This is a genomic window from Sinorhizobium arboris LMG 14919 (genome assembly GCF_000427465.1).
Lineage (GTDB): Bacteria > Pseudomonadota > Alphaproteobacteria > Rhizobiales > Rhizobiaceae > Sinorhizobium > Sinorhizobium arboris.
In genome coordinates this window covers 998,291-1,113,633 of the sequence record NZ_ATYB01000014.1, presented here as the reverse complement: position 1 = coordinate 1,113,633, position 115,343 = coordinate 998,291, and the positions used below count along the sequence as shown (strand labels likewise).

Annotated in this window: 98 protein-coding genes, 4 tRNA genes and 7 pseudogenes (2 of these 109 running past the window's edge); 49 read left to right on the top strand and 60 right to left on the bottom strand. The window is 61.2% G+C overall.

Annotation, left to right across the window (positions count from 1 at the left end; genetic code table 11):
• A protein-coding gene (locus tag SINAR_RS0116425) for an acyl-CoA dehydrogenase family protein (RefSeq protein ID WP_028000109.1) crosses the window boundary here: on the bottom strand, window positions 1-1,043 show its 5' portion. 610 nt of this gene lie to the left of the window's left edge; only the first 1,043 of its 1,653 coding nucleotides appear in the window; it begins with the start codon at window positions 1,041-1,043; the stop codon falls past the left edge of the window.
• Between the two features lie 143 nt (window positions 1,044-1,186).
• Here SINAR_RS0116425 and SINAR_RS0116420 point away from each other — a divergent pair, with 143 nt between their 5' ends.
• From SINAR_RS0116420 to rpmG, 10 genes and pseudogenes are all read left to right on the top strand, one after another.
• A complete protein-coding gene (locus tag SINAR_RS0116420) occupies window positions 1,187-2,128 on the top strand; it encodes an aspartate carbamoyltransferase catalytic subunit (RefSeq protein WP_028000108.1) in 942 nt (313 codons plus the stop codon).
• A complete protein-coding gene (locus SINAR_RS0116415; RefSeq protein WP_028000107.1) occupies window positions 2,125-3,417 on the top strand; it encodes a dihydroorotase in 1,293 nt (430 codons plus the stop codon). The genes SINAR_RS0116420 and SINAR_RS0116415 overlap by 4 nt, the downstream gene beginning before the upstream one ends.
• A gap of 35 nt (window positions 3,418-3,452) precedes the next feature.
• On the top strand, window positions 3,453-4,058 hold the full coding sequence (gene plsY, locus SINAR_RS0116410) for a glycerol-3-phosphate 1-O-acyltransferase PlsY (RefSeq protein ID WP_028000106.1): 606 nt from the start codon (window positions 3,453-3,455) through the stop codon (window positions 4,056-4,058).
• A pseudogene (dprA, locus tag SINAR_RS01000000133580) lies at window positions 4,058-5,208 on the top strand (DNA-processing protein DprA). The gene plsY and the pseudogene dprA overlap by 1 nt, the downstream one beginning before the upstream one ends.
• A gap of 210 nt (window positions 5,209-5,418) precedes the next feature.
• Entirely contained in the window at window positions 5,419-8,109 is a 2,691-nt protein-coding gene (gene topA / locus SINAR_RS0116400) for a type I DNA topoisomerase (protein ID WP_028000105.1), read from the top strand.
• Between the two features lie 2 nt (window positions 8,110-8,111).
• The gene (rnr, locus tag SINAR_RS0116395; RefSeq protein WP_028000104.1) at window positions 8,112-10,481 is read left to right on the top strand and encodes a ribonuclease R; all 2,370 of its coding nucleotides are present in this window, start codon (window positions 8,112-8,114) and stop codon (window positions 10,479-10,481) included.
• Between the two features lie 25 nt (window positions 10,482-10,506).
• Window positions 10,507-10,962, top strand: coding sequence for a DUF983 domain-containing protein (locus tag SINAR_RS0116390; protein WP_028000103.1), 456 nt, complete (start codon window positions 10,507-10,509; stop codon window positions 10,960-10,962).
• Entirely contained in the window at window positions 10,959-11,675 is a 717-nt protein-coding gene (locus tag SINAR_RS0116385) for an NUDIX hydrolase (protein WP_028000102.1), read from the top strand. The genes SINAR_RS0116390 and SINAR_RS0116385 overlap by 4 nt, the downstream gene beginning before the upstream one ends.
• A gap of 12 nt (window positions 11,676-11,687) precedes the next feature.
• The gene (locus SINAR_RS0116380) at window positions 11,688-12,872 is read left to right on the top strand and encodes an MFS transporter (protein WP_028000101.1); all 1,185 of its coding nucleotides are present in this window, start codon (window positions 11,688-11,690) and stop codon (window positions 12,870-12,872) included.
• A gap of 95 nt (window positions 12,873-12,967) precedes the next feature.
• Complete coding sequence (gene rpmG / locus SINAR_RS0116375) at window positions 12,968-13,135, top strand: 50S ribosomal protein L33 (protein WP_028000100.1); 168 nt, start codon at window positions 12,968-12,970, stop codon at window positions 13,133-13,135.
• A 503-nt stretch (window positions 13,136-13,638) separates the two neighbouring features.
• On the opposite strand, the gene SINAR_RS0116370 is transcribed toward rpmG, so the two are convergent.
• On the bottom strand, window positions 13,639-15,006 hold the full coding sequence (locus tag SINAR_RS0116370; protein ID WP_028000099.1) for a PleD family two-component system response regulator: 1,368 nt from the start codon (window positions 15,004-15,006) through the stop codon (window positions 13,639-13,641).
• A 17-nt stretch (window positions 15,007-15,023) separates the two neighbouring features.
• Window positions 15,024-15,395, bottom strand: a complete 372-nt coding sequence (locus tag SINAR_RS0116365) for a response regulator (RefSeq protein WP_003537642.1) — start codon at window positions 15,393-15,395, stop codon at window positions 15,024-15,026.
• Between the two features lie 156 nt (window positions 15,396-15,551).
• Between SINAR_RS0116365 and SINAR_RS0116360 the strand changes: the two genes are divergently transcribed.
• The 3 genes from SINAR_RS0116360 to SINAR_RS0116350 all read left to right on the top strand — a co-directional run bounded on the left by SINAR_RS0116360 (window position 15,552) and on the right by SINAR_RS0116350 (window position 18,669).
• Window positions 15,552-15,821, top strand: coding sequence for a DUF3572 domain-containing protein (locus tag SINAR_RS0116360; RefSeq protein ID WP_028000098.1), 270 nt, complete (start codon window positions 15,552-15,554; stop codon window positions 15,819-15,821).
• A 200-nt stretch (window positions 15,822-16,021) separates the two neighbouring features.
• On the top strand, window positions 16,022-17,314 hold the full coding sequence (locus SINAR_RS0116355; RefSeq protein ID WP_028000097.1) for a DNA polymerase IV: 1,293 nt from the start codon (window positions 16,022-16,024) through the stop codon (window positions 17,312-17,314).
• Window positions 17,315-17,442: 128 nt separating this feature from the next.
• Entirely contained in the window at window positions 17,443-18,669 is a 1,227-nt protein-coding gene (locus SINAR_RS0116350) for a L,D-transpeptidase family protein (protein ID WP_028000096.1), read from the top strand.
• 111 nt (window positions 18,670-18,780) lie between these two features.
• Here SINAR_RS0116350 and dnaE read toward each other — a convergent pair whose 3' ends face one another.
• From dnaE to SINAR_RS1000000137195, 5 genes are all read right to left on the bottom strand, one after another.
• Window positions 18,781-22,275, bottom strand: coding sequence for a DNA polymerase III subunit alpha (gene dnaE, locus SINAR_RS0116345; RefSeq protein ID WP_028000095.1), 3,495 nt, complete (start codon window positions 22,273-22,275; stop codon window positions 18,781-18,783).
• Window positions 22,276-22,843: 568 nt separating this feature from the next.
• Entirely contained in the window at window positions 22,844-23,530 is a 687-nt protein-coding gene (locus tag SINAR_RS0116335) for an ABC transporter ATP-binding protein (protein ID WP_028000094.1), read from the bottom strand.
• A gap of 17 nt (window positions 23,531-23,547) precedes the next feature.
• Entirely contained in the window at window positions 23,548-24,861 is a 1,314-nt protein-coding gene (locus tag SINAR_RS0116330) for a lipoprotein-releasing ABC transporter permease subunit (RefSeq protein WP_028000093.1), read from the bottom strand.
• A 15-nt stretch (window positions 24,862-24,876) separates the two neighbouring features.
• Complete coding sequence (gene proS / locus SINAR_RS0116325) at window positions 24,877-26,205, bottom strand: proline--tRNA ligase (protein WP_028000092.1); 1,329 nt, start codon at window positions 26,203-26,205, stop codon at window positions 24,877-24,879.
• Between the two features lie 455 nt (window positions 26,206-26,660).
• The gene (locus tag SINAR_RS1000000137195; RefSeq protein ID WP_028000091.1) at window positions 26,661-26,894 is read right to left on the bottom strand and encodes a hypothetical protein; all 234 of its coding nucleotides are present in this window, start codon (window positions 26,892-26,894) and stop codon (window positions 26,661-26,663) included.
• A 23-nt stretch (window positions 26,895-26,917) separates the two neighbouring features.
• On the opposite strand from SINAR_RS1000000137195, the gene SINAR_RS0116315 reads away from it, so the two are divergent.
• Together SINAR_RS0116315 and SINAR_RS0116310 are read left to right on the top strand one after the other, a co-directional pair.
• Window positions 26,918-27,133 carry a CopG family ribbon-helix-helix protein gene (locus SINAR_RS0116315; protein WP_028000090.1) on the top strand — a complete coding sequence of 72 codons (216 nt, stop codon included), beginning with the start codon at window positions 26,918-26,920 and terminating at the stop codon, window positions 27,131-27,133.
• On the top strand, window positions 27,127-27,522 hold the full coding sequence (locus SINAR_RS0116310) for a type II toxin-antitoxin system VapC family toxin (RefSeq protein ID WP_028000089.1): 396 nt from the start codon (window positions 27,127-27,129) through the stop codon (window positions 27,520-27,522). Before SINAR_RS0116315 ends, SINAR_RS0116310 begins: the two co-directional genes overlap by 7 nt.
• A 219-nt stretch (window positions 27,523-27,741) precedes the next feature.
• Here SINAR_RS0116310 and SINAR_RS0116305 read toward each other — a convergent pair whose 3' ends face one another.
• From SINAR_RS0116305 to SINAR_RS0116195, 22 genes are all read right to left on the bottom strand, one after another.
• Complete coding sequence (locus tag SINAR_RS0116305) at window positions 27,742-28,011, bottom strand: DUF1467 family protein (RefSeq protein WP_028000088.1); 270 nt, start codon at window positions 28,009-28,011, stop codon at window positions 27,742-27,744.
• Window positions 28,012-28,150: 139 nt separating this feature from the next.
• A complete protein-coding gene (mce, locus tag SINAR_RS0116300; protein WP_028000087.1) occupies window positions 28,151-28,555 on the bottom strand; it encodes a methylmalonyl-CoA epimerase in 405 nt (134 codons plus the stop codon).
• Between the two features lie 58 nt (window positions 28,556-28,613).
• Window positions 28,614-30,281, bottom strand: a complete 1,668-nt coding sequence (locus SINAR_RS0116295; RefSeq protein WP_028000086.1) for a ribonuclease J — start codon at window positions 30,279-30,281, stop codon at window positions 28,614-28,616.
• 25 nt (window positions 30,282-30,306) lie between these two features.
• Window positions 30,307-31,074 carry a biotin--[acetyl-CoA-carboxylase] ligase gene (locus SINAR_RS0116290; protein WP_028000085.1) on the bottom strand — a complete coding sequence of 256 codons (768 nt, stop codon included), beginning with the start codon at window positions 31,072-31,074 and terminating at the stop codon, window positions 30,307-30,309.
• Window positions 31,071-32,513 (bottom strand): NADH-quinone oxidoreductase subunit NuoN, encoded by a 1,443-nt coding sequence (gene nuoN / locus SINAR_RS0116285; protein ID WP_028000084.1) that lies wholly within the window; start codon window positions 32,511-32,513, stop codon window positions 31,071-31,073. The genes SINAR_RS0116290 and nuoN overlap by 4 nt, the downstream gene beginning before the upstream one ends.
• 18 nt (window positions 32,514-32,531) lie before the next feature.
• Window positions 32,532-34,043, bottom strand: coding sequence for an NADH-quinone oxidoreductase subunit M (locus SINAR_RS0116280; RefSeq protein WP_028000083.1), 1,512 nt, complete (start codon window positions 34,041-34,043; stop codon window positions 32,532-32,534).
• Window positions 34,043-36,037 (bottom strand): NADH-quinone oxidoreductase subunit L, encoded by a 1,995-nt coding sequence (gene nuoL, locus SINAR_RS0116275; RefSeq protein ID WP_028000082.1) that lies wholly within the window; start codon window positions 36,035-36,037, stop codon window positions 34,043-34,045. Before nuoL ends, SINAR_RS0116280 begins: the two co-directional genes overlap by 1 nt.
• Before the next feature lie 7 nt (window positions 36,038-36,044).
• On the bottom strand, window positions 36,045-36,353 hold the full coding sequence (nuoK, locus tag SINAR_RS0116270; protein WP_003531854.1) for an NADH-quinone oxidoreductase subunit NuoK: 309 nt from the start codon (window positions 36,351-36,353) through the stop codon (window positions 36,045-36,047).
• A 29-nt stretch (window positions 36,354-36,382) separates the two neighbouring features.
• A complete protein-coding gene (locus tag SINAR_RS0116265; protein WP_028000081.1) occupies window positions 36,383-36,997 on the bottom strand; it encodes an NADH-quinone oxidoreductase subunit J in 615 nt (204 codons plus the stop codon).
• Between the two features lie 151 nt (window positions 36,998-37,148).
• Window positions 37,149-37,640, bottom strand: coding sequence for an NADH-quinone oxidoreductase subunit NuoI (gene nuoI / locus SINAR_RS0116260; RefSeq protein WP_028000080.1), 492 nt, complete (start codon window positions 37,638-37,640; stop codon window positions 37,149-37,151).
• A gap of 64 nt (window positions 37,641-37,704) precedes the next feature.
• A complete protein-coding gene (gene nuoH / locus SINAR_RS0116255; RefSeq protein ID WP_028000079.1) occupies window positions 37,705-38,748 on the bottom strand; it encodes an NADH-quinone oxidoreductase subunit NuoH in 1,044 nt (347 codons plus the stop codon).
• 20 nt (window positions 38,749-38,768) lie between these two features.
• A complete protein-coding gene (nuoG, locus tag SINAR_RS0116250) occupies window positions 38,769-40,850 on the bottom strand; it encodes an NADH-quinone oxidoreductase subunit NuoG (protein ID WP_028000078.1) in 2,082 nt (693 codons plus the stop codon).
• A 197-nt stretch (window positions 40,851-41,047) separates the two neighbouring features.
• Entirely contained in the window at window positions 41,048-41,692 is a 645-nt protein-coding gene (locus SINAR_RS0116245; RefSeq protein ID WP_028000077.1) for a helix-hairpin-helix domain-containing protein, read from the bottom strand.
• A gap of 6 nt (window positions 41,693-41,698) precedes the next feature.
• Window positions 41,699-43,003: an NADH-quinone oxidoreductase subunit NuoF gene (gene nuoF / locus SINAR_RS0116240; RefSeq protein ID WP_028000076.1), complete on the bottom strand. Its 1,305-nt coding sequence runs from the start codon at window positions 43,001-43,003 to the stop codon at window positions 41,699-41,701.
• Between the two features lie 14 nt (window positions 43,004-43,017).
• The gene (nuoE, locus tag SINAR_RS0116235; protein WP_028000075.1) at window positions 43,018-43,848 is read right to left on the bottom strand and encodes an NADH-quinone oxidoreductase subunit NuoE; all 831 of its coding nucleotides are present in this window, start codon (window positions 43,846-43,848) and stop codon (window positions 43,018-43,020) included.
• Window positions 43,849-43,864: 16 nt separating this feature from the next.
• Window positions 43,865-44,119 (bottom strand): hypothetical protein, encoded by a 255-nt coding sequence (locus SINAR_RS0116230; RefSeq protein ID WP_028000074.1) that lies wholly within the window; start codon window positions 44,117-44,119, stop codon window positions 43,865-43,867.
• Complete coding sequence (locus SINAR_RS0116225) at window positions 44,119-45,309, bottom strand: NADH-quinone oxidoreductase subunit D (RefSeq protein ID WP_028000073.1); 1,191 nt, start codon at window positions 45,307-45,309, stop codon at window positions 44,119-44,121. The genes SINAR_RS0116230 and SINAR_RS0116225 overlap by 1 nt, the downstream gene beginning before the upstream one ends.
• A 56-nt stretch (window positions 45,310-45,365) precedes the next feature.
• Window positions 45,366-45,971 carry an NADH-quinone oxidoreductase subunit C gene (locus SINAR_RS0116220; protein WP_028000072.1) on the bottom strand — a complete coding sequence of 202 codons (606 nt, stop codon included), beginning with the start codon at window positions 45,969-45,971 and terminating at the stop codon, window positions 45,366-45,368.
• Window positions 45,972-45,989: 18 nt separating this feature from the next.
• Window positions 45,990-46,568 (bottom strand): NuoB/complex I 20 kDa subunit family protein, encoded by a 579-nt coding sequence (locus SINAR_RS0116215; protein ID WP_003531828.1) that lies wholly within the window; start codon window positions 46,566-46,568, stop codon window positions 45,990-45,992.
• On the bottom strand, window positions 46,559-46,924 hold the full coding sequence (locus tag SINAR_RS0116210) for an NADH-quinone oxidoreductase subunit A (protein WP_003531826.1): 366 nt from the start codon (window positions 46,922-46,924) through the stop codon (window positions 46,559-46,561). The genes SINAR_RS0116215 and SINAR_RS0116210 overlap by 10 nt, the downstream gene beginning before the upstream one ends.
• Before the next feature lie 294 nt (window positions 46,925-47,218).
• A tRNA-Asp gene (locus tag SINAR_RS0116200) sits at window positions 47,219-47,295 on the bottom strand.
• A gap of 70 nt (window positions 47,296-47,365) precedes the next feature.
• A tRNA-Asp gene (locus tag SINAR_RS0116195) sits at window positions 47,366-47,442 on the bottom strand.
• Window positions 47,443-47,880: 438 nt separating this feature from the next.
• Between SINAR_RS0116195 and SINAR_RS0116190 the strand changes: the two genes are divergently transcribed.
• The 9 genes from SINAR_RS0116190 (at window position 47,881) to SINAR_RS0116135 (ending at window position 63,192) form a co-directional block, all read left to right on the top strand.
• Window positions 47,881-47,956, top strand: a tRNA-Val gene (locus SINAR_RS0116190).
• Between the two features lie 1,864 nt (window positions 47,957-49,820).
• On the top strand, window positions 49,821-50,555 hold the full coding sequence (locus SINAR_RS0116180; protein ID WP_028000070.1) for a hypothetical protein: 735 nt from the start codon (window positions 49,821-49,823) through the stop codon (window positions 50,553-50,555).
• Between the two features lie 572 nt (window positions 50,556-51,127).
• Window positions 51,128-51,427 carry an SPM autocatalytic domain-containing protein gene (locus tag SINAR_RS1000000137375; protein WP_028000069.1) on the top strand — a complete coding sequence of 100 codons (300 nt, stop codon included), beginning with the start codon at window positions 51,128-51,130 and terminating at the stop codon, window positions 51,425-51,427.
• A 956-nt stretch (window positions 51,428-52,383) separates the two neighbouring features.
• On the top strand, window positions 52,384-52,953 hold the full coding sequence (locus tag SINAR_RS0116170) for a hypothetical protein (protein ID WP_150823949.1): 570 nt from the start codon (window positions 52,384-52,386) through the stop codon (window positions 52,951-52,953).
• A 689-nt stretch (window positions 52,954-53,642) separates the two neighbouring features.
• Entirely contained in the window at window positions 53,643-54,302 is a 660-nt protein-coding gene (locus SINAR_RS0116160; RefSeq protein ID WP_028000066.1) for a hypothetical protein, read from the top strand.
• Window positions 54,303-55,046: 744 nt separating this feature from the next.
• Window positions 55,047-55,616, top strand: a complete 570-nt coding sequence (locus SINAR_RS0116155) for a hypothetical protein (RefSeq protein WP_028000065.1) — start codon at window positions 55,047-55,049, stop codon at window positions 55,614-55,616.
• A gap of 2,357 nt (window positions 55,617-57,973) precedes the next feature.
• Window positions 57,974-59,440: an SPM autocatalytic domain-containing protein gene (locus SINAR_RS0116145; RefSeq protein ID WP_167333603.1), complete on the top strand. Its 1,467-nt coding sequence runs from the start codon at window positions 57,974-57,976 to the stop codon at window positions 59,438-59,440.
• 114 nt (window positions 59,441-59,554) lie between these two features.
• Window positions 59,555-61,720: a type I secretion system permease/ATPase gene (locus tag SINAR_RS0116140; RefSeq protein ID WP_033057721.1), complete on the top strand. Its 2,166-nt coding sequence runs from the start codon at window positions 59,555-59,557 to the stop codon at window positions 61,718-61,720.
• Window positions 61,717-63,192 (top strand): HlyD family type I secretion periplasmic adaptor subunit, encoded by a 1,476-nt coding sequence (locus SINAR_RS0116135; RefSeq protein WP_028000062.1) that lies wholly within the window; start codon window positions 61,717-61,719, stop codon window positions 63,190-63,192. Before SINAR_RS0116140 ends, SINAR_RS0116135 begins: the two co-directional genes overlap by 4 nt.
• 301 nt (window positions 63,193-63,493) lie before the next feature.
• Here SINAR_RS0116135 and SINAR_RS0116130 read toward each other — a convergent pair whose 3' ends face one another.
• From SINAR_RS0116130 to SINAR_RS0116120, 3 genes are all read right to left on the bottom strand, one after another.
• On the bottom strand, window positions 63,494-63,892 hold the full coding sequence (locus tag SINAR_RS0116130) for a (R)-mandelonitrile lyase (RefSeq protein ID WP_028000061.1): 399 nt from the start codon (window positions 63,890-63,892) through the stop codon (window positions 63,494-63,496).
• A gap of 88 nt (window positions 63,893-63,980) precedes the next feature.
• On the bottom strand, window positions 63,981-67,439 hold the full coding sequence (locus SINAR_RS0116125; protein ID WP_028000060.1) for an ATP-binding protein: 3,459 nt from the start codon (window positions 67,437-67,439) through the stop codon (window positions 63,981-63,983).
• Window positions 67,439-68,731, bottom strand: coding sequence for a metallophosphoesterase family protein (locus SINAR_RS0116120; RefSeq protein ID WP_028000059.1), 1,293 nt, complete (start codon window positions 68,729-68,731; stop codon window positions 67,439-67,441). The genes SINAR_RS0116125 and SINAR_RS0116120 overlap by 1 nt, the downstream gene beginning before the upstream one ends.
• Window positions 68,732-68,982: 251 nt before the next feature.
• Between SINAR_RS0116120 and SINAR_RS0116110 the strand changes: the two genes are divergently transcribed.
• Window positions 68,983-69,456, top strand: coding sequence for a MarR family winged helix-turn-helix transcriptional regulator (locus tag SINAR_RS0116110; protein ID WP_028000058.1), 474 nt, complete (start codon window positions 68,983-68,985; stop codon window positions 69,454-69,456).
• A 76-nt stretch (window positions 69,457-69,532) separates the two neighbouring features.
• On the opposite strand, the gene SINAR_RS0116105 is transcribed toward SINAR_RS0116110, so the two are convergent.
• The 7 genes from SINAR_RS0116105 to SINAR_RS0116075 form a co-directional block, all read right to left on the bottom strand.
• On the bottom strand, window positions 69,533-71,728 hold the full coding sequence (locus SINAR_RS0116105; protein WP_028000057.1) for an esterase-like activity of phytase family protein: 2,196 nt from the start codon (window positions 71,726-71,728) through the stop codon (window positions 69,533-69,535).
• Window positions 71,729-71,964: 236 nt separating this feature from the next.
• A complete protein-coding gene (hupB, locus tag SINAR_RS0116100; RefSeq protein ID WP_003531811.1) occupies window positions 71,965-72,237 on the bottom strand; it encodes a DNA-binding protein HupB in 273 nt (90 codons plus the stop codon).
• A gap of 221 nt (window positions 72,238-72,458) precedes the next feature.
• Complete coding sequence (gene lon / locus SINAR_RS0116095) at window positions 72,459-74,879, bottom strand: endopeptidase La (RefSeq protein WP_028000056.1); 2,421 nt, start codon at window positions 74,877-74,879, stop codon at window positions 72,459-72,461.
• Between the two features lie 511 nt (window positions 74,880-75,390).
• Entirely contained in the window at window positions 75,391-76,668 is a 1,278-nt protein-coding gene (clpX, locus tag SINAR_RS0116090; protein ID WP_028000055.1) for an ATP-dependent Clp protease ATP-binding subunit ClpX, read from the bottom strand.
• A 295-nt stretch (window positions 76,669-76,963) separates the two neighbouring features.
• On the bottom strand, window positions 76,964-77,590 hold the full coding sequence (clpP, locus tag SINAR_RS0116085; protein ID WP_028000054.1) for an ATP-dependent Clp endopeptidase proteolytic subunit ClpP: 627 nt from the start codon (window positions 77,588-77,590) through the stop codon (window positions 76,964-76,966).
• A gap of 275 nt (window positions 77,591-77,865) precedes the next feature.
• Window positions 77,866-79,431 carry a phospholipase D family protein gene (locus SINAR_RS0116080; RefSeq protein ID WP_028000053.1) on the bottom strand — a complete coding sequence of 522 codons (1,566 nt, stop codon included), beginning with the start codon at window positions 79,429-79,431 and terminating at the stop codon, window positions 77,866-77,868.
• 155 nt (window positions 79,432-79,586) lie between these two features.
• On the bottom strand, window positions 79,587-80,447 hold the full coding sequence (locus SINAR_RS0116075; RefSeq protein ID WP_028000052.1) for an endonuclease/exonuclease/phosphatase family protein: 861 nt from the start codon (window positions 80,445-80,447) through the stop codon (window positions 79,587-79,589).
• A gap of 171 nt (window positions 80,448-80,618) precedes the next feature.
• Between SINAR_RS0116075 and SINAR_RS0116070 the strand changes: the two genes are divergently transcribed.
• Window positions 80,619-81,866 (top strand): cytochrome P450, encoded by a 1,248-nt coding sequence (locus tag SINAR_RS0116070; RefSeq protein ID WP_028000051.1) that lies wholly within the window; start codon window positions 80,619-80,621, stop codon window positions 81,864-81,866.
• Between the two features lie 377 nt (window positions 81,867-82,243).
• Entirely contained in the window at window positions 82,244-83,776 is a 1,533-nt protein-coding gene (locus tag SINAR_RS0116065) for an arylsulfatase (protein ID WP_050577513.1), read from the top strand.
• Between the two features lie 353 nt (window positions 83,777-84,129).
• Here SINAR_RS0116065 and SINAR_RS0116055 read toward each other — a convergent pair whose 3' ends face one another.
• From SINAR_RS0116055 to SINAR_RS0116045, 3 genes are read right to left on the bottom strand one after another with little or no spacing between them, the layout of a single operon-like run.
• Window positions 84,130-84,471, bottom strand: coding sequence for a cupin domain-containing protein (locus tag SINAR_RS0116055; protein ID WP_028000049.1), 342 nt, complete (start codon window positions 84,469-84,471; stop codon window positions 84,130-84,132).
• Window positions 84,472-84,491: 20 nt separating this feature from the next.
• Entirely contained in the window at window positions 84,492-85,772 is a 1,281-nt protein-coding gene (locus SINAR_RS0116050; protein WP_028000048.1) for an O-acetylhomoserine aminocarboxypropyltransferase, read from the bottom strand.
• Window positions 85,773-85,799: 27 nt separating this feature from the next.
• A complete protein-coding gene (locus SINAR_RS0116045; protein WP_028000047.1) occupies window positions 85,800-86,228 on the bottom strand; it encodes a CoA-binding protein in 429 nt (142 codons plus the stop codon).
• Between the two features lie 190 nt (window positions 86,229-86,418).
• On the opposite strand from SINAR_RS0116045, the gene SINAR_RS0116040 reads away from it, so the two are divergent.
• Window positions 86,419-87,255, top strand: a complete 837-nt coding sequence (locus SINAR_RS0116040) for an EamA family transporter (RefSeq protein ID WP_028000046.1) — start codon at window positions 86,419-86,421, stop codon at window positions 87,253-87,255.
• A gap of 12 nt (window positions 87,256-87,267) precedes the next feature.
• On the opposite strand, the gene SINAR_RS0116035 is transcribed toward SINAR_RS0116040, so the two are convergent.
• Entirely contained in the window at window positions 87,268-88,089 is an 822-nt protein-coding gene (locus SINAR_RS0116035; protein ID WP_028000045.1) for an enoyl-CoA hydratase, read from the bottom strand.
• A gap of 168 nt (window positions 88,090-88,257) precedes the next feature.
• Here SINAR_RS0116035 and SINAR_RS0116030 point away from each other — a divergent pair, with 168 nt between their 5' ends.
• The 5 genes from SINAR_RS0116030 (at window position 88,258) to argC (ending at window position 91,974) form a co-directional block, all read left to right on the top strand.
• Window positions 88,258-88,689 carry a PaaI family thioesterase gene (locus SINAR_RS0116030; protein ID WP_028000044.1) on the top strand — a complete coding sequence of 144 codons (432 nt, stop codon included), beginning with the start codon at window positions 88,258-88,260 and terminating at the stop codon, window positions 88,687-88,689.
• A gap of 214 nt (window positions 88,690-88,903) precedes the next feature.
• Window positions 88,904-89,368, top strand: a complete 465-nt coding sequence (rplM, locus tag SINAR_RS0116025; RefSeq protein ID WP_011975056.1) for a 50S ribosomal protein L13 — start codon at window positions 88,904-88,906, stop codon at window positions 89,366-89,368.
• 2 nt (window positions 89,369-89,370) lie between these two features.
• Window positions 89,371-89,838: a 30S ribosomal protein S9 gene (rpsI, locus tag SINAR_RS0116020; protein ID WP_028000043.1), complete on the top strand. Its 468-nt coding sequence runs from the start codon at window positions 89,371-89,373 to the stop codon at window positions 89,836-89,838.
• Window positions 89,839-89,991: 153 nt separating this feature from the next.
• Window positions 89,992-90,948 (top strand): agmatinase, encoded by a 957-nt coding sequence (gene speB, locus SINAR_RS0116015; protein WP_028000042.1) that lies wholly within the window; start codon window positions 89,992-89,994, stop codon window positions 90,946-90,948.
• A 93-nt stretch (window positions 90,949-91,041) separates the two neighbouring features.
• The gene (gene argC / locus SINAR_RS0116010) at window positions 91,042-91,974 is read left to right on the top strand and encodes an N-acetyl-gamma-glutamyl-phosphate reductase (RefSeq protein ID WP_028000041.1); all 933 of its coding nucleotides are present in this window, start codon (window positions 91,042-91,044) and stop codon (window positions 91,972-91,974) included.
• 69 nt (window positions 91,975-92,043) lie between these two features.
• Here argC and SINAR_RS0116005 read toward each other — a convergent pair whose 3' ends face one another.
• Window positions 92,044-93,147, bottom strand: coding sequence for a COX15/CtaA family protein (locus SINAR_RS0116005; RefSeq protein ID WP_028000040.1), 1,104 nt, complete (start codon window positions 93,145-93,147; stop codon window positions 92,044-92,046).
• A gap of 176 nt (window positions 93,148-93,323) precedes the next feature.
• Between SINAR_RS0116005 and SINAR_RS0116000 the strand changes: the two genes are divergently transcribed.
• Together SINAR_RS0116000 and SINAR_RS0115995 are read left to right on the top strand one after the other, a co-directional pair.
• On the top strand, window positions 93,324-93,536 hold the full coding sequence (locus SINAR_RS0116000; protein ID WP_033057466.1) for a DUF2842 domain-containing protein: 213 nt from the start codon (window positions 93,324-93,326) through the stop codon (window positions 93,534-93,536).
• Between the two features lie 10 nt (window positions 93,537-93,546).
• Window positions 93,547-94,287, top strand: coding sequence for a metallophosphoesterase family protein (locus tag SINAR_RS0115995; RefSeq protein WP_028000038.1), 741 nt, complete (start codon window positions 93,547-93,549; stop codon window positions 94,285-94,287).
• Window positions 94,288-94,290: 3 nt separating this feature from the next.
• On the opposite strand, the gene SINAR_RS0115990 is transcribed toward SINAR_RS0115995, so the two are convergent.
• The gene (locus SINAR_RS0115990; RefSeq protein WP_028000037.1) at window positions 94,291-94,941 is read right to left on the bottom strand and encodes a CatB-related O-acetyltransferase; all 651 of its coding nucleotides are present in this window, start codon (window positions 94,939-94,941) and stop codon (window positions 94,291-94,293) included.
• Between the two features lie 329 nt (window positions 94,942-95,270).
• On the opposite strand from SINAR_RS0115990, the gene SINAR_RS0115985 reads away from it, so the two are divergent.
• Window positions 95,271-96,524: a GNAT family N-acetyltransferase gene (locus SINAR_RS0115985; RefSeq protein ID WP_028000036.1), complete on the top strand. Its 1,254-nt coding sequence runs from the start codon at window positions 95,271-95,273 to the stop codon at window positions 96,522-96,524.
• Window positions 96,525-96,526: 2 nt separating this feature from the next.
• Here the strand turns inward: SINAR_RS0115985 and SINAR_RS0115980 are convergent, their stop codons facing one another.
• Window positions 96,527-98,647, bottom strand: coding sequence for a GumC family protein (locus tag SINAR_RS0115980; RefSeq protein WP_028000035.1), 2,121 nt, complete (start codon window positions 98,645-98,647; stop codon window positions 96,527-96,529).
• Between the two features lie 207 nt (window positions 98,648-98,854).
• Here SINAR_RS0115980 and SINAR_RS0115975 point away from each other — a divergent pair, with 207 nt between their 5' ends.
• The 5 genes and pseudogenes from SINAR_RS0115975 to SINAR_RS01000000133575 all read left to right on the top strand — a co-directional run bounded on the left by SINAR_RS0115975 (window position 98,855) and on the right by SINAR_RS01000000133575 (window position 104,717).
• On the top strand, window positions 98,855-99,430 hold the full coding sequence (locus SINAR_RS0115975; RefSeq protein ID WP_028000034.1) for a polysaccharide biosynthesis/export family protein: 576 nt from the start codon (window positions 98,855-98,857) through the stop codon (window positions 99,428-99,430).
• Window positions 99,431-99,435: 5 nt separating this feature from the next.
• Entirely contained in the window at window positions 99,436-100,617 is a 1,182-nt protein-coding gene (locus SINAR_RS0115970; RefSeq protein WP_028000033.1) for a glycosyltransferase family 4 protein, read from the top strand.
• A 47-nt stretch (window positions 100,618-100,664) separates the two neighbouring features.
• On the top strand, window positions 100,665-102,227 hold the full coding sequence (locus SINAR_RS0115965) for an undecaprenyl-phosphate glucose phosphotransferase (RefSeq protein WP_028000032.1): 1,563 nt from the start codon (window positions 100,665-100,667) through the stop codon (window positions 102,225-102,227).
• Window positions 102,224-103,468, top strand: a complete 1,245-nt coding sequence (locus SINAR_RS0115960; RefSeq protein WP_028000031.1) for an O-antigen ligase family protein — start codon at window positions 102,224-102,226, stop codon at window positions 103,466-103,468. The genes SINAR_RS0115965 and SINAR_RS0115960 overlap by 4 nt, the downstream gene beginning before the upstream one ends.
• A pseudogene (locus SINAR_RS01000000133575) lies at window positions 103,465-104,717 on the top strand (glycosyltransferase family 4 protein). Before SINAR_RS0115960 ends, SINAR_RS01000000133575 begins: the two are co-directional and overlap by 4 nt.
• A 131-nt stretch (window positions 104,718-104,848) precedes the next feature.
• Here the strand turns inward: SINAR_RS01000000133575 and SINAR_RS0115950 are convergent.
• Complete coding sequence (locus SINAR_RS0115950; protein WP_028000030.1) at window positions 104,849-105,280, bottom strand: hypothetical protein; 432 nt, start codon at window positions 105,278-105,280, stop codon at window positions 104,849-104,851.
• 259 nt (window positions 105,281-105,539) lie between these two features.
• Window positions 105,540-105,749, bottom strand: coding sequence for a Flp family type IVb pilin (locus SINAR_RS0115945; protein WP_028000029.1), 210 nt, complete (start codon window positions 105,747-105,749; stop codon window positions 105,540-105,542).
• Between the two features lie 349 nt (window positions 105,750-106,098).
• Here SINAR_RS0115945 and SINAR_RS01000000133570 point away from each other — a divergent pair.
• A pseudogene (locus SINAR_RS01000000133570) lies at window positions 106,099-106,721 on the top strand (putative metallopeptidase).
• A 2-nt stretch (window positions 106,722-106,723) separates the two neighbouring features.
• Here SINAR_RS01000000133570 and SINAR_RS0115935 read toward each other — a convergent pair.
• Window positions 106,724-107,023, bottom strand: a complete 300-nt coding sequence (locus tag SINAR_RS0115935; RefSeq protein WP_028000028.1) for a DUF6678 family protein — start codon at window positions 107,021-107,023, stop codon at window positions 106,724-106,726.
• Between the two features lie 72 nt (window positions 107,024-107,095).
• Between SINAR_RS0115935 and SINAR_RS1000000135440 the strand changes: the two genes are divergently transcribed.
• Window positions 107,096-107,269 (top strand): DUF2280 domain-containing protein, encoded by a 174-nt coding sequence (locus tag SINAR_RS1000000135440; RefSeq protein ID WP_150823948.1) that lies wholly within the window; start codon window positions 107,096-107,098, stop codon window positions 107,267-107,269.
• Between the two features lie 14 nt (window positions 107,270-107,283).
• Here SINAR_RS1000000135440 and SINAR_RS0115925 read toward each other — a convergent pair whose 3' ends face one another.
• Entirely contained in the window at window positions 107,284-107,829 is a 546-nt protein-coding gene (locus SINAR_RS0115925) for a hypothetical protein (protein WP_234710650.1), read from the bottom strand.
• A 67-nt stretch (window positions 107,830-107,896) separates the two neighbouring features.
• On the opposite strand from SINAR_RS0115925, the pseudogene SINAR_RS0115920 reads away from it, so the two are divergent.
• Window positions 107,897-108,196 (top strand): annotated as a pseudogene (locus SINAR_RS0115920) (anti-CBASS protein Acb1 family protein); the annotation flags it as partial.
• Window positions 108,197-108,228: 32 nt separating this feature from the next.
• Here the strand turns inward: SINAR_RS0115920 and SINAR_RS0115915 are convergent.
• Both SINAR_RS0115915 and imm45 read right to left on the bottom strand, forming a co-directional pair.
• Window positions 108,229-108,537 (bottom strand): hypothetical protein, encoded by a 309-nt coding sequence (locus SINAR_RS0115915; RefSeq protein WP_028000025.1) that lies wholly within the window; start codon window positions 108,535-108,537, stop codon window positions 108,229-108,231.
• A gap of 7 nt (window positions 108,538-108,544) precedes the next feature.
• Window positions 108,545-108,862, bottom strand: coding sequence for an Imm45 family immunity protein (gene imm45 / locus SINAR_RS0115910; protein WP_050577511.1), 318 nt, complete (start codon window positions 108,860-108,862; stop codon window positions 108,545-108,547).
• A 53-nt stretch (window positions 108,863-108,915) separates the two neighbouring features.
• On the opposite strand from imm45, the pseudogene SINAR_RS1000000138645 reads away from it, so the two are divergent.
• The 3 genes and pseudogenes from SINAR_RS1000000138645 to SINAR_RS1000000138180 all read left to right on the top strand — a co-directional run.
• A pseudogene (locus SINAR_RS1000000138645) lies at window positions 108,916-109,032 on the top strand (DUF2213 domain-containing protein); the annotation flags it as partial.
• Window positions 109,031-109,708 (top strand): annotated as a pseudogene (locus SINAR_RS01000000133565) (major capsid family protein); the annotation flags it as partial. The pseudogenes SINAR_RS1000000138645 and SINAR_RS01000000133565, both read left to right, overlap by 2 nt.
• Before the next feature lie 38 nt (window positions 109,709-109,746).
• Window positions 109,747-109,872, top strand: coding sequence for a hypothetical protein (locus tag SINAR_RS1000000138180; protein WP_272913688.1), 126 nt, complete (start codon window positions 109,747-109,749; stop codon window positions 109,870-109,872).
• Between the two features lie 167 nt (window positions 109,873-110,039).
• Here SINAR_RS1000000138180 and SINAR_RS1000000138640 read toward each other — a convergent pair.
• Window positions 110,040-110,144: pseudogene (locus SINAR_RS1000000138640) on the bottom strand (DnaT-like ssDNA-binding protein); the annotation flags it as partial.
• Window positions 110,145-110,276: 132 nt separating this feature from the next.
• Here SINAR_RS1000000138640 and SINAR_RS01000000133560 point away from each other — a divergent pair.
• Window positions 110,277-110,915, top strand: a complete 639-nt coding sequence (locus tag SINAR_RS01000000133560; RefSeq protein WP_234710614.1) for a site-specific integrase — start codon at window positions 110,277-110,279, stop codon at window positions 110,913-110,915.
• 129 nt (window positions 110,916-111,044) lie between these two features.
• Here SINAR_RS01000000133560 and SINAR_RS0115885 read toward each other — a convergent pair.
• Window positions 111,045-111,121 (bottom strand) — tRNA-Pro (locus SINAR_RS0115885).
• Between the two features lie 193 nt (window positions 111,122-111,314).
• On the opposite strand from SINAR_RS0115885, the gene SINAR_RS0115880 reads away from it, so the two are divergent.
• On the top strand, window positions 111,315-111,530 hold the full coding sequence (locus SINAR_RS0115880; RefSeq protein WP_028000023.1) for a hypothetical protein: 216 nt from the start codon (window positions 111,315-111,317) through the stop codon (window positions 111,528-111,530).
• Window positions 111,531-111,595: 65 nt separating this feature from the next.
• Here the strand turns inward: SINAR_RS0115880 and SINAR_RS0115875 are convergent, their stop codons facing one another.
• The 5 genes from SINAR_RS0115875 to SINAR_RS0115855 all read right to left on the bottom strand — a co-directional run.
• On the bottom strand, window positions 111,596-112,126 hold the full coding sequence (locus tag SINAR_RS0115875) for a MerR family transcriptional regulator (protein ID WP_028000022.1): 531 nt from the start codon (window positions 112,124-112,126) through the stop codon (window positions 111,596-111,598).
• Window positions 112,127-112,340: 214 nt separating this feature from the next.
• On the bottom strand, window positions 112,341-112,679 hold the full coding sequence (locus tag SINAR_RS0115870) for an integration host factor subunit alpha (protein WP_028000021.1): 339 nt from the start codon (window positions 112,677-112,679) through the stop codon (window positions 112,341-112,343).
• Window positions 112,680-112,772: 93 nt separating this feature from the next.
• The gene (locus SINAR_RS0115865) at window positions 112,773-113,744 is read right to left on the bottom strand and encodes a beta-ketoacyl-ACP synthase III (RefSeq protein ID WP_028000020.1); all 972 of its coding nucleotides are present in this window, start codon (window positions 113,742-113,744) and stop codon (window positions 112,773-112,775) included.
• A gap of 18 nt (window positions 113,745-113,762) precedes the next feature.
• The gene (gene plsX, locus SINAR_RS0115860) at window positions 113,763-114,806 is read right to left on the bottom strand and encodes a phosphate acyltransferase PlsX (RefSeq protein WP_028000019.1); all 1,044 of its coding nucleotides are present in this window, start codon (window positions 114,804-114,806) and stop codon (window positions 113,763-113,765) included.
• Window positions 114,807-114,998: 192 nt separating this feature from the next.
• Window positions 114,999-115,343, bottom strand: the 3' portion of a protein-coding gene (locus SINAR_RS0115855; RefSeq protein WP_028000018.1) for a YceD family protein. It continues 207 nt past the right edge of the window; 345 of the gene's 552 nt are visible here — the last part of the coding sequence; the start codon falls outside the window, past its right edge; the stop codon is at window positions 114,999-115,001.

Below are 115,343 nucleotides of genomic sequence, written 5' to 3'. Positions count from 1 at the left end.
TCGGCAAGCACCCTGGTCATCATCGGCTGACTGACGAGCGCCTTGCCGAAGACCTTGCGGCCGCGGGTATGGTGCACGGCCTCGGCGAGCGATGCACGCATCATTCCGGCCGAGGCCAGCGCGCAATCGAGCCGGGTCAGCGTCACCATATCGAGGATCGTGCGGATGCCGGCATCCGGGCTTCCGAGCAGAAAGCCGAACGTGTCCGAGAACTCGACCTCGGAGGAGGCATTGGAACGGTTGCCCAGCTTGTCCTTCAGGCGCTGGAAACGCAGGCCGTTCGCCCCGCCGTCCTCGAGCAGTCGGGGGACGAGGAAGCAGCCAAGCCCCTCCCGGGTCTGTGCCAGCATGACGAAGGCGTCGCTCATCGGCGCGGACATGAACCACTTGTGTCCGGTGAGACGATAAATGCCCTCGCCCACGCGTTCGGCCGTGGACGTATTGGCGCGCACATCCGTGCCGCCCTGCTTCTCGGTCATGCCCATGCCGATAGTGACGGCGGACTTCTGCATCCACGGCCGGTTGGACGAGTCATATTTTCGCGAGAGTATCTTCGGCGCCCATTCCTTCTGGACGGCGGGCGAAGCGGTAATCGCCGCGACCGAGGCACTGGTCATCGTCAGCGGGCAGAGATGGCCGCATTCGAGCTGCGCGGTCAGATAGAAGCGGATCGCCCTAACCCTGTGCGAGCGGCCGCGCTCGTCGGGCAAATTCTCCCAGGCGGAAGAATGCAGGCCGGTGGTCATGGATCGGCGCATCAACGCATGCCAGGCGGGATGGAACTCTACGACGTCGAGGCGCTCGCCACGGGGGCCGTGCGTCTTCAGTTTCGGCGCGCCTTCATTGGCCATGCGGGCCAGTTCCTGCGCCTCGGGCGAGGTCACGTAGCGCCCGAGCCCGTCGAACTCCTCGCGCAGCGTCTTCGGCATGCTGGACGTGATGTCGACCACCAACGGGTCGGAGCGAAAGGCGTTAACACCGGACCAGGGCTTGGGCTGGTTCAGTTCTGCAAGTTTCTGTTCGGTCCGGTTCATCTGATTCATGAGCCGGTTTTAGAGCCTTTCCTGTCTAAATGGAAACAATTCTGTTGGCTCAAGTTTTCTTCGGAACGGACGGCGCACCGCTTGCCGCGCCGGGGTCCACGTTCTATAGAGCGACCCGAATTCCAGAAATGCAAGGGCGGCTCATGATCACCTTCCCGCATCGCCACCTGCTCGGCATCAAGGGGCTGACGGAACAGGATATCACGCTCCTGCTCGATCGCGCCGACGAAGCCGTCAAGATCTCTCGGCAGAGGGAGAAGAAGACCTCCTCGCTGCGGGGGCTCACACAGATCAATCTGTTCTTCGAAGCCTCGACGCGGACGCAGTCTTCGTTCGAGCTAGCCGGAAAGCGGCTCGGTGCGGACGTCATGAACATGTCGGTCGGCAACTCCTCTGTGAAGAAAGGCGAGACGCTGATCGATACGGCGATGACGCTGAACGCCATGCACCCGGACGTGCTGGTCGTTCGCCACTCGTCGGCCGGGGCTGCCTCGCTGCTTGCTCAGAAGGTCTCCTGCTCGGTGGTGAACGCCGGCGACGGCCAGCACGAGCACCCGACGCAGGCGCTGCTCGACGCGCTGACGATCCGGCGTGCCAAGGGCAAGCTCTCGCGGATCATCGTGGCGATCTGCGGCGACGTCCTCCACTCGCGCGTTGCCCGCTCGAATATCCTGCTTTTGAACCAGATGGGCGCCCGGGTGCGGGTCGTCGCCCCGGCGACACTGCTTCCCGCCGGCATCGCCGAGATGGGGGCCGAGGTCTACCACTCCATGCCCGAAGGCCTTAAGGATGCGGACGTGGTGATGATGCTGAGACTTCAGCGCGAGCGTATGGCCGGCTCTTTCGTGCCGTCGGTGCGTGAATATTTCCATTATTATGGCCTGGACGCCGAAAAGCTGAAGGCCGCGAAGGAAGACGCGCTCGTCATGCATCCGGGGCCGATGAACCGCGGCGTGGAGATCGCCTCGGAAATCGCCGACGGGCCGCAAAGCGTGATCGAGCAGCAGGTCGAGATGGGCGTCGCCGTGCGCATGGCCGTGATGGAGACATTGCTTCTTTCGCAGAACCGGGGGCCGCGCCTATGACCAGAGCACTCGTTCTGCAGAACCTGCGTATCGTAGATCCGTCGCGAAACCTGGACGAAAACGGCACCATCGTCGTCGGTAGCGACGGCCGTATCCTCGCGGCGGGAAAGGGTGCCCAGAACCAGGGCGTGCCTGCGGGCGCCTTCGTCAAGGATTGCGCCGGTCTCACCGCCGTCCCGGGATTGGTCGATGCGCGCGTCTTCGTCGGCGAGCCGGGCAGCGAGCATCGCGAGACGATCGAATCGGCCTCGCGTGCGGCGGCGACCGGCGGCGTCACTTCCTTCATCGCCATGCCGGATACCGATCCGGTGATCGACGAGATCGCGCTGGTCGAGTTCGTGCAGAAGACCGCGCGCGACAAGGCGCTCGTCAACGTCCATCCGGCGGCGGCCCTGACCAAAGGTTTGCTCGGCCAGGAAATGACCGAGATCGGGTTGCTTCGCGATGCAGGCGCCGTCTGCTTCACCAACGGGCGACAGCCGGTCCACGACACGCTGGTGCTTCGGCGCGCCATGACCTATGCGCGCGAATTCGGTGCGGTCATTGCGCTCGAGACCCGCGACAGATATCTCGGCGCCAATGGCGTCATGAATGAAGGGCTGCTGGCGAGTTGGCTCGGCCTTCCGGGCGTGCCGCGCGAAGCCGAGATCATTCCGCTCGAACGCGACCTGCGCATCGCCGGCCTGACGCGTGCCGCCTACCACGCGGCCAAGGTTTCCCTTCCCGAATCGGCCGAGGCCATACGCAATGCCCGGGAGCGCGGCATCAACGTCACCGGCGGCATTTCGATCAACCACCTGACGCTGAACGAGAACGACATCGGCGAATACAGGACCTTCTTCAAGCTCTCGCCGCCCCTGCGCACCGAGGACGATCGCTTCGCGATGGTCGAGGCGCTGGCCAATGGCACGATCGACATCATCGTCTCGTCTCATGATCCGCAGGACGTCGACACCAAGCGCCTGCCCTTCGCGGATGCGGCGGATGGGGCGATCGGGCTCGAGACGCTGGCGGCAGCGGCGCTGCGCCTCTATCACAGCGGCCAGGTGCCGCTGATGCGGCTGATCGATGCTCTATCAACCCGCCCGGCCGCGATCTTCGGCCTGGATGCCGGCACGCTGAAGCCCGGCGCGCGGGCAGACATCGCCGTCATCGATCTTGACGAGCCTTGGGTTCTCCACAAGGAGGCGCTCGTCTCGCGTTCCAAGAACACGCCTTTCGAAAATGCACGCTTTACCGGACGGGTCGTCCAAACCTATGTTGCGGGCAAACTCGTGCATTCGGCATAACCGGAGCGGGTCAACGGAAGGGGGGACCGGTGGACATGTTTTCCTGGCAGCTGGGACTGCCTTCGACTATCGCATGCCTCGTTTTCGGTTATCTGCTCGGCTCGATCCCGTTCGGCCTCATTCTGACGCGGATGGCCGGCCTGGGTGACGTGCGTAAGATCGGCTCCGGCAATATCGGCGCGACCAATGTGCTGAGAACCGGCAACAGGAAGCTTGCTGCCACCACGCTGCTGCTGGATGCGCTGAAGGGCACGGCCGCCGCAGCGATCGCATCGATCTGGGGTGTGGAAGCCGGAATCGCCGCCGGCTTTGCCGCCTTTCTCGGTCACCTCTTTCCGGTCTGGCTTTCCTTCAGGGGCGGCAAGGGTGTCGCGACCTATATCGGCGTGTTGCTCGGCCTCGTGCCGGTGATGGTGCTCCTTTTTGCGGCCATCTGGCTGGCGGCGGCAAAGATCACCCGCTACTCCTCTCTTTCGGCGCTCGTCGCGACCGCGGCCATCCCCATTGCACTCTACGCAGCCGGCAACGGCAAAGTAGCCGTGCTCTTTGCGGTGATGACAGTCATCGCCTGGATCAAGCACCGCGCCAACATCCAGCGACTCCTGAGCGGCACCGAAAGCCGGATCGGAGAAAAGGGCTGATGCCACGAGGCGGCGCTCGAGAGACCGGGGTCGCACTGACCGAACGCCAGAAAATCGCATGGCTGCGGCTCATCCGCAGCGACAATGTCGGCCCCGCGACATTCCGGGATCTGATCACGCATTTCGGCAATGCAGAGGCGGCGCTCGAGGCGCTGCCGGAGCTCTCGCGCCGCGGCGGCGCGGACCGGCCCCTGCGTGTCGCCACGGTGGAGGACGCGGAGCGCGAACTCGAGGCCGCACACCGGTTCGGCGCCGTATTCGTGGGTATTGGCGAGCCCGATTATCCGGATGCGCTCAGGCAGATCGACGGCGCCCCGCCGCTTCTCGCGGCGAAGGGCAATTTGAAGACGACGGCCCCTCCCTCGCTTGGGATCGTCGGTTCACGCAATGCCTCGGTCAGCGGCGCGAAGTTCGCGGCCATGATCGCCCGCGACGCCGGAACTGCCGGATATGTCATCACGTCCGGGCTCGCCCGCGGCATCGACACCGCCGCGCACCGCGCCAGTCTGCGGACAGGCACGATCGCGTGCTCGCGGGCGGCCTCGACCGGCCGTACCCGCCGGAGAATATCGGCTTGCTGCAGGAAATCGTCTCCGGCGAGGGGCTGGCGATCAGCGAGATGCCGTTCGGCTGGGAGCCGCGAGCACGCGATTTTCCGCGACGGAACCGGCTTGTCGCGGGCATCAGCCTCGGTGTCGCGATCGTCGAAGCCGCGAACCGTTCGGGATCACTCATCACTGCGCGCTATGCCGCCGATTTCGGCCGGCTGGTCTTCGCCGTTCCCGGATCGCCTCTCGACCCGCGCTGCCACGGCACGAACGATCTCCTGAAACAGGGGGCGACCGTCACGACCTCCTCCGCCGACGTGATCGACGCGCTGGCGCCTCTCAGCCGCCGCGATCTTTTCTCGCGGCTGGACGCAAGCGAGCCGAGGCTCGATGAACCGCCATCGATGCCGCGGGCAGCGGACGATAGCGATCGCTCGCGCGTGCTCGAGGCTCTCGGACCGACGCCGGTCGAGATCGACGACCTCATCCGGCATACCGGGCTTGCCGCACCGCAGATCCATCTGGTGCTCGTCGAACTGGATCTTGCCGGTCAACTCTGCCGGCACGGGGGCAATCTCGTATCCCTCTCGAGCGCCGGATGAGGGCCAGGTTTTGCCGCCCCGCCGCGGCAAAGCCAATGCCGGGAAAGACGACCACCGGTTGAGCCGATTCGAATGTTGCCGCTTGGTTGCGCTCGGGCGCGATATAGCTATTTTCGATGAAACCCCTTGACCGCGCCCGAATCCCTGTCCATGTCGTGGCGTCGGTATTGGCGCGCAGGGTCGCCAAAACAATTGTCTCAGAGAATGTCGATGAATGTTGTAGTGGTGGAATCGCCTTCCAAGGCCAAGACGATCAACAAGTATCTGGGTCCCGGCTATAAGGTGCTTGCCTCATTCGGCCACGTGCGTGACCTGCCTGCCAAGGACGGATCGGTTCGCCCCGATGAAGACTTCGAAATGTCCTGGGAGGTCGATGGCGCTTCCGCCAAGCGGATGAAGGACATCGCCGACGCGGTGAAATCGTCCGACGGCCTCATTCTCGCGACCGACCCCGACCGCGAGGGCGAGGCGATTTCCTGGCATGTGCTCGACCTCCTCAGAAAGAAGAAGGTCCTCGGCGACAAGCCGGTCAGGCGCGTCGTCTTCAATGCGATCACCAAGAAGGCCGTTCTCGATGCGATGGCCGAACCGCGCGACATCGACGCGTCGCTGGTCGATGCATATCTCGCCCGCCGCGCCCTCGACTATCTCGTCGGCTTCAACCTTTCGCCCGTGCTCTGGCGCAAGCTGCCGGGCGCACGATCGGCGGGGCGCGTGCAATCAGTGGCGCTGCGCCTCGTCTGCGACCGCGAGGCGGAGATCGAGCGCTTCGTCGCGGAAGAATACTGGAACATCTCGGCGCTTCTGAAGACGCCCCGCGGCGACGAATTCGAGGCGCGGCTCGTTTCGGCGGACGGCAAGCGGCTGCCGCCGAGGGCGGTCGGAAATGGCGAGGAAGCCGACCGGCTGAAGACCCTGCTCGACGGCGCGAGCTACGTCGTCGAGGGCGTCGAGGCCAAACCGGTCAAACGCAACCCCTCCCCGCCCTTCACCACCTCGACGCTGCAACAGGCCGCCTCCTCGAAGCTCGGATTCTCCGCCTCCCGCACCATGCAGGTGGCACAGAAGCTCTATGAGGGTGTTGATATCGGCGGCGAAACCGTTGGTCTCATTACCTATATGCGTACGGACGGCGTGCAGATGGCCCCGGAAGCGATCGACGCCGCGCGCCGGGCGATCGGCAGCCAATTCGGCGAGCGCTATCTGCCGGAAAAGCCGCGCTTCTATTCCACCAAGGCAAAGAACGCTCAGGAAGCGCACGAGGCCATTCGCCCGACCGATTTCAACCGCACGCCCGACCAGGTCCGGCGTTTCCTCGATGGCGACATGCTGAAGCTCTACGATCTCGTCTGGAAGCGCGGCATCGCGAGCCAGATGGCATCCGCGGAGATCGAGCGTACCACCGCCGAGATCGTCGCCGACAATGCCGGCAAGAAGGCGGGCCTCCGGGCAACCGGTTCGGTCATCCGCTTCGACGGCTTCATCGCTGCCTATACGGACATGAAGGAAGACGGCGAGCAGGCGGAGGACGGTGACGAGGATGGCCGCCTTCCCGAAATCAACGCGCGCGAAAATCTCGCGAAGCAGAAAGTCAACGCCAGCCAGCACTTCACCGAGCCGCCGCCGCGCTATTCCGAAGCGACGCTGATCAAGAAGATGGAAGAGCTCGGTATCGGCCGCCCGTCCACCTACGCGGCCACTGTCACGACCCTCATCGACCGCGACTACGTGGAGATCGACAAGCGCAAGCTGGTGCCGCAGGCGAAGGGCCGCCTGGTCACGGCGTTCCTCGAAAGCTTCTTCACCCGCTATGTCGAATACGATTTCACGGCTTCGCTCGAGGAGAAGCTGGATCAGATTTCGGCCGGCGAACTGAATTGGAAGGACGTGCTGCGCGACTTCTGGAAGGACTTCTTCTCCCAGGTCGAGGACACCAAGGAACTGCGCGTCACCAACGTGCTCGATGCGCTCAACGAGGAACTGGCTCCGCTCGTCTTTCCGAAGCGGGAAGACGGCGGCGACCCGCGCACCTGTCAGGTCTGCGGCACCGGCAAACTGTCCCTGAAACTCGGCAAATACGGCGCTTTCGTCGGGTGCTCCAACTATCCGGAATGCAACTACACGCGCCAGCTCTCCTCCGACAGCAACGGTGACGCCGAAGCAGCCGCGTCGAACGAGCCGCAAAGCCTCGGCAAGGACCCGCATACCGGCGAGGAAATCACGCTGCGCAGCGGCCGCTTCGGCCCCTATGTCCAGCGCGGCGACGGCAAGGAGGCGAAACGCGCCAGCCTGCCGAAGGGCTGGACGCCGGCAACGATCGATCACGAGAAGGCTCTTGCCCTTCTCTCCCTGCCGCGCGACATCGGCCCGCATCCGGAAACCGGCAAGATGATCTCCACCGGCATCGGCCGCTATGGTCCCTTCGTGCTTCACGACGGGACCTATGCCAATCTCGAGTCGGTCGAGGACGTCTTCTCGATCGGTCTGAACCGCGCCATTTCCGTCCTTGCCGACAAGCAGTCCAAAGGGGCTGGCGGCGCGCGCGGCCGTACAGCCGCGGCAGCTCTCAAGGAGCTTGGGGAACATCCGGGCGGCGGCGCGATTACTGTTCGCGACGGGCGTTACGGACCCTATGTGAACTGGGGCAAGGTAAACGCCACGCTGCCGAGGGGTAAGGACCCGCAGTCCGTCACGGTCGAAGAGGCGCTTGCGCTGATCGCCGAACGCGAAGCCAAAGGCGGCGCGACGAAGGGCAAGGCGGCCAAGGGGAAATCGGCCAAGGGGAAATCGGCCGGAACGAAGACTGCCAAGACTGCGTCGGCCGGAACTGCGAAAGCAGAAAAGCCTAAGGCCGCAGCAAAGACTAAATCGAAGCCGGCCGCGAAGGCCAAAAAGGACTGATCTTGAGCAGGATCCCGCGCGACCCGACCGACACGCCCGCAAAGGGCGCAGGCAAAAAGAACGGCCGCGCGGCCCGCACGGCACCGGCCGGAGAAAGGGAGACGATCGTTCACGGCGTCGTTCCCTCTCGCGACGTGCTGATGCGCTTCATTGCCGAGAACCCGCAACACGCCTCGAAGCGCGAGATCGCCAAGGCGTTCGGCCTGAAGGGCGAGGCACGGGCAGAGCTCAAAGCGCTGCTGCGTTCGCTCGAGGAGGATGGGCTCGTCGAGAAAAAGCGCAAGTCGCTGGTCCGCCCCGGAGGGCTGCCGCCCGTCACCGTTCTGGACATCACCATTCGCGACATCGACGGCGACCTGATAGGCCGACCGGCCGAGTGGCTTGACGACGACGGCGTTGCGCCTGCAGTCCTGATCAAGCAATCAAGCGTCGCCAGAGCCAAGGGCAAGACGCCGGTGGGCGGCCTCGGCGACCGCGTGCTTGCGAAGATTTTCCCCTCCAAGGATCGCGGCGGCCCTGCCTATACCGCACGCATCATCAAGGTGCTCGACAAGCGCAAGGACGCGGTGCTCGGGGTCTTCCGCGCCACGCCCGGCGGCGGCGGCCGGCTGATGCCGATCGACAAGCGCGGCGAGGAGCTCCTCATCGATCCGGAATTCACCGGCGAGGCCAAGGAAGGCGATCTCGTCGAAGCGCACCTCTCGCGCATCGGCCGCTACGGTCTGCCGCGCGCGCAGGTGCAGAACGTCATCGGCTCGGTCGCTTCCGAAAAGGCGATCTCGATGATCGCGATCCATGCCCATGGCATCCCGCACGTCTTCCCGCAGCGGGTGCTGCAGGAGGCCGAAGCTGCGCGTCCCGCGACGATGGCGCATCGGGAGGACTGGCGCTCTCTGCCGCTCATCACCATAGACCCGGCAGACGCCAAGGATCACGACGACGCCGTCTATGCGGAGCCGGACCCGTCGCCGGACAATCCCGGCGGCGTCATCGTCACGGTCGCGATCGCCGACGTCTCGTGGTACGTCAGGGCGCGAACCGCACTCGACCTCGAGGCACTGAAACGCGGGAACTCGGTCTATTTCCCCGATCGGGTCGTGCCGATGCTGCCGGAGCGCATCTCCAACGACCTCTGCTCGCTGAAGGAGGGTGTCGACCGCCCGGCGCTCGCGGTCCGGATGCGTTTTTCCAAGGAAGGCCGCAAGGCGGGACACACGTTCCACCGCATCATGATGCGAAGCGCGGCCAAGCTCTCGTACCAACAGGCGCAGGCGGCGATCGACGGTGCTCCGGACGACAGGACCGCACCCATATTGGACACGATCCTCAAGCCGCTCTGGGACGCCTATCGTATCCTCACGCGCGGAAGGGAACGCCGTCAGCCGCTCGAACTCGACGTGCCGGAACGCAAGATCATTCTGAAGCCGGACGGAACCGTCGACCGGGTCTTCGTGCCGGATCGCCTCGACGCGCACAAGCTCATCGAAGAGATGATGATCCAGGCGAATGTCGCGGCGGCCGAGACGCTGGAGCAGAAACGTCAGATTCTGATCTATCGTGTCCACGATCAACCGTCGCTGGTCAAGCAGGAAAGCCTGCGTGAATTCCTGGCGACGCTCGACATCGCGCTTGCCAAGGGCGGCAACATGCGGGCGAACCATTTCAACGGCATCCTCGCCAAGGCAGACGGGAAGCCTTACGAGACGATCGTGAACCAGATGGTCCTGCGATCGCAAAGCCAGGCTATCTACAGCCCGGAAAATATCGGCCATTTCGGGCTGAACCTGCTGCGCTACGCCCATTTCACCTCGCCGATCCGGCGCTACGCGGATCTGATCGTGCATCGTGCGCTCGTTTCCGCGCTCGGGCTCGGCGAAGGCGGCATAACGCCCGAGGAAGAAGGCACCCTCGACGATATCGCCGCCGAAATCTCGACCTTCGAGCGGCGCGCGATGGCGGCGGAACGCGATACCGTCGACCGGCTGATCGCCCATCATCTGAACGGCCGTGTCGGCGAGGAGTTCGAAGGACGCGTTTCCGGCGTCACCAAGGCGGGACTATTTGTCACCCTCCCCTCCTATGGCGCCGACGGATTCATCCCTATATCTACCCTCGGGCGCGACTATTACATCTATGATGAGGCACATCAGGCCCTTTCCGGCGAGAAATCCGGACTGGGCTATCGTCTCGGGGACCCGGTGCAGGTCAAGCTCGCAGAAGCGGTGCCGCTGGCCGGTGCACTTCGCTTCGAGATGCTGAGCGAGGGACGAAAGATGCCAACGGCAATACGCTCCTTCCACAAAGCGGGACGCCGCGACCGGGCGGGAGCACGCAAACGGCCGGGAACGCGAGCGCCGCGCGGCAGGCACTGAACCACGGCCGGCACGAGGATTGGACATGAAGGCAACCGCGACAGACATGCTTCAGCTCGGCGGAGCGCAGGGCGACGAAAGGCCTGTCGGCCGCTCGATCAAGCGTGGCCTTTTCGGGACCTGCCCGGCCTGCGGCCGCGGCCGGTTGTTCCGCGCCTTTCTCAAATCGGTCGAAGCTTGCGATGCCTGCGGCGAGCGCATGGATCATCACCGAGCCGACGACTTCCCGCCCTATATCGTCGTCACGATCGTCGGCCACCTCGTGCTTGGCGGCTACATGATGACGGATCTCGTGCTGCCGCTTTCGACATGGCAGCATCTGGCGATTTGGGCGCCGGTGACGCTTGTCAGTTCGCTCGCCCTGATGCAGCCGGTCAAGGGCGCGGTCGTCGGGCTGCAATGGGCCTTGAGAATGCACGGCTTCGGCGGTCACGACGCCCAGCCCGAAGACATCCTTCCGCCGCGAGAGCCTTCGGCATGACACCGGAGCCGCTTGGCGGCCGCGCTTCCGCAGTCCAGGCCGAAGCGGACAATCATCCGACGGTCAGGACGCGCGACGCGGCCTCCATCATGCTTCTCGACAGATCGGGCAGGCACGTTCGCGTGTTGATGGGCAAACGTCACAGCGCCCATGTTTTCATGCCGGACCTGTACGTGTTTCCGGGTGGCCGCCGCGATCCCGGCGATCATCGCCTGAAATTTGCCGGGGATCTTCATCCGGCGGTTCTGCGGTCGCTCAGGGAGAACGAAGGGCGCGCGATCACGGAGGCACGCGCGCGGGCGCTCGCGCTTGCGGCCGCGCGGGAACTTTACGAAGAAGCCGGCGTCAGTCTCGGACGGGCGCATAAGCGGCAAGAGGCGGCGCTCCCTTTTCTTCCCGATCTTTCCAACTTGCGCTATATGGCTCGGGCCATTACTCCTCCGGGACTGCCGAGGCGATTTGACACCCGGTTCTTTGCCGTTTTCGCGGACGAGGCGGAGATCGATCCCTCACTGGTGCTGGAAAGCCAGGAACTTCAGGATTTGCAATGGATCGATGTGAACGACTTTTCCTCGCTTCGCGTCCCGGAGATCACCGCGATCATTCTCTCGGATCTGAGAACCGGCCTCGAATCGGAGCCTTCGCTTCCTCCTGAAAGAACCGTTCCGTTTTACTTTACGCGCCATGGGCGCTTTCATCGCACGCTTCTCTGAGGGCCCTGTCGCATGTCGAAGCCGCCGCCCGGTACGTCAGCACCGGTTGACGAAATCCACTGGCCTTCATTGATCGCGGCGCTTGCGTCGATCACCGCCGTCGGCATCGCGATCGGTTTGGGCCTCCCGCTGCTGAGCGTTATCATGGAGAAGCGCGGCATCGCGCCCACGCTGAACGGGCTGAACGCCGCCATGGCCGGTCTGGCATCGATGGCCGCCGCGCCATTCACAATGAAATTCGCCCATCGCCACGGCGTCGCTCCGACCATGCTTCTGGCTATCATGTTTGCGGCGGCGAGTTCGCTCGGGTTCTACTATCTCACGAATTTCTGGCTCTGGTTTCCCCTGCGCATCGTCTTTCACGGCGCAATCACGGTCCTTTTCATTCTTTCGGAGTTCTGGATCAACGCCACCGCGCCGCCCAACCGGCGCGGCTTCGTACTCGGGATCTACGGAACCGTGCTCTCGCTCGGCTTTGCGAGCGGTCCCCTGCTCTTTTCGATCCTGGGCAGCGAAGGCCTCCTGCCCTTCGCCGTCGGCGCGGGCGTCATACTCCTTTCGGCGATCCCGATCTTTCTCGCGCGCAATGAAAGTCCGCTACTTAACGAAAAGCCCAAACGCCATTTCATGCGTTATGTCCTGCTGGTGCCGACCGCGACGGCCGCCGTCTTTATTTTCGGCGCGGTCGAATATGGCGGGCTCTCCCTGTTTCCAATCTTCGGGACACGAGCGGGTTTCAGCGAATCGCAGGCAGCCCTGCTGCTGACGGTCATGGGTATCGGCAATTTCATCTTCCAGATCCCGCTCGGCATGCTTTCCGACCGCGTGAAGGACCGCCGTACGATCCTGTCTGCTCTGACGCTGATCGGCCTCATAGGCGCTCTGTTCCTGCCGATGCTGGTCGAAAATTGGTTTCTGATGGCGCTTGTGCTTCTGTTTTGGGGCGGGTGCGTCTCAGGTCTCTATACGGTCGGCCTCAGCCACCTCGGCTCCCGCCTTCAGGGAGCCGACCTCGCCGCCGCAAATGCCGCCTTCGTGTTCTCCTACGCCGTCGGCACTGTGGCCGGGCCGCAGGTGATCGGCGCGGCAATGGACGTGACGGGCAATAACGGCTTCGCCTGGGCAATCGCAGGCTTCTTCGGGCTTTATGTCGTACTTTCCCTGGTCCGCATCGTTTTGAAACCAAAACGGTCTTGACTTTTCGGTCGCGATTTGTAGTTTCGCGCCAACCTTGACCGTGGCCCGCAACCGGTTGTCCACGGCTTTCATTTTTTCATAAAGGCAGGACGACCATGGCGAAAGCTACCACCATCAAGATCAAGCTGCTGTCGACGGCCGACACGGGTTACTTCTACGTCACCACGAAGAACAGCCGCACGATGACGGATAAGATGACGAAGACGAAATACGATCCGATCGCAAAGAAGCACGTCGAATTCAAGGAAGCCAAGATCAAGTAAGATCGCCGCTTTCTTCGGTCGAGGAGCGCCGCCCCCCGGGCCGGCGCTTTTTCTTTGCGCGTTTTCCTGCAGCTGATCCTGAACGGATCGGGCAAAAGAAAACGCCGCCTCCTTCGAAGCGGCGCTTTCGAATGGGGGTCGGCTGGTTCCGGCTGCGGCACGAGGAATCCGCGAATCCGAGGCCAGCCGACCGACCCCACGACCCAGGAGATGCGGCGGACCTGAGCATCATGGGGTAACCGATTGCTGTGGAAGTTTCCTTCCTCGCTTATCAGCATTGCCTGAAACTAAAAAAAAATCAATGAATTCTTAATCGCGACACAGGATTGCTCGGCGTTTGGTTAATTCTGTATCAGATTCGGACAGTCTCCGGGCCGGCGGCCCGCGGATGTGCCGCGTCCTGGCACCGGCTACGCCAGGGAGAATACAACCCAGGGCGCAACAGGCAAGATCCTTCCCGACGGCTCCGCGAGGCGGCTCATGAGGCATCGGCCTACGGCGGATCAGGCCGCGGCAGCGACCACCCGATTCCGTCCGCCGTTCTTCGCCTGATAAAGCGCCATGTCGGCCCGTTTCAGCAAGGCCTCGGCCGTATCACCCTCCGGCCTCAGGCTCGCTATGCCGAACGACGCCGTGACGCTCAGGACCGCCGCGGCCTGCGGAATGTCGAATCCACGGCTTTCAACCGCCAGTCGAAGCCTCTCCGCAACGATGGCCGCCATCTCGGGCGTCGTATCCGGCATGACGACGACGAACTCCTCTCCGCCGAAACGGCAGGCAAGGTCCGCTCCGCGCACCGTCGCTCGAATGCGGTTGGCGAATTCCCGCAGCACCTCGTCGCCGGCGTCATGGCCAAAGGTATCGTTCACACGCTTGAACCGGTCGATATCGGTAATGCAGATCGACAGCGGCCGGCCCCGGGCCGTCGCGCGATCGACCAGGAGCTTCAGATGGTTTTCCAGATAGCGTCTGTTGTGGAGGCCCGTGAGATCATCGGTCACGGCCAGTTCGATCATCTGCTGGACGCTCGCGCGCAGGCGGTCGTTGCAGTGCTTGCGCCGGATCTGCGTGAGCGACCGGGCGACCAGTTCGTTTGGATCGACGGGGCGCATGATGTAGTCCGTCACGCCCAGTTCGAGTGCGCGAACGATCATCTCGTCCTTCCCCTGTTCGGTGACGAGCAGGATCGGAATGAAGCGCGTTCGTTCGAGCGAGCGCAGTTGCGAACACAGACGCAGCGGATCGTAGTCGTCGAAGTTCGCGTTGACTATCACCAGATCGAAACTGCTCTCGGCCGCCTCGAACAAAGCGGCCTGCGGGTCCGATATGACGGCGACATCGGCGATCGGCTTCAGAGCGCGCGTGAGCCGCTCCTGTGAGGAAGCGCGGCCATCGACCAGGAGGATGTTGCCGGGCTCGTCCGGCCGGTCGGGGCGCGTCAGTTCCTGCAGCCCGATCGTGTGGGCCGTCTGGGCTCTGAGACGCAGCTCATCGCTGACGTTCTTCAAGCGCACGAGGCTCTTCACGCGCGACATGAGCTGCAGATCGTTGACCGGCTTGGTCAGGAAATCGTCCGCACCGGCCTTCAACCCGCGCACACGATCGGACGGCTGGTCGAGCGCCGTTATCATCACGACGGGAATATGCGCCGTACGGCTGTTCGCCTTCAGCCTTTCGCAGACTGCGAAACCGTCCATCCCCGGCATCATGATATCGAGCAGGACGAGGTCGACGGGCGTCTTTTCGCATATCGCCAATGCTGCCTGCCCGTCCCCCGCCGTGAGCACGTCGAAATATTCGGCCACCAGCCGCGCTTCCAGGAGCTTCACATTGGCTGGTACGTCATCGACAACGAGGATCCGCGCAGTCATATCGATCTTTCCGGCAGTCAGGCATCGCCCAAATAAGTTTTGATCGTCTCAATGAATTTCGGAACGGAAATCGGTTTGGAAACATAGGCTTCGCATCCCCCTTGGCGGATGCGCTCCTCATCGCCCTTCATGGCAAAAGCGGTGACGGCAATAACCGGGATCACATGCAGCTCGTCATCCTCCTTGAGCCATTTCGTCACCTCGAGGCCGGAAACCTCCGGCAACTGGATGTCCATCAGAATCAGGTCCGGCCGGTGCTTGCGCGCGAGTTCAAGCGCTTCCATGCCGTTGCGCGTCTGGATCGTCGCGTAGCCCGAAGCCTCAATCAGGTCACGGAAGAGCTTCATGTTCAGCTCGTTATCCTCAACAATCATCACCTGTTTGGGCATGTCGATCCCTTGTTGTCTGCCGCTGCCTTGCAAGCCCGCTGGAGAGATATAGGTTGCATGAACGGCGACTCGACCCATTTCATCGATCGCCAGGCTAGCGCGATTTGGTTGAAAAATAGGTAATTGCTGCCGGCAACCGGGAAGAGAGCGGATATCATGAAAAGCGCTGACGATACGGCGATAGCTATCCTCACCTGGCTCGCAGACGAGCCCGAGCTGATGTCGCGCTTTCTGGCGCTCACCGGCACGGATCCTGCCTCTCTGCGTCGCGCGATCGGCGAACCGGGCTTCATGGGCGGCCTTGTTGCATTTCTGATGGAGCACGAGCCCACGCTGATGGCCTTCTGCAATGACACGCAAACATCGCCGGAAGAGGTCGTCCGGGCGCACCATATCTTCTCCGGACCGCGCGAGTTCGACGACTGATGAACGTGGCCGGAACGCTGCTGCAGCAGCATGGAGCAACACGACCGGCGGAGCGCCTCACGCGGGGCGAAGAGCGCATCCCAATGTCCAGCCGACGCCCGCTCGAATTTCACAGCGATATCCAAAACAGCCTCCAGCCGCCGCCTTGAGACTCAGCAGCGTAGAGCGTAAAGTCGCCGCGTTCAACATTTGTTCCGGATATGACCGACAGCGCCGTCCCACCCTCCGGCTTCTGCCGTGATTGCCTCGAGGAGCAAGCCGTCCAGACGAGGCGGTGCCGTTCCTGCGGCAGTCCCCGGCTCCTTCGCCATTCCGAGCTCTACCGGTTGACCCTGGCGCATATCGACTGCGATGCCTTCTATGCGTCGGTCGAAAAGCGCGACAATCCGGAGCTCGCCGACAAGCCGGTCATCATCGGCGGCGGAAAGCGCGGCGTTGTCTCCACGGCCTGCTATATAGCCCGCATTCATGGCGTGCGCTCCGCAATGCCGATGTTCAAGGCGCTCGAAGCGTGCCCGCAGGCAGTCGTGATCAAGCCCGACATGGAGAAATATGTGCGGGTCGGCCGCGAGGTCAGAGCGATGATGCTGGAGTTGACGCCACTCGTGCAGCCGCTGTCGATCGACGAGGCCTTTCTCGATCTGAGCGGCACCGAACGGCTCCACCACGATCCGCCCTCCCGGACGCTTGCCCGCTTCGCCAAGCGGGTGGAGAAGGAGATCGGCATCACGGTCTCCGTTGGGCTGTCCTATTGCAAATTCCTGGCCAAGGTCGCCTCTGATCTTCAGAAGCCGCGCGGCTTCTCCATCATCGGCCAAGCTGAAGCCGTGGACTTTCTGAGAGACAAGCCCGTCACGCTCATCTGGGGCGTCGGCAAGACTTTTGCCGGCACGCTCGAAAGGGACGGAATCCGCACCATCGGGCAACTCCAGACGATGGAGGAGCCGGACCTCATGCGCCGCTACGGCACGATGGGCCAGCGGCTCTACAGGCTTTCGCGCGGCCTGGACGAAAGAGTCGTGGAGATCGAAGGCGAAGCGAAGAGCGTCTCCTCCGAGACGACCTTCAACGACGACCTGACGCGTCAGGAGGATCTCGTAGCGCATTTGAGGCGCCTTAGCGAACAGGTGGCGTTCCGCTTGCGAAAATCCGCGCTCGCCGGACAGACGGTGGTGCTGAAGCTCAAGACCGCGGACTTCAAAACCCGCACGCGCAACCGCCGGCTGGAAAGCCCCACCCGCCTTGCCGACCGCATCTTCCGCACCGGCGTGCAACTGCTGGAGAAGGAGGTCGACGGGACGAAATACAGGCTGATCGGGATCGGCGTCAGCGATCTGGTCGATCCCGACCTCGCCGACCCGCCCGATCTGGTGGATCCGCTGGCCTCCCGGCGGGCCGCCGCCGAAGACGCGGTCAACAGGCTGCGCGACAAATTCGGCAAGACGAGCGTCGAGACCGGCTATACCTTCGGCCAGCGGCGACGCGACCGGTAGAATTCGTAAACCTCTGCGCGCCGGATGGCCTCCCGTCCCGCATGGGGCAATTCCTTAAATATTGAACGATAACCTCGTTGCACGGCACCGTGCTTGCGGTGCAGCCATTGTCTGAACGAGGGTAAGTGTTGCGTTTCGCTCTCCGGATGGGATTTGCGGTTTTCGTCATGGCGTCGCCTTCCGCGCTTGCGGCCGGCGCCAAGGCACCGTTGCAGATCGTCGTGTCGAGGGAGCAGCAATCCCTCGTCGTCTATAATGGCGACGCGGTCGTTGCCACGTCGAAAGTGTCCACCGGCAAATCCGGACACGCGACGCCGACGGGCATCTTTTCGATAATCGAGAAGCGCCGGCGCCACGAGTCGAACATCTACTCGAACGCGCCTATGCCTTTCATGCAGCGGCTCACCTGGTCCGGCATCGCACTGCACGGCTCAAATCATGTGCCGGGTTACCCCGCTTCGCACGGTTGCGTGCGGCTGCCTACCAAATTCGCGGCGAGCCTCTTCAAGATGACGGGCTACGGCATGCATGTGGTGATATCGGACCGGCAGATCGCGCCCGTCGAGGTCGCGAGCGAGACGCTGTTCCAGCCGAACGAATCGCGGCGGCATGGGCCGGCCCTGTCGGACGTCCCCCTGCGGCCGGCAATCGGAGAGCTCAACCAGAGCGCAGTCGAAGTGGCAATGACCGAAAGGCGCCCCCTGCCCGTTACCTCCGAAGACGAGAAGGCCCCGATACGCATCCTGATTACCCGTCGCGGCACGCAAGAGATGGTGCGCGACCTCCAGACGCTCCTCAACATGCTCGGCTACGCTGCCGGCCCGCCGGATGGTTTCAACGGTCCGTCGACGGCCGCCGCGATCGAGGCGTTTCAAAGGGCCGAAGGACTGCCCGTCGAAGGCAGGATAACGCCGGAACTGATCGACACGGTCTATCGCAGGGCCGGCCGCAGCATGCCGTCCAATGGCGTGCTGCGCGTGCGCCGGCAATTCGAGCCGCTTTTCGAGTCCGAAGTCGTGATCGCAGACCCGGAGGCGGCGCTTGGAACGCATTTGCTGCAGTTCCAGGACCTCGACACGAAAACAGGACGGGGCAAGTGGTTCGGCATGTCGCTGGATAACGATCTGCCGAAAGCGACGAAGAAGCGTCTCGGCATCACGGCCGAGAGAGAGTCTGCCGGGTTCGGCTCGCTCGAGCGGACACTGAGCCGCATCACCGTACCCAAAGACGTCCGCGAGCGCATCGCCAGCCTCCTTGCCAACGGCTCGTCGCTCTCGATCACCGATGCCGAGGCGGGACTGGAGACGGGCAAGGGAACGGATTTCATCACCGTTACGAGGGAGCCGCGCAGATGAGGGAATGGGGTGATTTCCGCACCTCGGTTTGCCTGTTATTCCCCTGTCGAAATCTTCTCTCCGCGAGCGGGGAGAAGGAGAGCCGCAGCGAGCCCTTTTCCAAAAAGTGCTCTATACCAGCTCGACGTCAACGACCCCGGGTGCCGAGCGAAGAGCTGCGGCGATCTCGGGGGAGATGCGGTATTTCTCGTTGAGTTCGACTTCGATCTCCCGCTGCCCATTGTCCTTGATGACAATAAAGGAAACCAGGCCGTCACCCCTGGCGTTCAGATGCGAGGCGATGGAGCGCAGCGGCCCGCAGTCGCGCACATAGACCCGCAGCGCCTTTTGCATCTGCAGCGATTCCTCTTCCAGGGAACGCAGGGTGCGGATACGCAGCCCGATACCTTCCGGCCGCTCTTCGGCGTCGACCGTCATCACCAGCGATTTGCCGGGCTCCAGAAGATCGCGATACTGGTTCAGCATTTCGGAGAACAGGACGGCCTCGAACTGGCCAGACGCGTCCGAAAAGGCGACGATCCCCATCTTGTTGCCGGTGCGCGTCTTGCGCTCCTGCTTCGACGTGACCGTCCCGGCGAGGCGGCCGGCGGTCGCTCCCTTCTTCACGGCGCCCGAAAAATCGGCGAATGTCTGCACGCGCATCTTCGCCAGGAGATTGTTGTAGGTGTCGAGCGGATGGGCGGACAGATAGAAGCCCAGCACCTGGAACTCGCGATGCAGCTTCTCCGAGGCGAGCCACGGCGTATAGGACGGCAGTGCGATCTTCTCGGGCCCCGTCGCAGCGCCGGCGCCGAACATGTCGCTCTGGCCGCTCACTTTGTTTTCCTGGGCGCGCTGCGCAAAACCGAGGATTCGGTCAAGGCCGCCGATGAGTTCCGCCCGGTCGTAGCCGAAGCAGTCGAAGGCACCGGCGGCGATGAGACTCTCGAAGACGCGCCGGTTCAAAAGCTTCGGATCGATCCTAAGGCAGAAATCCTCGAGACTTGCAAAGGGGCTGTCACCACGTACCGCGACGATGTGGTCGACGGCCGACTCGCCGACGCCCTTCAGAGCGGCGAGCGAGTAATAGATGCGGTTGTCGCCGGTTTCGAAATGGCGGTGTGAGGTCTGAACCGATGGCGCGATCACCTGAATGCCGAGGCGCATCGCGTCCTGGCGAAAATCGTTGATCTTTTCCGTGTTCGACATGTCGAGCGTCATCGACGCCGCGAGGAACTCGACCGGATAATGCGCCTTCATATAGGCGGTCTGGTAGGAGACGATGGCGTAGGCAGCCGCATGCGACTTGTTGAAGCCGTAATTGGCGAACTTGGCGAGAAGATCGAAGATCAGATCGGCCTGCGGCTTGGAGACGCCATTCTTGACGGCACCATCAACGAAGCGGGCGCGTTGCTTGTCCATCTCCTCCTTGATCTTCTTGCCCATGGCGCGGCGCAGGAGGTCGGCTTCGCCGAGGGAGTAGCCCGAGAGCACCTGGGCGATCTGCATCACCTGCTCCTGGTAGACAATGACGCCCTGTGTCTCCTTGAGCAGATAATCGATCTTCGGATGGATAGATTCGATCTCTTCCTCGCCATGCTTGCGAGCGTTGTAGACCGGGATGTTCTCCATCGGTCCCGGGCGATAGAGCGCCACGAGCGCGATGATGTCCTCTATGCAGTCCGGACGCATGCCGATCAGGGCCTTGCGCATGCCGGCACTTTCCACCTGGAACACGCCGACCGTCTCGCCGCGCGAAAGGGTCTCGTAGGTCTTCGGGTCGTCGAGCGGAATGCTTGCGAGATCGATATGAATGCCGCGCTTTGCGACAAAGTCGACGGCCGTCTTCAGGACCGTCAGCGTCTTCAGGCCAAGGAAATCGAACTTTACGAGACCTGCCTGCTCGACCCATTTCATGTTGAACTGGGTCACCGGCATGTCGGAGCGCGGATCGCGGTACATCGGCACAAGCTGCGAGAGCGGCCGGTCGCCGATGACGATGCCGGCCGCATGCGTCGAAGCGTGGCGGTAAAGCCCTTCGATCTTCTGAGCAATGTCGAGGAGGCGGGCGACGACCGGCTCCTTCTCCGCCTCTTCCTGCAGGCGCGGTTCCTCCTCGACCGCCTTGGAAAGCGGCGTCGGGTTGGCGGGATTGTTCGGCACAAGCTTGCAGATCTTGTCGACCTGCCCATAGGGCATTTCCAGGACACGGCCGACATCGCGCAGTGCCGCTCGCGCCTGCAGCGATCCGAAGGTGATGATCTGCGCCACCTGCTCACGCCCGTATTTCTGCTGCACGTAACGGATGACCTCCTCGCGCCGGTCCTGGCAGAAGTCGATGTCGAAATCGGGCATCGAGACGCGTTCCGGGTTGAGGAAGCGCTCGAACAGCAGCGAGAAGCGCATCGGATCGACGTCCGTGATCGTCAGGGCATAGGCAACAAGTGAGCCGGCGCCCGAGCCGCGGCCCGGCCCGACGGGGATGTCATGCTGCTTGGCCCATTTGATGAAGTCCGCAACGATGAGGAAGTAGCCCGGAAACTTCATCCGCTCGATAACGCCGAGTTCGAAAGCCAGCCGCTCCCGGTAGTCTTCCTCCTTGTAGCCGGGCGCCATGCCAAGCTTGGCGAGGCGGCCCTCCAGCCCCTCCTCCGCCTGCCGGCGCAGTTCCGCCGCCTCGGCGCGTTCGGCCTCCTCCGGATCATCCGAAGCGCCGGTAAAGCGCGGCAGGATCGGCCCGCGGGTCTTCAACATGAACGAGCAGCGCCGCGCGATCTCGATCGTGTTCTCCAAGGCCTCGGGCAGGTCCGCGAAAAGCGCTGCCATCTCCTTTCGGCTCTTCAAATAGTGGTCCGGGGTCAGACGGAAACGGCTGTCGTCGGAGACCATCGCATTGTGGGCGACGGCCATCAGCGCATCGTGGGCATCGTAGTCGGAAGGCGACGGGAAAAACGCCTCGTTGGTGGCGACGAGCGGAACGTCGAACCGGTAGGCAAGGTCGATCATGCGGCTTTCGTGACGCCGGTCGTAGTTCCCGTGCCGCTGCAGCTCGACATAGAGACGATCGCCGAAAAGCTCGATCAAGGCTTTCAGGCGCGCCTCTGCCTGAGCAGGCGAGCCCGACTTCAGTGCCATGTCGACAGGGCCCGCCCCCGCACCCGTGAGGGCGATCAGGCCGGATGTACTGCCTGCAGCGAGCCAGGAGCGGCTTATCCGCACCTGCTGATGGCCCTCGCCTGCAAGATAGGCGCGGCTAACGAGCTCTACGAGGCGGGCGTAACCGTCATCGGTCGCCGCGATCAGCACGATCGAGGGAAGCTTCACGAATTGATGCGCGTGCCCGCGCCGCTCGCCTTCCGCCTCGTCCTCCATGTCGATCGAGAGTTGGCAGCCGATGATCGGCTGCAGTCCGTCGCCGGCGGCCTTCTGCGAGAATTCGAGCGCCGCGAAGAGGTTGTTGGTGTCGGCTATGCCGATCGCCGGCTGATCGTCGGCGACCGCCTTGCCGATGATCTTCTTCAGGGGCAAGGCGCCTTCCAGCAACGAATAGGCGGAATGCACGCGCAGGTGAACAAACTGCGGATCCGCTGCCCCTGTGCCCTGTCCGTTACCCTGGTTGCCTGTCATCGCCGCACTCCGATTCTCGTCCGGCGTCGAGGATATCCCGTTTCCCGTCCCGGCTGTCCAGTCTCAAGGGCGGCATGAAGGGGTTTTTGCCCCCGCGTTGGTGCTTCTTGCTGCACATGCATAGGACGCGGGGGACGTCGATTGAGTGTCGGTCACAAGCCGAGAGCGATTACAGAAATGCTCGCGATGAAAAGGCTCATCGAGGCGAAGGCAGCAAGATCACGTATGAAATCAGCCATAACTTGTCTCCTTTCCGCTATTGTTCTCTTTTTGTTCCATTTCTGTTCGATAGTCAAGGAAGACTGCATGGAAGACCCGCTATTCACTGGCTATGGTTAACGCGCGCCCCGACGGCCCCGCACATCGCGCAGGCTTTGCGGGCGGGCGGCGCCCGCCGAACGACATGTCGGGATGGCAGGCCCGTGCGGTGAGCACTGGTCTGGTTCAGGCCGAGGCTGTATCGCGCGCTGCGGCGGACGAAGCAGCGCCATTCCAGGAAAGGCGCGGAGCGGTTCCGTCGGGAAATGCGAATAGGGCGTTTCCGCGATTCGAGAAAAGCGGAAATGCTCTATCTCAGTTCGACCACCCTGCCGTCGTCGATCGTCACGCGGCGATCCATCAGCGAAGCGAGTTCGTGATTGTGGGTGGCGATCAGCGCCGCGAGCCCCGACTGGCGCGCCAGAGCTTCCAGCGCCTCGAACACATAGCCGGCCGTCTCGGGATCGAGATTGCCGGTCGGCTCGTCCGCCAGGAGGATGAGCGGCGCATTGGCGACCGCCCGGGCGATTGCGACGCGCTGCTGCTCTCCGCCGGAAAGCTCGGCCGGGCGGTGGCTGGCACGGTGGCCGATGCGCATATAGTCCAGAAGGGCCGATGCCCGCTCCGCCGCTTCGGCCTTGGGCAGTCCGGCGATCAGCTGCGGCATCATGATGTTCTCCAGCGCCGAGAATTCCGGCAGGAGATGGTGGAACTGGTAGACGAAGCCGATCTCGTTGCGGCGGATTGCCGTGCGCCGGTCGTCGCTGAGCCCGTTGCAGGAGGTACCGTTCACGAGCACCTCGCCCTCATCCGGATGTTCGAGCAGCCCGGCGATATGAAGCAATGTCGACTTTCCCGTACCGGACGGCGCCACGAGGGCGACCGTCTCACCGCTTCGCAACGTCAGGTCGGCTCCCTTGAGGATCGGCAGGAACGTGTCGCCCTCGCCATAATGCCGCTCGATGCCGGAGAGCTGCAGTGCCACGCGCGCATTCATTTAAGCTGTTGTCCTTGTTATTCGTACCGCAGGGCCTGCACCGGATCGAGGCGCGAGGCGCGCCAGGCCGGGAAGATCGTGGCAAGGAAGGAAAGCGCAAGCGCCATGACGACGACGGTGACGGTCTCGTCGGCATTCATGTCGGCCGGAAGCTGGCTGAGGAAATAGAGCTCCGGATCGAAGAGCGTGGCGCCGGACACCCAGGAGAAGAACTGGCGGATCGACTCGATGTTGAGGCAGACGACGACGCCGAGGACGACGCCGGCGATGGTTCCGGTGACGCCGATTGCGGCGCCGGTCATGAAGAAGATGCGCATCACCGAACCGGAGGTCGCGCCCATCGTCCTGAGAATCGCGATATCGCTGCCCTTGTCCTTCACCAGCATGATCAGGCCGGAGATGATGTTCAGCGCTGCGACCAGCACGATCAGCGTCAGGATCATGAACATGACGTTCCGCTCCACCTCGAGCGCGGAGAAGAACGTCCTGTTGCGTTCGCGCCAGTCAGTAATGAAGATCTGCCGCTCGGCGGCGTCCTCCACCGGCTTGCGAAGCTCGTCGACCGCGTCCGGACGTTCGGCGAAGATCTCGATCGATTGGACGAGGCCCTCAGCGTTGAAATAGAGCTGCGCTTCCTCGAGCGGCATGAAGATGATGGTCGCGTCGTACTCCGACATGCCCATTTCGAAGATGGCCGAGACGGTATAGGCCTTGACCCTCGGATTCATGCCCATCGGCGTGACGTCGCCGTTCGGCGAGGTGAGCGTGATCGTCCCCCCCACCCGGATTCCCAGCTGCTCGGCCATGCGTGAGCCGATGGCGACGCCGCTGCCCGAGGCGAAGCCGACGAGGTCGCCGGACTGAATATGCTCCGAGATCGACTTCAGCTTGGTGAGGTCGTCGGCGCGTATCCCGCGAACGAGCGCACCCGTCGACGCATCGCCCAAGCCTTGGGCGAGAACCTGGCCCTCGACGATCGGAATGGCCATGGTCACGCCCGGAACGGCGGAGAATTTGGTGGCGAGATCGGCATAATTGGTGAGCGGGCCGTCCAGGGGCTGGACGATCATGTGGCCGTTCATTCCGAGAATGCGCGATATGAGCTCGGTGCGGAAGCCGTTCATCACCGCCATGACGATGATCAGCGTTCCCACCCCAAGCATGATCCCTATGAAGGAGAAGCCGGCGATGACCGAGATGAAGGCTTCCTTCCGCCGCGAACGCAGGTAGCGCCAGGCGACCATACGCTCGAAGGCGGAAAAGGGACGGCCGGAAGATATGCTGGATGGAGCGGCAGCCTGCACTTGCTCGTCCGTCGCCGCGGTCATCATCGATCCCTTCGTCTGTTATCTCGCCGCGACCAGTTTGTTGATCGCCGCTTCGACGGTCATCGTCTCCCGCGCGCCGGTCTTGCGGTCCTTCACTTCGACTTCGCCGTTCGCGATCGAACGGGGCCCGACGATCACCTGTACCGGCACGCCGATGAGGTCGGCGGTCGCGAACTTCCCGCCGGCACGCTCGTCGGTGTCGTCAAGAAGAACATCGAATCCAGCCTTGCCGAGATCGGAGTAGAGCCTGCCGCAAGCCGCATCGCAAGCGTCATCGCCCGTTTTCATGTTGATGACGACGACGTCGAAGGGGGCGATGCCCTTCGGCCAGATGATGCCGTTGTCGTCATGCGAAGCTTCGATGATCGCCGGCACCAGGCGGGTGGGGCCGATCCCGTAGGAGCCCATATGCACCGTGTGTTCCTTGCCGTCCGGCCCGAGCACCTTCGCACCCATCGCCTCGGAGTACTTGGTGCCGAAGTAGAAGATGTGGCCCACCTCGATGCCGCGCGCGGACAGGCGTTCACCTTCGGGGATGGCGTCGAAGGCGGCCTCGTCATGCATTTCCGAGGTCGCCGCATAGCGCGACGTCCATTTGTCGAAGATCGCCTTCAGGCCGGCGACATCGTCGAAATTCGTATTCTCGCCCGGAATGTCGAAGCCGAGGAAGTCCTTGTGGCAGAACACCTCGGACTCGCCCGTGTCGGCAAGAATGATGAACTCGTGGCTCAGGTTTCCGCCGATCGGACCCGTGTCGGCGCGCATCGGGATGGCGCGCAGGCCCATCCGGTCGAAGGTGCGCAGATAGGCGGCGAACATCTTGTTATAGGCGTGCTCCGCCCCTGCCCGATCGAGATCGAAGGAATAGGCATCCTTCATCAGAAACTCGCGCGAGCGCATGGTGCCGAAGCGCGGGCGGATCTCGTCGCGAAACTTCAGCTGGATGTGGTAGAGGTTCAGCGGCAGATTGCGGTAGGACTTGACGTAGGAGCGAAAGATGTCGGTGACCATCTCTTCGTTCGTCGGCCCGTAGAGCATCGGCCGCTCCTGCCGGTCCTTGATACGAAGCATCTCCTTGCCATAGGCGTCATAGCGCCCGCTCTCCTGCCAGAGCTCCGCCGACTGCAGGGTCGGCATCAGCAGTTCGATGGCGCCGGACCGGTTCTGCTCTTCGCGAATGATCGCATTGACCTTGTCCAGCACGCGCTTGCCGAGCGGCAGCCATGTGTAGATGCCGGCGGACTGCTGGCGGATCATCCCCGTCCTCAGCATCAATCGATGGGAAACGATTTCGGCTTCCTTCGGATTTTCCTTCAAGATGGGCATGAAAAAGCGGGACAGGCGCATGACAGGTTCCAGAACTGGTGAATTCGCACTATCGACAGATTCGGGCGAATTGACGTTGTGCTTCGGCGGCCCTCTTCGCCTGAGATCAGGGAAGGCAGCTGTTGCCATTCTAACAGGGCTCTTGATTTCCCGGCGACGCATCGACGGGAACCCTTCGAGTTCAGCGTTCATAGCCGCTTCGCGCGCGGAAGGGAACCCTGCCGCTGGCGCTGGCAGGACGTTGCGCCGACGCATGTCCCGGATAAGAAACACCAGACATGCCCTGCGGCAAAAGAGCACGCCAGTAACAGGAGGAAGACGATCGGTGTCAACGGGAAAATTTTGCCCGACTGTAGCAAAAATGCAAAAAAAGCAGATGACAGCGCCCAAGGTTTGAGCTAATTTCGGCTCACAAAACAGGCAGGAAGACCAAATTCCTGCCGAAATTCGCGGTCAAGTCTTGGGAGGATAAGATCTTAGGCGCGCTTGTTCGCTGCCGCCGGAAACGGATTAAAGATCACGCGAAACTTCAAAAACAAGGCTTTGGCCTTGTTTTTTTTTGGTTTTTTCATCTCGAAATTGGGGCGAAGCAGTTTGAACAGTGTCTTTTTGTTGGCTGTCAAGAGCTGGACCCGGCCGACGGCCTGCGACCCTTGGACGGAATGAGGCGATCTTTTTCCTTCCGGCGCCCAAGACCATACGATATACATAGTGCATATCATCGGAGGACATGATGCGAGCCTTGATCGATATGAACGATACCCAGGTCGAAGCCCTCGACACCCTCGCCAAGCGGGTGCGCCGGTCCCGCGCGGCTCTGATCCGCGAAGCCATCGACGACTATCTCAACCGTCATTATCGCGAGCAGATCGAAGATGGCTTCGGTTTGTGGGGCAAGCGCAAAGTCGACGGTCTGACTTATCAGGAGAAGGTGCGCGGCGAATGGTAGGCGCACTATTCGATACCAATATCCTTATCGATCATCTGAATGCGGTGCCGCAGGCACGCAAGGAACTTGACCGTTTCGAAAAACGGGCCATCAGCATCATCACCTGGATGGAGGTGATGGTTGGAGCGGACGCCGATCTGGTTGAGCCGACCCGGCGCTTCCTGGACGGTTTCGAAATGATCGCCTTGAACGATGAGATCGCCAGCCGTGCGGTGACATTGCGCAGGTCGCACCGCATCACGCTGCCCGACGCGGTGATCTGGGCAACGGCGCAGACCGCCGGCCTTCTGCTCGTGACGCGGAATACCAAGGACTTTCCGGCCGACGACCCGGGCATACGCGAACCCTACGCCCTGGATGCCCCCACGCCCCCTTCCCTGACGGTCTGACGGCCATCTGAGAATGCGCGAAGGCTCACAGCCTTGTCATGACCGCCTTGGCCTCGAAAGACGAGAAGACGCGAGGGCTCTACCGCACTCCCCCATCGCGCCTATGGATCACCGTGATTTTAGGTCGATTCCACCTCTCCGCTCCTCACCTCTATGACAATGACACGCACAGGAGAGGACACCATTATACGGCTGTCGTGATTGTGGGCCCGCAATCGCTCAGTAGAATTTCGGCGCGAAGCGGGGAATGGCGTCGAAGTCGTAGCCGAGCTTCACCGAAATGACGTACCAGCCGAAATGGATCACCGCGGCGATCACCGTCGTGAGCAGCACGACTCTGAGGGCGCGGAAACGTGCGGGAGCACTCTCGACGGTTCCCGGGACGACATCGTTCTCCTCGGCCTGCGTCCGCACTCCCAGCGGCAGCACGATGAAGAGCGTGATCCACCAGATGATGAAATAGATGGCGAAGGTCGAAAAGAAGGACATCGGAAATCTCTAGAGCCTTCCAGGACAAAGTGCGCGGCGGTTTCCGTCCGGAAGTGCGCAGCTTCAAAGAGTTGGAGCGTCGGACTTCCTTATACCGCCGAGCGGCCCGGCCGGCAAACATCTTCCCCGCGCCCGACTGTCACACCTGTTCGAGTTCGATCAAAGTGCCCTGAAAATCCTTGGGGTGGAGAAACAGGACCGGCTTGCCATGCGCGCCGATTTTCGGGTTGCCATCGCCGAGGATGCGCGCCCCCGCCAGCGTCAGCCGGTCGCGCGCAGCGATGATGTCGTCCACCTCATAGCAGATGTGGTGCATGCCGCCGGCCGGGTTTTTCTCGAGAAAGGCGGAGATCGGCGATGCCTCGCCGAGCGGCTCCAGCAATTCGACCTTGGTGTTGGGCAATGTCACGAAGACGACGGTGACGCCATGTTCAGGCAGCGCCTGCGGTTCCGTGACCGATGCTCCGAGAGTGGAGCGATAGCTTTCCACTGCGGCCAAAAGGTCCGGAACCGCGATTGCCACATGGTTCACTTTTCCCAACATCGGACGCTCCGTTCCTTGCCTTGCAGCGCACGCCCACGAAGGGCGTCACGCACCGAAATCAGACTTTCGTGATGAAAACCGTCACGACCGGCTTCTTGCCCCAGACCTGATTGGCGGTGCTGCGCACGGCGCGGCGAACGGCTTCCTGCAACGTCGCAAGGTCCTTCCGTTTTGCCCGCGGAATGCTCTCCACTGCGCCGAGCACAGCATCATAGAGCGTATCCTCCATCGCCTCGCCTTCGTCGTCGTATTCCGGAAGACCGATCGGTACGACGTCCGGGTCACCCAGAAAGTCGTAGCGATTGTCGAGTACGACATTGACGGAAACGTGCCCGGCAAAGGAAAGTTTGCGGCGTTCGCCGATCCCCATCTCATCGAAATCGCCGATGAGGGTGCCGTCCTTGTAGATGCGGCCGTGCGGCGCCTCGTCTATGACCTCCGCGGGTCCAGGCGCAAGCCGCAGCATTTCGCCATTGCGCAGTCGCGGCACGCTTGGGATTCCCGATTGCAGCGCAAGCTCCGCATGTGCCGTCAGATGCGCGGCCTCGCCATGCACCGGCACGACGATCTGCGGCTTCACCCACTGGTACATCTGCTGGAGCTCGGTACGCCGCGGGTGGCCCGAAACATGCACCAGCGCCTCGCTATCCGTGATGATGTGGATGCCCTGCTCGATCAGCCCGTTCTTGATGTCGTTGATCGCCTTTTCGTTGCCCGGGATGGTGCGCGACGAAAAGACAATCGTGTCGCCGGCCGAGAAGGCCACGTTGCGCATCTCGTCGCGGGCGATCTTGGCAAGCGCGGCGCGCGGCTCGCCCTGGCTGCCTGTCAGGATGACGACGACCTTGTCGCGCGGAATGTAACCGAACTCGTCCTCCGCCAGAAACGGCTTCAATCCTTCCATAAGCCCGATGTCGCGCGCAACGTCGACGACGCGCTTCATCGAACTGCCGAGCAGGAGCACCTCCCGGCCGGCAGCCTCCGCCGCTTCCGCAACCGAACGAATGCGGCCGACATTCGAGGAGAAGGTGGTGATCCCGACGCGGCCCTCGGCTTCGGCGATGATCCTGGCGAGGCTTTCGGAGACTTGCCGTTCGGACGGCGAGACGCCTTCGCGCAGTGCATTCGTCGAATCGCAGACGAGAGCGAGGACGCCCTCCTCGCCGATCTGGCGAAACCGCGTCTCGTCGGTCAGAGGACCGAGCGAAGGCTCGAGATCGATCTTCCAGTCGCCCGTGTGCACGACGGTGCCGAGCTGCGTGCGGATGATGAGCGACATCGGCTCCGGGATCGAATGATTGACCCCCACGGCTTCGATGCTGAAGGGCCCCACATTGATGCGATCGCCTTGCTTGAAGATCGTAATCGGGATTTCGCCGCGCGACTTTTCGAACGCGCGCTTGGCCTCCAGCATGCCCGCAGTGAAGGGCGAGGCATAGACGGGAACGTTCAGCCCCGGCCAAAGATCGTTCAGGGCCCCGTAATGGTCCTCATGGGCATGGGTGATAATGATGCCCTTCAGGTTGCGGCGCTGTTCGGCCAGAAACGCGATATCAGGCAGAACCAGATCGACCCCGGGCAGCTCCGGACCGGGAAAGGTCACGCCGCAATCGACCATGATCCACTGGCGGTGGCCCGGCCTTCCATAGCCGTAGAGGCCGAGATTCATGCCTATTTCGCCGACGCCGCCGAGCGGCAAGAACACCAGTTCTTCATCCTGCGCCATATTGTGATGCGCCTCTACTTTTTAATCATCCAAAAAATACGTCGCCGGCCGCTATGGCTTGCGGCGGGCCGGAACCCGTGTCGAGCAGAAGCCGGCCGTCCCGATCGATACCCGTAAAGCGGCCGGAAAGCGAGCGGTCCGGCAGGTTGACCGTGATCGCCTCGCCGATACCCTTGGCCGCGGCACGCCACTGATCGATGATTGCGGCGACACCGGCACCACGATCCCAGACGGCGAGCGTCTCGGCCATGGTTACGAAAAGATGCGCGAACAGCTCCTCGGGAGAGACTGTCGCACCCTCCCGCCGAAGCGACGTGACGGGGTAAAGCGCCTCCTCCGGCATGACGGCGACATTGACGCCGCAGCCGATCACCAGCGCCCGCCGCCCCTCCGCCAGAACCTCACCTTCGAGAAGAATGCCGCAAGTTTTTCGACCGTCGATCAGAATGTCGTTCGGCCACTTGATTGCGACTTCGGCCCCGCCCGGTGGCATCACCCGGCGGATGGCCCGGTGAACCGCTACCGCCGCCGCAAGCGGCAGCGCATGCAGTTTATCCACCGGAGCCGGGTCGATGAGCAGAAGGGATGCGTAGAGGTTTCCCGGTTCCGAGAACCAGGCGCGCCCGCGCCGGCCCCTGCCCCCGGTCTGGCGTGCCGCGGTGATCCAGAGATTGCCGGGATCACCCTCGTGCGCCCGCAGAAGGCACTCGCTGTTGGTCGAAACCGTTTCGGCGAGCGCAACGTGCCGGAAATCCCCAGGCGAAATCCGGCCGCCACTCGGTCCGCCGGTCAAAAGAAGGTCCGTGCCGCGGCCTCGGCGGCGCTTCCGAGCGGACCCCCGATGAGCACATAGCCGAGCACGAAGAGGCCGGACAGACCGAACACCAGCCGAAGCTCGCCCGCCGTCCGGGCAAACTCGCCCCTGGGCTCCTCGAACCACATCACCTTGATGACCCGCAGATAGTAGTAGGCGCCGACGACGGAAGCGAGCACGCCGATAACCGCCAGCGCATAGAGCTGCGCCTCGATTGCCGCAACGAAGACGAAGTACTTGGCGAAGAAGCCTGCCAGCGGCGGAATGCCGGCCAGCGAGAACATGAGTATCGTGAGCACCGTCGCCATGAACGGGTTGGTCTGCGAAAGCCCGGCGAGATCGTCAATGCCTTCGACATGCTCGCCTTCCTTCCGGCGCATGGCGAGGATGCAGGCGAAAGTGCCCAGCGTCATGACCATGTAGATCAGCATATAGAGGATCACGCCGCGAACGCCGGCCATGGAGCCGGCGGCGAGGCCGACGAGCGCATAGCCTATGTGGCCGATCGAGGAATAGGCCATCAGCCGCTTGATGTTGCGCTGGCCGATAGCGGCGAAGGAGCCGAGCAGCATCGATGCGATCGAAATGAAGACGACGATCTGCTGCCAGTCGGCGACGACGGGCTCGAAGGCATTGATGACGATGCGCACGAGGATCGAAATGGCCGCAACCTTCGGTCCGGCGGCGAAGAACGCCGTCACCGGCGTCGGGGCACCTTCATAGACGTCCGGCGTCCACATATGGAAGGGCACCGCGGAGATCTTGAACGCAAGTCCCGCGAGAATGAACACCAGCCCGAAGACGAGCCCGAGCGACCGGCCCTCGGCCGTCAGCGCTGCGGCGATCTCGCCGAAGCCGGTATGCCCGGTGAAACCGTAGACGAGCGACATGCCGTAAAGCATCATCCCCGAAGACAGCGCACCGAGAACGAAATATTTCAGGCCGGCTTCCGTCGACCGGACGCTGTCGCGGTTGATTGCCGCCACGACGTAGAGGGCGAGCGACTGCAGTTCCAACGACAGGTAGAGCGAGATGAGATCGTTGGCCGAGATCATCAGCAGCATGCCGAGGGTGGCCAGAACCAGAAGCACGGGGAACTCGAACCGGTCGATCTGGGCCGAACGCGCGTGACCGACGGTCATCACCATCACGGTGATCGAGCCGATCAGCGCGAGCACCTTCATGAACTTGGCGAACGGATCGGAAAGGAAGGCGCCACCATAGGCCTCCCCCACACCGGTCTTCAGCACGAGCCAAAGCCCTGCGATGATGAGCACCGCGACCGCAAGCCCGGTCACGGTCGGTGTGGCTCTTTCGCTCGAGAAGACGCCGATCATCAGGAGTGCCATCGCGCCGACCGCAAGGATCAGCTCGGGCATCGAGAGTTGCAGGCTGGCGATAAGGGTTTCAGCAGTCATGTCCAATCGGTCCCTTGATCATTGCACCGAAAGCGCAACGTCTTGCGCTGCCTGCAGGGCGGCGGCGTAGTTGTTGACGAGCAAGTCCACGGAGGCCGCGGTCGCGTCGAAGACCGGTGCCGGATAGACACCGAAGAAGATCGTCAGGATCACCAGCGGATAGAGAATGAGCTTCTCGCGCCCCGACAGATCGAGCAGCGCCTTGAGGCTTTCCTTTTCCAGCGCGCCGAAGATCACGCGACGGTAGAGCCAGAGTGCGTAGGCGGCCGACAGGATGACACCGGTCGTCGCGAACAGGGCAACCCAGGTGTTCGCGCGGAAGGCGCCCACCAGCGTCAGCACTTCGCCGACGAAGCCCGACGTTCCCGGGAGGCCGACATTGGCCATGGTGAACACCATGAAGGCGACGGCATATTTGGGCATGTTGTTGACGAGGCCGCCATAGGCCGCGATCTCGCGCGTATGCAGCCGGTCATAGACGACGCCGACGCAAAGGAAGAGCGCCCCCGAGACGATGCCGTGCGACAGCATCTGGAAGATCGCGCCCTGTACGCCCTGAACGTTCGCCGCGAAGGTTCCCATCGTCACATAACCCATATGCGCGACCGAGGAATAGGCGATGAGCTTCTTGATGTCCGTCTGCATCATCGCCACCAGCGAGGTGTAGATGATCGCGATGATCGACAGCGTGAAGACGAAAGGCGCGAAGAAGTCCGACGCCAGCGGGAACATCGGCAGAGAGAAGCGCAGGAAGCCGTAGCCGCCGAGCTTCAAGAGGATGCCGGCAAGAATGACCGATCCTGCCGTCGGCGCCTGGACGTGCGCATCGGGAAGCCAGGTGTGCACCGGCCACATGGGCATCTTCACCGCAAAGGAGGCGAAGAAGGCAAGCCATAGCCAGGTCTGCATTTCGCGCGGGAACTGATAGGCGAGCAATTGCGTGATGTCGGTGGTGCCCGCCTGCCAGTACATCGCCATCATGGCAAGCAGCATCAGGACGGAGCCGAGCAGCGTATAGAGGAAGAACTTGTAGCTCGCGTAGACGCGCTCCTTGCCGCCCCACACACCGATGATGATGAACATCGGGATGAGGCCCGCCTCGAAGAAGACGTAGAAGAGAATGATGTCGAGCGACACGAAGACGCCCAGCATCAGCGTTTCCAGGATCAGAAACGCGATCATGTATTCCTTCAGACGCTTCTCGATCGTTACCCAGCTTGCCAGCACGCAGAACGGCATCAGGAATGTCGTCAGCGGAACGAAGAGGACGGAAATGCCGTCGACGCCCAGATGGTAGGAAATGCCGGTGCCGAGCCATTCCCGCTTCTCGACCATCTGGAAGCCCGGGTTCGACGGGTCGAACTGGTACCAGATGTAGAGCGACACGAGGAACGTGAAGACGGTCGTCAGCAGCGAGACGTTCAGGATGTTGCGGCGGCCGTAGGCGCTGTCTTCCCTTGTGAGCAGGAGAAGCAGTACGCCGACGAGCGGCATGAAGGTGACCGCGGAAAGTACGGGCCAATCGGTCATCAGAAGGAACTCCCGAGCATCATCCATGTAACGAGCGCTGCAATGCCGATCAGCATGGCGAACGCGTAGTGGTAAAGGTAACCGGTCTGCAGGCGGACCACCCGGTCGGTCACGTCGAGAACGCGCGCAGCGATCCCGTTCGGGCCGTACCCGTCGATCACCCGGCCGTCACCTTCCTTCCAGAGGAAGGTGCCGAGGCGCTTGGCGGTACGGACGAACAGGAAATCGTAGAGTTCGTCGAAATACCACTTGTTGAGCAGGAAGCGGTAAAGCCCGCGATGCTGATCGGCGAGATATTTCGGCGTCTCCGGCGAGCGGATGTACATGTACCAGGCCGTGAAGAGACCGAGCGCCATGGCCGCGAACGGGCTCCATTTCACCCACAGGGGAACGTGGTGGTACTCCTCGAGAAGCTCGTTTTCGGCCGACGTGAACAGAGCGCCCTGCCAGAACTCGGCATAGTGATGCCCGAAGAAATAATCGTGGAAGAGGAAGCCCGCGACGAGGGCGCCGGCGGCCAGGACGTAAAGGGGCACCAGCATCACCTGGGGCGACTCGTGGACATGGTGCATGACGTCCGAGGAGGCACGCGGCTTGCCGTGGAACGTCATGAAGGTCAGGCGCCAGGAGTAGAAGCTGGTAAAGAGCGCCGCGATGACCAGCAGCACGAAGGCGAAACCGGAAACGACGCTATGCGAGGCGAAGGTGGATTCGATGATCGCATCCTTCGAGAAGAAACCCGCCGTGCCGATGACCGTGCCGGGAATGCCGACGCCGGTGAGCGCGATCGTACCGATGAACATCATCCAGTAGGTGACCGGAATATGCGTGCGCAATCCGCCCATGTAACGCATGTCCTGCTCGCCGTCGACGGCATGGATGACCGAGCCCGCGCCCAGGAACAGGAGCGCCTTGAAGAAGGCGTGCGTGAACAGGTGGAAGATCGCCGCGCCATAGGCGCCGACGCCGAGTGCAACGAACATGTAGCCGAGCTGCGAGCAGGTCGAATAGGCGATGACGCGCTTGATATCGTTCTGGACGAGACCGACCGTCGCCGCAAAGAACGCGGTGATCGCGCCGATCACCGTGACGACCGTGAGAGCGTCCGGCGACAGCTCGAAGAGCGGCGACATGCGGGCGACGAGGAAGACGCCGGCGGTCACCATGGTCGCGGCATGGATAAGTGCTGAAACCGGAGTCGGACCTTCCATGGCGTCCGGCAGCCAGGTGTGCAGCAGGAACTGCGCCGACTTGCCCATGGCGCCCATGAAGAGCAGCAGGCAGGCGGCCGTCAGGGCATGCCCCTTGTCGAGCTGCATTCCGAAAAGATTGATGACTGCGTCCCCTGCCGCAGCACCTTCGGCCGGCAGATAGTTCTGAGCGGCGGCAAAGATGGTCTCGAAATTGATCGAGCCGAATAGGACGAAGACGCAGAAGATACCGAGCGAAAAACCGAAGTCGCCGACGCGGTTGACGATGAAGGCCTTCATCGCCGCCGCATTGGCAGAAGGCTTCTTGTACCAGAAGCCGATCAGCAGATATGACGCGAGACCGACGCCTTCCCAGCCGAAGAACATCTGCAGCAGATTGTCCGACGTGATGAGCATCAGCATCGCGAAGGTAAAGAGCGACAGATAGGCGAAGAAGCGCGGCCGGTTCGGATCGTGGTGCATGTATCCGATCGAGTAGATATGCACCAGGGTCGATACCGTGTTGACAACGACGAACATGACGGCCGTCAGCGTATCGACGCGGAAAGCCCATTCGACATCGAAGCTTCCGGACTGGATCCAGCGCAGCACCGCAACCTTGATCATCTCCTCCTCGCCGAGAGCGACATGGAAGAAGACGAACCAGGATAGCGCGACGGTGACGAGCATCAGACCGCTGGTCACATATTCGGATGCCTTGGCGCCGATCTGCGTGCCGAGAAGGCCGGCGATCAGGAAGCCGATCAGAGGCAGGAAGACGATAGCCTTGACGATGGTATCCATAGCCCTCTCAGCCCTTCATCATGTTGACGTCTTCGACGGCGATCGAGCCGCGGTTGCGGTAGAAGACGACGAGAATTGCAAGTCCGATAGCGGCTTCGGCCGCCGCAACCGTCAGGATGAACAGCGCGAACACCTGGCCGGTTATGTCGTTCAGGAACGCCGAGAACGCCACCATGTTGATGTTGACGGCAAGCAGGATGAGCTCCACCGACATGAGAATGATGATGACGTTCTTCCGGTTGAGGAAGATGCCGAAGACGCCGAGCGTGAACAGAATGGCGCTGACGGTCAGATAGTGGGAAATCCCGATTTCCATAAGTTTAGTCCCTCGACCTCGCGTTCCGGTTAGATGCCCTGCCCCGGCTTGACCGTAACCACCTCGACGGCGTTTTCAGGGGTGCGGGCAACCTGCTGCGGAATGCTCTGACGCTTGATGTTCTGACGGTGACGCAGGGTCAGCACGATGGCGCCGATCATGGCGACGAGCAGCACGAGCCCCGCGATCTGGAAGAAATAGACGTAGTGGGTATAGAGGACATCTCCGAGCGCGGCGGTGTTGGTGCGTTCGCTCGGCGCCGGTATCGGCATGGCGATGCCCTTGGCGATATCAGGCGAGAAGGCCGAGCCGCCGACGACGATGATCAGCTCGGCGGCAAGGATCAGCCCGATCAGCGCGCCGATCGGCGCATATTCGAGCACGCCGGCGCGAAGCTCGGCAAAGTCGATATCGAGCATCATGACCACGAAGAGGAAGAGAACCGCGACGGCCCCGACATAGACCACCAGCAGGATCATCGCCAGGAACTCGGCACCGGTCAGCAGGAAGAGCCCGGCCGCATTGAAGAAGGTCAGGATCAGGAACAGAACCGAATAGACCGGATTCTTGGCCGCGATGACCATGAATGCCGACGCCACGGCGATGAAGGCAAATAGATAGAAAAAAAGAACCTGCAGACCCATGATCGGTGCCTTTTTCGTCTTGCTGGCGTGAAGGCATGCAGCCCCGCACTCCATGAGGCAAAGCCGGACCACCTGTCCGGCCGATGCCCAAACCCGTTTTGCATGCACCGTTTTCGATCGAGCGGCGCGATGCTGCGTTGCACGAATGGCCTCAGCGGTAAGGCGAGTCCATCGCAATGTTGCGCGCGATTTCCCGCTCCCACCGGTCACCGTTGGCGAGCAGCTTTTCCTTGTCGTAGTAGAGTTCTTCGCGCGTCTCGGTGGAGAATTCGAAATTCGGCCCCTCGACGATCGCATCGACCGGACAAGCCTCCTGGCAGAAGCCGCAATAGATGCACTTCACCATGTCGATGTCATAACGCACCGTGCGGCGGGTGCCGTCGTTGCGGCGCGGCCCGGCCTCGATGGTTATGGCCTGGGCAGGACAGATCGCCTCGCACAGCTTGCAGGCGATGCAACGCTCTTCGCCGTTCGGGTAACGGCGAAGCGCGTGTTCGCCACGAAAGCGCGGGCTGACGGGCCCCTTCTCGAAGGGATAGTTCACGGTCGCCTTCGGCCGGAAGAAATAGCGCATCGACAGAAGAAATGCGCCCACGAATTCCTTGAGGAACAGCGAGCTGACGGCGTTCGACAGAGCGGCCATCATTAACCTCCAAACTTGCCGGTCTCGGGGAAACCGGCGGTATGCAGCGAAGCTTGAGCGGCCATCATGCCCAGCCCGTCAGCTTCAGAACGAATGCGACGATGACGACCATCGCCAGCGAGAGCGGAAGGAAGACCTTCCAGCCGAGGCGCATCAACTGGTCGTAGCGGTAACGCGGGACGAAGGCCTTCACCATGGCGAACATGAAGAACACCAGCGACGCCTTCAGCACGAACCAGACGATGCCGGGGACCCAGTTCAGGAGCCAGATGTCGACCGGGGGCAGCCAGCCGCCGAGGAACAGGATGGTCGTCAGCGCGCACATCAGGCAGATCGCCGCGTATTCGCCGAGCATGAACATCATGTACGGCGTCGAGCCGTATTCCACCATGAAACCGGCGACGAGTTCCGATTCGGCTTCCGGCAAGTCGAAGGGCGGACGGTTGGTCTCGGCGAGCGCGGAGATGAAGAAGATGATGAACATCGGAAAGAGCGATAGCCAGTGCCAGTCGAGGAAGGAGGCAGGCAGGCCGAGCATGGTGCCGAGGCCGTCGTTCTGCGCGACGACGATGTCCGTCAGATTGAGGGAACCGACGCAGAGCAGCACCGTGACGATCACGAAGCCGATCGAGACCTCGTAGGAAACCATCTGCGCGGCGGAGCGCAATGCGCCGAGGAAGGGATATTTCGAGTTGGACGCCCAGCCGCCCATGATGATGCCATAAACCTCGAGCGAAGATATGGCGAAGACGAAGAGGATGCCGACATTGATGTTCGCGATCACCCAGTTCGCGTTGAGCGGAATGACCGCCCAGGCGGCGAGCGCCAGCGTCACGGAAACGAGCGGCGCAAGCAGAAAGATCGTCTTGTTGGCGCCGGCCGGAATGACCGGCTCCTTGAAGACGAATTTCAAAAGATCGGCGAAGGACTGGAACAGCCCCCAGGGACCGACCACGTTAGGGCCGCGGCGAAGCTGCACGGCCGCCCAGATCTTGCGGTCGGCGAGCAGGATATAGGCGATGAAAAGCAGCAGCGCGACCAGAAGCAGGAGCGACTGGCCGATCATGATGGCCGTGGGCCAGACATAGGTCGAAAAGAAAGCGTCCATGATGCTCTATTCCCTCGCGCTCATTCCGCGGCAGCTTTGAAATTGTTGCGCGCCAAGGCCGAGCATTCGGCCATGACGGCGGATGCGCGCGCTATCGGGTTCGTCAAATAGAAGTCTTTGACCGGAGACGCAAACACGGATTTCGCCATCGCACCGGCTTTTTGTGCAAGTGCGGCAATTTCGTCGCTGCTGCCGGCGGCGATCCCGTCGACATCGGCGAAATGCGGATAGGCCGCATAGAGCTTGGCGCGCAATTCGCCGAGCGAGTCGAATGGCAGCTTCCTGCCGAGCACGTCGGAAAGCGCGCGGATGATCGCCCAGTCCTCGCGGGCTTCACCCGGTGCGAAAGCGGCGCGGCTGCCGATCTGAACGCGCCCTTCGGTATTCACCCAGGTGCCGGACTTTTCCGTGTAGGTCGCGCCGGGAAGAATGACATCCGCCGCATGTGCGCCGTTGTCGCCGTGAGAGCCGATGTAGACGGTGAATCCTGCCTTTCTGGCGGAGAGGTCGATCTCGTCGGCACCCAGCAGGAACAGGACATCCATGGCGTCAAGCATTTCGAGAGCCGGCTTGCCGCCCGGGCCGGGCACGAAGCCGAGATCGAGACCGCCGACTCTGGCCGCCGCGGTATGAAGCACGGCAAAACCGTTCCACTCGGCGTTGACGGCACCAACGGCGACGGCAAGCTTCGCCGCATTGGCGAGAACGGCCGCGCCGCCCTCCCCTGCCAAGGCACCCTGGCCGACGATGATCAGCGGACGCGCGGCCTTTTCCAGCGTCGCGAAGAATGCGCCCTTGCGGGAAACGAGTTCAGCGAGCGTATCGGTACCCGCACCCAGATATTCGTATTCGTAACGCAGCTCACCCGCCTCGCCGATCACGCCGATGGGGAAGTTGGCCAGGCGGTAGCGCTTGCGGATACGGGCATTGAGAACCGATGCTTCGAAGCGCGGATTGGAGCCGATGACGAGCAGCGCATCGGCGCTTTCGATACCCTGGATCGTCGGGTTGAAGATGTAGCTCGAACGGCCGAACGACGGGTCGAGCGCTGCGCCGTCCTGCCTGCAATCGAGGTTTTCGGAACCGAGCGAGGCGATGAGCTCCTTCAGCGCGTACATTTCCTCGACCGATGCGAGATCGCCGGCGATCGCACCGATTCTGTCGCCGGAAGTGCCGGCAATGGCGGTGTTGATCGCCTGGAAGGCCTCACCCCAGCTTGCAGGCTGCAGGCGGCCGTCCTTCTTGACATAAGGACGATCGAGGCGCTGCGTCTTGAGCCCGTCCCAGATGAAGCGGGTCTTGTCGGAGATCCACTCTTCGTTGATCTCCTCGTTGACACGCGGCATGATCCGCATGACTTCGCGGCCGCGCGTATCGACACGGATAGCCGAGCCGACCGCGTCCATGACATCGATCGATTCAGTCTTGCCGAGCTCCCACGGGCGCGCGGTGAAGGAGAAGGGCTTGGAGGTGAGCGCGCCCACCGGGCACAGATCGACGACATTGCCCTGCAATTCCGAGGTCATCGCCTGTTCGAGATAGGTGGTGATCTCGGCATCCTCACCGCGGCCGATCAGGCCGAGTTCGGCGATGCCGGCGACTTCCGTCGTGAAACGGACGCAACGCGTGCAGTGGATGCAGCGGTTCATCACCGTCTTGACCAGCGGGCCGATATATTTGTCCTCGACCGCGCGCTTGTTTTCCTGATAGCGCGAGCTGTCGATGCCGAAGGCCATCGCCTGGTCCTGCAGGTCGCATTCGCCGCCCTGGTCGCAGATCGGGCAGTCGAGCGGGTGGTTGATGAGCAGGAATTCCATGACGCCTTCGCGCGCCTTCTTGACCATCGGCGTGGTCGTGAACACTTCCGGCACTTCGCCGTTCGGACCGGGACGAAGGTCGCGGACGCCCATCGCGCAGGAGGCGGCCGGCTTCGGCGGTCCGCCCTTCACCTCGATCAGACACATGCGGCAGTTGCCGGCAACCGAAAGCCGCTCATGGAAACAGAAGCGCGGAACCTCGGCGCCGGCCTCCTCGCATGCCTGAAGCAGCGTGAAATGATCCGGGACCTCGATCTCTTTTCCGTCGACTTTCAGCTTTGCCATCTTCGTACTCAATCCTGTCTTCAGTCCGTCTGCTTTTCTACAGCGCCGCGCGTCTTATCAGACGCGCAAAGGTCGCTCTAGCACTTTGGTTTGCTGCCGTGCTTCCCCTAATCGGCTACGATTAAGGGAAGCACCCAGTAGGCGACGGACAATTCCTTCACGGTCTCGCCGCTTGTGACGACCGCATGGTCGTCACCTTATTTCCCTTGCGCTTCCGTGAGCGCCATTGCCTGCCCGACCCAATCGTCGCGGACCACACGGCCGCCAAGGCCGAGTTCGCTGTCCAGCCGCTCGACGTCGCCCTTGCTCAGGGCGGCGATGTCGGCGAAGCGGAAAATGCCCTTGCCGTTCAGCACCTGCTCGAGCTTGGGACCGATGCCGGAGATACGCTTCAGGTCGTCGTTTGCGAGGCCTGCCGCCGGTGCCGCAGCCCGCTTGACGGGCCTGCGCGGCTTGCGCGTCTCGCCCTGCGAGACCGTGGATTTCCTCGCTGCCGCTGCCTTTTGCGGCATTGCCGCCGGGGCCGGCTTCGAGACCTCCGCCTGATGCGGCGCAGCGACGCTTTTCTGCAGCATGCTGGCCGCCCCCTGCATCGCGCCGAACATCATGCCGGCCATGTGACTGGACAGACCGAAGCCGAGCGCCGTCGCCGCCGCGACGGCCGCCGCCGGATGCGCCATCAACGGATGCAGTCCGACCTTCGGCAAGCCGGCATTCGATAAGTTCCTCATCCATTCGCCCATGCCGAACGGATCGGCCGGGTCGGCGCCCTGAGGCCATGCGAATGGAGCGGTCGCGCTCGCAGCATTCCTTACCTGTCCGTCCTTGGGTGCCCCAGCCATGGCTTCTTACTCCGCCGCCTCCAGCACGGCGCCATGCGAGGTCGCATTGCGCGTGTATTCGTCGATCCGCTTCTCCATCTCCGGACGGAAATGCTTGATCAGGCCCTGGATCGGCCACGCGGCCGCGTCGCCGAGCGCGCAGATCGTATGGCCCTCGACCTGCTTCGTCACGTCGAAGAGCATGTCGATCTCGCGTTTCTGGGCGCGGCCCTGCACCATGCGCTCCATGACGCGCATCATCCAGCCCGTGCCTTCGCGACAGGGCGTGCACTGGCCGCAGCTCTCATGCTTGTAGAAGGCCGAGAGCCGCCAGATCGCCTTGATGATGTCGGTCGACTTGTCCATGACGATGACGGCAGCCGTGCCCAGGCCCGAACCGAGCTCGCGCAGGCCGTCATAATCCATGATCGCGTCCTTCATCTGCGCGCCGGGCACGCAGGGAACCGACGAGCCGCCGGGGATGACCGCCAGCAGGTTGTCCCAGCCGCCGCGAATGCCGCCGCAGTGCTTCTCGATGAGTTCATGGAACGGGATCGACATCGCGTCCTCGACCGTGCACGGGCGATTGACGTGGCCGGAAACCGAATAGAGCTTGGTGCCGTGATTGTTGGGGCGGCCGAAGCTCGTATACCAGCTGGCGCCGCGGCGCAGAATGGTCGGGGTCACCGCAATCGACTCGACGTTGTTGACCGTGGTCGGGCAACCATAGAGGCCCATATTCGCCGGGAAAGGCGGCTTCAGGCGCGGCTGGCCCTTCTTGCCTTCGAGGCTTTCGAGCAACGCCGTCTCCTCGCCGCAGATATAGGCGCCGGCACCGTGATGCACGTAAATGTCGATGTCGTAACCGAGCTTGTTGTTCTTGCCGAGCAGGCCGTAGTCGTAGCACTCGTCGATCGCCGCCTGCAGCGCTTCGCGCTCGCGGATGAACTCGCCCCGGACGTAGATATAGGCGGCGTGCGCACCCATGGCGAAGCTCGCAATCACGCAGCCTTCGATCAGCGTGTGCGGATCGTGGCGCATGATGTCGCGGTCCTTGCAGGTACCGGGCTCGGACTCGTCGGCATTGACGACGAGGTAATGCGGGCGGCCGTCGCTTTCCTTCGGCATGAAAGACCATTTGAGACCGGTCGGGAAGCCGGCGCCTCCGCGGCCGCGGAGGCCGGAGGCCTTCACCTCGTTGATGATCCAGTCGCGGCCCTTTTCGAGGAACTGCTTCGTGCCGTCCCAATGGCCGCGCGCCATCGCGCCCCTCAGCGACTTGTCCTTGAGGCCGTAGATGTTGGTAAAGATGCGATCTTCATCTCTAAGCATGGGGTATCACCTCTTCACCGCGGCTTCTTCGAGGGCTTCGACTTGTCGACCGTTTCGCCCTCGATCTTGACGTTCTTCGCCGCCGCCTTCCTGGCGGTAGCCGGCGTCTTCAAGGTCGGGTTGGTAACGTCCGTCGCGGTCGACGGCTTTGCCGCATTCGACGGAGGTACGCTCACCGCCTTTTCGTCCTTCGGCTTGCTTGCACGGACCGATTTCTTCTTCTCTTCGACGGGCTCCGGCGTCTGCAACGTCGTCAGACCGCCGATCGGCGCGGAATAGACGCGGTCGATCTGCGGGCCCGGCACCACGTCCGCTCCTTTGCCGGCCTCGAAGAGATCGATGATCTCCTCGAGCCGCTCCGGCGTCAGATCCTCGAACGTGTCCTTGAAGATCATGATCATCGGCGCGTTGACGCAGGCGCCCTGACATTCGACCTCTTCCCAGGAAAGCGTGCCGCCCTCATTGAGGGTGAACGGTTCGCTGGCGATCTTCTTCTTGCAGATCTTGATCAGGTCTTCGGCGCCGCGCAGCATGCAGGGCGTGGTGCCGCAGACCTGGACATGGGCACGCGTTCCGACCGGCTGCAGCTGGAACTGGGTATAGAAGGTGGCGACTTCGAGGACGCGGATATAGGCCATGCCGAGCATGTCGGCGACCGACTCGATCGCCGCCCTCGTCACCCAGCCGTCCTGCTCCTGAGCACGCATCAGCAGTGGAATGACCGCCGACTGCTCGCGGCCCTCGGGATATTTCTTGATCGTTGCCTCGGCCCAGGCAGCATTTTCCTTGCTGAACGCGAAGGCCGCTGGCTGGACTGTGTCTTCGGCTAGTCGACGAACGGACATTCTAGTTGACACCTTATCAGTTAATCGAACCGCACCGCGATTTCGTCAGCGAGACAAATTCGCAGGCATAGGCTGACTGGTCTTTCTGCAAAAACACGATATAGCGCGCGCCGTTGTTGACGGCGGCCTTGATCTCGTAGCCCCTCGACAGGAGCGCCGACATGCTGCCGCCTCTGAGCGCTGCGGACGACGCACTTCCGACGTCCTCCTGGGCCCAGACCCCGGAGGCGAGCACAAGAAATCCGACAGCGGCGAACGGCACCAGACGCATCAGCGATCCACCTCGCCGAACACGATATCGAGAGAGCCCAGCACGGCCGAGACATCGGCAAGCTGGTGTCCGCGACAGAGGAAATCCATGGCCTGGAGATGCGCGTAGCCCGGTGCGCGGATCTTGCAGCGATACGGCTTGTTGGTGCCGTCGGAAACGAGATAGACGCCGAACTCGCCCTTGGGCGCCTCGACCGCCGCGTAAACTTCGCCGGCCGGCACGTGGTAGCCCTCGGTGTAGAGCTTGAAGTGATGGATCAGCGCCTCCATCGACCGCTTCATCTCGCCGCGCTTCGGCGGCACGATCTTGCCGTCGAGCGAGGAGACCGGACCGATCTTGGCATCGCCGAGCAGGCGATCGACGCACTGACGCATGATACGCGCCGACTGGCGCATCTCGATCATGCGGATGAGATAGCGGTCGAAGCAGTCGCCGTTCTTGCCGATCGGAATGTCGAACTCCAGGTCGGAATAGCATTCATAGGGCTGCGAACGGCGCAGGTCCCAGGCCGCACCGGAACCGCGCACCATTACGCCGGAGAAACCCCAAGCCCAGGCGTCTTCGAGGCTGACGACACCGATATCGACGTTACGCTGCTTGAAGATGCGGTTGCCGGTCAGAAGCTCGTCGATATCATCGACGGTCTTCAGGAACGGGTCGATCCAGTTGCCGATGTCTTCGACCAGCTCGTGCGGCAGGTCCTGGTGCACGCCGCCCGGGCGGAAATAGGCCGCGTGCATCCGCGCGCCGCAGGCGCGCTCGTAAAAGACCATCAGCTTCTCGCGCTCCTCGAAGCCCCAGAGCGGCGGCGTGAGCGCGCCGACGTCCATGGCCTGCGTGGTCACGTTGAGGAGATGCGACAGGATACGGCCGATCTCGGAATAGAGAACCCGGATCAACTGACCGCGGATCGGCACGCGCGTACCCGTCAATCTTTCGACGGCCAGCGCGAAGGCATGCTCCTGGTTCATCGGCGCGACATAGTCGAGCCGGTCGAAATAGGGGATCGCCTGCAGATAGGTCTTGGCCTCGATCAGCTTCTCCGTGCCGCGATGCAGGAGGCCGATATGCGGATCGACCCGCTCGACGATTTCGCCGTCAAGCTCCAGCACCAGACGCAGAACGCCGTGCGCCGCCGGATGCTGCGGGCCGAAGTTGATGTTGAAGTTGCGGACGTTATGTTCGGTCATACCGATTGCTCCAGGCCGGATGGCGTCCTTCGCGGATCGCCGCGGGCCGACTTGATTCAGCGTGGCTTCGCCTTCTCATCGCCGGGCAGCACGTATTCCGTACCTTCCCAGGGCGAAAGAAAATCGAAATTGCGGAATTCCTGCTTCAGCTCGACGGGTTCGTAGACGACGCGCTTGGCTTCGTTGTCGTAACGCACCTCGACGAAACCGGTCAGCGGGAAATCCTTGCGCAGCGGATAGCCTTCGAAGCCGTAGTCCGTCAGGATGCGCCTCAGATCCGGGTGGCCGGTGAAGAGGATGCCGTACATGTCGTAGGCCTCGCGCTCGAACCAGTCGGCGCCGGGATAGACCGATGTCGCCGAAGGGACGGGCTCGTCCTCGCCGGTCGCGACCTTCACGCGGATGCGCTGGTTCTGGCGCGGCGAGAGAAGATGATAGACGACATCGAAGCGATCCGGCCGCTGCGGATAGTCGACTCCGCAGACATCGATGAAACTGACGAAACCGCACTGGACGTCGTCGCGCAGGAAAGTCAGGAGCGCGATGAGGTTCTCGGCTTTCGCCGTCACCGTCAGTTCGCCGTATTTGACCTCCGCATCGGCGATCAGCGCGCCACGCGCCTCGCGAAGATAGGAGGCAAGCTCGTTCAGGGCTTCACTCATCTTAAAGTTCCCCTGCCCTTAGCGCTCGATCGTGCCGGTCCGGCGGATCTTCTTCTGCAGCAGAAGCACGCCGTAAAGCAGCGCTTCTGCCGTGGGAGGACAGCCTGGCACGTAGATGTCGACGGGCACGACGCGGTCGCAGCCGCGCACAACCGAATAGGAATAGTGATAATAGCCGCCGCCGTTGGCGCAGGAGCCCATCGAAATCACGTAACGCGGCTCCGGCATCTGGTCGTAGACCTTGCGCAGCGCGGGCGCCATCTTGTTGGTGAGCGTGCCGGCGACGATCATGACGTCGGACTGGCGCGGCGAGGCGCGCGGCGCAAAGCCGAAACGCTCGGCGTCGTAACGCGGCATCGACATCTGCATCATCTCGACCGCGCAGCAGGCGAGACCGAAGGTCATCCACATCAGCGAACCGGTGCGGGCCCAGTTGATCAGCTCGTCGGTCGAGGTGACGAGAAAACCCTTGTCGGCGAGCTCGTTGTTGATCTCGCCGAAGAAAGCGTCATTGCTGCCGATCGGCTTGCCGGTGGCGGGATCGAGGATACCCTTGGGCTGCGGCGCAACGAGCGTGGTGCCGGATGCTAATTCCATTCCAGCGCTCCCTTCTTCCATTCATAGATAAAGCCGACCGTCAGGACCAGAAGGAAGACCATCATCGACCAGAAGCCGAACCAGCCCATCTCCTTGAACGAAACCGCCCAGGGGAAGAGGAAGGCGACTTCGAGATCGAAGATGATGAAGAGGATCGACACGAGATAGAAGCGGACGTCGAACTTCATGCGGGCGTCGTCGAACGCATTGAAGCCGCACTCGTAAGCCGACAGTTTTTCCGAATCAGGCGCCTTGAAGGCGACGGCGAAAGGAGCGACCAGAAGTGCGAGGCCGATCACCAGCGCGATCCCAATGAAAATCGCGATCGGTACGTAGGAACCGAGAAGTTCTGTCATTGTTATCCGTCCCTGCCTGCGGAGGGCGCCATGAAAGCGCTTCAACGAAGAATGCCGCAGGCCGAAAAGCATGTTGCAACGCCAGAGTGGTTAGCGCAGCCGGCGCCCGTGCGCAAGCCTCGAAGGGGCATTTAAACCGGTTCGCGGCGCATAGCGGGGATGCGCCAGCCGCTGGATGCACGGCAGGGCGCACAATCGCGGGAACGCGACGGCTATCGGAAACGGAAGAACGGCGAGGCACATTGCCGCAGCGCACAAAGAGGTATCGAAAGCAAAGACGAAAGGGACGAGAAATGGCGCGAGTGACGGGGCTCGAACCCGCGACCTCCGGCGTGACAGGCCGGCACTCTAACCGACTGAGCTACACCCGCGCATTATGGCCATCGCTGGCCATTATCTCATCATCGGCACTTTTTGAGAATGCCGCAGACTTCTCAAGAGTGGCGCGAGTGACGGGGCTCGAACCCGCGACCTCCGGCGTGACAGGCCGGCACTCTAACCGACTGAGCTACACCCGCATCTCTTGGACTTTCCAGAAGCGCTCGCGCCCCTGCCCGAACCGGCCCTGCCGTTCGATGAGCGGCTAACTAAGCGGTTCGCATTGGGGTGTCAAGCGCGTTTGAAGACAAATCCGTGACGGAACGATTTTTGATCCACAGCATGGCTTTGCGGAAGGATTCGGATTCGGATCGCGCCGTTCACGGACAGGACGACAGGGCGCTCTCAAAAACAATTCCAGGCGAGAGGACGTCCATACCATTGCCAGGTCGGCCCGCAGCGGCAGCCGGACGCCCCCCCTCGCCCGATTTTATCCACAGGCTGCGTATCGCAGCCCACACGCGCGTGGGCCGGAGATAAAAATTTCCAAAAAATCGCACGAACGCTCTTGCGGTTTTCGCCGGTTACGCATAGATCACGCCCACCGACGCGGCGGACACTCGTCCGGCAACGCGAAAGGGCGATTAGCTCAGTTGGTAGAGCGCCTCGTTTACACCGAGGATGTCGGGAGTTCGAGTCTCTCATCGCCCACCATTTCTTTCACATGACAAGCATGTCTTCGTAAGTGGCTCTCGCAAGTCGTCTCACCGCTTTGCTGAAGCCTCAGCGAGGAAGGCGGTACGCCGCACTGTGCACGTTTCGCAATCCTCCAACCCTCATCTTTAACGAGCACAAGGGAACCGACGGCCTCCTTACGATACGGCGCCAACGTCACATGCCCGATCCTGTCCACCTGCGAGCCGTCAAGCGCGACCTGTATAGCAGCTCACCAAACTCCCAAGCTTGCTAATTCCCCAAGACCTCGTTCCCTGCTTGGTGCGGCGAGGTCGGAGATACCGTGGAGCACCGTCGCCGGCGAGATGGGGCGACCGAAGCTCGGGGGAACCTTTATACGTACGGTGTCTTCGGGGATCAGCCCTCCTCTTCCGTCCAACGGCGCATCCGAGATTCCACGCTCGGCGAGACCGAGACCTCAGCAAGACAAAGAAGCTTCGTTCGATAAGACGCGTCAAAGGTGTCGATAAACGGGAGACCAGCTTATTTGCATATAACCATCGCGCATGGTTCATGTGCCTCGACTTCGGCGTGAGTGTGAATAGCGATGATTAGCTGTGGGAAATCGCCAGTGTAGATGGATGTTGTCTGCTTAAACGGCTAGACGTGCCTCACCTATTCGAAACACATTTCCGGAAATATTTATTTTTCTCGGATATTACAATGAACATTATCAATTTTATTAGAAATCATCTGTTGATATATAGAATTTCTATGATTGCTTCGGTAATTCTAATCGCGAATTTTACTAAATACTTTCACGCGGTGTTACTATGGATTTTATTATTGATAGTTATTGGGAAGTTATATGAAGCATTTATTCTTCGAGGTGGACACCGATGGGATTCAGATCCGGTTAGTTTGAACCTGATGGTCGTTTCGAAATTTGCCGAATACGTCTGGAATGGATTTCGCTAGGAGCATTGAATGCAAGAGACGACAAACAGCACTGACGGCTGCGCCGGTTGGGGCACCGCTGGTGCTTATTTCGACGGAATATTGTCAGGGATCGCTTAACACCGCGAGCCAGGACTGGAGTCGACAAGCCGCATAATCGGTCGGATGATGGTCGACGTAGCGTTCTTCTCGGGGCCAGCGCTGGTGGGTGCAGCCGTAGATGGACGACTCAATGAAGAGATTATTGCCCAGGAAACGTCATTTGGCGGCAACTTATTTGCACATAAGGCCAGCTCCGCGTTTTTGCTTCATCTTGGCGCTTGAGGCACTCCTCGACGTAAGGACCGGATAAATGGGCATTTTTCAAATGTTCGAACGCACACTTCCAACCCAAGAGGCGGGGCCAAGGTGAAGTCGTACAATTTCGGCATGTCAGGAAGAAACCTGTGAAAAGCGGCATCTATTCGGATGCACGGAACACCACCTTCAAAGACTCAATAGTCAATGACTGAAAGAATAAACATAATCTTTAATATATTTTTATCAACAAACCTTGCAGTGATATTAATCATGGTTTGGTTCAGACACAGCATAGATATTGATGGATGGGAGATATTTATATTAAGATCTTTGTCTGTGACCTTTGTGGCGACTATGCCATTTTCTTTGGGCAGCTATATAATTACGAAGACCTATATACTTCTAGTTGAAGACAAGGTATTCAGGAAGCACCTAAGTCGAAATCCGATTTTGTTTTTCGTTTGGCGTGAAGTTTTGGAAAGATACAGCGACGGAGACGCCTGATGTCAGCGGCGCTTCCCCCGGGGCAGCCGGCATGCTGCGCGCGCGAAAAGACTTGGCACAGCCTATTTGCACATAAGGCCACCTCCGTGCTTTGGCGTCGGCTTGACGATCGAGGCGCTGTGCAATCGTGACGACAGGAGCCATGGCCATTTTTCGAACGCGCACGCTTTTGATCATGTTTTCTGCGCTAGGCGCGACGTGGCTCGGATGGCGCGTCGCAAACGAATACGTCCTTGCATATGCAAGCCAGCACTATCTGGCCAACGGGGTGGTGCGCATCGAACTGCCGAGCGGGCGCAAGTTCAACATTCCCGAGCGCTACATGTATTGGGAGGGCTTTGTGAAACATGGCCGCTGGCCCAAGCCCAGGGAGGGCCGGGTCAAAGTCGAATCGTTCAACTTCGATGCGCTGCTGCCCGATTTGCGACCGTATCGCGAGGAGGACGATGCAAAGTGGCAGGCTCCGGGACACGGCGACAAACTGCATGTCTACGTCCACCGCAAGGACTTCGACGCCACGTCCTGGCGTCACGTGTACGAAAGCGAACTGGACAGCGTCCGGCGTGGCTACGCAAAGAGAGTGGACGATGAGTATGGCCTTATCAAATTCCTTGATTTGTCGGGGAAGGAAGGAGAACTGAGGCCTTATGAGGTGACTTATTTTACAACTGACTTTAAAACCATCATAAGATGTAGCTTTCCGGGAACTGCCGCATCTCCAGGATGCAAGATAAACTATATATACGACAGCGCCAGTAACTATATAAGTTATTCCTACTCTTCTGCTTACTTTAAAGACTGGAGGAAAATTCACATCAATATCATCAACCTCATCACAAAATTCGAGCGTGATGGTGTTTTAGGTTCTGTTAAGTAGGCGGTCAACAATGGTACTATTCATCAACAGCCGGCAATTGTCTAGGCTTAATACTTTCTCGTCCGTTGACGATTATATCGACGGCTGGCGTTATCTGGCATCAATCGGTGATACTTACGCCGACAACGCCTTCGTCGGAGCTAGCATATATTCTCTCGCTCCTCGTTAGATATCACTGAGGAAATACCGCCGGACCCGAAGCTTACGAGCAAAAGTTTGCGGAGGTGGCCCTCCGGCACTTTACGAACTACGCTCCTCCAAAGGCTTATGCGGCGGCGGCAAGGGCAGCGGCCCGTCGTCCAAGAGCAAGAGTTCCGGTTCGGGCGGTAAAGGTTCGAGTTACGGTGGCACGTCCACGGCCAAACGCGACAATCAGAACACCGCATCCTATGGCAGTTGGGACCGGGGCCGATCCGGCGGCGGTGTCTCGGTAGCACCAGAGACGGCACGATGAAGTCGAGCAATTGGAGAGATCCCGTCCTCCTCGACCTCACCGGCAACGGTCTCGCCGTCGATCCCCTCTCCTCCTCGCCCTTCTTCGTCGATCTCGACGGCAGTGGCTACCTAACCGCATGGCCTCGGCCTGCGCCGGCATGCTGGCTCTCGACATCGGCGGCGACGGCAAGATCGGCGATGCCAGCGAATTCGTCTTCACCGAATGGGACAAGTCGGCGACGGGCGATCTCGAGGCGATCCGGAACGTCTTCGACACCAACGGCAACGGCAGGCTCGATGCCGGCGATGCGCGCTGGTCCGAGTTCAAGGTGCTGGTCGACGGGATCAGCCCCGCTTTTCCGTCCAGCGGCGAATCCGAGATTTCACGCTCGGCGAGACCAAGACCTCAGGAAGAACAAAGAAGCTTCGTTCGATAAGACGCGTCAAAGGTGTCGATAAGCAGAAGACAGCTTATTTGCATATAACCATCGCGCATGGTTCACGTGCCTCTATGTTCGGCGCGCATATTAACCGGGGTCGGCGTAAGCGTCAGCCGATCACTGCTCGCGGCGATCAGGCGAGTTTCCGATCAGATCCCCTAGGGTATAGTAATGCTGTTCATCACCTCAAAACATATTATTTATTTAATTAAATACTTACTATTAACTACAATTAACGTCAATACTTGTGGATTTAAATGCGAAAACGTCTGAATATCTTTCTAAGCATTCTATTTTTTGCAATGCTGTTGTGCATATACGTCATAGTTGTTTTGAATTACATCTTTCCTTCATACGCATTTTATTTTGAGTTACTTTATTTTTTAATAGTAGCGGCCATGTTTATGTTATTTCCGTTAAGTATACTTTCATTAGCGCTATCTATTGGATGCAAGATACACATAAATGATACATATTACTTAAAAAAAATGAAAGAAAGTCCAATACGCTATCTTGTATGGAAAGAAATACGAGATGAGATCGAACGGAATGGGAATTGATGAAATAGGCAACGAAATCAAATACCGGGCACCCAGTCTATTTGAAGGCGGTATCTATGGACAGATCCTGACCAGAGCACGGCGAAGCACCTCGCTGGGTCACGCACAATCTCCGCCTCGACGGTCGGCCAACGTGGACACCCCCGGCGCCGTTTCCCGATCAGGCAGCCCCCATTGCGCGCAATAATTGTTCTCCGTCTTATTTGACCATAAGCGTGTAATTCTTTTGGTTAAATTTGAGCGCTGTCTATCGGTGCGAGACCGGCATTGCCGGACATGAATTGGAGGTGAGGGGCTGAATGTCGATGGTCCCCCGTTGGTTTCGTGAAACAAGCGCCGAATTCAGGTTCGTCTTTCGCTACGTTTCGCCACAATTTGCGAACGATGGACCGGGTGGCTTTGTTCCTGCTGCTGCCATTCGTCGTGATGTTCCTCCCGTACGATTGGCTGGCTCGCGCCGCCAACAAGACGATATTCTTTGCGCTCAGTGACCGGCACGAGGCGGACTACGCCTATCTACTGGCCCACCGACCGGAATTTGCCGATGCCTATGTCGGCGGTGTTGTTGTGCAGCTTGCTGTGCTCGTCGCCGGAGTGGTCGTTCACTCGTATTTCGCGATTACGTCCAGGGATATTGTCTTCGTTGAGGACCGGAAAGGGGCCTATTTCTGCTGGGCATCCATCGCAATAGTCGTCTTTGCCTTCTCGGCTTTCAGTTTTTCCCGATTGACCGATTTTGGCCTTTCCACCGACGTGTCTTGGTTTGCGGATAACCCCGAGGCTCGCAGGAGGCTTACGCCTGTTGCCACCAATTCCTCGGCATTCCTGATGACCGGCTTATTCTTGGCCGCGGAGGCTGCATTTGTCCCTGCTGGCGTGGTGCAGACGTTGATCATTTTCGCTCTCGGACGACGCGTCAGCTTCAACGATATCAAAGGGGACTACGTTAATGCCAAACAATAGAGGCTCGGTGAACTGGGCCGCCGACGCACTGCATGGCAATGCGGACACCATCCCGCCCCACGTCACGCCAAGCGCGCAAAAATCTAGATGCAACTTATTTGCGCATAATTATGTTTCCGTGCTTTGGCGATCACAGGATAATTGCGCCGCATCAATGGACGCGACAGCTCGACCAGAAAGACACCTCACGCACACATGTACGTCTTGAAATGTTTGATCCGGAGAAGCTCCCTGCGATCTACACAGAGCCCGCGCAGAAATACCTTTCCTGCAGAAGATTTTCAATGACTAAGAAAATAAACGCTATCTTCAATCTTATTTTCATCGCCATTTGGATTTCAATATTATTCATCATGTCAATTAGCAGCTCAACAAATTTCGGAGGATATATAGAGATGATCTTCAAAATCCTTTCTTTTCTTATGGTTATCACCGCCCCCTTTTCACTTTTTAGTTATATACTTACAAAAGCATATCCATTTTTAATTAGTGACAGCATATACAGGAAGATACTTAAAAGAAATCCTATATTATTTTTCATTTGGCGGGAAGTATTGGATAAATACAGCGACGACGCATAGTAATGTCGTCTAGATCAAATAAGCGTGTAATTCTTTTGGGTTAAATTCGAGCACTGTCTGTCGGTGCGAGACCGGAATTGCCGGACAAGAATTGGAGTGAGGGGTTGAATGCCGATGGTCCCCCGTTGGGTTCGCGAATCGCACGCCGAATTCATCTTCGTCTTTCGCTACGCGTTTCGCCACAATTTGCGAACGATGGACCGGGTGGCTTGGTTCCTGCTGCTGCCGGTGAGCGTAATGTTCGTCCCATACCACTGGCTTGCGCTCGCTGCCAATAAAACCGTGTTCTTTGCCCTCAGTGACCGGCATACAGCCGACTACGCTTATCTGCTGCACAATCGCCCGGAGTTTGCGGAAGCCTATGTCGGCGGCGTCGTGGTCCAACTGGTCATTCTCGTCGTTGGCTTAATCGTTCACTCTTACTTTGCGGCTACCTCCAGGGACATTGTCTTCGTCGCCGACAAGAAACGGCTCTATCTGTGCTGGGTATTTTTTACGGTCGTCTTCTGTGCTTTCGGGGTATTTTCTTTTTCCCGGATGACGGATTTTGGCCTTTCCGCGGAGGTGTCCTGGTTCGCGGATAACCCCGACGCTGTCAGAAAGCTTATGCCGCTGACCCCGAATTCCTCGGCATTCCTGATGACGAGCCTGTTCCTGGGAGCAGGTGCTTTCGTGCCCATGGTTGTGGTGCAGATGTTGATGATCGTCGCTCTAGGCCGACGCGTGAAGTTTCACGAAATAAAGGGAGAATACGTCGATGGCAGATAGGAACGCCGCGAGTTCGCTGAATGAGATACGGCGTAACAGCGGCGGCAGGGCCGCCTCTGTCGTATTCGATATCGATGAGTACGCCAGCGCTGTTCATAACAGAACCGGTCAAGATGTTGCCGTTCAGGTGATGGGCACAGTTCCAGCCAGTCGCCCCCTCGGCCCTCGCCAACATCATCGACCAGAACCCGCAGGATCCGACGTCGGTCAATCCAGACAAGCCGCAAAGCTATAAGCCGAGCTCCAAGACCAAAGACAAGGTCGGCGGCAATGGCAACCGCGACAGAGAAGACAGTTACTCCCGCACCAATAGCAGCAGCGGCGGTTCCAAATCGTCCTCCGCTGGTAACTCTTCAAAGAATTCTGGCTACGGCGGAAAGAGCGGCGGGTATTCATCGAAAAGCTCCAAATCGAACGGTTCGAAGTTGAGTAGCAGTGGCACGGACACGGGCAAACACGAGCAGTTGGGACCGTAGCAGCTCCGGCGGGGGCGTCTCCGCGTCGGGAAAGCGGCGAACCGCCAGAAGCGGTACGGGTGAAAGTGCTATGAACGCAAAGTTCAAACTTATCTTATTTGACCATAAGCTAACTTCTATGCCTTTGCATTCTCACAAGGTAGTTCTCTTTCCCGCGCGGTGTCCGTCCTAGCAGGGAACCATGCGGAATTATTTGATGAATTTGTTAGTCGCGCTGTATTGAGATATTACCTCATCGAAAAATATATCTTAGGAAAATATACTTGTCGTGCTAGAAAATAACGACACAACCTTAAAGTTCGAAGCGCAGATGAAGATTGAGGTCAAGCACCTCAAACGTTCAGCGCTCCTCATGATCATTCCAGCAATATTCGCGATTGCCGGAAGGTTATTTTTAGCATCCTATCCGAACACCGCGTGCACGATGGCAGACAATTCAGTGTTTTTTCCACTTTGGCCACAGAATCTGTTGCTACATGACCAACTGAACGCCAGCCGATTCACGCCGAATGAAAAATGCACGTTCTTTGCAATGCAGTCGATATTTGCTGCGGGATGCTATATTTGGCTTTTTTTAAAGATTATTGACGATATCAATCGCAAGGACCGGGTATTCATTCCTGGATTCTTAAAAGTAGCGATAATCACAACCGCAGTAAGCTTTACTTCAATCTTAACTTCGAAATTCAATGAGTATAATTCTTTATATTCCCTCAGCCTATCACAGTCAATCGAGATAAACACATGGAAGAACCTCCCCCTTATTTGGCTTACTGTATTCAGCATAGGGATTCTGATCGAAAGAACCTTGGCCTACCGTCGATCACGGTTCCCCTGAGCCCCGCGGCCCCCTCGCCCCTCGTCGACACCGTCGACCGGAATCCGCAGAGGCCGGCGTTGCTCAACAGCCGGCATGCTTCGCGCGCAAAAAGACTTGGCACAGCCTATTTGCACATAAGGCCACCTCCGTGCTTTGGCTTCGGCTTGACGCATGAGGCGCTGTGCAATTGTGTGACGATAGGAGCCATGGACATTTTTCGAACGCGCACGCTTTTGATCATGTTTTCTGCGCTAGGCGCGACGTGGCTGGAATTGCCGGTTCGCCATCGAATACGTCCTTGCAGATGCAGGCCAACACTACTTGGCAAGCATCGAACTGCCGAGCGGACGCAAGTTCAATACACGTAATTCCGGAATCCACATGAAAAACGATAGAGGATTTGACATTTTTGAAAAAGTATCCAGCGACCATGCTATGGATCGGCAGAATGCAGAAGCACGTTTAAATAGATGCCTAATAGCTATCTTGGTATCTTCAGCCATATCTTTGGCAATGTTTTTCTTAATCTCGAATTTTTCCGATGAAATCGTCTGCGCCTTTTCAAATAAAAATGCATTATTGTATCTTTGGCCACCTAACGGATATATAATTGATAGCATATCTACAAGCAGATACACATATAGGGAAAAATGCGAATTTATTGCGGCCAGATCAATTATGAGTGCAACTCTATTGCCTTATCTTGCTATAATAACATTTACGGGAATCAGAAGTGCAAACTCTTATTATGTTAGAGGGTGGATATTCCCGTTTTTTGTTTTACTAATGCTCGGGGTGCTTACCGAGTTCATTCCGATTTCTGAGTCAGATTCTCGATTTAATCTTACATACAGCTCTGATATCAAGGGAAATATAATTAAGAGCGCTATATCTATATTCGGAATTTATTCATGCATATATATAATATGCTTTCGTTTATTTCCTTACATTCGGTCGTTACATAACATGGGCAAGGGAAATTCGTGATGGCGAGGTTCTTCCAACGAATGGATGAACCTGGCCGCAGTGGCGAGGGACGATCACCCCAGGTGAACTCCGGGGCGAAGCATTTTGAGCTGCAAAAGTAAATCTGCCACGGCCGCCCTGCTTTCGATCTTCCACGGGATGGTAGCCCTGGTGTCGGTCGGCGAGCTTGACGATCAAACAACTTTAATTGGTATTGAGGAAATATGATGAACTTGTCGCTGTCTACCGACGAATTTATCGATTTTAGATCCTCCTTTCGGCGACCGAGAGTATTCTACGCAGAGTCGCGCTTGTCTCGATGCCGAGACCTTTCGCGATATATTGTGATTGTTATTTCCAAGGAGTCTCAATGCTTGATCCATTGTTCGAATTAATCTCTCATATAATTAGGAACTTTAGGTATAAGTGGATAATATACATCCTCATGATTATTGCCTGCGTGTTTGTGTCCGTAATCTCGGTAATTGACTGGCTCGGTCTAATGTCTCGATAGGAGGTGCCCATGGATTCCATTTTTTCTCCCGGCAAAAGTGCGCAAGTCCTATCGGGTTCGTCGGTTGCAATACCATGGACATCGGATCGGCCCATCACGGCCACAGTGACAATCTCGGGCGCCTTCCAACGATTTGGAGGCACAGGAGCGGGGTTTGCTGATGTCCAACGAGTGGGCAGTACTCCTCCGGAGCAACCGCCTACCCCACCCGTAAAAAAATTGGGAACGACTTATTTGCACATAAAGCCGTCTCCATGCTTTGGCTTCGGTCTGGCGCTTGAGGCGCTCTTCAACGTGACGATCGGATCTATGGGCGTTTTCGAATGTTCGAACGGGCAATTCCAAACCCAAGGAGGGCTGGACCAGAGTTGATTCGTTTAATTTTTGACAGATCAGAAATAAAGCGATGCGAAGTGGACCTTATTCGGAGCATATAAAATCACCAGCAATGGGTTAATGGACAATTACTAATTGAATAATAATATGTTTAACTCCGAATGTACGATCATGTTTGCGTCGATACAGTAGATGGTAAACTTCGAATAATGGGAATGATCCATAACAATATCTCCATCGATTCCTGTGCCTGTCACAGGAATCCAGCCAGGCCAAGTCCTTGGGCTGAAAGACTATTCAGCACAACGCCACCAATGTTGACCGCTCCACGCCAACCGTCACCAGGCGCCGATGGAACGGCGCTCGGCCAAGGTACGCCCAAACGCGCTTCGCGTGCAAAAATAATCACCACAACTTATTTGCTTATAATCATTCTATGCGTGCTGATGATGGGGGAATTGTTGTTTCGTCCTCGCTGAGTCGGCAGGATGAGAACAACCTCGACCTGCATGACATCGACAGTTTCTAGGATTGCTAACACCGGAAATGGAAGCCAATCGTGGATAATCAGCGCCGGCTAGAACCATCGACGCACGTCTTCAGCCATACGTCCATAGGCTCGGAATTCTTCTCAGGGATGGACGATCCTGGCCGAAGTGGCGAGGGACGATCGAACCGGGTGACTGCCGCGGCAAAACGCTTCAACGATGCAGCCGGCGCCTTGACGCAGAGGACCTATCTCAACGATGACAAAACCAAGACCGTCACCTTCTACGACGCCGCGAAAAAGAAAAGCTATTCAAGCCTCACGCAATACCTGGATGCGGCGGGCAAGCTGACGAAACAGGTCCAGACCAACGACGACGGCACCAAACAGACGGACTGGTACGATCTGGCCGACACCAAGGCGTGGTGGCAGCAGACGGATTGGAACGATGCCTCCGGGGCGCTGACGCAGCGGTCGTATCTGGATGACGGCAAGACGCGGGTGACGACGAAATACGATCCCGGCAAGACGCAGACATGGACCACCATCGTCCAGAACTTCGATGCCGCCGGCAAGATGACGACGCAGGTTCAGACGAATGACGACGGGTCGAAGGAAACGACGACTTACGATGTGGCGAATGCGCAGAACTGGAGTCAACACAGCGAGATCAGCAATGCATCGGGGACCATCACCCAGCAATCCTGGTGGTATGATGATAAATCAAAACTTACAACGCTGTATGACGGCTTTAAAAGCACCGAAAAATACTACAATTCCGCAGGACAACAAACACGACAAATCGAACGCGGTTGGTTCAGTTACGTTATTTACACAACATATGACTTCGACGACTCGAAAACATGGTCAAAATATACTGAAGAATATCGGGCAACAAATGACAGCCCGAGCTCGACCCGTGATGTTAACACATATTGGGACGACGGCAGGATTACGCGGGGAAAACCACCCGTCCTGCTCGACCTGAACGGCGACGATCACATCGACCTTCGCCCCTTCGATCCATCTGCCGCTGACGGCCCCGCCTTCGACTGGGACGGCGACGGCATGCGCGATGGTACCGCCTGGTTCGGACCGGAGGACGGCATTCTTACCATAGACCTGGCAGCAAACGGCGAGTCCGGCTCTGACGGCCTCATCGACCAGGCGCGAGAACTCGCCTTCGCCTCCTGGGTCGAGGACGACAGCGTCACTTCCGACATGGAAGGGCTGAGGCTGGTGTTCGACACCAACCGCGACAATGTCCTCGACATGCAGGATGCGCGCTGGAACGAGTTCCGCGTCTGGCAGGATCACAACCAGAACGGCATCACGGAATCAGGAGAACTGTCGACCATGCCGGAGGCAGGCATCCGGCTGGTGAACCTCATGCCTTCGACGGATGGGGCAAAGGCCTTCGAGGACGGATCGATGATCACCGGAACGGCCACTATGACGATGGCCGACGGCAGCACCCGGCTGGTGGCGGACACCACGCTCGCCTACCGCCCGTCCCAGCTGAACGGTCAGGTCGCCTGATCGCACCATCGGTTCTCCCGCCCCTTCGCGGTTCGCGGGAGAACCGCTCTTGCAGGATTTGCCCCCTCACATGACGTGTTCGGGGCCGAGTGCCGAATACACATGTCTCTGATAATGACACCGCCGCGCAGCGAGGACGGTCGCATTCAAGACCGGCCGCAGGGCGACAGCGGACTCTCCGCCCTGTGCGCCGTCGCCGGCTATTACAGGCTTACCGCCAATGCCCCTTCGCTTTCCCGGCAACTGGCGCTCACTGCCGATGCAGGAGAGGACGACCTGCTGCGGGCGGCGCGGGTGATCGGCCTCAAGGCCCGCCCGATCGTTGCAGCGGCGGGCCGTCTTGCGACGATGCCGGTGCCGGCGATCGCCTGCCTTGCCGATCGTTCCTACGCAATCTTCGGCGGCAGGTCCGGCGAAGGACGCTACCGGCTCGTCGATCCGCTGGATTTCACGAGCCGCGAGGTCGATGCGGCCGACCTGCTCCGGCTTACGAAGGTACGCTTCATTCTGGTTCAGCGCCGCTTCGGCGGACCGGGAGTGAACCCCGCAGACTTCGGCTTCCGCTGGTTCCTGCCCTCGATCTGGCGCTACCGCCGCGCATTCGCGCATGTGCTTGTCGCGTCGCTTTTCGTGCAGCTCTTCGCGCTGATTACGCCCTTGTTTTTCCAGGTCGTGGTCGACAAGGTGCTGGCGCACCGGAGCTACTCGACGCTGATCGTGCTCGTGGCGGGGCTTGCCATCGTCGGCCTCTTCGACGTGGTGCTCCAGTATCTGCGCACCTATGCCCTGTCCCACACCACCAACCGTATCGACGTGGAGCTCGGCCGGCGGCTGTTCCGGCACCTCCTCAGCCTGCCGCTCGACTATTTCGAACGGCGACCGACGGGACAGACCGTGGCGCGAATCCGCGAACTGGAGACGATCCGCGCCTTCCTGACGGGACAGGGCCTGTTCTCGGGCCTCGACCTCGTCTTCACCTTCGTCTTCATCTTCGTGCTCTTCTGCTATTCCGCGACGCTTGCCTGGATCGTCGTGGCTTCCATCCCCTTCTACCTGGCCATCGGCTTCCTCGTGCGGCCGTTCCTCAAGGAGCGTATCGACGAGAAGTTCAACCGCGGCGCCTGGAGCCAGCAATTGCTGGTCGAATCGGTGGTCGGCGCACAGACCCTGAAGGCGGCGGCGGTCGAGCCCGTGGTATCGGCCGACTGGGAAGAGCGGCTCGCGGCCTATGTGAAATCCTCTTTCCTGGCGACCATGCTCGCCGCCAAGGGACAGAACGCGATCCAGTATGTCAGCAAGGTCACGAGCGCCGCGCTGCTGCTGTTCGGCGCGCAGGCCGTGATCGACGGTCAGCTGACGGTGGGCGCGCTCGTCGCCTTCAACATGATCGCCGGCCAGGTGTCGCAGCCGATCCTCAGGCTTTCGCAGCTGTGGCAGGACTTCCAGCAGGTCCAGGTCTCCGTTGCCCGGCTCGCCGATATTCTCAACGCGCCGGCGGAGCCACGCCCGGCCGCCGCCGTTACCCTGCCGCCGCCGCGCGGTGCGATCGCCTTCAAATCGGTCAGCTTCCGCTATTCGCACAATGCTGCCGACGTGTTGAAGGACGTGACGCTTGCGGTTCGGCCCGGCGAAGTCGTCGGCATCGTCGGGCCATCGGGGTCCGGCAAGTCGACGCTGACGAAGCTGGTACAGCGCTTCTACATTCCCCAATCCGGCCAGGTCTTCGTCGACGGCAACGATATCGCCCAGGTCGATCCGGCATGGCTGCGCGCCAGCATCGGCGTCGTGCTGCAGGAGAACATGCTGTTCAACCGCTCGATCCACGACAATATTGCGCTCGCCAATCCGGCGATGCCGCGCGAGGCCGTCATGCGGGTGGCCCGGCTGTCGGGGGCGGACGAGTTCATTGCGAAGCTCCCCCGCGGCTACGACACGCAAATCGAGGAGCGCGGCGCCAACCTCTCCGGCGGACAGCGGCAACGGTTGGCGATCGCGCGGGCGCTTGCGACCAATCCGCCGATCCTCATACTCGACGAGGCGACGAGCGCGCTCGACTACGAAAGCGAGCGGATCATTCTCGCCAATATGCGCGAGATCGTGAAGGGCCGTACCGTGATCATCATCGCGCACCGCCTCGCAACCGTGCGGCATTGTGACCGCATCATCGGCATGAAGGACGGTCGCCTCATCGAGGAAGGCTCGCACGAGGCGCTGCTTTCCCGGCCGAACGGCCTATACGCGCATCTCTGGCATCTCCAGACGGGGGCGGTGCAGGCATGACGCTCCCGTCATTGCTTTGGAAACGGTCTGGCGGCAAACAACGCCGGCAACGGGCGGACGCGGAGTTCCTGCCGGCAGCGCTCGAAATCCTCGAGACACCGCCTTCCCCGGTCCGGGCATCGCTGATCTGGCTTCTGTGCACGCTCGCGACCGGCGCACTCCTATGGAGCTGGATCGGGACCTTCGACATCGTCGCGACCTCGCAAGGAAAAATTCAGCCGCTCGGCCGCGTAAAAATCGTGCAAACTCTGGAGGCCGGAAAGGTCCGGTCGGTTCCCGTCGTCAATGGCCAGGAAGTAAAGGCCGGTGACCTCCTCGTCGACCTCGACGACACCGAACTGCGTGCCGAGTCGGAGATGCTGTCCATCGGCCTGGCCGCGCTAAAGGCCGAGATCTTGCGCCGCGACCGGGCGCTTGCGCTCGCCGCTGAACTCGGCGATGGCAGCGAAGCCGTGCCGTCGCGAAAGCTGGCAACCGAAATCGCTTTCCCGGCGGAAATCCCCGTGCCGATCCGGCGCCGCGAGCAGGCTGTCCTCGACGCCGATGTCTCCGAACTCGTTTCCGTCTTCGATCGAATTCGCGCGCAGAAGAAGCAGAAACAGGCGGAGATGGCTCGCCTGTCTTCGACCATCAAAGCTCAGCGCACCTTGGTTTCGACGCTCGGCGAACGCGTGGCGATGCGAACATCATTGCTTCACTCCCAATCCGGATCCAAGGCGGACGTCATCAATGCCGCCGAAGTGTCGCAACGCGCCGAAGCCGAACTGACGGTAATGGTCGGGCAAGCGGCCGAAGCCGAAACAGGTCTGCAGGTGCTAGCCGCCGAGCAGGCAAGCGCGATCCGGGGCTTCGTCGCCGAGAATGCCCGCCAGCGTGCCGATGTCGCCCGGCGGGCGGACGAGCAGGAACAGCTGTTACGAAAAGCCACGGCCCGCCTGCATTCCATGAAGATTCGCAGCCTGATTACAGGAACCGTGCAGGCGTCGGCGATCACCACTGTCGGCCAGATCGTCACGTCGGGCACCGAACTGATGCGCGTGGTGCCCGTCGGCGGACCGATCGAGATCGAGGCCTATCTCCCCAACCGGGATATCGGCTTCGTCGCCGCGGGCATGCCCGCGGTGATTAAGATCGAGGCATTCCCGTTCACCCGGTACGGCATTGTCGAAGGCAAGGTCGTCCATGTCGCGACGGACGCCATTCCGGAGCCGGACGCGCAACAGATCGAAGGGGCTGCGGCGAAGGAAATCGAAAGCCTGGTCCCGATCGGCAATGCCCAGCGCATGCAGAACCTCGTATTTTCCGTCACCGTGCGCCCGAGCCGGACCACAATCACCGTCGATGGCCGCGTGATGCCGCTGAAACCCGGCATGGCCGTCACGGTGGAGATCAAAACCGGAAAGCGGCGAATATTGGAATATCTGTTCTCGCCCATCGCAGAAGTCGCATCGCAGGCGATGGGCGAGAGGTGACCTGCCGGGAGACAATGGAGCGGCTGGTTTCATCGCCCCTCATCCGGCCTGCCGGCCACCTTCTCCCCGCAAGCGGGGCGAAGGGGACTCGCGGCGTCCCTCTGCCCTCAGCCGCTCAAGAATGGGTGGTGGGCCCGAGGCTTGCCCCTTCTCCCCGTCAGAACGGGGAGAAGGTCGCGGCAGCGGGATGAGGGGCTGCCACGTATCGAAAACACCGGCGCAGCAGCTCCGTTACCCCGCCGGCCGTAACCGTGGATAAGCACAGGGCCTTCGACACCGTCACGTACGACCGGATAAGCCCCTACCCGCCCCGATACTGCTCCTCCGTCACATGCTCGAGCCAGTCCACCACCTTGCCGTCGAGCGCTTCCTGAATCGCGATATGCGTCATTCCGGTATTGGGCGCTGCGCCGTGCCAGTGCTTTTCACCCGGCGGGAACCAGACGACGTCGCCGGCGCGGATCTCGCGCAACTCACCGCCCCAGCTTTGCGCAAGACCGCGGCCGGCCGTGACGATCAGGGTCTGGCCGAGCGGATGCGTGTGCCAGGCGGTGCGAGCGCCGGGCTCGAAAGTCACGGTCGCGCCGCGCACGCGCGCGGGGGACGGCGCCTCGAAGGCTGGGTCCACGCGCACGGAGCCGGTGAAGTATTCGGCCGGGCCGCGGGCCGAAGGTCTCGATCCGCATTCGAAGATTTCCATTGGAGCCTCCTTTGAGGGACTTCGCCGGGCCAGCCGACGGGTGATGCAGGAGCAAGGCGCATGCAGCTTACCTCTTTCCGCCAAGCGGCTACAACCGGTGGATCGTCACGCCCGGGCAGGCGCTCCGCGCAATGTCGCAAAGATGCTCGTGGTGGGTCAGATAGATCACCTGCCCGACATCGGCCATTTCCGCCATCAGCTCGAAGGCGCGGCCGGCGCGGCCGTCGTCGAAGGTTTCCATGATGTCGTCGGCGATGAAGGGCAGCGTTTCCCGCGTCGCCGCGACCTCGTGGTAGCCGGCGATCCTGAGCGCGAGATAAAGCTGGAAGCGCGTGCCCTTTGAAAGGTCGCGGGCGAGCTTCGATCCGCCGGCGGCGGTATTTGCGATGAGGAATTCCTGGCCCTTGTCGGCTTGCGTCGAGAGACCGGAATATTCGCCGCCGCTGATATGCATGAAGGTTCGCGAGGCGCGCTGCATCATGGCGCTGCGGTGGCGCTCGCGAAACAGCCTGAGCGCCTGTTCGGCGGCGATCACGCCCGCGCGCAGCCGGAGATAGCCGATCGCCTTGTTCTCGATGTCGAGAAGCAGCGTGCGGCGGCGCTGTTCGAGCTCCGCCACCCGGTCGCCGCCCTCGACCGCGGCAAGCGCCCTCTCCCGGGTCCTGACATCGGCGTGCAGCTCGCTGACATCCCGGTCGGAGGCCTCGATCGCCTCCTCCAGCCGCGCAAGTTCCAGGCCGAGCTCCCGGTCGTCGAGTTCGGCAAGCAGCGCTTCGGCCTCGGCCGCGGTCGCGACGCCGAGCCGCGCGGCCAGATCGCTTTCCATTTCCGAGCATCTCTGCCGCAGCCGCTGCTCCTCGCGGGTGGCTTCCAGGCAAGCGGCCGCTTCGTCGAGAGTCCGGCTGTCGAAGAAGTCGAGAATCCTCTGCCTGTTGGCGGCGTGGAGTCTCTCCTCGGCGCACAGCGAGTCCAGACTCTCCTCCATGCGCTCGATATTGCCCTCAAGCGCCAGGCGCCGCTCCTCCTTCTGAAGTGCGACGGCAACGCGGTCGCGCACCGAAGAAAAGAGCATGAGGACATCGCCGGCCTGTCCTTCGCCCAGCGCGGCAGCCAGGCCCACCACGCTTTCCGTAAAGGCCGCCTGATCCCTGCGCATGCCCGTTACCCGATGGTCGAGCTCCGCCTTCTTCTGCGTCAGCTTGTCGAGATCCTGAAGCATGGCGAGCACGGGACCGATTTCCTGCGGCAGCGGCCGCTCCTGTTTGGCGAGCCACGTCCCGGCGAGCGCTTCGTCCCATTCCCCGCACCACGACGCCATACCGGTCTGGGCCGACGCAAATACGGCTTGCCGCTTTGCGAGCGCCTCCGAGGCGCGCTGCAGCTGTACCACGGCGTTCCGGTAAGCCGCGGACGCGGCCTCAACGCGGGAGGAGACAAGTTCGGCCACCGCGAGCAACGCGTCGAGCCGCTCCGGCAGCGCATCGGTCGTTCCGAACCGCGCCAGCTCCGCCCGGAGGCTGCAGACCGCCGCCTTCTCTTCGACGAACGCCCGGTCGCGCTCCTTCAGCGCCGCACGCAGATCCACGCGCAATTCGAGCGCGGACGTGCGGGCCGCAAGCCAAGCCTCCAGTTGCGGCAGCCCCGTTGTAAAGGGCAAACCACAGGCGCGTGCGGTGGTGCCGATCGTGGCGCTCAGCCTCTGCCGCTGCTCCTCCGCCGCTTTTCTTTGCGCGTCCAGCGCCTGCAGGCGGGCACGCCGCTCGGTGATCGCAAGCGTCAGGCTGCGCATCTCGGCCACGCGCTCCGCCTGGGCAAGCCGAAGCGCCGTGGCCGCATCGTGCTCGTTCTGCGCCGCCTCGAATGCGATCGCCGTCTGCTCGCCGAGATCGGCACGGTGCTGCTGCCAGGCTGTATCGCGGCGCCGCCTCAACTCGCAGACGGTCGCGTCATCCACCACGCCGCCATTGGCCGCAATCGCGGCAAGGCGCGCCTCGTCTCCGGCCTGGCGCTCGCCTTCATCGGCGATCCGGTCGCCGAGGCGCAAGCGCCGCTCCGCCTCGGCGGTCTCCTCGGACCGCCACGCTTCCACGACGGCTGGCGCCGGAGCGGGAAGTGCGGCCAGATCGTCGATCGTACCGGCGAAAGGCCGCAATTCATCCAGTCTGTCGCAAATCGCCGCCTCGAGCCGGTCGATCTCCCTTGCCGACGACCGCTGGCGCAACAGGCAATCGCTCTGCCGGAAGAGATGTACGCGCTCGGCAAGGAACGCCGGGTCGGCCGCCCCTTCCTTCAGCCGTGCGACTTCGCGCTCGGCCTCGCCGTGGTCCCCTTCCGCGGTTTCCATCTCCTCACGCGCCGACGCCAGCCTTTCCGAGAGGCTTGCGTGCCGGCGCACCAGATCCTGCAGGCGGACGGCGCGCGCCGCCGGCAGCAGGAGCGAGGCTACGTCGGGATTCCCCGCTTCGCCCAGGCGGACCAGGCAGGCATCGATCTCGGCGGCCGTCTTAGCGAGTTCCTCCAGACGAGCGGGCATGTCGCGGTCGGCGGTGAGATAGCGGGCTTCGAGGGCGGTTTCACGCAGAGACCCGAACCGTTCCGCGATCGCGAGCGCTTGCTCGTCGCGAGGCAGACCGGCAAGCTCTTCGCGCCGGCGGGTCAGTTCCTCGTGCAATTGTCGGAGCCGCGCGGCGATCTCCGCATCGCGCCGGCGAAGAACCGGCAATTCCTCCTGCCACTCGGCCGGCGGCACCGGCAACGGGTCCCGCCCGGCAAGCTCCTGCCGCAGGCCGCGAAGCCGCGCGAGAAGCGGCAGGGCGTCGCGCTGAGCGCGCATCCGGTCCCGGTCGGCGCGCAACTCGTTGCGCAGCCTCGCGGCCGTTTCGTGGCGTGCGCGCATGCTCGCCAGGGCTTTGCGAAGCGCGGCATATTCGCGCGCATTCACGTCGATCGCGTTCCTCTCCGCTTTCAGCGCATCGAGCTCCGCCTTCAGTTCGGCAAGCCGGTGCTTGCGCGCCTGCGGGCGGAAGAAGGAATCCGCTTCGGCTCGAAGGCCGGCAAGCACGGCGGTGCTGTCCGGCAAACCGGAACTCGCGGAAAACAGGAGGGACCCGAGTTCGCCCTCGCTCTTCAGTATGGCTTCCCCGCCCTCTTCGATGCTGTCGTCGTCGAGCGAGAACATCGTGCCGTAGGTTGCCCGGTCGATGGAGCCAAGGGCCGTGGAAAACAGGCCGTCGGGCAGAGGCTGCTCGTCGGGACCGATCAGGCTGTTGGCGTTGCGCTTGATGCGGTAGGCGTGGTGCAGGCGGTTGCCGGCCGCGACGATGCCGCCGATCCGCATCGCCTGATAGGGATGCAGGAAGCCATAGGGGCTCGAACGTTCGATGCCGAAGATCAGATCGAGAAAGCCGGCGAAGAGGGTGGACTTGCCTGCCTCGTTCGGGCCGTAGATGAGATGAAAATCCGGCTCGCCCGGTTTCGCCTCGCCGAAATCGAGATGCCGGTCCGTGAATTTGCCGTAGCGGACGAGGTCCAGCCGCTGAAGCCGCATCAGTCGGTGCCTCCGGCGCTGGCACGTCCATGAAGATGCGCCAGCACGTCCGCACTCCCCGCAAGCGCTGCCTCCAGCGCCAGCCGCTCCAGCGTCTCTTCGTCGCTCGCCAGCACATGCCTGAGTTCAGGCGGCAATTGCTGCAGGAGCTCCTTGGCAACGCCGTTCAGTTCGGCGCGAAAGCCGAAGGAGGGCAGAACGTCGTTTTCGACGAGTGCCGCCAGTTCGCCGGTCGGGTCGGCCGCACTTCGCTCCGCATTGCCGGGCGGGTGACAGCTTAACTCCGTGTTCTCGATCCAGCATCCGCCGATCCCGGCCGCAATATTGACGATCTCCGCCTGCAGGAGATCCGAGTCCCGCCTGAAGCGCCATGCAAGCGGCGTCGCGCCGGCCAGCGTCAATCTCAGGATCAGATTGTCCGCCGCCATGGTCTTTCGAAGGAGGGTCAGTTCGCGGCCCACCGCGTCCAGCATGTCGCGCCAGTCCGCAATCCCGCTCACGTCGATGTCGTGTCGCTCGAACGCCGCGGTGCTCGTCGGCCTTTCTTCCAGCGCAACCAGCCCGTCATCGTCGATCGTCACGACCGTGACGCCCTTCGTCCCCGCTTCGTTGATGTCGCGGCCCTGCGGCATGCCGGCCATGACGATGCAGGGCTTCTCGCAGTGCACCTGCCGCTGATGGACATGGCCGAGCGCCCAGTAATCGAAACCGTGCCGCTGAAGGTCGGCGACGCTGCACGGCGCGTAAGGATCGTGGGCTGCGGATCCCGAGAGGCTGGTATGCAGCATGCCGATATTGATGCCGCCGGCGACCGGCGGATGGAACTGGGGCAACAGGCTTTCCGGCGCGTGCGGATCGGCAAAGCTGACGCCGTGGATGTGTACCGTGCGGCCGTTCGCGAGCGTCTTTGCATGGACCGCCCTGCTCCGGCCGGAAAAGACATGCACCGAAGGCGGCAAGGTGAGCTCGCGGGTCACCTGCGACTGGGAATCGTGATTGCCGCGAATGATGAACGTCCGGATGCCGGCCTCGTCGAGGCGCCGAAGCTCGCCCGCCAGGAACAGCGCCGTGTTCATGGAAGTCTGACTGCCATCATAGAGATCGCCGGCGATCAAAAGCGCATCGACGCTTTCGGCAATGCAGAGGTCGACGATACGGACGAGCGCATTGCGCGTCGCACTTCGAACGAGGCCGGCGAGCTCCGCATTCCGGAGTGCCAGGCTGCGCAAAGGCGAATCGAGATGGAGGTCTGCAGTGTGGACAAATCGGAAGGGCATGACCGGGCGGACCATGGCCCGGCGCCGCCTCGTTCGTCAATGGCCGCAGGACCGGGTATCCACGGAATGCTTGAATGCGGGGAAACGCCGCAGTGCCGCCAGCAGCTCTTCGCTTTGCGAACAGCGGCAGCGCGAGCAGGAAACGCTTCCTATCGCCGGCGGTCATTCCTAAGTTTTAGGTGGTTTTTGTCGACAAATGCGGCAATTGTGACTATCAATAGGGTCACTGCCATTTCACATGGCCCCTCATAAATACTCTAAAGGTCATGAAGAAGACATTCGAGGTTTCCGACAAGCTGTTCGAGCTCTACCATCGCGTTCATCGACTGGTGAACGAGTCCATGACGGAGGAAGGCGTATCGCTTGCCAGGAGCAAGTTCCTGTTCTTCCTGAGCAAGCTCGGACCCTGTCGGTCCACCGACATAGCATGCGCGCTGAACTTCGCTCCGCGAACGGTGACCGAGGCGATCGACGGGCTGGAACGCGATCGTCTGGTCATGAGAAAACCCGACCCAGAGGATCGCCGCGCGAAGATCGTCTCGATAACCGAGACCGGCCGGGCCGTTCTTCAGGCGGCAGAGCATCCGCGCAAACAGCTCATTGAAGAAATCTTTTCGGCGCTCGACGACGAGCAATTGGACCAGCTCTACGAGATCGTCAGCAAACTGGTCGAGAAGACCGACGATATCCGCAAGCGCAAGGAAGAAGCGGAAGCCGCCGAGATCGCCCTCGCGCGCTGAGCGCCGTTCATGTTCCATGAAGGCAGAGGCCGGGGCGTCATGCCCCGGCCTCTTCTGTTTTCTCCGGATCGGACGCTTACATGGCGTCCATCGCGCCTATGGAGAAGAAGAGCGTCTCGCCGGAAGAATCGTCGACGCCGTCATTGTCGGTGACGACATAGCCGTTGCCGGCCGCGTCGACTGCAAAGCCTTCGACCTTGTCGACGACATAGCCGTTCAGCGACTTAAGGTCCGGAATGAGGTCGCGCACCTCTTCCTTCTTCACGACCGGCAGTTCGCCGTTAAGTGCCACGGGTCTCAGATCCGCAAGCGCGACGCGGTAGAGCTTCTTGAGCTTTGCTGCCTCGCCGATCAGATTGTCACGCTCGATGATATAGGCGTAGTCGCCATGAACGGAGATTTCCGACAGGCCGACCCAGCCTTCCCCCGACTTTTCGAGCGGGTAGCGCACCGCCCCCCATTCCTTGCTCGAAGGTTTGTAGGAGACAAGTTTGACGAAGCCTTTCTCGTCGTCCTTCCATGCGCGCTGCACGGCCATCCAGAGGAGCTGCTCGTCCCCTTCACCCACGACTGCGACCCCTTCGAAGCCGTAGCGGATCTCATTGGCGCGCAGGTCTTCCGGCAGAGCGATCTCCTGCTTGATCTCGCCCTTCCCGTTCACGTGGAGCAGCGCATGGCTGTAGAGCTTGTCGGAATTGCCCTCCGAAGCGAGCCAGAAGCCGCCTTCGCCATCATTGGCGATGCCTTCGATGTCGAGTTTCTGGGCGGGAGCGCCGTCACGGGTGACCGGCAGGGCTTCCGTGATCAGCGCGGGCTTCCGTGTAGCGTCGATCGTGTAGATGGTCGGCTGCGACGAGTAGACGGAATCATTGACCGCATGCAGGAAGCCGGGCTTGTCCGCAACGGCCGCGAGACCCGAAAGCGCCCCGAAGCCGATGGGCAGCCCCTCCCGCTCTGCGGAACGTATCTGCGGGTAAGCAGCCTCCCCTTCCCCGCGCTCGTAGATCATGACATGCGCCCGCGCGCCGCCGTCTTGGACGAGATCGACCTCGTTGGCAGTCGCGAACAGGTTGCGCCCGGGAATGGCCACAGCGCCCTCGGGCGAAACGCCGGAGGGCAGAAGCTGAACAAGCTCCGGCTCGCCGCCCGTATCCTTGTAGACTCCGACGATCGAGGCACGCTCGGACAGAACGAAGAAGAGCTTGTCTTCGCCGAATTGCGCCGTTTCCAGCCCTTCCGGCTCGATGCCCTTGGCCGACGAGCGCTTCTCGGGATAGTGACCGATCGAAGCAATTGCATGTTCGAGGCTTGCGCCGGATTCGTAGAGGACCTTCCCGGTCGTGTCGAAGATTGTGAATCCGCGGGATCCGCCCTCGTAGTCGCCCTCGTTGGCGATGACCAGACGATCGTCATCGAGCCACTTGACCGCGTCAGGCTCGCGCTTTCGGCCGGCCTGTTCGCCGGTGAAGGCAATCGCGCCGTCGCGCTTGGTGTCGATACCCGCGAGATCGACTGTCCCCGCAGGGAAATGCGTTTTAACGGTTGCGGATCTGCCGTCGATGATGACGATGTGGTTATTCTCCTGGAGCGTGAGCGCAATCTCATCCTTGCCGTTGAACGCAACGAATTCCGGCTCGGGATCGTCGCCGGCGATTTCGGCGAGACCGGTCAGCGTCACATGCTTGATTGTCGCGCAATCGGCGACCCCGCCCTTCAGCGACAGGATCGCGAGACTGCCTGCAGGCGGCTGCGGGATCTGTCCGTCATCGACGTCCTCGTCGCGCTCGTTCTCGATCGCGATCGCCGCAAGCGTCCGATCCTTGTTTACGGCCACCGAGTCCGGCTGGCCGCCGAGGTCGCAGGTCGCGTCCACCGTTTTCCCGACGATATCTACGACGGCGAGCACGCCGGAGGGCCTGGTGAAGCTTTCGCTCGTGTTGACGGCGACGAGGGCTTTGGCCCCGGCAACCGCGACCGAGGTCGGTTCTCCTTCGAAGGAGACGATGCCGCCTGCCTTAGGCGCCTTGGCATCGGCGATGTCGATGAAACCGATGCGCTTGCCGGGACTGTCGGAATAGATCAGCGTGTTGCCGTCAACGCTTGCAGTGATGATTTCGGCCGATGTCGGCTCGTTGCGCCCGGCACCCTCGGGTAAATTCCTGGCAACCGCAAAGGATGCGATACGGTTGAAGACCTGTTCGGCTTCAACGGCAGTCGCCGTCGATGCGGCAAGCGCCGCGGCCAATGCTGTGGTGATGGAAAATGTTTTCATCTGTCCCTCCTTGTCGCGGCACGCCATTGCGTTTCTGCGTGACGCACGCGTCCGAAATCATCGGACGGGAGGCTTTTGCAACTGTCCTGTAACAGCTGGATGACAGTGACCTTGGATTGAAAAGAGGCCCGGGTGACCGGGCCTCAATCAACCTGCCGAATGCCGCCGAGGCGGTATCGCGACAGATGGAACATGAACCAGTAGCGGACGGAGGCACCCGCCGCTCAATCGGTAAATCAGTTGACGGCGTCCTTGAGGCCCTTGCCGGCCGTGAACTTCGGCACGTTGCGTGCCGGGATGTCAACTTCCGCACCCGTCGACGGGTTGCGGCCCTTGCTGGCTTCGCGGCGCGATACGGAGAAATTGCCGAAGCCGACGAGGCGGATGTCGCCGCCGTTCTTCAGTTCGCCCTGAATGGTCTCAAAAACTGCATCAACGGCAGAAGACGCATCTGCCTTCGAGAGTCCGGCCTTGTCGGCTACGGCAGCCACGAGCTCATTTTTGTTCATGTTTCCACCCCTTTCATGCTGGTTCGAAACGACTGTCTTCATAAGGCGGGGCCGCTTGCGCATTGCCCACGTCTTGCCATTCCCAATTGCGCCTAATCCCTTGGAATGCAAGGGTTGCAGCGTGCTTTTACAACAAAAAAGACCGGCAGAACGCCGGTCTTCCTTGTTTTTCTGGCCGAAGGGCGCAAGCGGGACACACTTACCGCCCTGTCTGCACTGCCTCAGTGGGCGATCGAAGTGCCCGCTTCGTCCTGCGAATCAACGGACGGCAGGGCGGCCGGCTGGCTTGCCGGATCCCATTCGATGGGCTCCGGAAGCCGCAGCAACGCGTGCGCGATCACCTCGCCCATCCGCGAAACGGGGATGATTTCGAGGCTGTTCTTGACGTTGTCAGGGATGTCGGCGAGGTCCTTGGCGTTCTCCTCGGGGATCAGCACCTTCTTGATGCCGCCGCGCAGAGCCGCCAGCAACTTCTCCTTCAGCCCACCGATCGGCAGGACGCGGCCACGCAGGGTGATTTCGCCCGTCATCGCCACGTCCTTGGAGATCGGGATGCCGGTCATCACCGACACGATCGCCGTCGCCATGGCTACACCGGCGGACGGACCGTCCTTCGGGGTCGCGCCCTCCGGCACGTGGACGTGAATGTCACGCTTGTCGAACAGCGGCGGCTCGATGCCGAAATCGATTGCGCGCGAGCGGACATAGGATGCCGCTGCCGAGATCGATTCCTTCATCACGTCACGCAGGTTGCCGGTAACCGTCATGCGGCCCTTGCCGGGCATCATCACGCCCTCGATCGTCAGCAGTTCGCCGCCGACCTCGGTCCAGGCGAGACCGGTGACCACCCCGACCTGATCGTCGCGCTCGGCTTCGCCGTGGCGGAAGCGCGGCACTCCGAGATAGTCGTTGATATTCTCGGCCGTCACTTCGACCTTCTTCGTCTTGCCCTTGAGGATTTCCGTCACAGCCTTGCGCGCCAGCTTCATCAGCTCGCGCTCGAAGTTGCGCACGCCCGCTTCTCGCGTGTAGTTCTGGATGACAGCCATCAGGGCGCCATCCGTCACGGAGAATTCGTTCGTCTGGAGCGCATGGTCGCGGATCGCCTTCGGCAGCAGGTGGCGCTTGGCAATCTCCAGCTTTTCCTCTTCGGTATAGCCGGCGATGCGGATCACTTCCATGCGGTCCATCAGCGGCGCCGGAATGTTGAGCGTGTTCGCCGTAGTGATGAACATCACGTTCGAGAGGTCGTATTCCACCTCAAGATAGTGATCCATGAAGGTCGAGTTCTGTTCCGGATCGAGGACTTCAAGAAGCGCCGAAGAGGGATCCCCACGGAAGTCCTGGCCCATCTTGTCGATCTCGTCGAGCAGGAAGAGCGGGTTGGATTTCTTCGCCTTCTTCATCGACTGGACGACCTTACCGGGCATGGAGCCGATATAGGTCCGCCGGTGACCGCGAATCTCGGCCTCGTCGCGAACGCCGCCCAGTGCCATACGGATATATTCGCGGCCGGTCGCCTTGGCAATCGACTTGGCGAGCGAGGTCTTGCCGACGCCCGGAGGGCCGACGAGGCACAGGATCGGTCCCTTGATCTTGGACGAACGGGCCTGCACCGCCAGATATTCGACGATACGCTCTTTAACCTTGTCCAGGCCGAAGTGATCGGTATCCAGTACCTTTTCGGCGTGATTGAGGTCGGTCTTGATCTTCGACTTCTTGCCCCAGGGCAGGCCCAGCAGCCAGTCGAGATAGTTGCGGACCACGGTCGCTTCCGCCGACATCGGGCTCATCTGGCGCAGCTTCTTCAGCTCCGCATCGGCCTTTTCACGGGCTTCCTTGGAGAGCTTCGTCTTGGAGATTCGCTCTTCGATTTCGGCCATCTCGTCGCGGCCGTCCTCGCTGTCGCCGAGCTCCTTCTGAATGGCCTTCATCTGCTCATTCAGGTAATACTCGCGCTGCGTCTTCTCCATCTGGCGCTTGACGCGCGAACGGATGCGCTTTTCGACCTGGAGAACCGAGATCTCTCCTTCCATGAAGCCAAGTGCCTTTTCGAGGCGCATCTTCACGCTCGTCGTCTCCAGCATTTCCTGCTTCTCGACGATCTTGATCGACAGGTGGGATGCGACCGTATCCGCAAGCTTCGAGTAATCTTCGATCTGGCTCGCGACTCCGACCACTTCCGGCGAAATTTTCTTGTTGAGCTTCACATAGCTCTCGAATTCGGAGACGACCGAACGGCTCAGCGCCTCGATCTCGACCGGATCCTCGTCCGGCTCGGGCAGCACATGGGCCATCGCCTCGTAGAAATCGTCACGCGGCGTATAGCGCTCGATCTCGGCACGCGACCGTCCTTCGACCAGAACCTTCACGGTGCCGTCGGGGAGCTTCAGGAGCTGCAGCACGTTGGCAATCGTGCCGACCTTGTAGATGGCGGAGGGTTCCGGATCGTCATCCGTAGCGTTGATCTGGGTCACGAGCATGATCTGCTTGTCGGTACCCATGACTTCTTCGAGTGCACGGATCGACTTCTCGCGGCCGACGAAGAGCGGCACGATCATGTGGGGGAAGACCACGATGTCGCGCAGCGGCAGAACCGGATAGGTCGCGCTTTCAGTCGCCGGAGACGTTTTGTTCGTCATATCATTTCCTTTCCGTCCCGATTTTCGGGCCCGTTCCCGGGAGCCTCTACGGCACTCCCGGCTGTCACATTTCGTACATGAAAGTGGAGTGCAAGAGAGGCCTTTTCAAGGTACGGCGCAATCCCCGCCTTCATGGATGATCTCCGACGCTTAAGCCCGGATGCTGTTGCAAACCTTGCGACCGACCGGGATGTCGCGGCCCGCAAACGCGCATCCACTGAATCGTCGCATCATCGCGTTGTTGCGGCACTTTAGCAACAATCGATTGGTGCGATCACCATGATTTTGAACTGGAACATTCGCGGGGACGGACTTGGACGGCGCCCGCGGAGCCAGCTCTGCGCTGCCCGCTTCACCACCCCTTCGCCGGCACGATCGCAACGGCATTCCATGAAAAAGCCCGCACGCGGCGGGCTCTTCAAACAATCGTGAGCGGCTACGTCACGCTTCCTTTGATCGCAGCCGATCGGGACGACCTCGGCGCGCCGGCATGGCGCGGCGCACCGCAGGCTCAAGCCGAAACGTTGGTCTTCTCCTCGGAACGCTCCGAGTAGATATAGAGCGGCCTTGCCGTTCCCTTGACGACTTCGTCCGATATGACGACCTCGCGAACGCCTTCCAGCGTCGGCAGTTCGAACATGGTGTCGAGCAGGATCTTCTCCATGATCGACCGCAGGCCGCGCGCGCCCGTCTTGCGGACGATGGCCCGGCGGGCGATCTCGCGCAGCGCGTCTTCGTGGAAGTTCAGTTCGACGTCTTCCATTTCGAAAAGCCGCTGATACTGCTTGACCAGAGCGTTCTTCGGCTCCGACAGAATCTGGATCAGCGCATCCTCGTCGAGATCCTCGAGCGTCGCCAGAACCGGGAGGCGCCCGATGAATTCGGGAATCAGGCCGAACTTGACCAGGTCCTCCGGCTCGAGGTCGCGCAACACCTCGCCCACGCGGCGGTCCTCCGGAGCGCGCACCGTCGCACCGAAGCCGATCGAGGTCTTTTCGCCGCGCGCGGAAATGATCTTGTCGAGGCCGGCAAAAGCACCGCCGCAGATGAAGAGTATATTCGTCGTATCCACCTGCAGGAATTCCTGCTGCGGATGCTTGCGGCCGCCCTGGGGCGGCACCGAAGCAACGGTACCTTCCATGATCTTCAGAAGCGCCTGCTGCACGCCCTCGCCGGAGACGTCCCGGGTGATCGACGGATTGTCGGATTTACGGGAAATCTTGTCGACCTCGTCGATGTAGACGATGCCGCGCTGGGCGCGTTCGACGTTGTAATCGGCCGCCTGCAGAAGCTTGAGGATGATGTTCTCGACGTCCTCACCGACATAGCCGGCCTCCGTCAGCGTCGTCGCGTCAGCCATCGTGAAGGGAACGTCGATGATGCGGGCAAGCGTCTGCGCCAGATAGGTTTTGCCGCAACCGGTCGGCCCCACGAGCATGATGTTCGACTTCGCCAGTTCCACGTCGCTGCTCTTTGCCGCGTGGGCAAGCCGCTTGTAGTGGTTGTGCACGGCGACCGACAGGATGCGCTTGGCCTGCTGTTGCCCGATGACGTATTCGTCGAGGACCTTGATGATCTCCTGCGGCGTCGGAACGCCATCGCGGGACTTGACCATCGAGGTCTTGTTCTCTTCGCGGATGATGTCCATGCAGAGTTCGACGCATTCATCGCAGATGAACACGGTCGGTCCGGCAATCAGCTTGCGGACTTCATGCTGGCTCTTGCCGCAAAACGAACAATAGAGGGTATTTTTCGAGTCACCGCCGTTGCTACCGCTGACCTTGCTCATTTCCACTTCCTTCCAGCACGCCGGACACCTTCGGAAAGATATCACGGACACTCAGTTCGCCTTGCACGTCGGCTCCAGGCGCCGCCCAAGGTTCTCGGGAGTACTCACCGTCCCGGGCGGAGGCCCGATCACCGGTTGCAACGACTCTCCCTTTCAAAATCCGAATGCTATGCTCCTTGTTCCAACATAGCGTTACGGATTCATATTAACGGCTTTGCCCCTCGGATAAAGCCCCTTCGCCATTACAAATGTGTCACAATTACATCTGCGGCGACACAAAAGCCCGTGTCCGAACCTATTCCAGTCCCTCGACCGCATCGCGCGAGGTGATAACCTTGTCGATCAAGCCCCAGTCGAGCGCTTCGTCCGCGCTCATGAAGTGATCGCGGTCGAGCGTCTGCTCCACCTCTTCGTAGGTGCGGCCGCAATGCTTGACGTAAACCTCGTTCAACCGGCGCTTCATCTTGAGAATGTCCCGGGCATGCCGCTCGATGTCGGACGCCTGACCCTGGAACCCGCCGGAGGGCTGGTGGACCATGATGCGGGAATTGGGCGTTGCGAAGCGCATGTCCTTGTGGCCGGCGGCAAGCAGCAGCGAGCCCATCGATGCCGCCTGGCCGATGCAAAGCGTCGAAACCGCCGGCTTGATGAACTGCATGGTGTCGTAGATCGCCATGCCCGCCGTCACCACGCCGCCCGGAGAGTTGATGTAGAGCGCGATTTCCTTCTTCGGGTTTTCCGCCTCGAGGAACAGCAACTGCGCGCAGACCAGCGTCGCCATATGGTCTTCGACCGGCCCCGTCAGGAAGATGATGCGTTCCTTGAGCAGCCGCGAATAGATGTCGTAGGATCGCTCGCCGCGATTGGTCTGCTCGACAACCATCGGCACCAGAGCCATGGCCGTATCAACTGGATTTCTCATATCGAACCTTCATCAATCGGGACCGCATCCCTGCGCGGACCGGAATCATCGGATAAGCCTCAGACCTTACATAGAGTGTCAATGCCCTTCACTTCAAGTCGCGAACATTCGATAAACTGAATAGTCTGAGGTCCGGGGTCCAGGGCTTTTCATCGGCCGGGCGGATTGCCCGTAGAACAATTTTTCGATTCTCCCCGTCAATACGCATGACCCGACCGCCTTCCCCACAGGCATTCGCGAAATTGCGGTAAACGACCGGTAAACCCTGCCGCCGTTCAAAGCTGGGACTCCAGCGGCAGAAAGCGGATCGCGCCGGCGATCAGCCGTCGCAGGATGCCCGCGTCCGGCTCCCGCCGCAGCAGCCGAAGGGAACCGTTCGTCCGGTCCCGCCATGCGGGCCGGCCGTCCTCCAGAACCAGGCGATAGCTCCTCTCCGGCGTCGTCTCCTCGTCGAATATCGACTGAAGCTCGGCGGCGAGCGCCTCGTCGGAGAAGACGATCCCCATCTCCGTGTTGAGCGAGGCGGAACGCGGATCGAAATTCATAGAGCCCACATAGCCGCAGAGGCCATCGACGACGAAGGCCTTGGTGTGCAGGCTCGCATTCCGCGCTCCGAACAGCGACATACGGTGGCGATCGAAGAAATCGCCGCGCTCCTTGAGCTCGTAAAGCACGACTCCGCCGTCGAGCAGCCCTTTGCGATACTTCACGTAACCCCCATGCACGGCCGCGACATCGGTCGCAGCGAGCGAATTCGTCAGCACCGCGACCTTTGCGCCCTTGCCGGCGAGCAGCGCCAACACACGCGTTCCCGCGGCACCCGGAATGAAATAGGGCGAGATGATCCGCAGATCGCGCCTGGCGCCCTTGATCAGCGGGAACAGTTCGCGCAGCAGCCAGTTCTGCCGCTTCTGCATCAGCGCCTTTTCCGGCGGGTCGAATGCCACCCGCACGCCGGCGCTGTGATGGAGGGTCCGGCTCCCCCAGTAAGGGGCCGGACCCGCCGTCGCCGCGTCTGCGACCTTTTCCAGATAGAAGCGCGCCGCCGCCGTGCGCGCCAGCCGGTCCAGCGCCTCTCTCAGCGCCGGAAGGTACTGCTTGCGCGGCGTCCTGAGCGCAGCGATCGGCAGCACCGAAGTGCTGTTCCAATAGAGATCGAACATAGCCGTCGCCTGATCCGCGACAGGTCCCGCCATCCAGACGTCCAGGTCGCGGAAGTTCGACAGTTCGGCCGCATCGAAATAGGCGTCGCCGATGTTGCGCCCACCGGATATCGCCAGCCGGCCGTCGGCGATCCAAAGCTTGTTGTGCATCCGGCGCGTTGCGCTGAAGGCCCGTATCGCCATTTCAAACCCGCGGCGGAAGCGGTCCGTTCGTGCCCGGCTTGGATTGAAAAGCCGGACGTCGACATTCGGGTGCGCGTCGAGCGAAATGCAGAGGCGATCGTGGATGCCCGCATTGATATCGTCGAGCAACAGGCGGACACGAACGCCGCGGTCTGCCGCAAGGATGATCTCGCGCGTCAGCAGAAACCCGGTCAGATCGTCCTTCCAGTAATAGTATTGAAGGTCGAGGCTGCGTCCTGCCCGGCGCGCCGAAAGCGCCCGCGCGACGAATGCTTCGATGTTGTCGGAAATGAGCGCGACCATGCTGTCGTCGGCCCGGGCGGCACCCAGCAGGGGGCCTAATTGCCGATCGATCTCCGTCTCGTCTCCGGCGATGGGGAGCGCAAATGATGGTTCGGTGCTTGGCCGGCGGCCGAACCAGCCGTAAACGTACAGGACCGCGACCAGGAAGAGCCCGGAGAGCGCCACCAAAAATAATGCAATCCACGACCACATCAGACGCTGCCCTGCCGCATGTTCTACCGGAGCCGGCTCCACCCTTTGAACTACGCGCTTCCCGCGGAAAACCGTTACACGGCTTGGGACGAAAACATGCAGCAAACCAAAGTACTGCGACGGCCTTCGCGCCGTCTATAAGGCGTGCGGCATCGTTATCCCTGCCCCGCATCCGCCAAACGGGCTTGCTCGCCCTCGGCGTCGTCCTTTTGGGCGGCGGCCTTGAGATCGATCGACGCCTTGACGGGCAGATGATCCGAAGCCACGCGCGCCAGGGGTGTGTCGTGAACCTCCACCGAGGTCACCAGATGATGCGGATTGCCGAGCACCCGGTCGAGCGGCAGCAACGGAAAGCGTGAGGGAAAACTGGCGACCGCCGCATGCGACGGGTCGAACGTCGGACTGAGGAAGGTGAGCGAGGACCGCTTGCCCATGCGCCATTCGTTGAGGTCACCGATCAACAGCGTCGGCCGGCCGGCGGCATCCGCGGTCGCCTTCAAGAGCGTTTCCGCCTGGCGCGCCCGGGAATGACGCAGCAGGCCCAGATGAGCGGCGATCACCCGCAACGGTCCCGCTTGCAGGTCGAGATCGACAACGAGGGCACCGCGCGGCTCGACGCCAGGCAATTTCAGCTGCCGCACGTCGGAAACCGCACCTTCACGGAGCAGCAGGACGTTGCCGTGCCATCCATGGCCCTTCTCCGTGAAAGGCGAAATCGGGACGGAAACAAGATGCGCCTCACGGCGAAGATGCTCGAGATCGAGGAGCCCTGCGCGTTCGCCGAAACGCTGGTCGGCTTCCTGAAGCGCCACGATGTCAGCACCGATTTCGGCGATGACCTGTGCAATTCGCGGCGGATCGAAGCGCCCGTCGGTGCCGACGCATTTGTGGATATTGTAGGAGGCGATCACGATATCGCCGCGGTTCACGGCGGCATCACGGTTGACGATCGTGGGCCGTCGTTTTCGGATCGCGGCCATGATGCCCGCGGATAGATTGCCTTGCGCCTTTGCCATGCCGCTCCCTGTTTGCTGCCGCATCATGCTCAAATAGGTCGCGCGGTGCTACCGAAAAAGCGTCTACCGGCAATGTTGTTCCTTCCGGTGCCGGAGGCACTTGCAGTAAATGCTCATGGCGCAATACAGATGCCTGTCGCATCCGATTGCAGCATTCGAAGAGTCGAGATCATGTTCATCTCCCCCGGTATTACCATCGACGGCGCCGCCCGGCGCGTTTCCCTTGATGTCCGCAACCCCGACTTCTTCCGCAATCCGCTCCCGGCCTACGCGGCGCTCCATGCACACTGTCCGGCGTTTTTCTGGGAAGAACCGCAGCAGTGGTTCTTTGCGGGCTACGAGCAGGTGAACAGTCTGTTGCGCGACCGTCGTTTCGGCCGGCAGATCCTGCATGTCGCGACCCGGGAAGAGCTTGGCATGCCTGAGCCGAAACCGCACCTGAAGGACTTCGACGCGCTTGAGGCGCACTCGCTGCTCGAACTGGAGCCTCCCGCCCATACGCGGCTGCGAACGCTCGTCAATCGCGCCTTCGTCTCCCGGCAGATCGAACAGCTCAGGCCGGAAATCGAGGCGCTCTCCCATGCGGTGATCGACGGCTTCGAGAAGGATGGCGAGACCGAGCTGCTGAAGACCTATGCCGAGACTATCCCGGTCACCATCATCGCGCGAATGCTCGGCATTCCGGTCGAAGCGGCGCCGCGTCTGCTCGACTGGTCGCACCGCATGGTGAAAATGTATGTCTTCAACCCCAGCCTGGAGACGGAGCTCGACGCCAATATGGCCTCGGCGGAATTCGCCGATTACCTCAGGGATATCGTCGCAGAGAAGCGTACCAATCCGGCGAACGACCTCCTCACCCATATGATCACTTCGGAAAAGGACGGCGAGCGCCTGTCGGACGCGGAACTGATTTCGACGACGGTCCTTCTTTTGAACGCGGGGCACGAGGCGACGGTCCACCAGATCGGCAATGCCGTGCGCACGATCCTGCAGTCCGGCCTCTCTCCCGCCGAACTCTTCTCGAACGGGGAAACGACGGAGCGCACGGTCGAAGAGTGTCTGCGTTTTGCCGCGCCCCTGCACATCTTTCAGCGCTACGCGCTCACGGACATCGAGCTCGAGGACGGCATCGCCCTCAGGAAAGGGGACAAGATCGGCCTCATGCTCGGCGCGGCGAATGTCGATCCGCGCAAGTTTTCGTCTCCGGACGAGTTCCAGCCGCATCGCAACGAAGGCGCGAATGTTTCCTTCGGCGCCGGACTGCATTTCTGCATCGGAGCACCGCTGGCCCGGCTGGAACTGCAGATTTCGCTGCCGATCCTTTTTCAGCGGCTTCCGGGAATGCGACTCAGGAACGAGCCGCCGGTCAAGGACGCCTTCCACTTTCATGGTCTGGAGCGGCTCGATCTCGTCTGGTGAGCGGCGGCTCGAAATCGCTACGCTCCCCCCACACGCAGGGTTGCTTCCTTCCGTCCGCAGCTTCCTTGACTTTCTGGCAGCGGCACATGCCGCTGATGGCACTCACAACCTCGGCGGCTGAAGCCCACCTGGAGTCGCACCAACCCGCAAATTCAAAGGCGGGGCGAGGCTAGTTTTCCGAGCTGTACAACGGCTGGTTTAGACAATAGTCTCCGGCCGTTATCGAATGGTAACCCAGTGAATTGATGACATATTTGCTGCAAGGGAGTGATGTGATGCGCATGCCCCTGAGTTGTAGCGGTCTATTCGACCCGCCACGAATTAAATTCAGTCTCAAGACAATTGCACTGGCTGGGACGGTTCTCGTTTCCAGTCTCATGAGCCATAGCACGAGCGCCGACGCGCAAGATGCCGCCAAGCCAAACATCCTCGTCATCTTCGGTGACGATATCGGACAGACCAACATCAGCGCCTACTCAATGGGCGTGATGGGGTATGAGACCCCCAATATCGACCGCATCGCCAGGGAAGGCGTGATCTTCACCGATTACTACGCGGAAAACTCGTGCACGGCGGGACGGTCCTCCTTCATCACCGGCCAAACGCCCAAGAGAACCGGACTCTCCAAGGTCGGCGTACCGGGAGCGACAGTCGGCCTCCAGGACCGCGACGTCACCATCGCGCAGGCGCTGAAGCCGTTGGGCTACGCCACCGGGCAGTTTGGCAAGAACCATCTCGGCGACCGGGACGAATACCTGCCGACCAACCACGGCTTCGACGAATTCTTCGGCAACCTCTATCACCTGAATGCGGAGGAGGAGCCGGAAAATCCGACCTGGCCGAAGGATGACGAGGCGTTTACCAAGATGAATTCGCCGCGCGGCGTGCTGAAAGCGTCAGCGGACGGAAAGATCGAAGACACCGGCGCACTGACCAAGAAGCGCATGGAAACGATCGATGACGAGACGACCGACGCCGCAATCGACTTCATCAAGAGACAAGTGCAGCAGGGCAAGCCATTCTTCACGTGGATGAACACCACGCGCATGCATCTGTTCACGCACGTCCGTCCGGAGATGCTCGGACAAAGCGGCATGCCCGGAAACTTCTACGCCGACGGCATGATCGAGCACGACGGCGACGTCGGCAAACTGCTCAAGACCCTTGATGATCTGGGCATCACCGACAATACGATCGTCGTCTACACGACGGATAACGGTCCGAACCGCTGGACGTGGCCCGACGCCGCTGCCTCGCCCTTCCGCAACGAGAAGGACTCCAACTTCGAGGGCGCGTTCCGCGTGCCCGCCATGGTCCGCTGGCCGGGGAAGATCAAGCCAGGGCAGATCTCGCGACAGATGTTCTCCGGGCTGGACTGGTTTCCCACGCTGCTTGCAGCAGCCGGTGACGCCGACATCAAGGACCGCCTTCTGACGGGAACCGATATCGGCGGCAAGAACTACAAAGTTCATCTCGACGGCTACAACCAGCTTCCATATCTGACCGGTGCTACGGACAAAAGCGCACGCAACGAATTCGCCTACTTCAACGACGATGGCGTTTTGGTTGCGTACAGGCTCGGCGACTGGAAAGCGGTCTTCGTCGAAATGAAGCATCCCGGCGGCTTCGCCGTCTGGCAGGAGCCGTTCACTCCGCTAAGGGTGCCCAAGCTCTACAATCTCAGAATGGACCCATATGAGCAGGCCGATATTGTGTCGGATCAGTATTTCGACTGGCTCGTTCGAAACGATTTCAAGGTCGCTCAACTCACAATGCATGCGGCGGGCTTCCTGGAGAGCTTCGTGGAGTATCCGCCCAGCCAAGAGCCTGCGAGCTTCTCGATCGATCAAATAGCGCGTGACGTCGAGGAAAAGATCAAGGAAAAGGCGGCCAGATCCAGCGTCCAGTAGACAACACAGATGCGCGCCGTGGGGCTTCCCGGAATGCAGTTCAAGACCGAGCCGGCGGTCAGGGATGCTTTCCACTTTCATGGTCTGCAGCGGCTCGATCTCGTCTGGTGAACGACGGCTTCGATACCTTGGGCAACGGCCAGCAACCGGAAGCCGCCGTACATCTGCCCCTCCCCAACCTCATTCTTGTGCCCGTCACAGGGATGAGGCTGGAAGGAGGACGGACGTAGTCCTTCGATACGAAACATAGGCCGCGCCGCAGGTGCAGCATGCCCGCACACAGGCACTGCCGTAACGCCTACCCCCCGACTTCCTCGTCGCCGTGCCCGTCACAGCGATCCAGGCGGCCGGCGTCAGACACGGATCACGTAGTCCTTGCGAGTCGTTTCAACCACTTCCCAGGTTCCTTTGAAGCCGGGTCTCAGTACCAGGCTGTCGCCGGCCTTGAGGTGAAAGACCTCCCCGCCCTCTTCGGTCACGATCGAATGACCGGAGAGGACGTGAAAATACTCCCACTCGTCATAGACGATCCGCCACTTGCCGGGAGTGGCTTCCCATATGCCGGCATAGAGCCCGTCGGCCTCCTCGAAATTCCAGGTGCGAAACTCCGGATGTCCTGAAATCAGCCTGTCGGGCGCCGGCGCCCCGATCTCAGGGTCGACAGAGGAAGGGTTGAATTTCAGCATATGGCGCATTGGAAGCCCTCCGCGTGCGCTCAAGCTTTAGCCAACGCCTGTTCCAGATCGGCGATGATGTCGGCCACATCCTCGATGCCGATCGACAACCGGATGACGTCGGGTCCGGCGCCTGCGGCGACCTGCTGCTCCGGCGTGAGCTGCCGGTGGGTGGTCGACGCCGGATGGATGACGAGCGAACGCGTGTCGCCGATATTGGCAAGATGGGAGAACATTTCCAGCGCCTCGACGAAGCGCTTTCCCGCCTCGTATCCGTCGGCGAGGCCGAAAGTGAAGACGGCCCCCGCCCCCTTCGGCGAATAGCGCTTCTGCAGCGCGTGGTTCGGATCGTCTTCGAGCCCGGAATAGCGGACCCAGGATACTTTCTCATGCCCCTTCAGCCATCTGGCGACCTCCAGCGCGTTGTCGCAATGGCGCTGCATCCTCAGCGGAAGCGTCTCGACGCCGGTCTGGATCAGGAACGCGTTGAAGGGCGAGATCGCCGGACCGAAATCTCTCAGGCCCAAGACACGTGCGGCGATGGCGAAGGCGAAATTGCCGAAGGCCTGGTGCAGGACGACGCCGCCATATTCCGGCCTCGGCTCCGACAGCAGCGGATACTTGCCCGATTTCGACCAGTCGAACGTACCGCCGTCGACGATGATGCCGCCCATCGAATTGCCGTGGCCGCCGATGAACTTGGTCAGCGAATGGACGACGATATCGGCGCCGTGTTCGAGCGGCCGCATCAGATAGGGCGTCGCCATCGTATTATCGACGATGAGCGGCAGTCCGTGCCGGCGCGCAACTTCGGCGATCGCGGCAATATCGACGAAAGTGCCGCCGGGGTTGGCGAGGCTTTCGATGAAGATCGCCCTGGTGCGTTCGTCGATATGCGCATCGAAGCTTTCCGGATCCGCCGCATCGGCCCAGCGGACCTGCCAGTCGAATGCCTGGAAGGCCTGGCCGAACTGGTTGACCGAACCGCCGTAAAGCTGCCTGGCGGCAACGAAATTGTCGCCCGGCTTCATGATCGTATGGAAAACGAGGTGCTGGGCCGCATGGCCCGAGGAAACAGCAAGTGCCGCAGTTCCGCCTTCGAGCGCGGCGATCCGCTCCTCCAGTACGGCCTGCGTCGGGTTCATGATCCGGGTATAGATATTGCCGAATTGCTGGAGGCCGAAGAGCGCCGCCGCATGATCCGTATCGTTGAAGACGAAGCTGGTCGTCTGGTAGATCGGCGTCGCGCGCGCGCCGGTGGTCGGATCGGGTTGGGCTCCGGCATGAATTGCAAGCGTGCTGAAACCGGGTCCGGCTTTCATCGTCGTTCCTCCCTCACTTCTAAACGATCATCCGACCAGCCGCGGATATTCGATTGCCGGGCAGCGGTCCATGACGACCTTGATGCCTGCGGCCTCGGCCTTGGCTGCAGCCGCGTCGTCGCGGACGGACAATTGTCCCCAGACGACCTTGGGAAGCGCGGGCAGCGCCAGGATCTCGTCGACGAGCGCGGGCAGGGCCGAAGCCGCGCGGAAGACGTCCACCATATCGATCGGCTCCCTTATGTCCGCAAGGCGCGCCACTACCGGCTGGTCGAGGATCCTGCCGCCCGCATGGCCGGGATTGACCGGAATGACGCGGTATCCCTTACGGAGAAGGAAGGCCATGACGCGATAGCTCGGCCGCTCCGGCTTCGGCGAGGCGCCGACGAGCGCAATGGTCGTCGTCTCGCGAAGGATGTCGGCGAGATAATAATCCGGGTAGGCGTCGTGGTTCATGCTTGTTGTCCAGGCATGTTGATCATGGGGGGCGATAGTTGGCGTGGAGCGGCCGCGAGTCAACCGAGGCACCTTCCCGAGGCACGCATTTGCACCGTTTCGTTGCGACCGATCTGTAATTCCGGTTGCATTTCAGGCAACGCAGGCCCACAACCGCCTTTCCCGCCCAATCACCCCGCCGAGGTTCATCTTGCCGCCGGACGTCATTGCGCTCGTACTTCTCGGAGCGCTCCTGCACGCGACCTGGAACGCGCTCGTCAAGGCCGGCACGGAGAAATCGCTCGATGCCGCCATGGTGTCGCTGGGCGGCGCGGTCGTTGCGTTCCCGTTCCTGCCCTTCCTCCCAATGCCCGCTTCCGAGGCCGTGCCTTACATCCTCGTTTCGGCACTGTTCCAGTTCGCCTATTTCCAGCTGGTCGCAGCCGCGTACCGCGCAGGCGACATCGGGCTGGTCTATCCCCTGATGCGCGGCGTCGCGCCCCTTCTCGTTGCGGCGACGAGCAGCCTCGTTGTCGGGGAGGAGCTGACCGGCGGCGCACTGGCCGGCATTATGACAATCTCCGCGGGCGTGCTGACGCTCGCCTTCGAGTCCCGCAAAGGCGGCAGGCACGCGATCGCTCTGGCGCTGCTCAATGCGTGCGTGATCGCCAGCTATACCTATGTCGACGGCATAGGCGCGCGCATTTCCGGCAATGCCATATCCTATACGCTCTGGATGGCATTGCTGCCGCCGGTTCTTCTCTTCGGCTGGGCCTTTGCCCGGCGCGGCGTCAAGCCTGTCGCGCGTCATGTGAACCGTCACTGGTGGCGGGGGCTGATCGGCGGCGCCGGATCGATCGGCTCCTATGGCCTTGCGCTCTGGGCGATGACGAAAGCCCCGGTCGCCACCGTCGCCGCGCTTCGCGAAACGGCAATCCTCTTTGCCGTCGTCATCTCGGTCGTATTCCTCAAGGAGCGCGTCAGCGCCTGGCGCATTGTCGCCGCCTGCATCATTGCGCTCGGCGCATTGCTCCTCAGGCTCGCGTGATGCCGCTTCAGACTATTCCTTCTTCCATTCCGGCATGCGTTTGCCGAGAAAGGCGCCGATGCCTTCCTCGGCATCGCGTGCGAGCATGTTCTCGACCATCACGCCGGCAGCGAAGTCGTAAGCCTCGGCAAGCGGCATTTCCGCCTGCCGGTAAAAGGCCTCCTTGCCGATCTTGAGCGCCTGCGGCGACTTGGAGGCAATGATCGAGGCATATTTATCGATGACTTGACGCAGATACTGCTGCGGAACGATGCGGTTGACGAGACCGAACTCCTTCGCCGTTCCGGCATCGATCGTCTCACCGGTCAGAAGCATCTCCATCGCCTGCTTGCGGTGGGCTGCGCGCGTCAGAGCAACCATGGGCGTAGAACAGAAAAGTCCGATATTCACGCCAGGGGTGCAGAAGGTCGACGTGTCGGTGCAGATCGCGAGGTCGCAACTGGCGACCAGCTGGCACCCGGCGGCAGTCGCCAGCCCGTCGACTTCGGCGATGACCGCCTGCGGCAGCCTGGCGATCGTCAGCATGATTTCGGCCGCAAGGCGGATCGTTTGCTCGAAGAAAGCCCGGCCGCCGTCGGGATCGGCCCTGTGGGAGGTCATTTCCTTGAGATCGTGGCCGGCGGAAAAAAGTTTGCCGGTCGCGGCGATCACGACCACCTTGATCTCCTTGGAGGCGGCCGCTTCTTCGAGCGCTGCCAGCAGTGCCTCCATCAAGGCGATCGAAAGCACGTTTGCCGGGGGATTGTTGAGGGTCAGTCTCAGAACCGGACCGTTGAGCTCGCGCAGTAACGGTCCGTTCGACTCTTCTTTCCTCAGTGAAACGACGTCCGCCATGGTCTCTCTCCCATATCGACGATGTTGCCGTGGTACGCCGCCGTCGCCGCTCTTTCAAGTCCGAGCGCCGGACGAACCTGAAACTGCCTAAGACCAATTTCCCGCTTGCGCGGCGCTCCGGGACGTCCTGTAACGAATCCGGCCACGAAGAAACATTGGAGAGACGCGATGACCCTGCAGCCGGTCATGACCGTCGAGGAGCTCAACCGCTTCCTCGATACCGATTTCCCGCAGGTCCACACAGACGGAAAGGTCTTCGAGGTTACGGAGACCGGGCCGGGCTTCGCCACGATGCGGCTCGATCCGAACGAGCGCCACATCCGTCCGGGCGGCACGGTTTCGGGCCCTACCCTCTTCGCGCTGGCGGACGTGTCGGCCTATATCGCGCTCATCGCCCATATCGGTCCCGTCGCGCTAGCCGTCACGACCAACCTCAACATCAACTTCCTGCGCAAGCCGGAACCGGAACCGCTCGAATGTACCTGCCGAATCCTCAAGCTGGGCAAACGGCTCGCCGTTCTGGACGCCTCGATAAAGCCGGTCGCGAGCTCCGATCTGGTCGCCCATGCGACGGCAACCTATTCGATTCCGCCCCGCTGATGTGTGGTATCACAACACCACAACACTAAGTAATTGTTTTTGCTTGATCTTCTTTCGTAGCGAGCGAAAACTCGGCCTTGACCTTATTTCCATGCTTCCGTATAAGCTGCTCCAGATCGCGGCCCGACTGGCCGCCTTCTTTTTGCCCTCACCGGCAAAGCAAGCAACAAGAAACGCCCGGCTCCGTTTCCGGGTCCAACGAAAGAGTTTAGATATGGCAACCTTCGTTCAGAAGCCTGCAGAGGTGGAGAAGAAGTGGATCCTCATCGACGCCGAAGGCCTCGTTGTCGGTCGCCTCGCTTCCCTCATCGCAAACCGCCTGCGCGGCAAGCATAAAGCCACCTATACGCCCCATGTCGACGACGGCGACAACGTCATCGTCATCAATGCCGAGAAGGCCGTCCTCACCGGCAAGAAGTACACCGACAAGAAGTACTACTGGCACACCGGCTATCCGGGCGGCATCAAGGAGCGCACCGCGCGCCAGATCATCGAAGGCCGCTTCCCGGAGCGCGTCATCGAGAAAGCCGTCGAGCGCATGGTCCCGCGCGGCCCGCTCGGTCGCCGGCAGATGAAGAACCTGCGTGTCTATGCCGGTTCGAACCATCCGCATGAAGCACAGCAGCCGACCGTCCTCGACGTCGCCAAGCTGAACAACAAGAACACAAGGAGCGCCTGATAATGGCTGACCTTTCCGCTCTCAAGGATATCGCCACGACCGCGGAACCGGCTGCTCCGGTTCACGTCAAAAAGGTCGACGCGCAGGGCCGCTCCTACGCGACCGGCAAGCGCAAGGACGCCGTCGCCCGCGTTTGGGTGAAAGCCGGCTCCGGCAAGATCACCGTCAACGGCAAGCCTTTCGCGGACTACTTCGCCCGTCCGGTTCTGCAGATGATCCTGCAGCAGCCGGTCGTTGCAGCTGCCCGCGACGGCCAGTTCGATATCGACGCGACCGTTGCCGGCGGCGGCCTTTCCGGCCAGGCCGGTGCCGTTCGTCACGGCATCGCCAAGGCCCTCACCTACTTCGAACCGGGCCTGCGCCCTGTTCTGAAGCGTGGCGGCTTTCTTACCCGCGACAGCCGCGTGGTCGAGCGCAAGAAGTACGGCCGTGCCAAGGCACGTCGTTCGTTCCAGTTCTCCAAGCGCTAATCGCTGGCAGGCTGCACCTTCGAAGGCCGGGCTCGTCCCGGCCTTTTTCATGCGCCCTGCATCAAGTCTCCGGTGCACATGATTTTGACGCCCGGGCTCTTGCCTTGCTCAGACCGATTGGCCAACTTCCCGTTCATCTGACGGGAGAACAGCATGGCAAACAAGTCGATCGACCACGCGATCACCACAAAATCATTGACGTCGGCGGCCTCCGATCCGACGCATGCAGGCATCCTTTCCTTCATGCGCCGGAAATACACCAAAGAACTCGAGGGCGTGGAGGCGGTCGTCTGGGGAATTCCGTTCGATGCGGCCACGTCGAATCGCCCCGGCGCGCGCTTCGGGCCTCAGGCGATCCGCCGCGCCTCGGCGATCTTCGACAACGATCCGCAATATCCTTTCCAGCGCGACCTGTTTGCCGACATGGCGACGATCGACTACGGCGATTGCCTGCTCGACTACGGCAATCATCAGAAAACGCCCCAGACCATCGAGCGCGAGGCGACGAAAATCCTGAACTCCGGAGCCTATCTTCTGACGCTCGGCGGCGACCACTTCGTCACTTATCCGATCCTCAGGGCCCATGCGACGCTGAATGGCCCACTCGCCCTCGTCCAGTTCGATGCCCACCAGGACACGTGGCCGGACGAAAAAGGCCGCATCGATCACGGCTCCTTCGTCGGCCGTGCCGCGCGCGAAGGACTGATCGACGTTGAACGCTCGATCCAGATCGGCATCCGAACGCATGCGCCGGAGGATTGCGGCATTCGCATCGTTCATGGCTATGAGCTCGAGGAGATGCGCGCCGAGGAGATCGCCGACATTATCATCCGCCATGTCGGCAGCCACCCGGCCTATCTGACCTTCGATATCGATTGCCTGGATCCGGCCTTTGCGCCCGGCACCGGCACGCCCGTCGCGGGGGGCCCTTCGAGCGCAAAGATCCTTTCGGTCCTGCGAAAACTCGGAGCGCTTCACATTGCCGGAAGCGACGTGGTCGAGGTGGCGCCCGCCTATGACCATGCGGACCTCACCGCCATTGCTGGGTCGACCGTCGCCATGTATATGCTGGGCTTGCGTGCCGGCTGGCTGGCGGAAAGGCGTGGCTGATCGCAACGGCCACTCGTTCTCAAGAAATTGATTCAATTCTATGCCAGACTGATTCCGGAAACGCCGCTAACGGCCTGAAGGAGCGGAAAAATCATGAAACCGAAGATCTTTATCGATGGCGAACACGGCACGACGGGCCTGCAGATCCGTGTGCGCATGGCCGGGCGTACGGATCTCGAACTCCTGTCCATTCCGGAGGCGGAGCGACGCAATGCGGCGATGCGCGAGGATCTTCTGAACAGCGCCGACATCGCCATCCTCTGCCTGCCCGACGACGCCTCGCGCGAAGCCGTTGCCATGGTCGCGGGGAACAATCGCGTGCGCATCATCGATACCTCGACCGCGCATCGCGTCGCGCCCGACTGGGCCTATGGTTTTGCCGAAATGGACAGGGCTCAGCCACAGAGGATCCGCGACGCGCGCCATGTCGCCAATCCCGGCTGCTACCCGACGGGCGCGATCGCGCTGATCCGCCCTCTGCGCCAGGCCGGCATCCTGCCCGACGGCTATCCCGTGACCGTCAATGCGGTTTCAGGCTATACCGGCGGCGGCAAGCAGATGATCGCCCAGATGGAGGAGGACGATAGTCCCGACCACATCAGCGCGCCGCACTTCCTCTACGGGCTTACGCTGAAGCATAAGCACGTACCGGAAATGAAAATGCACGGGCTCCTCGAACGTGCGCCGGTCTTCAGCCCTTCGGTGGGCAAGTTCCCACAGGGGATGATCGTGCAGGTGCCGCTCTATCTCGAGGATCTGGCGGCCGGTGCAACGCTCGAAACTATCCATCAGGCCCTCGCCGACCATTATGCGGGACAGTCGGTCGTCGAGGTCGTTCCGCTTGACGAGAGCGCCAGGCTCGCCCGGATTGATGCGACGGAACTCGCCGGCAGCGACGCGATGAGGCTTTTCGTCTTCGGCACCAACGGCGGAGCGCATGTCAATCTGGTCGCGCTGCTCGACAATCTCGGCAAGGGCGCCTCGGGCGCCGCGGTCCAGAACATGGACCTGATGCTGTCCGCCTGACTCAGCAATTCAGGCCGAAAACCCGGCAGCGTCCCTGCCGGGTTTTCCTTCGTCCGGATCGAGGGCAAGTCAGTCGCGCATCTCTATTGCCGTGTCCTGCGGGTAAGAGCCGACGAAACCGCGCCAATGGGCGATCGCGAAGCCGAGCACGACGAGCGCGCCGCCCTGATGCAGCACGCCCCAGCTGATCGGAACCTGCAGGAGCAGAGTCGTGATGCCGATCGCCGCCTGCACCGTCACCAGTGCGAACAGGAGAACCGATCGGCGGGCATGGGTCGTCTCCGGCGAGGCGCGCAAGGAAGCAACCATGTGCCAAAGCGCCAATACGAACAGCAGATAGGCGCCGAGACGGTGCACGAACTGCACCGTCTTCGGATTTTCGAAGAGATTGATCCAGGCGGGCTGCTGCACGAACAGGCCTCCCGGCACGATCGCGCCATCCATCAGCGGCCAGGTGTTGTAGCTCAGACCGGCATCCAGGCCAGCGACAATTGCGCCCAGATAGATCTGGAAAAGGCTCATGACCGCTATCGCCCCGGCCATCTGCTGCGACCTTTTCGTCGGCGGCGCGTCGCCGGAATGGGGACACAGCCCCCGGTAAATCCACATGCAGGCGGCAAAAATCACGCAGGCGATGGTCAGATGCGTGGCAAGCCGGTACTGGCTGACCGCAGTTCGCTCGGCGAGACCGGACGATACCATCCACCAGCCAATGAAACCCTGAAAGCCACCGAGCGCCAGAATTGCGAGAAGCGGCAATCGCAGGCGCCGCTCGATCCGTCCCGTGATCCAGAAGAAGAAGAGCGGCAGGGCGAAGATCACGCCAATGCCGCGCGCAAGCAGCCGGTGCGCCCATTCCCACCAGAAGATGGTCTTGAACTCGTCGACCGTCATGCCCTTGTTGATCTGCTCATATTGCGGAATGCGCTGGTAAAGACGGAACTCCTCCTCCCACTCCTCCGCGGAGAGTGGCGGTATGACCCCGTGCACGGGTTTCCACTCGGTGATCGACAAGCCGGATTCGGTCAGTCGCGTTGCCCCGCCGACGAGCACCAGCGCAAACAGAGCGAAAAGAACGGCGGCAAGCCAGCCCCGGATCTGCCGGCGGTTGCGCTCGGTCCTGCCGATCTCCCTGACCAGGGTCTGTTCTGTTGCCGATTCGGCGTGGGCCATGGCACTTCCTCATCTGTCGCCGGAAACGGGTACCGCCAAGCCGGCATTGCCCGCCAAGACGGTCTGAAAGCCGTTGATTTGCACCAGAGTGCCGTGCAAAACAAGGCCGGACCCTTTGCGGCATGCCGTCGCGGGTCGCCCGAGTGCCAAAGCTGCCGCCATCCGAAAGAACGAAAATGCCCGTACGTCTCAGAAAACTGATCGGCACCGTCCTGCTCGTCATCCTTGTCGTCGTCTATGCACTTGCGGCCGTTACCTTCGCTTCCCTGCTGCTCGGCGCATCTCCCTGGTGGGTGCATCTTCTTTATTTCTTCTTCACCGGCCTGCTGTGGATCCTTCCCGCGATGCTGATCATCAAGTGGATGGAAAAACCGACCGCCGATCATTGAGGTTCGAGGAATGAGAATTGCGGTCATTTCGGATATTCACGGCAACGATCTCGCGCTCGAGGCCGTTCTTGCCGACATCGACGCGCAAGGAATCGACGAGATCGTCAATCTCGGCGATCACCTGAGCGGTCCGCTGAATGCCGCCCGGACGGCGGAGATCCTGATCGACCGCGGCACCGCGGCGATACAGGGCAACCACGACCGTTATCTTGTCATGCTCGACCCCGCCCGGATGGGATTATCCGACCGCGCCGCCTATGAGGAACTCGACGAGCGCCACATGGAGTGGCTGGCCGCTTTGCCGGCGACCCTTGTCTACCGGGAGGCGCTCTTTCTCTGCCACGGCACGCCGACAAGCGACGAGTCCTACTGGATGGAGGCGCTGACGGGCGATGGTGTCGTTCACATGGCGCAACGGGCGGAGATTGAGCGCTTTGCCGAAGGTGTCGAGCACCCGGTGATCCTCTGCGGCCACACGCATGTCCAACGGGCGTTGCGGCTTTCGGGCGGGCGGCTCCTGATCAATCCGGGCAGTGTCGGCTGTCCCGCATATGACGACGACCGTCCGGTCGCGCACAAGGTCGAGACCGGTTCGCCGGACGCCCGCTACGCCATTGTCGAGCGGGCGTCCGGCGACTGGAATGTCACCTTCCGCTGTGTCGGCTACGATCACATGGCGGCATCGCGCAGCGCGGCCGAACGCAGCCGGCCCGATTGGGCAAGGGCGCTCGCGACCGGGTTCCTCGATTGACTTCTACTGGGCGCCTTCCAGCGCATCGAGATCGGCGCCGGTGATCGCCGCAATGTTGCGCGTCACCTTGTCGATCGGCCAATGCCACCACGCAACCGCCTGCAGTCGCGCGATCGCCGCATCGGGGAAGCGCATTCTCACTACCCGTGCCGGATTTCCCGCGACGACGGCGTAGGGGGGCACATCCTTCGGCACGACCGCTCTTGCCGCCACGATCGCGCCATCGCCGATCGTAACGCCCGGCAAAATGGTCGCCTCCATGCCGATCCAGACATCGTTTCCGACGATGGTGTCGCCGCGATATCCGGTCCGATAGGCGGCAGGATCAAAGCCGTCGCGCCAGGCGCCGGGGAAGATGCCGAACGGGAAGGTCGAGAAGCCGCCGGTCGCGTGGTTGGCTCCGTTCATGATGAATTGTACGCCGGTCGCCAGCGCACAGAAGCGGCCGATCACCAGCCGATCGCCCACGAACTCATAATGATAGAGAACGCACTTCTCCTCAAAGCGCTCGGGACCGTCCGGATCATCGTAATAGCTGAACTCGCCGGCCTCGATCAGCGGCGAGCGCACGATGTTCCTGAGAAATCCGATGCGCGGGAAATCGGCAACGGGAAACGCAGCGCCGGGGTCAGGCGCGGAATGGGTAACTGGCATCGTTCGCTCCAGGGAATGGTCGTCTACAGCGCCGCGTCTTATTCCCGGATCGGCCGGGACTTAAGAATACATGCAGCAGGCGTACAGGTTGTTTCGGCGATCCGGCCGCAGGAAACCCGTCTGGATCCGAACCTATCTCAGCAGCGCATCTGCCCCTCCGTCGAACGGCAGAGCATTTAACGCGCCTTCGCCGATTTTTCCAGTCGCCGCCCGTTCCGGCTTCATATTTCACTAACCGTTTCGTCTGCCGGACATGCGAGCGGCCGCCTGATTAATCAGATCTACCGACATTTGCCGTTGAATGGCGGCATCACGCATGCGGATTCACAATAATGGCAAGTTCCGATTTCACCCTTTCGCCGGAAGCTGCCGGGCGGCACCATTCGGCCGGGCGCGCCGCTCATGCGGGCAGCGCCGACCGGTTCCCGATCTCGATCTCGGTCCACACCGATATGGCCGAACTCGAAGCGGAATGGCGTGCATTCGACGCAAACAGCGGCAATTCGTTGCACCAGAGCTTCGACTGGTGCACGGCGTGGAGAAAGACGCATGACAGCGATCTGCTGATCGTTCGCGGCACGGCTGGCAAGCAGACGCTTTTCCTGCTCCCGTTCGAGATCGGCGGCGGCCGGCTTTTCCGGACTGCCCGCCTGATTGGATCCCGGCACAGCAATCTCAACACCGGTCTGTTTGACAGCAGTGCCTGTGACTCACCCCGCGCGGAGCTCACCGCCGCGCTCGATCTCGGCGTCCGGCGCCCGCTCCGGCAATTCGCGGACGTGATCGTGTTCGAGCGGACGCCGCAGATCTGGCGCGGCGCCTCACATCCTCTCGCCGCCCTGGCCGGTGTGGAGAATCCGAACGCCTCATTCCAATTGCCGCTTCTCGGCACCATGGAGCGCACGCTCGCCCAGATCAATGCCAAGCGGCGGCGCAAGAAGATGCGCATATCCGAAAGGCGTCTCGCCGACATCGGCGGCTATGATTATGTGATCGCCCGCGCGGGGCCGCAGGCTCACGCCCTGCTTGAGACATTCTTCCGGCAGAAGGCGGCCCGCTTCGAGACCCTCGGCCTGCCGGATGCATTCCGCGGTGCCGAGACACGCGCCTTTTTCCATGCGCTGATCGATGCCGCGGCGCCTGAACCGGACAAGCCCCTGGAGCTCAACGCCATAAGGCTGAGGGGCGACCACGCAGGCCGGATTGTCGCGGTCGCGGGCCTCTCGCGCAAGGGCGACCACGTCATCTGCCAATTCGGTTCGATAGACGAGGAGATCGCCGCCGACGCCAGTCCGGGCGAGCTGCTGTTCTACAGAATGATCGATCGGCTTTGCGCCGAAGGGGTCGCCCTCTTCGATTTCGGCATCGGCGATCAGCCTTACAAGCGGTCGTGGTGCACGATCGAGACGCCGCTGCGGGATATCGTTCTGCCCCTGACCTTCCGCGGCCAGGTGGCTGCCGGCGGTTTCCGGATAATTGCCCGGGCGAAGCGGTGGGTCAAAGCCAACGAAACCCTTTACGCCTTCGTTCAACGGCAGCGGCAGCGACGGCAGACATCTTCTGCTGGCGCGGACGAACCGTGACTTCAGGCAGCGCGGCGGTCGGGAAAATCAGGGCCGTACTGCCCCTGCCCGGTCATCAGCACGACGTCGCGATATCCGGCCTCCCCGAAACTCGTCAGCATCTCGACGATCTGATCTTCGCTGGTAGACATTGCCGACAGGATGATCTCGGTTCCCTGCTGCCGCGCCACCTTGGCGACGGCGTCCGCGTCGGCCGCACCGCATTCGATCAGGACCAGGTCGTAGGCGTCGGCGAGCGCATCGATGATGATCTGCAGCCGGTCGATGCCGCGCATCGCCGCATGAGGATCGGCATCGCCATGGGGTATGATATGCGCTTCAGACAATCTGTCGGAATGTATCGACTCGGAAAAGGCGACTTCGCCCACGAGCAAATTCGTGACCCCGGCAAGGTTCTGCGATTGTGCCATGAGCCGCGTCGGACAGGCCGAACCGGAAAGGTCGATCAGCACGACTTTCTGGTCATCCTCGGCCAGAAGGCGCACCAGCATCACGGTCGCCGTCGACCCTTCGTCGCCGCCCGGTGATACCGCGACCGCGATCCGCACGCCATTGGTGCGAAGATGATCGGCAACCGACTCGATCGAAAAGTCGTGCTTCGATGCCGCGTTTTCACCGCTTCCCTCTTCCGCAGCGAGGACAGGTATCGAAACTTCCTCGACGACATCCGGGACTGAAGGCACTGCAACCGGCTGCGTTGCGGCCAACGCATCCGGCACCGCGACCGGCCTTAGCGCCCGGCCGCTGAAGAGTTCGCCCAGCATGATGACGACGCAGCTGACCAGGAGACTCGCAAAGGCAGCGACGACCGTTATCGGCAGTACCTTCGGGAAGCTTTGGCTGGTCGGGACCACGGCGCGCGAAATCACGCGCGCATCGGCCGGAGTAGCGTTCGCAACGGTACGCGAAGTCGCCTCGCGATAACGGGCGAGATAGGTCTCGAGCAGCTGGCGCTGTGCCGCCGCCTCGCGCTCGAGCGCGCGCAGTCCGACTTCTTCCTCGCCCGCCTGCGCCGACTGCGCCTTGAGCGTGTTCAATTGCTGAACGAGCTGCTGCTCGCGCAACTGCCCGACCTTTGCCTCATTTTCGAGGCTCGCGAGAATCTTCCGCGTCTCCGACCGGATCTGCCCTTCGATCCCTTCGAGTTGGGACTTGAGCCCCTTCAACCGCGGATGACCATCGAGCAGCGCCGTCGACAGATCGGCGATCTGCGCCTGAACATTGGCATGGTTCTCCTTGAGGCGCTGGATCATCGGCGAACCGACAATGTCGGCAAGCGTGTCGGCCGGGCGGCCGTCGGCAAGCGCCGTCCGCATACCCTCGGCGCGCGCAGCGGTGTTCGCCCGCTCCGCCCGCACCCGCGCTAGCTCCGTCGAAATGTCGGTAAGCTGGCGCGCGGCGAAATTCTGCGTCTCTCCGGCCGGAAGCAGCCCCGACTCGGCGCGGTAAACCGCGACCCTCGCCTCCGCCTCGCGCACCTTCTCGCGCAGATTGGCGATCTCCGGCTCCAGCCAGCGGCTTGCCTCGGTGTTGGAGTCGAGCTTGGCGCCGCTCTGCAGCGACAGATAGACATTGGCCATTTCGTTCGGAATGGCGGCTGCAAGCTTCGGATCCTTCGAGGTGAAGGCGATGCCAATCACACGCGATTTCTCGACCTGGTAGACCTGCAGCTTTTCGTTGAACTCCTTCAAGACCCTTTCTTCCGGCGGCAACTCGAGCGGATTCTTCTTCAGACCCAGCATCACCAGCAGATCGGAGGCGGCGGAAGGCCGAGCGGAAGGATCGAACTCGTCGAGTTCGTGAAGCTTCATGTTGCGCGCGACCTGCTTGATCAGGTCCGCCGAACGCAGGACCTGCACCTGGCTGAGGATGCCCGACTCATCGAATATTCGGTCGGAGCCGCTCTGCGTTACCTGATTTGAGCCACTGAACTCGGGCTCGCGCGATTCGATGAGAACGCGCGTCTCGCCCTGATAATCGGGAGCGATCATCTTGGCGGCCGCGAAAGCGACGACAGCGGCCCCAACCGTTGCGAGCATTACCCGGACGCGGCGTTGCCAGATGGCCCGAAAAAGTCCGCCGAGATCGATATCCACATCCTGCTGCCCGCCGATACCCGACATGCCTGCACTCCAAAGCTTTCCTGTTTGGCGGAAAGGTAAAGGAACATGGTAACCCAACCGTTAATTGCCGCCGCAACCATCGGAGGCATTCCCTACGAGCAGGACGTCACCCGATGCCGGAAATTCGCGCGGCTGATTTACCGGCTATTAACCCTAACGGATCGATAACATCGGCGAACGGTGATCGTCTCTGGAGCCCCTTGCCGCATGTCGACCGCAGCCCACAAAAGAACAAACGCCTTCGCCGTGGCGATTTTGTCGGCGCTCATCGGCGGTTGCACGCATTCCCAGCCCGCCCCCAAAGGATTCAGCGAAGCGACGGTTCAACCCTATCGGCTGGACAGCGGCGACCGGCTGCGCATAAACGTCTTCGAACAGGCGAGCCTCAGCGGTAGCTATACCGTCGATCAGGCCGGCTATGTCGCCTTCCCGCTGATTGGGGCCGTGCCGTCGCGCGGCCACACGCTTCCGGAACTGGAAGGGATGATCGCCGCGAAGCTGCGCCAGGGCTTCCTCAAGGATCCGGACGTCACGATCGAGGTGGACCGTTACCGCTCCGTCTTCATCATGGGCGAAGTGGGACAGGCCGGCCAATACGCCTACGTTCCGGGGATGACGGTACAGAATGCGATCGCCGTCGCCGGCGGCTTCACGCCACGCGCAAACCAGGCGACCGCCGACATCACCCGCAAGATCAACGGCCGCGTCATCACCGGACGCGTTCCGATAACCGACCCGGTTCTCGCCGGCGACACCGTTTATGTACGCGAACGGCTGTTCTGATCGCCATGAGCGAACGCCCCTTGCGCATTCTTCATTGCTTCAGATCCCCGGTGGGCGGCATATTCCGGCACGTGCGCGACCTTGCCGAAGCGCATGCGAATGCGGGGCATCAGGTTGGAATCCTTTGTGACAGCACCACCGGCGGTGCCCATGAGGACGCGCTGTTCGAAGAGGTTCGGCCCCATCTCGCACTCGGCATCATCCGTGTGCCGATCCATCGCTCGATCGGAGCATCGGACGTCGCGGCGCTCTGGCGCAGCTACAAGGAAATCAGAAGTTTGCGACCGGATGTATTGCACGGGCACGGCGCCAAGGGCGGCGTGCTGGCACGCATCGCCGGTTCAGCCCTGCGGGTCAACAAGTATCGCGTAGCCCGCCTCTATTCACCCCATGGGGGCAGCCTTCACTACGAACGCCGATCCCTGGCGGGTTCGTTCATTCTCCGCATCGAGCGGCTGCAGGAGCGACTTACCGACGCCCTCGTCTTCGTCTGCGAATACGAACGCCGCACCTACGGCGACAAAGTCGGCCCTCCACTGGCGCGCACCGAGCTGATCTATAACGGCATCGACGACGCTGAATTCGAACCGGTCGAAACGGGGCCGGGCGCTGTCGATTTCCTCTATATCGGCATGATGCGGGACCTGAAGGGTCCCGATCTTTTTATCAAGGGATTTGCCGCTGCCGAAGAGATCGCCGGCCGCAGGCTTTCCGCCCTCATGGTCGGAGATGGCCCGCAGCAGCGGCAATACGAAGAGATGACGTTGCGCATGGGTCTCGCAGACCGCATCCGGCTGCTGCCGGCAATGAGGGCGCGTAACGCATTCGCGCTCGCCCGCAAGGTCGTCATTCCCTCCCGCGCGGAATCCATGCCCTATATTCTTCTGGAAGCGCTCGCCGCCGGCAAGCCCGTCATTGCGGCCCGTGTAGGCGGCATACCGGAAGTTCTCGGGAGCGATAGCGAGGCGCTCGTGGAACCCGCCGACGCGGCGGCGCTCGCCCGGCTCATGGCCGACGCCATCCTGGACGAGGGCTGGGCTGACCGGACGATGCCCGACGCGGTGCGCTTCAAATCCCGCTTCGCCGCTTCCGTCATGACCAGACACGTCATGCAGCTTTATCAAGACCTCACGGAGGCATCGCTCGCGCCGCAGGGGGCGGCTGCTTACAACGTAAGCGTTTCTTAGTGGCTTTCTGCTATCCGGGCTAAGGACTTCAGCGCCGGAAAGCGAACATGAACCAGTTTGACAGGCCAGAGACCTTCGACCCCGAAGCACTTCGCAAGAAGGTGTCGGAGATCGGCAAGAGCACCACCGAGCAAAAGAACGAGGGAAGAAGCAAAGCGGGTCTCAACCCACTGGCGCGACAAATCGCCCTTCAATTCCGTGCGGACACCTATACCCCGGCGATGATCACCGGTCTTATCCGGCTTCTGGACTTCTGCGCGCTTTTTGCGATCGGCTACGGCATCAATGCCCAGTATGTCGCACCGACGCTCGACCAACTGCCGGTCTATCTCCTTATCCTTGCCGGTGGCCCCGCCCTCGCCGTCGCCGTCATGCAGCTCGCCGATGCCTATCAGGTGCCGGCTCTTCGCGCCTGGCTCAGGATGACGCCGCGAATCATCGGCGCCTGGACGGCTGCCTTCGGCGTGATTGCGCTTAGTCTCTTCTTTCTCAAATCGGGACATCTCTACTCGCGGTTCTGGATCGGTGCCTGGTTCCTCTTCGGCGCGCTTTTCCTCGTCGCAGAGCGCGCATTCATCGCCTATTCGATCCGCCACTGGGCGAGAAACGGCACCATGGAACGGCGGGCCGTCATCGTCGGCGGCGGCCAGCCCGCGAAGGATCTCATCCGGGAGGTCGAGCATCAGCCGGACAACGACATCCGCATTTGCGGCATTTTCGACGATCGCGACGAGCGCCGGTCCCCGAATGTGATTGCCGGCTATCCGAAGCTGGGGACGGTCGACGAGCTGGTCGAATTCGCCCGCCTCGCCCGCATCGACATGTTGATCATCTCGCTACCGCTGACTGCCGAAAAGCGTATCCTCGAGCTTCTCCGCAAGCTGTGGGTTCTTCCGCTCGACATTCGGCTTGCGGCGCACGCCAACAATCTCCGTTTCCGCCCGCGCAGCTACTCGCATGTCGGGCAGGTCCCGATGCTCGACCTCTTCGACAAGCCGATTGCCGATTGGGATTCCGTGGCCAAGCGATGCTTCGACATTTTTTTCAGTCTCGTGGCGCTCGCCCTGCTCTGGCCCGTCATGGTTGCTGCCGCGATTGCCGTGAAAGTCACCTCGCCCGGTCCGATCATTTTCAAGCAGCACCGCCACGGCTTCAACAACGAGACCATAGAGGTCTACAAGTTCCGTTCGATGTACACGCATTTGAGCGACCCGAGCGCGCGTAACGCCGTGACCAAGAACGACCCGCGCGTGACGCCGGTCGGCCGATTCCTGCGCAAATCCTCGATCGACGAGTTACCCCAGTTCTTCAATGTGCTGAAAGGCGAGCTCTCGCTCGTGGGGCCGCGCCCCCACGCCGTGCTCGCGCAGACGAAGGATCGAACCTATTCCGATGTCGTCGAAGGCTATTTTGCCCGGCATCGCGTCAAGCCGGGAGTGACCGGCTGGGCACAGATCAACGGCTGGCGCGGCGAGATCGACAATGACGAAAAGATTCGGTTCCGGACGGCATTCGACCTCTACTACATCGAGAACTGGTCGCTGCTCCTCGACCTGAAGATTCTCATCATGACGCCGTTCCGGCTGCTCAATACGGAAAACGCCTATTGAACGCCGTTACCGCATCGCGGCCGGTTATCCTACGCCCGCAGCTTGCCGCGATTTCGCTCGTGGGCTCGTGCCTCGTAACGCTTGGCGTATTCCTGTCCGGCTTCGTCATCGCCGAACCCGCGCCCTACGAGATCTTCATGGCGGGGCTCGTCGGCCTCTGGGCGCTTTTCGGCCTGAGGATCTCCCGTGCCACCGCTCCGCTCACGGTCCTTCTCGTCCTGTTCATGATCGGCGGCATCCTGTCGCTGACGGTAATGGCCGATCTTGGAACCGGGCCCATGTATATGGCCGTGACCGGCTTCCTCTGTCTGACGGCGGTCTTTTTTGCGGCCATTATAGAAGACCGTCATCAGCGTCTGCCACTCATCCTCAACGCCTGGGTGGCGGCCGCAATCATGACCGCCCTCCTCGGCATTCTCGGCTATTTCGGCGCGATACCGGGTGCGGCGAACTTCACGCTCTACGATCGCGCAAAAGGAGCGTTTCAGGACCCGAATGTTTTCGGACCGTTCCTCGTGGGCCCCTCCCTTTACCTCCTTCACGGGCTTCTGACGCAGCCGCTCAGCCGGGCACCCCTGAAGGTCGCCGGCCTGCTCGTGCTCACGCTCGGCGTTTTCCTCTCCTTCTCGCGCGCGGCCTGGGCTCTCGACCTCTTCTGCGCCGTCGCTCTCGTATTCGTCATGTTGCTCAAGCAGCGCAGCGGTCTCTTCCGCCTCCGAATTCTCGTGATGACGCTCTCCGGCGCCCTGTTCGTCGTTGCTGCGCTCGCGGTTGCCCTGCAGTCGGACCAGGTCGCGTCTCTCTTTTCGAGCCGCACCCAGCTCGTGCAGGATTATGACGGGGGCCATCTCGGGCGCTTCGACCGCCACCGGCTCGGCTTTGTGATGGCAATGGAAAAGCCGTTCGGCATCGGCCCGATGGTGTTCAGCACCATGTTTCCGGAGGACGAGCACAATGTCCTCCTGAAGAGCCTGACATCCTATGGTTGGCTCGGCTTCGTCGCCTATGTCACGCTCATCCTTTGGACGCTGTCGCTCGGTTTCCGGTTCCTGCTCCTCGAGCGGCCATGGCAACCTTATCTGATGGTCGCCTGGATCACGCTGATCGGCCATGTCGGCATCGGCAACGTAATCGACACGGATCACTGGCGCCATTTCTATCTGCTTCTCGGCATCGTCTGGGGATGCGCCGCGCTGGAACATCGCCATCGAAGGCAGCCCCGCTCCGGAACGTCCGCATGACCACGGGCAATGCCGCGGCGCTCGAGCCGCTCGTTACCCCTTTGCGCCTGCTCGAAGTTTTGGAGCCGAGCGGCGGCGGGTCCGGGCGCCACTTTCTTGATCTGTGCCGCGGCATGCTCGCGCGCGGCCATCATGTCGAGGCGATCTATTCTCCGGTTCGGGCCGAAGACGGCTTCGTGCGCGAGCTCAAGGCGCTCGGGCTTCCCGCCATCCATGCCGTCGACATGCACCGGGCGCCCGGTCCCTCCGACTGGGCCTGCTTTCGCGCCATAAATCGCATCATCCGCACTGCCGGTCCGTTCGACGTCATTCACGGCCACAGTTCCAAGGCGGGAGCCCTGACGCGCCTTCGCCTGCCGGGAAGACACGTGCCGCGCGTCTACACGCCGCATGCCTTCAGGACGATGGACCCGACGCTCGGGCGCGGCGGCCGGATGATCTACGGTGGGATCGAAACACTTCTCGCCCGCTTCTTCACCGATCATCTCGTCACCGTCTCCGGTGACGAATTTGCGCATGCGCTATCTCTCGGCATTTCGGACCGAGGCATGTCGGTCGTCGTCAACGGCGTCGAGACGCCCTCGCCCGACATGGCGCAGACGGTGCGCGCCAGTTTCGGCATTCCGGCCGACGCCTTCGTCTTCGGCTTCATCGGCCGGCTCTCGGCGCAAAAAGCGCCCGAGCGCCTCCTCAATGCCTTCGGCATGGTCGCATCGTCCGTCCGGGACAGCCACCTGGTGATGGTCGGCTCGGGCGAATTGGAGGAAGAGGTACGCGCCGGAATCGCCGCAAGCGGTCTGCGGAGCCGCATCCATCTGAGCTCGGCCTTCACGGGACCTCAGGCGGTGCACGCATTCGATCTTCTTGTGATGCCGAGCCGCTACGAGGCTATGTCCTATGTCATGCTCGAAGCAGCCGCCGCCGGCCGGCCGATCATCATCTCCGATGTCGGCGGCGCCAGAACGGCCGTCGACGATGGAGAAAACGGCTACATCGTTCCAAACAGCGAGGACGTTTCGCCGCTTGCGCGAGCGATGATCGCGGCAGCCGATCCGGATATGTTTCCGCGTCTTGCCGGCGCGGCCGCGGCGCGAAAGGACCGCTTCACGCTGGAACGGATGCTCGATGGAACGGAAGAAATTTACCGGCGAATGGCCGCGCGACGGCACCGGCAGCAGCCGACAAGATCGAATCAAAAACTCTAAACGTCGAAATGCTGAAGATCGCTCAATCACTCCATGGGGGCTAAGTGATTGATTTAATGGTCGGAGCGGCGGGATTCGAACCCACGACCCCTTGACCCCCAGGAGAGAGGTCTAGACGAAGAAGGAACCGCTTCCGCACCGTCTGCTACAAGGTCCAGACTCATCCAGCTGTCTTCTAGGTATACCGCCGCTTGGGGCGAACTCGACCTAGGTCGTCCAGTTCCATTACGCGTCTGCCCGGCAGCCCGAGATATTCATCCACCGAGCGACGGCCACTTTGGTCTTCGACCGTGACCACGAAACGGGGCCCTCGCGAATCCAGCGAGTAGCGGGCTTTTAGCTCGCGGAAAGCTTCAGCTCTATTTCCATGTCGCTGGCAGAGCCCATCCAAGGCTCGTGCGTAATGAGAGATTGCTTTCGCCAATGACGCCGAAGGCTGAGCGCCCGAGGATGTGCCTGCGATGAAATCGACAAGAATGTAACCCTCGGGGCTGGCCGCAGCCTCTCGAAATACGTCCATTTCGTAGACGCCGATCAAGAATCCCATCCCGCTCGCGAAAGAATCGGCGATGTTGTGGCCGACAGATGTCAACTCTCTGAACTTCATGCTCGGAGCTTATCCGCGAGGGGCTGGTTTGCGAAGATCCAGCGTCAGCGCGTGAACATCTTTTTCAACAGCCGGTTGAGAGCGCAGGCAGGGCAACTGCTAAGCCGCGTGGCTTGCGTTACGGCGTGCTTCCCGAGCAGACCTCAGAAAAGAAAAGACCGGTCGCCGCGTTTGCAGTGACCGGTTTCTAGTTGGTGCTGAACAAGCTCGTGAGGAGCAAGTTCGTCTGAAGGACTATAACCTTCGAGTTAAGAAGCGGTTATTGTTGTCCGCCACCACCACCGCCGCCACCACCAGGCTGGTTATTGTCCAACGTGGTCGAGAGATTGGTGAACGTGGTATCGAGCGATTCACCAAGCAGACCGGCGCCACCGATGAGCGCAACAGAGATGAGAGCAGCGATGAGACCGTACTCAATAGCGGTTGCACCCGATTCATCGCGGGCCAACTTCGAAAAAAGCTTCTTCATGTAGTTTTCTCCGGCGTTAAAATGGCTTGTCCGAGTTTTCCCCTCAGATGTCAGTGGTTATACGCCGGGACCGTTTAGAGAATGGCTAATAGGATCAGTTAATTAGGAATAAATAATAATCGTCAAAATTGATCCTGGCACTGAATTTCGCCCCGCCGCAGTACAGGTAGCGGGGCTTTCGCTTAGAGGAGAACGCCCATGCACTACCGCTTTGTGGAAGTGGAAGGTGGAGAGGATGACTCGATCGTGTCGCCAACGAGTGGCGCGCCAAAGGCTACGAGCTTTTTCAGGCCGTTTACAAGACGACCTACCGGTGGGTACTGGTCTTCGAGCTCCGGGACATCGGCCTGTGAGGCCTCAGCCGCCATCCTCAATCTTCGAGGACATCAACTCTCCACGCTTCGTCCCCACCCGACGACTTGCCGGAACGGGTAGAGGCAACTTTCCTGGACCCGGCTTCTCCGCTCCACAACGAGGAGCACGCGCACCTAAACGCATGCCGAGATCGGCTTCCTCTGGACCGTCGTTGAGAACAGCTGCAAGGGCCGCCGCATCATCGGCCAGTGCAAAGAGGGAAAGCCTCAGGGCGCTATGGGCAAGTGGGCCCGCGCCCGTGCCGAGATGCAGATCAAGCAGTGGTTCGGCTTCGTCCCGGATTTCATCATCACGCTTGACGCCGAATATTGCCGGGCATGTGGTGACGCCGAGTTCATGGCGCTGGTCGAGCACGAGCTCTACCACGCAGCGCAGGAGACCGATGCATTCGGCGCTCCGAAATTCAGCCGATCAACCGGACGGCCGGTCTTCACCATCCGTGGCCATGTCGTGGAAGAGTTCGTTGGCGTCGTCCGCCGCTATGGGGCAGATGCAGCCGGTATCCGCGCTATCGTAGATGCAGCCAACCGGCCGCCGGAGATCGCCCGGGCACATATCGCCCACACTTGCGGCACCTGCCAGCTCAAGGTGGCTTGAGGTCAGAGGTAGTCTAACGTCTGGCCTTTCGCGCCGTAGCCGAAGACCCGGAACCCAGCCTCCGTCTCTTCCCCAGGTAGGTGGATCGCCTGCAGGGCAGCTCTGATCGCCTCTCGATGAGAGGGATCATCAGCCGTGATGTCTGCGTAGAGAATGCTCGCATATCCGCCTGACCGAAAATGATAGAACCACTCGCGGTCATCATCGGAATAGTGGCCGTTGACGTCCTTGCAACGCCAGAGCGGCCGCGGATCAAGCGCGTGCATCGCCAAGCGCAGCTCGTCCCACTTCGTGTTGTTCATGACAGGGTGCAGCGGATCCACTGATGTTCGCCTTCGGGTGATAAGTCGACCTGACCGGAGCCTGACACAGACATGGCAAAAGGAAAACTCAGCGAGGAGGTGAAAACCTTAATCGTACAAAGCCTCGCCTGCTTCGACGCACCTTCGATCGTCGTTGAGGCAGTCAGGAAGGAATTCGGGGAGACGATCACGCGCCAGTTCAATGCACTGTTGAGCGCCAGCACGTTCACCTTGGCGAATGTCTGAAATGACGATGTAACTTACGCGATCTGGACGATACGGCTCTTCTGGCACAGCGGGTAGTTTTCCAGAAGAGGCAGCAGCCGTTGGTACATGTCTTGGAAATTCTTTCCATACATGTATAGCGCGGTTTCCAAAGGGCCTTCCCAGTGGCTGTTTACAAAGGCCGCGCCTTCCAAGAGGCGGTCACATTCCTGAAAGACGAAGTTGACGTCACTGTTGGCATAAACCTCAGGCGGCAGGTCGGTGCCATTGATGTAGAGCGCCAACCCTTCGTGCCTGCCAAAATCGAGAACACGGTCCTGAGCGGGGATATGCAAGCGGGAGCCTTTGGGAGCGAGCATTGACTCCAAGGCACGAACTACAAGCTGGACGTTTTCATCGTTGAGTTCGTCGATTTCGATCTCGATATCACAATGAGCAATCTCTCCGCTCTCCTCCTGCAACGTTCCTCCGCCGACCACACGCATGCCAAAGCCCTTCCTTCGCATGAGATCGTCGAATGCGTCTTCCAACTCACCGCGGTGAATCGGTTGGAGTTTGGCGTTCAAACTGGCGATGACCACCGATTTCAAATTCGTACCCTCTGCTGGGCTGTTAAGCCGGCGGAATAGTGAATCAACTAGAACGGGTATGGGTAACATAATTGCATTCGTCCGCGACAGCCTGACGAACATGGTAGCCAACATCGGCACCAGCAGGGACAAGGGCGGCCTCGACGTTCTGCTCGATGCCGATGCTCACCAGAAGGAGCTGCTCAACGCCTATCGGGGCGCTTGGCTCCCCAAGAAGATCGTCGACATCCCGGCATTCGACAGCATCCGCGACTGGCAGGCGAAGAAGCCGCAGATCGAGGCGATCGAAGCGGAAGAAAAGCGGCTGAACCTCATGGGCAAGCTGCTGGAGACCCGCATCAAGGCGCGCCTATGGGGCGCGAACTGACTGCCGCCGCCATATCGCCGTCGTCAGCGTCTTCTAGACCGGCCAAGCCTAAACCCGACGCGATCGGGCGTTAAATCTGGGTCGAGTTCTAGCTCAAAGCCAAAGTTATACCAGGCTTCATAGCTGTTCTTCGCGGTAGGCGGAGCCTCCCAGTAGTGATCAACAATCCAGAACGAGTAGCCGCCGTCGACGTCGGTTGCCTTAATCCCGTGGCTCTCGGAGAGCCAATTTTTGAAGGCATCGCGCTCGCCCGACCAGATGTATTTGATTGCCCATCCGTCGCGCTTCAACTTGGCGGCGATTTCCTGATACTCCAACGTCTCGAAATCCATCGGTCGCCTACTGTTGAATCACGTAACGCTCGATAAAGAGCACTTCCTCGACCGGGCACTCGGGGTAGACCCACTGCATCCAGTTTGCCTTCAGCCAGGCGGTAGAAATGGCCTTGTCTCTTGAGGCGAGTGCCTCCGGCGGCAGATGAAGGAACGTGTGTCCCGCGCTGTGACCCGTGGCCACCATAATCCCAAGAGGGCGTGCTGCCTCGGTAGTTTCCACTAACATGAAGTCTATCAGCTCTTCGTAGGGATGAGAGCCTTTCACGCGGAAGATAGCGCCGCGCCAGATCTGCGGCGCCTCAAGGTCCACGAGCTTTTCCATTGATTTCATCTCCTGCACGCATCGCGGGTAGCACGCAGCAAGGATTGACCACAATGAAATTCACAGACCTTGCACCGATCGCGGGCACGCGACGGACCGCCGACGGCTACCTTGTTGCGGACGTTCGCACCGCTCGCACCGGCATCCAGCTCTATGCCGGTCATGAGATATGACTTCGCGATGATCAGCTCCGGCTGGGAGTGGAACCTCGAGGAGGTCAATCAGGCTGGTCTTTACGGCATCGATCTGAACAGCACCAAGGCCATGTCGGCTTCCGAAAAGGTCGAGCGCCTGCTCAACTCGGCTGCCATGGTCGGCACGACCGAGAAGAACTGGACCGGCTTCGTCAACGATCCGCAGGTCTCGCGTGTCGACGTTGCCACGGATGGCACGGGCTCTTCGACCTTCTGGTCGGCGAAGTCCAACGACCAGATCCTCCGCGACATCAACGACCTGATCTCCAGTGTTCGGGAGAACACGTCGAAAGTCGAATGGGTGGACACCCTCCGCCTTCCGCCGGAAGCCTTCCGGCTCATCGCCACTCGTCGACTCGGCGAAGGCGACGGCCTCCCGACCCTCCTGGAGTACATCCGCCGCAACAACGTCTACACGGCGGCAACGGGTCAGCAGCTCGACATCCAGCCGCTGCGCGAGCTCGCGAATGCCTCCCAGGACGGCGGCGGCCGCATGGTCGTGTATCGCCGGGATTCGGAGGTTCTCCGCTTCGACCTGCCGATGCCGCGCCGTGTCCTCCAGCCGCGCCAGAAGTCCATCATGGGCTTCGAAACCGGCATCATCGCCCGTACCGGCGGTACCGAATGGCGTCTGCCCGGTGCCGCTGCCTAAGGCGACGAAATCACCGCTCCGTAACCAGAGGATCAGTCATGAAGGTCACCAACAACAGCAAGGCGCTGCAGGGCGTCCGCTCCCAGGGGCGGGCGGTCTACATCCGACCGGGTGAGACCCGCGACGTCGACCTTGAAGCGTCGATCTCGAAAAGGTTGGTGTGAAGTGGCGGTGTGGGCTTCGAACCCAGCGCACGCTTCCGGTTAGCATCGGCGTGGGCCGCATCCCGGGCATCATCCCTGCAGGCCTATCCCACATGTCCTGCACATACCGCCGCCGGGTTTGTACCACGGTCGACCGCTCCGCGCAAAGGATGCCCAGTGCCCAACGCTCTACGTGCGGCGGTCTTCTGGGCATCGGTTGTATCATCGGGAAAGACATAGCCCGCTTCGGTTGCGTACGCCGTGAAGCCGTCATTATCGCCGTATCCAGCCATGTCGATCTCCGATGCAAGTGTAGGCCCGGCAGCAAACCGCCGGGCTGATTGTCAGGGCTGCGTTGCCAACTCTTCTTGAGCTCGTCCAGCGGCGACGTGCCCAGCACGCGTGGGGCCGTGAGTAGACGAAAGATGAAAAGCCGATGCGCCTCGTATCAGCCGAAAGAGCGCGTCCGCGAGTTGAAGGCGACCGAGGGTGCAGCGATCGAGCTTGCGACCAGGTCCGATTATCTGCCGATCTTCGATTTCGTTCGCGCGACGGGACTTCGCCTCGAGGAATGCATTCTGCGCTGGTCGGAGGTCGACTGGCAGACGGGGTGGATCACCAAGACCGGCAAAGGCGGCCGGCTGGTCAAGACGGCGATCACGAGCACCGTCCGCGATATCCTGCTGCCGCTCCGCGGTGATCACCCGAAATTCGTCTTCACGTACCAGGCGGCGCGGACCCGGACAGGGAAAGCGTCATACAAGGGAGACGGGGAAGGAAGGAACAAGGGCGATCGGTACCCGATCACCTATAGCGGCCTCAAAACGCAGTGGAAGAAAATCAGGGCGAAGGCCAAGGTCGAGGATTTTCGCTTCCACGATTTCCGACATGATCTGGCGACGAAGCTCCTGCGCAAGACCGGAAACCTGAAAACGGTCCAGAAGGCATTGAGCCATGCCGATATCAAGACGACGACGCGCTATGCTCACGTCCTCGATGAGGAGGTCGCGGAGGCCTTGGGATCACTTTCTCGTGCGAAAAAGGCACAAAGGAAGAACAAATGACCGGGATCGTTCGGGACTTTTTCGGGACTATTCGCTCCCGAACAGTGATTCTGAGCGCGTTTCGTTCCCATTTAACCGGCATGGCTTACGAAAGCACTCAATGCAATGCATTGAAGTTAAAGGGGAAAATGGTCGGAGCGGCGGGATTCGAACCCACGACCCCTTGACCCCCAGTCAAGTGCGCTACCGGGCTGCGCTACGCTCCGACCCGCTTGGTTACAAGCCCGCCCTCATTAGTTGGAACACACGCCCGACGCAAGGGGAAAATGGAGTTTGTCACCTGTTCCTTGAATTGGAACGAACCGCTGCCCCAGGGCAAGCAGCACGACAACAGTTTTGTGATTTGGACCGACGCGCCGCGCTGGCTAGACTGCCCCTGCAAACCACAGGAGAAGCCCGATGAAGAGCATCCTCGTACTTGCAGCCGCCTTCACCTTATCGGCGACGGCAGCTTCAGCCGATTGCCTGGGACATTCCAAGACAACGGCATCGGCCGACACGGTGGACAAGGAGATCACGACGGCGAGCGTGGCAAAGGCCGAGCAGTCGACCGCCGACAATCTCCTTCTGAAGCAGAAGACAGAACAGCAATCAACGCAAGAAGCGGCAGAATAACAGCTTGGTAGCCGGCTCGGGTCTCGTCGCGGCGCGTTCGAGGCCCGTTTCCGCGTGCCTCCCGATCACCGAACCTGATCGAGCAGACGCTTGCATTCGAGAAGGTCGTAGAGCGCTTCCTGCAGCAGCGCCCTGTCTTCCTTGCCGACGGACGTTTTGCCGACCGTTATCTCGGCCTCGTCGCTGCCGCCGCCGAAGGAGAAGAAGCGGCGGCTAGCCGGTGCCTTGGGACGACCGACGATCTGGTCTTCTTCCGCCACGCCCGTCTTGGGCGGCACCGGCTCTTCGTTGCTGGACGCTGCAAGCGCCTCGACGGTCGCAAGATCGCCGCTCGCGATGGCGGCGACGAACTTGTTGCCGTTGGCCTTCAGAAGCTTCTGCACGCCCTTGATCGTATAGCCGTGATCGTAGAGGAGATGGCGAATGCCCTTGAGCAGGTCCACGTCCTCGGGGCGGTAATAGCGCCGCCCGCCCCCACGCTTCATCGGCTTGATCTGCTGGAACCGCGTTTCCCAGAAGCGGAGCACGTGCTGAGGGAGATCGAGCTCGTCCGCGACCTCGCTGATGGTGCGGAAAGCATCCGGACTTTTTTCCATGTGGTCCCCATCTCCATAAGGCGCGTCGGAATCTGGATCGACCCCTGCGACGGATTTCTCACTATCCCAACCGCTGCGCGGCCCCGGTCGGTGCGTACTCGCCGCGCGAGATCGGCAGGCGACGCACGTCGTCATGCGATGATTACACGAATCACGCCCATTTCAATGGCTTATGGATGGGTTTTCAACCGCATTTGTGGGCGCCGACGGCAGTTCAGCCGGCCGGGTTGGCCGGCTTCTGCTTGGATTTGCGGCTCAGATGCGCCTTCAGGACCCGCTGCTTCAGGACATTCGAAGCCTTGAAGGTCATCACCCGGCGCGGCGAAATCGGCACTTCTTCGCCGGTTTTCGGGTTCCGGCCGATGCGCTCGTTCTTGTCGCGCACCTGGAACGTTGCGAAGGAAGACAGCTTGACGCTCTCGCCACGCACGATTGCGTTGCAAATCTCGTCGATAACGGTCTCTACGAGTTCGGCGGACTCCGTTCGAGACAGACCCACCTTGCGAAAAACCGATTCAGCCAAGTCTGCCCGCGTTACTGTTTTTCCGCTCATCTTCCCCCACCGATGTCTGGCATGCCGATCAGCGAGTGAAGACTATTGCCCTTGTCTTTTCCGGTCAAGCGCCTGCCGCAATTCATTATTTTCTTACCAGCGCAGGAGAATGGAGCCCCAGGTGAAGCCGCCGCCCATGGCTTCGAGCATTACGAGGTCGCCCTTCTTGATACGTCCGTCAGAGGCGGCGGCATCAAGGGCAAGCGGAATCGACGCGGCGGAGGTGTTTCCATGCAGATCGACGGTAACCACAACCTTATCGAGAGGGATTCCAAGCTTCTTCGCCGAACCATCGATAATGCGGCGGTTTGCCTGGTGCGGAACCAGCCAGTCGATGTCGTCCGCGGTGGTCCCGGTCGCCTCGAAAGCAGCCTCGATCACGTCGGTGATCATGCCGACCGCGTGTTTGAAGACCTCGCGCCCTTCCATCCGGAGGTGGCCGACAGTGCCGGTCGTCGACGGCCCGCCGTCGACATAGAGCTTGTCGCGGTGGGCGCCGTCGGAGCGCAGTTGTGCCGTCAGGACACCCCGATCGGTTTTAGTTCCGGTCCCCTCCTGCGCCTCGAGGACGATCGCGCCGGCGCCGTCGCCGAAGAGCACGCAGGTCGTACGGTCCGTCCAGTCGAGAATGCGCGAGAACGTCTCGGCACCGATGACCAGTGCGCGTCTGGAGAGACCGCCGCGGATATAGGCGTCGGCCGTCGCGACCGCATAGACGAAGCCGGAGCAGACCGCCTGCATATCGAATGCCGCACCGTGACGCATGCCGAGGCGGTTCTGGATATTAACCGCGGTTGCCGGAAAGGTGTTGTCCGGAGTGGACGTTGCGACGATGATCAGGTCGATGTCGTCCGGTGTCAGGCCGGCTCGCTCGAGCGCCGCACGCGCCGCAGCCTCCCCGAGAGATGCGGTCGTCTCGCCCTCGCCGGCAATATAGCGCTGGCGGATGCCGGTCCGCTGTACGATCCATTCGTCGGACGTGTCGACCTTGGATTCCATTTCCTTGTTGGTCATCACTCGCTTCGGCAGTGCTGCCCCGAAGCCGCGCACGACAGAACGGATCATCTACTCAAACCTCATCATTCATGCCCGCGGAAGGGCTTCGGACGGCTGGGCGCCGTGATAGCGTGCCAGGTCGGCCTCGATCTTGGCCTTGAGGCCGTTCTTCACCATGTCGTAGCCGACGTCGATGGCCGCGGCGAAGCCCTCGGCGTCCGCGCCACCGTGGCTCTTGATAACAATCCCGTTGAGGCCGAGGAAGACGCCGCCATTGACCTTGCGCGGATCCATCTTCTCGCGCAGCCGGTCGAAGGCCCCCTTGGCGAAGACATAACCCACCCTGGCAAGAAGCGTGCGCGACATCGCGGCGCGAAGATATTCCGCAATCTGACGCGCCGTTCCCTCGGCAGCCTTCAGCGCGATGTTACCGGAAAAACCCTCAGTGACCACAACGTCGACGGTGCCGCGGCCGATGTCGTCCCCTTCGACGAAACCGTAATATTCTATCCCTTCGATGTCCGCCTCACGGATCAGACGCCCGGCCTCTTTTACCTCTTCCTGGCCCTTGATCTCCTCGACGCCGACATTCAGAAGGCCTACGGAAGGCCGCTCGACCTCGAAGAGGGCGCGAGCCATCGCGCCGCCCATCAGGGCGAAATCCATGAGCTGCTGCGCGTCCGCGCCGATAGTCGCACCGACATCGAGAACGATGCTTTCGCCCTTCAGCGTCGGCCAGATGGCGGCGATCGCCGGACGCTGTATTCCCTGCATCGTTCTCAGGCAGAACACCGACATCGCCATCAGGGCGCCGGTGTTTCCGGCCGATACGACCACATCCGCTTCATCGGCATTGATCGCGTCGATCGCCTTCCACATGCTCGACTTGCCGCGTCCGCGCCGGAGCGCCTGACTTGGCTTCTCGTCCATGCCGACGGCGATCTCGCAATCGTGGAACGTGCTGCTTGCCTTGAGCTTCGGGTGCTTCGCGAGCAATTCAGTGCATCGCGCTTCCTGGCCAAAGAGAACGAACTTTATGTCCGGGTGGCGTTCGAGCGCTCTCGCTGCGCCCGGGATGACGACCTCAGGACCATAGTCGCCTCCCATCACGTCCAGTGAAATTCTGACCACGCGCGTCTTATCCTTTTTTCCCGCCGCGCAACATGTCTCGCCCCAAGCATTCAAGCGGCGCGATCCATGTTCCTTCTGCTGGTTGGGCCGGCTTGCAATGTCTCGGCGCAGCGGCCCCTTCGGCTGGAGTCGGGCCAAAATACTGCTTTTCGTCTGCGTGACAACCGAATTGTAAGCCGGGCCTCAGCCGTTTCAATCCTTTTTCCAGTCCTTCAGCACTGCGAACGGGTTCGGGCGTTTGTCTTCCTCGGCGGAGCTTTCGATGCGGGCTCCGAAAACCGCACCCGGCTTGCGCGGATAGGGATCGATGGCGAGCGCCGCGTGCTCGCTGACGACGACGCCGGCATCGATGGTATCGCCCGTGAAGGTATCGGGCAGGTCTGGCCCGTCCGGGTCGACGATCATCTCGCCGCCATCGCTGTCGGCCTGTCGGGCGAGCTTCGACCCCTCCGGAACGAAGATCGCCTCCACCGGCTCCCGAATATCCGACTCGACCGGCTCCAGCGTCACGACGCAGGTCTGTACGATGTGCGCGCG

Bases quoted from the DNA above. Each gene is read 5' to 3' on its own strand.
- SINAR_RS0116370 (WP_028000099.1), bottom strand. From the start codon at position 15,006: ATGACTGCGCGGATCCTCGTTGTCGATGACGTACCAGCCAATGTGAAG.
- SINAR_RS0115880 (WP_028000023.1), top strand. From the start codon at position 111,315: ATGAAGAGCATCCTCGTACTTGCAGCCGCCTTCACCTTATCGGCGACG.
- SINAR_RS0116215 (WP_003531828.1), bottom strand. From the start codon at position 46,568: ATGGAATTAGCATCCGGCACCACGCTCGTTGCGCCGCAGCCCAAGGGT.
- SINAR_RS0116160 (WP_028000066.1), top strand. From the start codon at position 53,643: ATGCCGATGGTCCCCCGTTGGGTTCGCGAATCGCACGCCGAATTCATC.
- SINAR_RS0116330 (WP_028000093.1), bottom strand. From the start codon at position 24,861: ATGATGACCGCGGCGACGGACGAGCAAGTGCAGGCTGCCGCTCCATCC.
- SINAR_RS0116105 (WP_028000057.1), bottom strand. From the start codon at position 71,728: ATGAAAACATTTTCCATCACCACAGCATTGGCCGCGGCGCTTGCCGCA.
- SINAR_RS0116310 (WP_028000089.1), top strand. From the start codon at position 27,127: ATGGTAGGCGCACTATTCGATACCAATATCCTTATCGATCATCTGAAT.
- SINAR_RS0115970 (WP_028000033.1), top strand. From the start codon at position 99,436: ATGAGCGAACGCCCCTTGCGCATTCTTCATTGCTTCAGATCCCCGGTG.
- SINAR_RS0115945 (WP_028000029.1), bottom strand. From the start codon at position 105,749: ATGAAGAAGCTTTTTTCGAAGTTGGCCCGCGATGAATCGGGTGCAACC.
- SINAR_RS0115975 (WP_028000034.1), top strand. From the start codon at position 98,855: ATGTCGACCGCAGCCCACAAAAGAACAAACGCCTTCGCCGTGGCGATT.
- SINAR_RS0116140 (WP_033057721.1), top strand. From the start codon at position 59,555: ATGACACCGCCGCGCAGCGAGGACGGTCGCATTCAAGACCGGCCGCAG.
- SINAR_RS0116365 (WP_003537642.1), bottom strand. From the start codon at position 15,395: ATGCCCAAACAGGTGATGATTGTTGAGGATAACGAGCTGAACATGAAG.
- imm45 (WP_050577511.1), bottom strand. From the start codon at position 108,862: ATGGAAAAGCTCGTGGACCTTGAGGCGCCGCAGATCTGGCGCGGCGCT.
- nuoF (WP_028000076.1), bottom strand. From the start codon at position 43,003: ATGCTTAGAGATGAAGATCGCATCTTTACCAACATCTACGGCCTCAAG.
- SINAR_RS0115950 (WP_028000030.1), bottom strand. From the start codon at position 105,280: ATGAAGTTCAGAGAGTTGACATCTGTCGGCCACAACATCGCCGATTCT.
- SINAR_RS0116135 (WP_028000062.1), top strand. From the start codon at position 61,717: ATGACGCTCCCGTCATTGCTTTGGAAACGGTCTGGCGGCAAACAACGC.
- SINAR_RS0116315 (WP_028000090.1), top strand. From the start codon at position 26,918: ATGCGAGCCTTGATCGATATGAACGATACCCAGGTCGAAGCCCTCGAC.
- SINAR_RS0115935 (WP_028000028.1), bottom strand. From the start codon at position 107,023: ATGAACAACACGAAGTGGGACGAGCTGCGCTTGGCGATGCACGCGCTT.
- nuoK (WP_003531854.1), bottom strand. From the start codon at position 36,353: ATGGAAATCGGGATTTCCCACTATCTGACCGTCAGCGCCATTCTGTTC.
- rplM (WP_011975056.1), top strand. From the start codon at position 88,904: ATGGCAACCTTCGTTCAGAAGCCTGCAGAGGTGGAGAAGAAGTGGATC.
- SINAR_RS0115990 (WP_028000037.1), bottom strand. From the start codon at position 94,941: ATGCCAGTTACCCATTCCGCGCCTGACCCCGGCGCTGCGTTTCCCGTT.
- SINAR_RS0116050 (WP_028000048.1), bottom strand. From the start codon at position 85,772: ATGAAAGCCGGACCCGGTTTCAGCACGCTTGCAATTCATGCCGGAGCC.
- clpP (WP_028000054.1), bottom strand. From the start codon at position 77,590: ATGAGAAATCCAGTTGATACGGCCATGGCTCTGGTGCCGATGGTTGTC.
- mce (WP_028000087.1), bottom strand. From the start codon at position 28,555: ATGTTGGGAAAAGTGAACCATGTGGCAATCGCGGTTCCGGACCTTTTG.
- SINAR_RS0116070 (WP_028000051.1), top strand. From the start codon at position 80,619: ATGTTCATCTCCCCCGGTATTACCATCGACGGCGCCGCCCGGCGCGTT.
- nuoN (WP_028000084.1), bottom strand. From the start codon at position 32,513: ATGACTGCTGAAACCCTTATCGCCAGCCTGCAACTCTCGATGCCCGAG.
- SINAR_RS0116420 (WP_028000108.1), top strand. From the start codon at position 1,187: ATGATCACCTTCCCGCATCGCCACCTGCTCGGCATCAAGGGGCTGACG.
- SINAR_RS0116305 (WP_028000088.1), bottom strand. From the start codon at position 28,011: ATGTCCTTCTTTTCGACCTTCGCCATCTATTTCATCATCTGGTGGATC.
- SINAR_RS01000000133560 (WP_234710614.1), top strand. From the start codon at position 110,277: ATGAAAAGCCGATGCGCCTCGTATCAGCCGAAAGAGCGCGTCCGCGAG.
- SINAR_RS0116125 (WP_028000060.1), bottom strand. From the start codon at position 67,439: ATGCGGCTTCAGCGGCTGGACCTCGTCCGCTACGGCAAATTCACGGAC.
- SINAR_RS0115995 (WP_028000038.1), top strand. From the start codon at position 93,547: ATGAGAATTGCGGTCATTTCGGATATTCACGGCAACGATCTCGCGCTC.
- SINAR_RS0116390 (WP_028000103.1), top strand. From the start codon at position 10,507: ATGAAGGCAACCGCGACAGACATGCTTCAGCTCGGCGGAGCGCAGGGC.
- nuoI (WP_028000080.1), bottom strand. From the start codon at position 37,640: ATGGCCGCTCTGTCGAACGCCGTCAGCTCGCTGTTCCTCAAGGAATTC.
- SINAR_RS0116065 (WP_050577513.1), top strand. From the start codon at position 82,244: ATGAGCCATAGCACGAGCGCCGACGCGCAAGATGCCGCCAAGCCAAAC.
- SINAR_RS1000000137195 (WP_028000091.1), bottom strand. From the start codon at position 26,894: ATGTATATCGTATGGTCTTGGGCGCCGGAAGGAAAAAGATCGCCTCAT.
- SINAR_RS0116280 (WP_028000083.1), bottom strand. From the start codon at position 34,043: ATGACCGATTGGCCCGTACTTTCCGCGGTCACCTTCATGCCGCTCGTC.
- SINAR_RS0116225 (WP_028000073.1), bottom strand. From the start codon at position 45,309: ATGACCGAACATAACGTCCGCAACTTCAACATCAACTTCGGCCCGCAG.
- speB (WP_028000042.1), top strand. From the start codon at position 89,992: ATGGCAAACAAGTCGATCGACCACGCGATCACCACAAAATCATTGACG.
- SINAR_RS0115875 (WP_028000022.1), bottom strand. From the start codon at position 112,126: ATGGAAAAAAGTCCGGATGCTTTCCGCACCATCAGCGAGGTCGCGGAC.
- SINAR_RS0115870 (WP_028000021.1), bottom strand. From the start codon at position 112,679: ATGAGCGGAAAAACAGTAACGCGGGCAGACTTGGCTGAATCGGTTTTT.
- SINAR_RS0116355 (WP_028000097.1), top strand. From the start codon at position 16,022: ATGACCGACAGCGCCGTCCCACCCTCCGGCTTCTGCCGTGATTGCCTC.
- plsY (WP_028000106.1), top strand. From the start codon at position 3,453: ATGTTTTCCTGGCAGCTGGGACTGCCTTCGACTATCGCATGCCTCGTT.
- SINAR_RS0116080 (WP_028000053.1), bottom strand. From the start codon at position 79,431: ATGTGGTCGTGGATTGCATTATTTTTGGTGGCGCTCTCCGGGCTCTTC.
- SINAR_RS0116415 (WP_028000107.1), top strand. From the start codon at position 2,125: ATGACCAGAGCACTCGTTCTGCAGAACCTGCGTATCGTAGATCCGTCG.
- lon (WP_028000056.1), bottom strand. From the start codon at position 74,879: ATGACGAACAAAACGTCTCCGGCGACTGAAAGCGCGACCTATCCGGTT.
- dnaE (WP_028000095.1), bottom strand. From the start codon at position 22,275: ATGACAGGCAACCAGGGTAACGGACAGGGCACAGGGGCAGCGGATCCG.
- SINAR_RS0116295 (WP_028000086.1), bottom strand. From the start codon at position 30,281: ATGGCGCAGGATGAAGAACTGGTGTTCTTGCCGCTCGGCGGCGTCGGC.
- rpmG (WP_028000100.1), top strand. From the start codon at position 12,968: ATGGCGAAAGCTACCACCATCAAGATCAAGCTGCTGTCGACGGCCGAC.
- SINAR_RS0116030 (WP_028000044.1), top strand. From the start codon at position 88,258: ATGACCCTGCAGCCGGTCATGACCGTCGAGGAGCTCAACCGCTTCCTC.
- nuoG (WP_028000078.1), bottom strand. From the start codon at position 40,850: ATGGCAAAGCTGAAAGTCGACGGAAAAGAGATCGAGGTCCCGGATCAT.
- SINAR_RS0115915 (WP_028000025.1), bottom strand. From the start codon at position 108,537: ATGGATTTCGAGACGTTGGAGTATCAGGAAATCGCCGCCAAGTTGAAG.
- SINAR_RS0115980 (WP_028000035.1), bottom strand. From the start codon at position 98,647: ATGTCGGGTATCGGCGGGCAGCAGGATGTGGATATCGATCTCGGCGGA.
- SINAR_RS1000000135440 (WP_150823948.1), top strand. From the start codon at position 107,096: ATGGCAAAAGGAAAACTCAGCGAGGAGGTGAAAACCTTAATCGTACAA.
- SINAR_RS0116120 (WP_028000059.1), bottom strand. From the start codon at position 68,731: ATGGTCCGCCCGGTCATGCCCTTCCGATTTGTCCACACTGCAGACCTC.
- SINAR_RS0116130 (WP_028000061.1), bottom strand. From the start codon at position 63,892: ATGGAAATCTTCGAATGCGGATCGAGACCTTCGGCCCGCGGCCCGGCC.
- SINAR_RS0116210 (WP_003531826.1), bottom strand. From the start codon at position 46,924: ATGACAGAACTTCTCGGTTCCTACGTACCGATCGCGATTTTCATTGGG.
- SINAR_RS0115865 (WP_028000020.1), bottom strand. From the start codon at position 113,744: ATGATCCGTTCTGTCGTGCGCGGCTTCGGGGCAGCACTGCCGAAGCGA.
- nuoE (WP_028000075.1), bottom strand. From the start codon at position 43,848: ATGTCCGTTCGTCGACTAGCCGAAGACACAGTCCAGCCAGCGGCCTTC.
- SINAR_RS0116385 (WP_028000102.1), top strand. From the start codon at position 10,959: ATGACACCGGAGCCGCTTGGCGGCCGCGCTTCCGCAGTCCAGGCCGAA.
- SINAR_RS0116360 (WP_028000098.1), top strand. From the start codon at position 15,552: ATGAAAAGCGCTGACGATACGGCGATAGCTATCCTCACCTGGCTCGCA.
- SINAR_RS0116335 (WP_028000094.1), bottom strand. From the start codon at position 23,530: ATGAATGCGCGCGTGGCACTGCAGCTCTCCGGCATCGAGCGGCATTAT.
- proS (WP_028000092.1), bottom strand. From the start codon at position 26,205: ATGCGCCTGTCCCGCTTTTTCATGCCCATCTTGAAGGAAAATCCGAAG.
- SINAR_RS1000000138180 (WP_272913688.1), top strand. From the start codon at position 109,747: ATGAAGGTCACCAACAACAGCAAGGCGCTGCAGGGCGTCCGCTCCCAG.
- clpX (WP_028000055.1), bottom strand. From the start codon at position 76,668: ATGAGCAAGGTCAGCGGTAGCAACGGCGGTGACTCGAAAAATACCCTC.
- SINAR_RS0116075 (WP_028000052.1), bottom strand. From the start codon at position 80,447: ATGGCAAAGGCGCAAGGCAATCTATCCGCGGGCATCATGGCCGCGATC.
- SINAR_RS0116180 (WP_028000070.1), top strand. From the start codon at position 49,821: ATGGCCATTTTTCGAACGCGCACGCTTTTGATCATGTTTTCTGCGCTA.
- SINAR_RS0116055 (WP_028000049.1), bottom strand. From the start codon at position 84,471: ATGCGCCATATGCTGAAATTCAACCCTTCCTCTGTCGACCCTGAGATC.
- SINAR_RS0116245 (WP_028000077.1), bottom strand. From the start codon at position 41,692: ATGGCTGGGGCACCCAAGGACGGACAGGTAAGGAATGCTGCGAGCGCG.
- SINAR_RS0116220 (WP_028000072.1), bottom strand. From the start codon at position 45,971: ATGAGTGAAGCCCTGAACGAGCTTGCCTCCTATCTTCGCGAGGCGCGT.
- hupB (WP_003531811.1), bottom strand. From the start codon at position 72,237: ATGAACAAAAATGAGCTCGTGGCTGCCGTAGCCGACAAGGCCGGACTC.
- SINAR_RS0116110 (WP_028000058.1), top strand. From the start codon at position 68,983: ATGAAGAAGACATTCGAGGTTTCCGACAAGCTGTTCGAGCTCTACCAT.
- SINAR_RS0116045 (WP_028000047.1), bottom strand. From the start codon at position 86,228: ATGAACCACGACGCCTACCCGGATTATTATCTCGCCGACATCCTTCGC.
- SINAR_RS0116035 (WP_028000045.1), bottom strand. From the start codon at position 88,089: ATGGCGGACGTCGTTTCACTGAGGAAAGAAGAGTCGAACGGACCGTTA.
- nuoH (WP_028000079.1), bottom strand. From the start codon at position 38,748: ATGGACGCTTTCTTTTCGACCTATGTCTGGCCCACGGCCATCATGATC.
- argC (WP_028000041.1), top strand. From the start codon at position 91,042: ATGAAACCGAAGATCTTTATCGATGGCGAACACGGCACGACGGGCCTG.
- SINAR_RS0116230 (WP_028000074.1), bottom strand. From the start codon at position 44,119: ATGCGTCTGGTGCCGTTCGCCGCTGTCGGATTTCTTGTGCTCGCCTCC.
- SINAR_RS1000000137375 (WP_028000069.1), top strand. From the start codon at position 51,128: ATGGCCTCGGCCTGCGCCGGCATGCTGGCTCTCGACATCGGCGGCGAC.
- nuoL (WP_028000082.1), bottom strand. From the start codon at position 36,037: ATGGATACCATCGTCAAGGCTATCGTCTTCCTGCCTCTGATCGGCTTC.
- SINAR_RS0116000 (WP_033057466.1), top strand. From the start codon at position 93,324: ATGCCCGTACGTCTCAGAAAACTGATCGGCACCGTCCTGCTCGTCATC.
- rpsI (WP_028000043.1), top strand. From the start codon at position 89,371: ATGGCTGACCTTTCCGCTCTCAAGGATATCGCCACGACCGCGGAACCG.
- SINAR_RS0116265 (WP_028000081.1), bottom strand. From the start codon at position 36,997: ATGGGTCTGCAGGTTCTTTTTTTCTATCTATTTGCCTTCATCGCCGTG.
- SINAR_RS0116005 (WP_028000040.1), bottom strand. From the start codon at position 93,147: ATGGCCCACGCCGAATCGGCAACAGAACAGACCCTGGTCAGGGAGATC.
- topA (WP_028000105.1), top strand. From the start codon at position 5,419: ATGAATGTTGTAGTGGTGGAATCGCCTTCCAAGGCCAAGACGATCAAC.
- SINAR_RS0115965 (WP_028000032.1), top strand. From the start codon at position 100,665: ATGAACCAGTTTGACAGGCCAGAGACCTTCGACCCCGAAGCACTTCGC.
- SINAR_RS0116380 (WP_028000101.1), top strand. From the start codon at position 11,688: ATGTCGAAGCCGCCGCCCGGTACGTCAGCACCGGTTGACGAAATCCAC.